The organism is Erwinia sp. AnSW2-5, from assembly GCF_045107195.1.
Classification (GTDB): domain Bacteria; phylum Pseudomonadota; class Gammaproteobacteria; order Enterobacterales; family Enterobacteriaceae; genus Erwinia.
In genome coordinates this window covers 1-115,343 of record NZ_JBJGXA010000001.1, presented here as the reverse complement: position 1 = coordinate 115,343, position 115,343 = coordinate 1, and the positions used below count along the sequence as shown (strand labels likewise).

The following is a 115,343-nucleotide window of genomic DNA, read 5'->3' as shown; positions in this document are numbered from 1 at the left end:
AGAAAAACTAAACTACGTAAATTGTCCATAAAAATAAATTTAGGAATATAGGCCGATCAACATTCCTAAATTAAAAGTCAGGGTGCGGTTTATCTTTGGTTAGCCTCTTGAAGTTTAGTACCATTAGGGAACAGATGGAGTTAATTTCATCAACTTCTTCTTCATTAGGATCAAGGGATGAACCAGTGGCTATAACAAGAAAAAACCTATTTGGAAAGCTTAACAATTCTTTATTCAAAAGCATTGAAAGTGCGACCACCTTTTGTAAACTTCGCGGCAATCCATATGTCGAAATCCCCCATTGGCTCAACCAATTATGGCAGCAAGAAGACAGTGATCTGAAACATATTTTCAGGCATTTCGAACTCGATGCTGAAGCGCTGGAACGGAATCTTTCAGAAGCAATTATTCGATTACCCACGGGTGCCAGCACAATTTCTGATTTTTCATATCACATTGAGCTGACTATTGAACGCTCATGGATCTATGCAAGCCTGGAATGTTATGCCCAACGAATCAGAAGTGGTCATCTATTGATTGCAATGCTGACGACAATGGAGTTACGCCGGGTATTATCCGCTATCTCCCCGGTATTCGATAGTATTCCGCTTGATGTGTTAACTAAAGACTTTAACTACATTACGCGCTCATCTAATGAGGCAAATGAGTCTGAAGATGATATACAACATGATAGCGCCATGCCGGGGCAAGCCAGCAATGCTATCAATACGAATGAAAACTCAGCCTCTCTTGCGCAATACTCTACAGACCTTACGGCATTAGCACGTGAGGGGAAAATTGATCCTGTGTTAGGTCGCGACCATGAGATCAACACTATGGTTGATATTCTGCTACGCAGACGCCAAAACAACCCGCTATTAACCGGTGAAGCTGGCGTAGGTAAAACAGCCGTTGTAGAAGGATTAGCCCAGGCGATTGTCGCAGGCAACGTTCCCCCTTCACTTTCTCAGGTCCGCCTGCTGGCCCTTGATATCGTTGCCCTCTCTGCAGGTGCCAGCATGAAAGGAGAATTCGAAGCGCGCTTGAAAGCCGTGCTGGATGAAGCCATTGGATCACCTCAACCTGTTATTCTTTTTATCGATGAAGTCCATACCCTGATTGGTGCAGGTGGAAATGCTGGAACGGGTGATGCTGCCAACTTGCTTAAACCTGCTCTCGCCCGTGGCCAGCTTCGCACTATTGGTGCAACAACCTGGAGCGAGTTTAAGCGCCATATCGAGAAAGACCCTGCGTTGACGCGACGTTTCCAGGTGCTGCAAATCGAGGAGCCTGATGAAGAAACCGCTACGTCCATGCTACGTGGTCTGGTGCCGATGCTCGAGAAACATCATAAAGTTTGGATAATGGATGAAGCACTACAGGCTGCAGTACGCCTCTCTCATCGATATATCCCTGCACGTCAACTGCCAGATAAGGCCATCAGCTTGCTAGATACGGCGTGTGCACGTGTTGCAGTGATGCAATATGCCCCGCCAGCGGAACTATTGCTGAGAAACTTCCGGTCAAAGACAGCTCAAACTGAGTTATCTCTTGCAGAAAAAGCACTCGCCTTCGGTAAGGAACAACGCCACCGTATTGATGAGTTACAGTTGGATATAGCAAAGCATGAAGACCAAGCCCAGGCGTTATCATTACGTTGGGAACAGGAAAGGAAGCTGGTTGCTGACATCGTCGTAACCCGAGAAGAACTTGATGCAGTGATCCAACAGGAATCACCCTCGCCGGAAGACATTAGCACCCTTCAGAAGAAGCTGGCCTCACTGGAAAAATTTCTCGAAGAGAGCCGGCATGAACATCCACTTGTCCAGGCCGAGGTTAACGCCGAGGTAATCGCCAGTATTGTGGCCAACTGGACAGGCATCCCCGTCGGCCAGATGATGAAAGATGATATTCGAACAGTACTGGAGTTGCCGTCACGTCTTGAGGAAAGAGTAGCAGGTCAGACTTATGCTTTAGATTTGGTGAGCCAAAGTATTCAAGCCTCCCGTTCAGGTTTGGCTGACCCAGGAAAGCCGATTGGCGTGTTTATGCTTGTAGGCCCTTCAGGCGTAGGGAAAACAGAAACCGCGCTTGCACTCGCCGAACAATTGTATGGTGGTGAACAGAACCTTATCACCATCAATATGAGTGAATATCAAGAAGCCCACACCGTTTCCTCGCTGAAGGGTTCACCTCCAGGTTATGTTGGATACGGTGAAGGCGGTGTCTTAACAGAAGCCGTACGCCGGAAACCCTACAGCGTGGTATTGCTGGATGAAATTGAGAAAGCGCACCCAGATGTCCATGAACTATTTTTCCAGGTCTTTGACAAAGGTTGGATGGAGGATGGCGAAGGGCGTCACATCAATTTCAAGAACACAATTCTACTATTAACAAGCAATGCAGGCAGTGAAGTAATAAGTAGTGTTTATGCCGATATTGATACAGCCCCAGATGTCACTAACTTAAGAAAATTATTACAACCAGAATTACTGAAAACCTTCCCGGCGGCATTCTTAGGGCGTGTCAGTGTTGTTCCTTACTTGCCATTACAGCCCTCCACACTTGAGCATATTGTAAGAGTTCATTTAGATCGGATTGGGCAGCGTTTGCAGGAACAACATCAATCTTCACTTATTTATGATGACCAGTTAGTAGCATTTGTCGTAGACCAGTGCCCTGTTGCAGAAACGGGTGCGCGCATGTTAATTCGTTTCATTGAACAAAACATCATGCCAGAAATGGCTCGTAAGATATTGAGCAATGAGAATAGTCTTGATGGGAAATGCATAAATTTAAGCATCAGCGAAAAAAATGAAATAACTATACTTTTCTCAGAAAAGGAGAATTCACGAAAAGGCAAAACACCATAAAGTAACATAGCCGCTATTTTAATAGCAAAACACAATATTTATCGTTATTCATACATAGGTTATATATCATGGAAAAGATGAAGATTTTTGCAACCGTTCTCGCGCTAAGTCTTACCGCTTCTTATTCTTATGCAGCAGATCCCGTGGTCGGTCAGGGTAAAGTGACATTCAACGGTAAACTGATTGCTGAGACCTGTCAGCTTGATACTGGTATGGATAATATTATGGTTGCTCTGCCAACATTATCCACCCAGACGCTGGCAGAGGCGGGTACCGAGGCGGGCAGCACAAAGTTTGATATCAAAGTGATAAAGTGCGATCCATCTATTAAAAAGGTTGCTGCACACTTTGAAGCCATTGGCAGCACCGGGATGGATCCGACAACAGGCAACCTTGAAAATAAGGCCGTGACTGTAGGCGAAGACAAACCGGCAACGAATGTTCAAATCCGTCTGTATAACTCTGATTCAGCCACGGATCAGCTGGTGCTGGGCGATACTGGTGCATCGTTTGATATTACCCCTGGAGCAGGAACAGAAGGCGGGTCAGCAACGATGCGCTATTACGGTGGCTACTATGCGACTGATGCAACAACCGCAGGTCTGGTGACCGCTACCGCCATGTACACTCTGAGTTACCCATAACATCACCCGTAATTTTAGCATGCTGGGTTGTGGTGATTCGTTAATCGTGAATTAGGACTCGAGAGAGTCAGATAATGCAGAATGCAATACTTATCTGACTCCTCTATCGCATTCTTTCCTTTTTTATTAAGATGATAATGTAATGTTATATAAAGCAATCATAGCAGCCGTCATTACCATGACATTGTTAACCAACGCGATGGCCGCGATGACCATCGCCGGAACGCGTGTTATTTTCCCCGGCGATGAAAAAGAAGTCACTGTCAGGACGACGAATAAAGGAGGTAACCCTGCTTTAGTTCAGGTTTGGGTCGATGATGGGCATCTTGCTGCTGACGTCAACACAATGAAAGTCCCCTTCATTGTTACTCCCCCGGTGTATCGTGTAGAACCGGGTAAAGGACAAAGTCTGCGATTGATCTATAACAATATGGTCTTACCCCAAGACAGAGAGTCTGTTTTCTGGCTAAACATGCTGGAAATCCCCCCAGTCTATAAGGGACCGGTAAAAGATAGATTAGAACTGGCATTCAGAACAAGAATCAAAATATTTTACCGTCCTAAATCTTTAGATAAAAGTACGAGTAATCTGGGAGCAAAGGATCTAAAGTGGACAGTGTTAAAAGAAGAAAAAAAAGTCAAGGTAAAAAACCCGACTCCTTATTATTACTCTTTTGATAATATGACCCTATTTTCTGGGACACAGAAAATTAGTGTAAATGCAGAAATGGTCGCACCATTTTCATCTTCAGAGTTTGCTTTCACCAAAAAAAAACCACCGGCAAGTAATTTTTCCGGAGGTGAGTTTAGTTTACTAAATGATTACGGCGCAACTGTAGTTGGAAAACTTAAATCCACAGGGGATGAACTAATTCTTGAAAGTTTAAAATAGAAATCGCTCCACCTGAAGATTCTCATTGGAAAAAGGAGCTTACCAATTGAGTAATTTAATCTCAAAAAAACGCATAGAACAAAAAAAACCCAGGAGCGTAAAAACCTACATTTTCCGTGCGTCAAAATTACTCGCAGGTATATATTGCTCCGTTGCTCTTGCACAAGATGGTGGAGAGATAAAAGTATCGAATGATGTCGGTGAACCGATGAAAATTGATTATAACCCGATGTTTATTCATGGTTCCGTGGTAGATGTATCACGTTTTAGTGAAGGTAACAGAATTGATCCTGGTGTTTATAGCATTTTTATAATAATTAACAAAGATCGTCGTATTAAATATGACGTTACTTTTAAAAACCCTAAAGAGAACACCAATGCTCAGCCGTATTTTACGCTTCAAGATTTGAAAAACCTTGGAATAAAACTAAATGCAGACAGTAATAAACTGGTACAAACTGATGAACAACGAAAGGATATCAGCTTTACCTTGTCGAGCGTCATTAAAGATAGCTCGGTACACTACAACGCTGGTGATTATGAGTTAAACATAACAGTACCTCAAGTTAACTTAATTTATCGCCCAAGGGGGTATGTTGACCCCAGCACCTGGGATGCAGGCGTCCCAGCTATTTTTCTTGATTACAATGCAAATATGTACCGAAGTTATACCGGTTCAAAGTATGGCACAAGAAGTAATAATATTATCTACACAAGTAATGTTGGTATGCAGGCAGGATTCAATGCTAAAGGATGGCGTTTCAGAAAACGTCTGAACTTAGGCATGTCCAGCCGAGGTACTTCACACACGCAAAATTTATTTGGTTTTGCTCAAACTGATATTATTCATTTACAAAGCACTCTGACAGTGGGTGATAGTAATACCAGAGGTGATGTATTCGATAGTTATAATATTCGAGGAATTATTTTACAGTCAGATGAGCGCATGCTACCGGAGGGATTAAGAAACTATGTTCCTGTACTAAGGGGCGTGGCAGAAACCAACGCTAAAGTTACGATTACACAACGTGGGCAGACAGTGTATGAAACCGTGGTTCCGCCAGGCCCGTTTGAGCTCAGTGATGTTGGAGCAATGGGATACGGTGGTGACCTGCAAATGACGGTAACCGAAGCTGATGGTCGGATCAGAAGTCAAAGCATTCCATTTTCTGCCCCCCCTATGTTACTGCATCAGGGTGTCTCCTTCTTTAGTCTCAATGCAGGGGAACTCAGAGAAGATAGATTAAGAACCAAACCGAAAGTAATGCAGGGTGTATACCAGTACGGTATGGGCAATATGTATACACTGTATGGTGGCGGGCAGTTTGCAGAACATTTCTACTCAATGGCCTTGGGTAACGCATTCAACACGTCAATTGGTGGTTTCTCGATGGATGTTACACATGCAAAAAGCCAACTTTCTGAAAACAAAAACAAAGCGGGTAATAGCTTTCGAGTAGGCTTTAGTCGCTATCTAGAAACAACAAATACGGATCTCACTCTTGCTGCTTATAAATACTCAACGGCAGGATACTATTCTTTTAGAGAAGCGAGCCTGGAGCGATACGCTCACGGTGATAATCATGAATCAGACTATCGGGCTAAACAGCGTCTGACTCTGACTATTGGACAGCGTTTATGGAATGATGCATATCTTAACTTCACGGGTAGCATGTATAAATACTGGGACAATAGATCTGACTCCAGACAATACTCACTTACCTATAATAAATCTGAGAGGTACTTCTCTTACTCGCTTACGGCTATGCGAACGATGAACAGTAACCGTGAAAATGAGAACACTTATATGTTGTCTTTCAACATCCCATTTGGCAGAAGTAGCAGCAGCCGTCAGCCAGTCTTTAGCTCAATCTATACCACTCTGACGCACGATGAAGGGAGAGGAACGTCACTCCAGGCTAATGCCAATGGTAGTCAGGGTGAAATGAATGAACTGAACTATGGGATAGGGACAACAACAACGAAAAATCATCACGAGGGTACTGAGGAAACAGTCTCTGGTAATATTTTCTATCGCTCCCCGATGGGAAACCTCGGCATGACAGCGTCGGCTGATAATAAATCAACCAACCAGGTGTCTTTATCCGCCAACGGTAGTCTGGTAGGCCATGAGGGCGGCATCACTGCAGGCCCACCTCTGGGTGATTCTCCGTTTGCCATTATCAGTGCGCCTGGAGGGAAAGGTGCGAAAATATTAAATGGCTATGGCTCAAAAATAAACGCATCAGGATATGCTATTCAGCCTTCTTTAACTGCATATCGGGAAAATAGAATTTCTATCGACACTCGGGGACTACCTGCCACTGTTGATGTTTTAGAAAGTGAAGTCACGGTCGTACCGCGAGCAGGCTCAGCCGTTCTGGTTAATATGAAGACAATTACGGGGACTCCTTACATACTGATTGTTAAGCGGTCTGACGATAGTTATCTCCCAATAGGCACAGAGCTTTTCGATGAAAAAGGCATAAGCCAGGGGGTTATTGGTCAGGGCGGAATGGCATTTATTCGAGGCTGGGATCCAACGGTAAATATTCTTAATGCAAAATGGGATGAAGATAGAAGTCAGTGTCGCATCCTGCCAAATAAAAATTGGGTCTCACCATCAGATAACGAAAACAATCAGATTATTACTGTAGAGGTAAAATGCATAATGTGAAAAATATTTTTCCTTGCGTGAGAAAAAAATTACATTCAGGGATAGTACTTCTCACTATAGCCGTACTAATGGTGAGTCAAAGTAATATTTCTGCAGAAGAGTGCAAATATTGCAGTATCGATGTTTCATTTACAGGAACTTACAATGATGAAACATGCGAAGTGATTATTAATGGTAAAGGGAACACAGAGACCATCGAATTACCAGAGATATCGACTCAAAGTCTTAAGGAAGCAGGAAGCGAAGCAGGCAGCACAACATTCGTTATTGGTCTTAAAAACTGCCCGACCGATAGAAATATAAAATTAAAATTTGTAAGTAATGTAGAAAAAAGTGACACATCAACTGGAAACTTATTGAACACTTCAGGTGATGGTTATAGCAAAAACACACAAATAAGACTCAGAAAAGATGATGGAACACAAATTGGCATTGATGACCTGACTAGCGCCCAGAACTACTACATCCCTGAATCGGGAAATATAGTTACTCATGACTATACCGCAAGCTATTATTCAAGCGGCATTTCAGGCGCAACCTCTGGCTTAGTAAAAACCACGGCTGGAATTGAAATAAATTACAAATAAATAACCAAAAAAGCACCAATACATGTCAAAAAATATCACTTTACAACCAAGTGAATTATAGATAAATATCTTGCTCTAATATTTATCTATTGCTCATGGAACATTATAAAAAGGAGTAGTAATGGCGATCAATAAAAGCAGTGCGCAGAAATTTATTGCAAGGAACCGGGCACCTCGCGTCCAGATTGAATATGATGTTGAAATTTATGGAACTGAAAAGAAAATCGAACTGCCTTTTGTAATGGGCGTGCTGGCTGATTTGTCTGGAACCCCTTTAGAACCACTCCCAGCAGTTGTTGACAGGAAATTCCTTAGTATTGACATCGATAACTTCGATGAACGAATGAAGGCGATGAAGCCTCGGGTTGCGTTTGCTGTACCTAATACGTTAACCGGAGAAGGTATGTTAATGATCGATATGACCTTCGAAAGCATTCACGATTTCTCGCCTGATGCTATTGCAACTAAAGTTGACTCTTTATCTCAGCTGTTGGAGGCAAGAACCCAGCTGGCTAATTTACAAACCTATATGGATGGTAAAGCTGGAGCCGAGAGTCTGGTCACTCAAGTGCTTAAGGATAAAGCTTTACTTAATGCGCTGGCCAGTGAAGCAAGACCTACCCCGTCAGATACTAATGCTTCTGAGAACGACTGAATATTTTAGAGGGAACTATGTCAACTCAAACTGTAAAAACCGAAAAACCCGTTGTAGCGGCAACTTCCTATAGCGACTTTAACGCTCTTTTAACAAAAGAGTTTAAGCCTAAATCTGAACAGGCTAAATCTGCGGTTGCATCTGCAGTTAAAACACTGGCAGAACAAGCGCTGGCAAACTCTCTGACAATCGCTGATGACGCATACAAAAATATTGCTGTTTACATCGCTGAAATTGACAGAAAGCTTTCTGAGCAAATTAATTTGATTCTGCATCATGAGAAGTTCAAATCATTAGAAAGCGCGTGGCGGGGACTGCATTATCTTGTCAACAATACCGAAACCGATGAAAAGCTAAAACTCCGTTTCATGGATATCTCAAAAAATGAGTTGAGACGGAACCTGAAGAGATATAAGGGGATCGCCTGGGATCAGAGTCCTCTGTTCAAACAGATCTATGAAGAGGAATATGGTCAGCTGGGTGGTGAACCCTATGGCTGTCTGGTGGCGGACTACTATTTTGACCATACGGCTCCTGATGTGGATATGCTCGCATCTATTGCTAAGATCTCTGCGTCTGCTCACGCTCCCTTCATCACCGGTGCGGCCCCGTCAGTATTGCAAATGGAGTCATGGCAAGAGCTGGCCAACCCACGTGATTTAACGAAGATCTTTACGCAAAACCTGGAGTACGCTGCATGGAACTCACTGCGTAATTCTGAAGACTCTCGTTACATCGGTCTGGCGATGCCACGCTTCCTCTCACGCCTGCCTTATGGAATTCGAACCAATCCGGTAGATGCTTTTGACTTTGAGGAAACAACTGATGGTGCCGACCACAGTAAATATACATGGTCTAACGCTGCTTATGCGATGGCCGTCAATATTAACCGTTCATTCAAACACTACGGCTGGTGCACGCTAATTCGTGGTGTTGAGAGTGGCGGTGTCGTGGAAGATCTTCCTTGCCATACTTTCCCTACTGATGATGGCGGCATTGATATGAAATGCCCTACGGAGATTGCAATTTCCGACCGCAGAGAATCTGAGCTGGCGAAAAATGGTTTCATCCCATTAATTCACCGAAAAAATACAGATTATGCGGCTTTTATCGGCGCTCAATCTTTGCAGAAACCGGCTGAATACTACGATCCGGATGCTACGGCTAACGCCAACCTGTCGGCACGTCTTCCTTATATGTTTGCCTGCTCTCGTTTCGCGCATTACCTCAAATGTATTGTGCGTGACAAAATTGGCACCTTCAAAGAACGCGACGATATGCAGAGCTGGTTGAACGACTGGATAATGAACTACGTAGATGGCGATCCAAATAACTCATCAATCGACACTAAAGCACGCCGTCCTTTAGCAGCAGCAGAAGTGGTTGTCGAAGATATTGAAGGTAATCCAGGTTTCTATCAGGCCAAATTCTTCCTGCGTCCTCATTTCCAGCTTGAAGGGTTGACTGTATCTTTACGTATGGTTGCTAAACTGCCTTCACTTAAAAATTCTAACTGATAGAACCTGGACTCATTTAATTTAGTTTTATCAAGTAAACCTCAATAGGAATAACAATTAAACTTTCCTAAAGTAGGTCATGTAGTTGTCGCACTCGTTGTGACTTTTTATCACATAGAAAAAAGGAATTATCATGTCACAAGATATGTTTATCAAAATCGATGGTATCGATGGTGAGTCTCCAGATGCTGTTCATAAAAATGAAATTCAAGTTCTGAAGTGGAAATGGGACGTGAGCCAACATTCGAACATGCACAGTGGTTCAGGTGGTGGTTCAGGGAAGGCAAGCGTTAATGATTTTTGCTTTGAACACTATACTGACAAAGCCAGCCCTAACCTGCTGAATTACTGTCTGACGGGTAAGCACATCAAAAATATTCAATTCGTTGTGCGTAAAGCGGGTGGTAACCCTCTTGAGTATTTAACGATTAGATTTACCGATGTCATTATTACTTTAGTTGAAATGGCAGGTTCTGTCGACGATGAATCTCGCCCACGTGAAACCGTGAAATTCTCATTCTCGAAAATGACACAAGACTACATCATGCAGAATGCAGAAGGACAAAAATCCGGTGTTATTTCTGCTACTTATGATGTCAAAGCTAACCAGCACGGTTAACATTTTATTAAGATATAACTTACTACTTGTACAGTAGTAAGCATATCCTTTCCTTTTAAGAATACTGTCCAGGAAATTACGTGGAGTTCCTGGACATTTCGAATTCACGATTAGTTTAAACTGGTTAGAAAAACTCGTTATCATGTGAGCAAGAATAGTCCTGAACCTTAACTTTTATGCCGCATAGTTTTCTTTTACTGTGTTTTAAAAAATAGATTTTTTATGATGAAAAAATGGTTGAAAACGTCCACAAAATGCTACGTGTCACTTGTTATTGCACTTTTTTTTATATCAACTTTGACATCATGCAGTTTGTTTTCGGGGAAAAAAAATCCGCAAAGCATAAAAGTTACGTTGTTAGCATCGAGTGATATCAACCCTAACATTGAGAGCAAACCAGCTCCTCTGGGCATTTACATTTATGAATTAAAAACACCTGATACATTTGATAATAGTGATTATTATTCAATTATTAAAAACACCAATAATGAATTTTCACAACAGTCGAGCAAGTTATATCAAGCTATTCTTCTGCCTGGTGAAAAACGACATATTGAGATTAGTCCCGAAAAATCAAGTGTCGCTCTGGGAGTTGTCGCTACGTTTCGGGATATTAATCACGCGGACTGGAACAAAACAATCATGTTTCCAGCTGTTAAGCCTGTCCCTTGGTGGAAGTTGATGCACTCAGAAGAAAAATACATTCTGAGTATTGACTTTAGTAAAACTTCAATCTCAAAAATAAAATGGATTAAGATGTGAGAACGAATAAAGTCGTCTGGAGCGAAGGACTGTTTCTGCGTCCCCAATTATTTCAACAACAAGAGCGCTATTTAGAATATTTTGTACATAAACGCACAGCGACTCTGAATACGTTTTTTTGGGGGTTTTCCCAATATGATATTGATAAAGAAGCACTGGCTTATGGAAAACTGGTTCTGAGATCGGGAGGTGGGGTTCTGCCTGATGGAACACCATTCGATATTCCTGAGCATGCCGAGATCCCTGAACCACTGACAATCAGTCCAGAACATTTAGGAAAAATGATCTATCTTGCCGTGCCGTTACGCCTGGAAAATAGTGACGAGACGGTCTTTGATAAAAACAGCCAGAGTTCACTCGCGCGCTTTGTGGCTTATGAAACTAGCCTTAATGATACCAATGCGATTAGACAAGGTGCCAAACCGGTTCAATTAAGTCGGCTACGCATGCGTCTGGTACCTGAAACGGAAATGACAGAGTCGTGGCTTGGCTTACCATTAACCAAAATCAGGGCAATACAACCGGATGGCAGTGTATTGCTGCACTCAGAAGACCATATTCCGCCGGTCACTGCCTATGCCGCTAATATACTGTTGACAGAATGGTTAACGCATCTTAATGGACTGGTTAAAATGCGAGCAGAAATGTTAGCAACGCGTCTGTCCGCCAGTGATGGAAAGGCGAGTGCCGGCGCTGAAGTTGTTGACTATTTACTACTGCAAATTTTCAATAAATATGAACCACTTCTCGACCATATCAGGCATATTCCTGAGCTTCCTCCGATCATGATATATCAAGAGTTGGCAAAATTTTCGGGTGAATTATCCACATTTGTGCGGACAACGACGCGCCGCCCGATAGCAGCACCAGGATACGATCATGCCCGGCTTTATGAATCAATTAGACCCTTAGTCGACGAAGTCAATTATCTCCTCAATCAGATACTGGTTCGGGCAGGACAAATGATCCCGTTACTGCCGAAAGGGAATGGTGTCTGGTCAGCATCAATGTTGCCTGCAGAATTACACTCATTCTCAAACCTTGTGCTTGCCGTCCATGCACAACTCTCCATGGATGTGTTACAGCAGCAATTTACTTCTCAGACAAAAATTAGTGCGCCGCAGCAATTGCATGAGTTGGTTAGATCGCATTTACCAGGGCTCGTCCTGCAAGCCCTACCGGTTCCTCCACGGCAGATCCCTTACAGTTCGGGTTATGTCTATTTCGATCTGCTCAAAAGTGGACCGTTCTGGGAAAAAATATCTGCTACAGGAGCGATTGCGATACACGTAGCCGGTGACTTCCCTGGACTAAAAATGGAACTTTGGGGAGTTAGGAACTAATGAGCGAAAGACAGGATCGTGGTCTTGAGGCTGAAGATATCCCACCAGAAGAGCTGACATCTCAGGCGCTCGGCAGATTTCTGCCGGATGAGCACAGCATTTCCATTGATCATCGTATTAAGGAAAGTAACGAGGATGAAGAAATTGAGCGATTTCTGCATAGCGAGAAAACCTATTTAAACGAAACATCGCTAAGAAGTGAGAGTGTCCAGCAGCGGCTGGTAAATATCAGACAGGCTGAAAACCCACTACTGGAAGCTAGCCAGTATTTGCTTCGCGCATTAAGTGAAATGCCTGAACATGTTGACTCGACTGAACATGTTGAAGTGCTTAAAAGAAGCATAAAAAATGAAATCAACCTCTTCGTCATTGTTTGTGATGAGATTGATGTCTCTTGGAAAAAAATGGCCATCGTGCGCTACTGCCTGTGTACCGCACTGGACGAAGCTGCACATGAAAAAGCCTGGGCACAACGTTCCGGCTGGTCGCAGAGTAACTTACTCAACCACTTCGAAGGCGATAATGACGGGGGCAACAAATTTTTCCTGTTGGTTGGTCGTCTCTCTATGAATCCTCATGAATATGCAGACGTGCTTGAGGTACTTTTGCGTATTCTAGGCCTTGGGTTTGAAGGGCGTTACAGTATTATTGAAGATGGTGACCGACAACTCACAAAAATAAGACAGCGGTTACTGACCATTATTCAAAGTACCAAAGACACAACTTCAACGACCTTATCGCCACACGGTTTGGTTAGTCGTGGAAAGCTGAAACGTGAGAAGTTAATCATTCCTGTACGCATAACATTCCTGCTATGTGGAATTTTAATTGCTTCAACTTTCTTATGGTACAAATATTGGTTATCGGTCAACCAGAGTATTATTGAGCATAAAATGCTCGCAATGCAGAGACTCAACGTGGAAAAACCTGAGGCGAAGAAACTCAGGCTCGCTTATTTGTTAAGAAATGAAATAGCGAAGGGTTTAGTCAGTGTTGACGAGACAAAAGAGCAAAGTAAAGTCGTATTCAAGGGTGATTCGATATTCGAAAGTGGTGCAACATCAGTAAAACCTGACATGGATTATGTTATGAACCGGGTTGCTAAAGAGGTACAAAGAGTGAATGGCAGTGTGCTTATTATTGGGCATACTGACGCAACGCCGATTCACAAACCAGGCATTGAAAACAACACTATCCTTTCAGAATTACGGGCTAAAGCCGTGGAAAAATTACTTGTTAACACCGGCTTACCTGAAAATAAAATACATACTCAAGGCGTAGGCGATACTCAGCCAGTGAGTAGTAATAGTAAACCCGAAGGTCGTGCGCAAAACAGGCGCGTAGAATTCTTCGTTACTTATTGATGAGATTAGCAATGTCTTTAATTAATAGATTATTTTCTACCCGTGTAACAAAAATCATGCTGACAGTGGCATGTTTCATTTTATTGGTGCTATTTATTTGGTATTTAGGACCATTTTTTGGATTTGGTGAAACACGGCCATTGGAAAGTGTCGAACCGCGTATTATCTTGATCGTTATTTCACTATTTTGCATGGTAGGAATAGGGTTAAGACTCCCTGTCATAATCATGGCATTACTGGTGCTTAGTTGTGCAGTCTGGATAATGGGCCCGTACATTTTAATGGGGAAATCCTACCCACTTAATAGCGTAAATAGTAGAGTAATTGTAATCGGTTGCATACTAACAATAGCTATTTTTTATGGTATTTGGAAACTCATTATTGCACTGAAGAGAAATCCAAAATTTTTAGATAAATTCATTAAAGATGAAGAAGTAAAGGAAGATTACAATCAGGCTGAAATTTTTGCAATTATTCGCAATGCGAATAATTATATTAAAAAAATCAGCAAAAGCACGTCAAAGTTTAAGCAATTTTTCATGCCAGAGAAGTTTCTTAGCGATCTGCCCTGGTATATGGTCATTGGAACGGAAAATGCAGGTAAAACATCCTCAGTGCTGTCCTCTGGACAGAGTTTCCCAGACCCAGAACAGCTGAAAAAGATTGCCAGAAAGACGATAGCAACAACCAATTGTGAATGTTGGTTTTCTAATGATGCTCTATTTTTAGATACTGCCGGTAAATATGTTAGCCAGGCGGATGAAAATAATAATGAATGGAGTAACATCTTAAACGGCATCAGGAAGTACCGCTCAATAAAAGCCATCAATGGGGTTATTATCAATATTGCTGCTTCTGATGTTATGGGACGTAGCAAGGCTGAATTGTACGACCTGTCAGCTAAAATCAGAGCAAGACTCGATGATACACGCAAGGTTCTTGGCATACATTTCCCAGTCTATGTACTGGTATCAAAAATAGATCAACTCTCTGGTTTTTCAGAGTATTTCAGGATTTTAACAGAGCAGGAACGTGAGCAGATTTGGGGCGTGACCTTCCCTTATGGCGAAGAAATGAAAATGCCTGCATCTGACCTACGTGAGCGTGTTGATGCGGAGTTAGTTCTGCTGGAAAATCGTATCGAAGAGAAGATGACATTACGCCAGCAGGAAGAACTGAACCTTGGCGATAGAAAAAGAATGTACAGCTTCCCTCAGGATTTCCGTGTTCTATCAAAGGAAATATCTGACATGCTGCAAAATATATTCTTCACATCAAGATATGATGAAAGTAAAGGGTTTACCAGTCTGCGCGGATTATATTTCGTCAGCAATAACCAACCAGCCGATGTTTATCTGTTAAATAACAGAACGTTAATGAATAAGTGGGATAATTTTGTACACAAACGATCCGTCAAGGCGGTTGAGTCTGTCGCAAGAAAATATAATGCTGCTGATTTCTTAGTCACTGAAAATGCTTATGGTCGCCATTATTTTCTCAAGATGTTATTTTCAGAGATCATCGTTAAAGATGCCCATCTGGTGCGCCATAATTTAAGTGCCGAATCGAAGTACCGATTCCAAAACATATTGATACATTGCTCATGTATTTTATTAACCGTATGGTTAATAAATGGCTTTTACCATAGCTATCATAATAACGACGGATACCTCAACACTGTCCGTGATAAAGTGTTCACCTTAGAAGGGAAAGTTAAAGAGTTTGAAAAAGACAACAACCAAGAATTAATACCTACATTACTGTCCATGGCACAGTACATGCCTGAATACAATGATTTGGACGTTGAACACCCACCATTAAACTTCAGATTCGGTCAATATGTGGGTTGGAATATAACGTCAAATTCAAGCTCATTATACCACTATTTTTTACAAAAACTGCTCTTCCCAAATGTGCAAAATGAGGCACAGGATAAGCTTCAAAATGCTCTTCTTGCTGATGATAATAGCGAAATATATACAGCATTAAAGGCGTATCTGATGCTCAATGGGAAAGGAAAATTCGATAAGAAATTCCTTATTGATACGATAACTAAGGCCTGGGATGATTCTGGCAAGATATTACCCTACGCTGATAAAGAAATTTTCATTGCTCATTTAGATAACTTGTTTGACTTGCCAGACTGGCACCATTATTCACAACCAATCGATACTGATCTGGTTGCACAGGCAAGGAATGTGCTGGGTCGCATTTCACTTAGTGACCGTCTTTATGATCGCATTAAGTTGATTATGCAGGATGATGCCCCGGAAAACCTGACTCTGGATAAAATGACCGAGGGTAAAGCCAACCAAATTTTCACCCTGGATGAACCCGATCATACTGCAACCAGTATTCCCGGGCTGTTTACCTATGTCGGTTATCATCAGGTTTTTAAAAAAAAAATCACCGCCCTTGTTACCCGTCTTAATGATGAAGATGGCTGGGTTATGGAAAGCAAACATAACACCTCGCTAGCAGAGTTCAGCTCGACCAGAATGCATGCAGAATTGGGGTTACTAGGATCTGCGATGCTGGCAAACGCTAAACGTATTGATCCTATAAAGCAAAAAATTATGCAGCGTTACTACGATGAATATACTCAACGGTGGAGCCGATTTCTCAGCGAGATCGGCCTGAACTCAAATCGTTCACAAAGCGGAGATGGTCAGCTAGCGCTCTCCTTTGATATTTATTTACTGCGTACCATCGTTTCGTCAGATTCACCGTTGGTTAATCTTGCGCAAAGAGCTGTTGAGGAAACCACACTGTCAGCTTTACAGAACGAAGAACTGATAGATAGTCGGTCTTCTAATACACGGCTGCTACAAAACGTGAACAAAGCAAATCAGTTGCTGGCATCTCTTGAGAAAAAACGGTTATGGGAAGGCGTCGATAGTCACTTCTCTACCCTGCGTGAGTTTGTGACTGGCTCTACACGCCCTAATGAAAAGGCTGGCAGCAGCACCATGACCGGCAGTCGGTTAAGAAATATCATGGGTGTTCTCCATGACCAGTACACGCTATTTGTTCTTTCTGATAATGCGCTTAAAAACGGTAATATGCCGACGCTTTCAGATGCAGGCCTTAAGATCAGCGCAGAATCACAAACCTGGCCTGATCCACTTAAGAATATTATTGAACCGCTTCTGAATGGTGCTAATAAAAAGGTTAACCTCCTGGTTATTTCTGAAAGTAATAAAAAGATAGAAGCGGACTTGGGTGAAGTCTGTAGAAACACTCTTGAGGGACGCTATCCTTTCGTCAGGAGTCCTGAAGAAGTACGTATTCGTGATTTTGAGCATTTCTTCGCACCTGGTGGTCTGGCAGATATTTTCTTCAAGACCAATCTGGCTGATAAGGTGAATACATCCGTTAAGCCCTGGCGTTATAAAAGTGACAATGGTGAAAATGGCTCTACCACACTGGAGACGTTCGAACAGGCTCAGGACATACGCAACACCTTCTTCCAGAACGGTGAAAGTAAACAGATGTCGCTTAACTTTTCGATCGCTGTGCCCTATATGGCGCCAACCATTACGCAGCTTAGTATGAACTTCGATGGGACGACGATGGATTACTCACATGGACCTGTTGCCCCGGAAACGTTTACCTGGCCGGGCAGTCGGGCTGGATCAATGGTCAGTATGACCGCTCAGCCAAGAACGGCTGATCAATCCTCTGGTCTGGCTTTCACTGGACCCTGGGCTCTTTTCCACTGGATGGACAGCGTGATAAAAATCGAAAATTCTTCAGCTGCGAACCCTGTTCTGGTGTTCTCTTTAAGCCACCGGCGCGCAAATATTGAAGCATCAGGCCTCACCTATGATGACCAATTAATTACGCGTCTATTGCGGGACTTCCGGTGTCCATGATGACCCTGGGTCGGTTTGATTTTCATAATAAATACCAGCGGAGGTGAGTATGACAGTGCGGATATCTGTTATTAGTGATCACCACCACTATCGTTGGTATCACTGGCAAAAAAAACACCATAAGAGAATACTTAAATTCTTGCAGGACACGATTGGATCTGAGAAAAATGAATTCAACCCTGACAACAAAATAGCGGATAGCTATCCATGGTGTTTTGTTTTTTCGGCAAAACATCTATACCGAAAGCACTATTACATCGGTGCATTGACTATGTCTAAAAATAACGGTAATAAGGATAGCCTTTGTGTCATTTTTTCTTGCCTTCCCTATGACAAAATATCAGCGGAATTCAAAAAAAAATCCCACATCGCATTTTGGCAGGCTCGAATTCTTGCAACTCGACAAGGTCAAAGGAATGATAATAAAAAAAACCCTCATTTTTCGGAGTGGATTAAAGCCTTACAGATACATTACTCGCCGTTTCTGGAGTCTATCCTCATTCGTAAAAATTACAGATTTGTTAATACATCAGAGTCATTATTGTCGAATTTTAATATTTTAGACAATCAGACCTCCATTAATGGTGGAGTAGAATTTATGCCATGGAATAACTGGCCTGAGTGCGTTCAGCCTGGAGATTTCATCTGGCTTTGGCGACAAAGTCGGTATGGTCGAATTATCGACTCGAGGAAAATACCGATACCAAGGGATATTACTAACGTCCGCCGTTAGTGGTTATGGATAATCAATTTCGTATAAGGTAATTCTAATGTCACGTACTATTAACTTGTACAGCGCCGCGATGCCTCTCCTGTTGGGTGAACCGGCTTTGGTCGCATCAACGCTTAAAGGTGAAGAGTCATTATCTACACTGTATTCGTACACTATTATGACCAAGACTGCCGCTAACCCATCGATCCCATGGCAATCTGCATCAAACATCGAGATTAAAGATCTGATCGGGAAAGAAATGACGATCGAGATAGAGCTGGATGGCAATGGTCTTGATGCGGTTACTGGCGTCGGAAAAGGGATACGTGAAATATCAGGGCTGGTGCAGCAGGCAAGATTTCTTGGCCGGGATGCCAATCAGGCCAAGCATGAGTTTGTTATCAGACCCTGGCTCTATCTGACCGATCTGACATCTGACTATAAAACTTTTCAACATAAAAATGTGGTCGAGATCATTGATGAAGTGTTATCCGATTATCATTTCCCATTAGATAAACGTCTTAGTGGCAGTTACCCGCAGCTCGATTTTCAGGTTCAATATGGTGAAACCGACTTTAATTTCATTCAACGCCTGATGGAAGAGTGGGGTATTTACTGGTTTTTTGAGCACCATGATCACAAGCATAAAATGGTTATTGTCGATCATGTTGGTGCTCATAAAAAATTCAACAGCAAGGCATACCATACCCTCCAATATGAACCTGATTTACCTAAAGCAGGTGGAGAATATGTTACCCGATTCGATCATCAGGAAAGCATTACTACGGGTTCCTGGGTGACCAACGACTACGATTTCACCAAGTCACGTGCTGATATTATGGCATTGGACAGCAAACCCCGTAAAACCAGTTTTAATGACATGGAGGTTTATCACTGGCCAGGTGACTACGATCAGCCAGGCATTGGTGAGCAACTCGCTAAAGTACGTATTGAAGAATTAGGGGCAGCGGGTTCTCGTGCAACAGGGTTTGGTGAGCTGCGCGGTGTCGTCTGCGGTTCCAATTTCAATCTAAAAGGATTTCCGGTTAAAAAAGTGAATCGAGAATACCTCGTCATTTCCAGTCAATTAGATGTTGAGGAGATTGGTCAGGTATCAGGGCAGGAGGATTTCAAATACCAATGCGAGTTTACCGTACAACCGACAACCAAAATTTATCGTCATCCGCAAACTGCGATAAAACCTAAGACACGTGGCCCGCAAACAGCCATCGTCGTCGGTCCTCCAGGACAAGATATCTGGACAGATAAATATGGCAGGGTCAAAGTTCGTTTCCTGTGGGATCGCTACGGCAAAAATATCGAATCAGACTCATGCTGGCTACGCGTGAGCCAGGCATGGGCAGGTAATAATTTTGGTGGAATTAACATTCCTCGTGTTGGCCATGAAGTCATTGTCGACTTTTTGAATGGCGACCCCGACAGGCCTCTGATTTTAGGTAGCCTTTACAATAACGTTACCATGCCCCCCTGGGATCTGCCTGCCAATGCCACACAAAGTGGCATAGTCAGCCGAACTGTCGGGGGTGGGAGAACCAACTTCAACGGTATTCGATTTGAAGATAAACCAGGCCTTGAACGCTACTGGGAACAGGCTGAGCGCGATATGAGCCGCCTGACAAAAGCGAACGAAAATCAGGTTATTGGTGCGCACTCAAATATTAAGGTGGGTCTTACCAGAACGAAATTTGTCGGTGGTTTCCAGACAGCAAACATATTGGGATTCAATAGCCTGCTTGTGGGTGGTGCGATGACCACGGTCGTTGGGGCTGCACAGGCAAATACCGTCGGAGGAGCCAACTCCGTCAATGTTGGTGGCGTTATGTCAACCGCCGTGGGCGGCGCTAACTCACTCGCTGTTGGCGGTGCTAATAGTGTCAGCGTCGGTGGTGCCATGGCAACGTCCGTAGGCGGTGCCAGTTCACTGGCCGTGGGCGGTGCAGCGGCAGCCGTTGCCGGGGGGGCATTCGCGATCAGTTCAGGTGGTATGCTGACCATCACTGCTCCAAATATTAAAATTGTCGCGGGTTCCAAAATTGTCATACAAGCTGGAGAAGTCGATATCAACCCCGGTGACTGTTGCGACTGTAAAGGTGGTGGCGGAGGAGGTGGTGGTGGTGGTGCCGTTTTACCTGGTTTACCGGGGCTTGCAGCGTTTGGATTCATTCCTTTACCGTTGCCATTACCTCCGTTACCCACACCGACACCGAAGGTCACACCAACGCCAACTGTGACGCCGACCGTGACGCCAACCGTAACGCCAACCGTAACGCCAACCGTAACGCCAACCGTAACGCCAACCGTAACGCCAACCGTAACGCCGACCGTAACGCCAACCGTAACGCCGACCGTAACGCCAACCGTAACACCAACGCCAACGGTCACACCGACGTTTATTCCACGTCGCACAAGGCAATAGACAGTAATAGATGGCAAAAGGGCCCGTCCTGACTCAAGCCAATAATGGCAACACAGTTCAGGCCCTTTTTATTTGTTCATCAATGAATCAACATGAGGTGATTTATGCAAAATGCAGCCAAGATTGGCGATGCGGTATGTCATGGTGGAGCGATCGCTTCAGGTTCCGGCGATACCACGATCAACGGCAGTAACGCCGCTATCACAGGCGGCAGCGTTGCTACCTGTGCCCTGCATGGCGCGGCCCCTATAGCTTCCGGTTCTGGCTCTGTATTTATTAATGGAGCCAATGCAGCCCGGCTGGGAGACGTCAGTGGATGCGGTGCCGCTGTGGTCAGTGGTTCTGGTGATGTTTACATCGGCGGATAAAATGTACTTATCAATGACCTGGCCTGATAAGCACTATCGCTTCCAACTTGATGAGTCTTATACATCAGAAGCGAGGGTAGGTTTCAACATTATAAAAGGGGAGTTTTCAGACCAGCATCCTGCTCAGCCAGAAGAGAATATGGTGTATTTTTACTGGACACTCGCCGGAGCAGCTGTTTTCAATGCCTCTGACGATTATGTTTGTATTATTGACGGTATTCCTGTTGAAAAGGGCAAAACCCGCACGTTAAATTTAGGTTCTGAAATACAAATTGGTCATTACAATATTCAGGCTGTAATGAGTGAGAACACGTTTTCCCTTGAAGATATGTTCTATACGCTGAATGGTTTTGACACGGAAAGAAGCAATGTCCTCATCCCTGAAATAGAGGACATTTTACCAAGCGGTGCACATTACGTTGGCGATTTGAATTACTCCAATGAGATGTCCTCAAATAAATTCAGTGAGGATGATGCCATCAAGCCATTGGAAAATGAATATAAGAAATTCCTTATCTGGGGACAGATCAACAACAACCTCTATGATAAGGAAGCAAAAAACCCTCATTACATTATCAATGATGAGAGTTTTTTTGATGCTACCCGATCAGAAATGCAATCCAAAACCATCATTGAATGCATTCTTGACGCACCATCATTGATCGATAAAGTCTGGGATGAGCTTGAAGTTGCTAATCTGCAAGACGATGTTCTGTATGAAGAGGAAAAATACGAAATATTAATGCTGCTTGCGCCGGAAAAATTCATGGCAAAAGAGAAAAAAGTTATACCTGAACTTGCTTTCCAGGACCTGTATAAAATTGGTCTGGACAGCCATTACTAAATATACCCTTAAGGAAAGAGTAGATGGATACTACAAAGTCATTATATGGATCGTTAAAGGCCACCTCACTTGAGGAGATTCTGGCGAATTGCTTGTCTCAGGTTAAGGCTAAACCTGAAGATATCTCCTTACGCGAAACGCTGTATAAACTTTACTGCATTGAAGGTTCGTGGCAAAAAGCCTTAATGCAGCTGCAAACCATTGAAGTGATTAAAACTGACCCATCGCAAGAAATTGAGATGGCAAAAAATCTGGTATTCAGCGAGTTAATCAGAGAACAGGTACTGCGTGGCGAACGCTTACCTGGCATGCTCAATATTGAACTTCCTGAATGGATTCATCTGTTAAATCAGGCCAATAAACGCCTGTCTGATGGCGCGCTTAATGAGCAGGACGAGCTGCGCAGCCAGGCATTTTCGCTGGTGAATGGCAGCGCCGGAGAAAGCTCACATACTGGTTCATTTTCATGGATTGCAGACAGTGACGGACGTATCGGGCCTGCCTGCGAATTTATCGCTGCCGGTGGTTACCGTTGGGTACCCTTCTCCGAGATAAAATCGTTAAGCATTGAAAAACCTAAAGAAATAATCGATTTAATCTGGTCTAAAGCCCATATACAGACCAGCAGCGATACGTATTACGGGTACATCCCGTCACGCTATCCTCTGATTGAAAATGCCAGCAAGGAAGCCAGGCTCGGTTTAGTCACAGAGTGGGAAGATATCTCTACCGCCTGTTCCACAGGATCGGGACGAAAAGTCATTATTACCGATGCAGGGGATTTCTCGTTACTGGAAAGCGGAAAAATAACGTTCGCCTGAGGATGCCGTGATGGAAAAGAAAAGGCAATTTTTGCCTACATTACTGGAAAGGCTACAGGATGATGAGCCGAAAAAAAACATAGAACGCTATGATGAGTTCTTTTTTGATTCGAGAAAGATGCGATCCATTGTTCAGAAAGATATTGCTACGATGTTGAACAGTACCAACATCGAAGACAGTCTTGATGAAGACAAGCACAACCTGGTCGTCGATTCAGTTGTAAACTATGGCGTGAGTGCCCTGGTCGGAAACTTTGCCAATCAGCACAGATGGCATTCGATTGAAAAAAATATCAGAACAGCGATCCTGCGATTTGAAACAAGAATTATCCCTGAATCACTGATGGTGCGTTCGCTACTCAGCGAAGAGCATCCCACAAAAAACGGTATGATTCTTTTTGAAATAAGGGGGCTTATTGACTGGCATCCTCACCCAATCGACCTCTGTTTCCACGGACGTTATGACGTTGAAACCTCGCATGCTGAATTAAAGAGCAGGTAAATGACAAGATTCCTCACCGTAGATGAAAACGGCGCTAACGGTGAGGAGCCTTTTCAGGTCAGGCCATCTGCACAGATAACATGAGTCTTTTCACTCCTCACTACCGCCCCGCTTCGCCAGCCAGTTAACACAATGGAATGCTCCTCCTTCCCATCTTCCTTTCAGGATGGTTAAATCCGTTATTGACCACTGACCGGAGGTATTATGCTGTCCTCACATACTCTTAGCCTGGCTATCCATCGTAACTGGGTAGATTTGTATGAAACGATCTGGAAACCGGAGTTTTTCCCCAAGTGGGCTTCGGGTCTGAGTCAGGGGCCGCTTGAGCCGGAGGGTACTGGCTGGAAAGGTCGTGGCCCACAGGGACCGGTCAAAGTACGCTTCACCGAACACAACCCGTTCTGCATTATGGACCACTATATTGATAGCGGTTACAGCAAAGAAATCTTCGTCCCTATGCGTATTGTCGCCAACGAAGAGGGTTCTCAGGTGCTGATCACCGTGTTCCGTCAGCCGCTGCTGTCGGATGAAAAATTTGCCCAGGAACTGGAATGGGTAAAACGTGATTTACAGGCGCTGCACACATTGCTGACCACCTGACAGCCAGCGACAAGCGTTCCGGCACTGATTCAGCGCCGACGCAGTTGCCACAAAAACCAGGGCGCGCCGATCAGCGAACACAGGATCCCTGCCGAAACAGGCCACGGCCAGGCGATGTTGCGCCCCAGCCAGTCGGCCAGCACCATCAGCGTTGCCCCCAGCAGCGCTGCCATCCCAATCTGAGCTGACACACTGCGTGCGCCACTGTAACGCGCCAGCTGCGGGGCGATCAGCCCGATAAAACTCAACGGCCCGATCAGCAACGTGCCGCCCGCCGTCAGCGCTGCCGCCAGTAACAGGATCAGCAGACTGTTAGCGCGCAAATGCAATCCCAATGATTGTGCCGGTTGTGCTCCCAGCCCCAACAGTTGCAGCCCACGCCGGAGCAACAGCGCCAGGGGGATCAGCACCAGCGCCTGCCCTGCCCCAAACAACGCAGCACGGCCAGTGATACCAGCGGTAGAACCGGTGCTCCAGTTCAGTAATTGCAGCGCACGCGGGTCACCGCTTAACATCAGCAGGCTGGTCAGCGCACCGCAGATACTGGTCAGGCATAAACCCACCAGCACCAGGCGCTGCGGTTGAAACCCGCGCCGGGCACCCAGCCACAACATCGCCCCGGTCGCCAGCAGACTGCCAAGTAGCGCGGCGGGAAACATCCACGACAACGGCCCCGCCAGCATAAACAGCAACAGTATCGCCAGTGACGCGCCGCTGCTGATGCCCAATAATTCCGGGCTGGCCAGCGGGTTACGCGTCAGACGTTGAATCAACACGCCCGCCACCGCCAGCATCGCCCCGGCGGCCAGCGATCCCAGCAGCCGAGGCCAGCGCCATGCCAGCAGCATCCCTTCCGTAAACTGACGATTCCAGCCCAGTGATAAACCGATCGCCAACAACAGCAGGCACAGCAGGAGTGCGATCTTACGGCCACCCAGCGGTGGAGCAAAAGCGGGCACATCCGATGCCGCCTGAGGAAAATGGATGGTCCGCTGGCGTGACAGCAGCAGCAGGATCAAGGGGGCACTGAACAGCGCAGTCATCGCGCCCGTCGGCACATCACCCGCAGCGGGAGAAAGCGACTGCGCGATCTGGTCAATCAGCCATAACAGCAGCGCCCCAAAGGCTAAGGCCCAGGACAATTGCTGGCTAAAACGGCGCACGCCCAGCAAGCGCACCAGCGCCGGAGCCGCCAGGCCAATAAAGCTGATAATCCCCAGCTGGCTGGTAACCAGCGCACTGAGCGCCACGGCAATCAACAGCGTCAGCAGGCGAACGAGCAGCGGCGATGCGCCCAGGCTGGCGGCACTCTGATCTGACAAACCGAGCAGCGTCAGCGGCCGTGCCAGTAGCAGGCTGCCGCCACTCAACAGCAGCAGCGGCAGCAACAACAGACGCACGCTGTCCCAGCCATTCTGACTCAGTGCCCCCGCCTGCCAGCTGAACAGATCGCTGAGATAGTCGTGGTTAAACATCACCAGCAGCGTGGAAATGGCGCTGGCATACAGACTCAGTACCATGCCCGCGAGGAGAATGTTCAGCGTCGCCAGGTGCTGCTTCGCCACCAGCAGCAACAGTAACAGGGTGGTGATCCCCGCGCCTGCCAACGCCACCGGTGCCATGCCCCACACCAACAGACCCGGTGCCAGCACCAGCGCCAGCGCAATCGCCAGATTGGCTCCGGCGGCAACACCCAGCGTGGCAGGTTCGGCCAGCGGATTACGCAATACCTGCTGGAACAGCAAACCGGCCAGCGCCAGTGCGCCTCCGGCCAGCAGGCTGATCGTCAGCCGGGGCAGAAAACTGTAGTGCAGCAGCAGATGACCGTTGCCCTCATCGTGCAGCAACGGCAACAGATGATGGACGGTCAGCGCCAGCGCCAACAGCAATAAAACGCAAAACAGCGCCAGCGGCGCATAGCGTGACATCAGGGTTCACTCAGTAGCCGCAGCGCAAGGCTGTCGGCAAGACGCAGGGCGGTGCGCACACCACCAAACGGGAAGAAGGGGGGCAGCGGGACGGCGTCGCCCTGCTGCACCAGAGGAAGATGCTGCCATAACGCGCTGGACTGCCGCGCCTTGCGCAGCCGATCGGCGGTGGTGGGCAGCTCAATGTAAAACAACCGCGTGTCCGCCAGCGTCGCCAGGCGATCGATACTGACATTCGCCAGCCCGATGCGGTTACCCGGCTGTTGCCAGGCATTTTCCAGCCCCAGCCGCTCCAGTACGGACTGCACCAGGCTGTGCTGGCCGTAAACCGTGGCATGCTTACCGTCCTGGTTGAGCACCGCCACACACACTTTCGGGCGCGCACGCGTCGCCAGCTGCTGTCGTAAGTCAGCCAGATGCAGGCTGGCCGCCTCCAGCAGTCGCTGCGCCTGCACCGAACGATTAAGCCGGGCCGCCAGCGGCAGCAGCCAGTCACTCAGCGACTGCCAGGCATCCCCCGCCGCCGGGTAGATATTGACCACCTCCACCGGAGCAATACGCGCCAGCGCCGCCAGCATCGACGGCGACAGCGCATCACTGAGGATCAGTGATGGCCGCAGCTGGGCAAGATACTCCAGATTGGGTTCCCAGTAAGGCCCGATATCCCTGACCGCGGCAGGCAGCACCGGGTCGGGAATACGGCGGCGAAAGTAACCCGTATCGGAGATCGCCAGCGGTGTAATACCGAGCGTCAGCATCAGTTCCGCTGCCGCCCAGTTGATCGCCACAATACGATCCGTCGCCAGCGGCTGCGCGCGCAGATCGCGACTGAAAGCCAGCGGTGCCAGCAGCAACGCTTTCAGGCAATCGCGTCGCCGCCACAATCCCGGTGACATCAGAAGTTATATTTCACGGAACCAATCAGCGTACGCTCCTGGCCCGGATAGCAACTGGTGGTGCCGTCACAGGTGCCAACATAGTGATGGTTCAGCAGGTTCTGCACATTCATCCCGAAGGTCAGATGCTGGTTAACTTTATACGCAGCGCCCGCATCCACCAGGGTGAAGTTCTTCACCGCCACGGTATTTTCGTTATCGCCATACATGCTGCCGACATAGCGTGCGCCGCTGTTCAGCGTCAGGCCATTCAGCACCCCCTGGGTGAAGTCATAGCTCAACCATACTGATGCCATATGTTTCGGGACGTTGGCCTGTTTATTGCCCTGCACGCCATCGTTACTCTTGGTGATTTCCGTATCGGTAAAGCTGTAAGACGCCAGCGCATGCAGATTTTGCGTCAGCTGCGCCTGGGTTTCCCACTCAATACCGCGTGAACGCACTTCACCGGAAGCAGTCTGGTAACCGGTCGCCAGGCCATTGACCAGTTCGTTGGTCAGCACATTGGTTTTAGTGATTTCAAATGCGGCCAGCGTCATCAGCAGATCAGGATCGGGCTGGTATTTGATCCCGGCCTCAACCTGGTGCGCCTTGCTGGGTGTGAACGTGTTATTGCTGCTGTCGGTGCCGCTGTTTGGCGTAAAGGACTCGGCATAACTGATATACGGAGCCAGGCCGTTACCCACCAGCCAGGTCAAACCCGCGCGACCGGTCCAGGCATCTTTATCCAGCCAGCTGGTATTCTCCGTCAGGTTGTTCTGGGTGCGCATGCTGATATCGTCATGACGACCACCCACAGTCAACAGCCAGTTCGGCGTCAGGTAGACCTGGTCCTGCACGTACACGCCAAGCTGGGAGGTGGTCTGGTTGTTGTTATTCACCAGCGTGGTCGGGTCAGCGATATCCACACCGTACTGCGGCTGGAAGATATTCAGCGTCGGCGCGGCCTGGTTAAAGCGTTTTGCATTGCCATCCAGCCAGCTGTAATCGATACCGGTCAGCAAGGTGTGATTGATGCTGCCGGTGGCAAAATCAGCCTGTAACTGGTTGTCGATGTTGAACGCCTGCATATGCTCATCAAAACGCACGGCATTCCGTGCCTGGGTGCCCGCGGTGTAATCCGTCGCGCCCGGCAGCAGGTTATTGAGGATGGTATCGGTCTGACCAAAACGCACGTTCTGGCGCAGCTGGAGAGCATCATTCAGCTGATGACTGAACTCATAGCCCACGGTGAACTGCTCATTGCGGAAATGGTTGTAGCTGTAGTCGCCCAGCAGCGTATCGGTGACTTTGCCATCCGGCTGTGTCAGCACCGCAATGGTGCCGCCAGAGCTGTCGCGCAGGTAGTCGGCACGCAGCGTCAGGCTGGTGTCGGCATTCGGCAGCCAGGTAAACGATGGCGCGATATACACCCGATCGTCTTTCACTTTCGGGCCGTTGGCGTACTGGAACTGGGTATTGCTGTCACGCGCCACGCCCACCAGGCGGTAGAGGTAACGGCTGTCATCGTTGATTTTGTCGCTGAGGTCGAACTGCAGCTGGCGGCGGTCGAAGTTGCCGAGCTGCACTTCCACTTCATGCACGCCCTGTGCGGTTGGCAGTTTGCTGACGCGGTTGATAATGCCACCGGCATCGCCCAGGCCAAACAGCGTGGATGAAGGTCCGCGTACCACATCGATGCGCTCCAGCGCATACGGCTCGGTACGGAAATAGCTGTAGCTGTTGTTGAGCTGGCGCAGGCCGTCACGGTAGTCGTTAGTGGTTAACGCATTGAAGCCGCGAATGTAAATCCAGTCATAGCCCTTTGGGTCAACGCCGTAGGTTTCGGTTTTTACCCCCGGCACATAGCGCAGTGCTTCCGTCACGCTTTGTACGTTCTGGCGGTCCATCTGCTGGCGGCCGATCACGGAGACGGACTGCGGCACTTCCAGCAGTGAGCTGTTGGTTTTGGTGGCGCTGCTGGTCTGCTGCGGAACATTACCGCCCTGCTGCCCACTGTTGGCGGTCACGGTCAACGTGTTGCCATCCAGGGTATCGCCCGGCTCGACGGTGACCATATCGTTCTGGCGGCTATAGTGCAGGCCACTGCCCTGTAACAGGCGGTCGAGGGCGCTCTCCAGCGTCATGGTGCCGTTAACGGCAGGGGCAGTTTTATTGGCGACCGCCGACGGCGCGACGATAAGCTGAACGCCAGCCTGCTGCGCCAGCGCGTTCAGCGACGACGACAGAGGCTGCTGAGGCAGTGAAATCGCCACGGTTGCGCTGGCTGCGGCAGCATAAGGTCCCAGCGTATTCAGTGCGATAGCCAGCGCAACGGCGCTGTATTTCAGAGATTTTCCCGGCGGTACAGCAAAGGTAAACAGAGCCATGTGTCAGTTCCCAAAGGTCATGTAATAAGAATCATTTCCCTTAGTAGACGCCGCGGGAGACAAAACCCTGACGTCACATCGCCATTTATTTTACGATTTTTTTGCTTTGCTGTTACGCGGCACGATCAGCGTGCTGTCGCCCTGCTTCTTCAGCGCTACCGGCAGCACGGCGGGCAGCGCTCTGGCAAAGCTGTCCAGCCGCTGCAACTCGAAACTGCCGGTGATGCGCAGATCGGCCAGCTGCGGGTCGGCCCGATAGTTCACCGCACCGTAGCGAGCGAATTCGGCCAGCGCCAGCGGTAGTGGAGTGTTATCAAAGTTGACCCGCGCCTGCTGCCAGGGAGCGACCGCCTGTGGAGCAATGGCGCTCTCTGCCGCCAGCAGGCCGCTGGCGTCGCTGCGGCTCTGCTGCCCGGCGTGCAGTATCTGGAGATGGGCATCGGCCTGAGACAGACCGACGGTTTTCACCAGCCGCCACCAGCTGTATTCCCAGCCTGATAGCGGGCCAACGCGCACCGCGCCAGAACGCACCGCCACATCTACGCCTTCGCCACTCATTGAGTGCGGGATGTAGCGTACGCTGAAGGCGGTGCCGAGCACCGTCACCCGCGACGGACCACTGCGCACCGTCAGAGGACGTTCAGCCTGATGCGCCACCTGGAAAAAGGCCTGCCCCTGCTCCAGCCACACCTCACGGCGCTGCGGGTAAAAAGCCACACGCAGCCGGGTGCCTGCATCCAGGTTCAGTTTACTACCATCAGGGAGGGTAATCAGTCGTTGTTCACCGCGTGCAGTGGCATAGCTCAGCTCGAACTGTGCAGGGGCCAGACTCTGCCAGGCAGGCCAGATCAATACCGCCAACAGCAGCATCGCCAGCGCAGGCCACAGCAGGCGGGTTCGCCGTGTCGGGGCCGCCAGCTCACGCCGGGTCTGCTGACGCAGGCGGGCAATCTCCGCCGCAGGCAACGCCCCCAGCTGCTGCCACAGTTGCTGCGCGCGGGCAAACTCAGCGGCGTTTTCATCATCAACCTGCCAGTGCGCAAACGCCTGCTGCTGCTGAGGCGTCAACCCGGCCTGCTGTTGCAGTAGCCACTGCTGGGCAATCTCCGCCCGTTCAGATCGTGAGGAATCAGAGGTGTTCATCGCATTATCCCTTGCTGTCCTGCCAGCGTTCGCTGCATTCCCGACAGGCCGTCATCGCCCGAATAATATGTTTTTCAACCATATTGGTGGAAATCCCCATCTGCTTTGCCACCTCATTCTGTGACAGCCCGTCAAAACGGTGCAGCACGAACGCCTGACGGCAGCGCGGTGGCAGACTGTCGATGGTCGCCACCAGGTGAGCCGCATACTGGCTGCTTTCGGCCTGAGCCTCAGGCTGCCAGCCACCGGGTGCGACAATACAGGATTCATCGATGTCATCAAGGTTTTCATGGGATTGACGCTGCTGATGGCGATAGCGGTCGACCAGCAGGTTACGCGCGATGTGGTACAGCAGGCCGCGCGGCGACTGCACTGGCCCGCCGGACGGCAGCGTCAGCGCCCGGCTGAAGGTTTCCTGCGTCATCTCCTGGGCGCTGTCGCGGTCGCGCAGCTTACGCGTCAGAAAGCGCAGGACTTCTACGTAATACTGTTCAAACGCTGACACGATAGGTTCTCACTGGCGACGGAGCATAAGCGGCGGCCTGAGCGTAGCATTAAGTTGAATGATAATCATTGTTATTATAACGAGGGAGGACGCGTTGATTTCGGGTAGCGAATGTCATGCAGCGTCAATATACAGCGTGAAACAACGCTATCAGTCAGTGTTCTGCAAACAATGTAAAATGCTGTCAATTTTTAATCAAATTATTTGATTGAGATATGCAAATCACTCCGCTATCACTACTTCATTAGCAAGCGTAGTATTGCTTTCAACGAGGCAACAAGCCTTAATCAAACAAACCTAATGAAGGAACTACCCCATGAAATCTATCAAAACTTTTGCAGCAGTTATCGTACTTTCTACCGTTTCTTTCGCCAGCTTCGCACAGAGCGTAACGGCAACCGGTTCAACGCTGGACAGCGCAGAAGCGAAAATCGCCGCCCAGGCACAGCAGGCCGGTGCGTCGTCTTACAAAATTATTGAAGCCAATACCAACAACGGCGTTCATATGACAGCTGAACTGCTGAAATAACACCGACTGACAGTTGACGGTTATATGCCCGGTCCCTGAAAGGGAACGGGCATACCCGATCTTAACGCCCGACAATCCCCAGCCAGCCATGAATCCCCATATACAGCCCGACCACCGCAATCAGTGCACTGGAAAACCAGGGCGCCCGTTTTGCCAGCGTATTTAAACCACGCCAGCGTTTTGCCGCCTGCCGCATACTCAGCGCCGCCACCACGCCCACCGTCACCAACGTTAATGCCAGCCCGATGCTGAAACACAACACCAGCAATGCCCCCAGCGACAGCGCCTTCATCTGAATGCACAGCAGCAGCACGGTAATCGCCGCCGGGCAGGGAATTAACCCGCCGGTTAAACCAAACAATACGATCTGCCCGGTGGTCACTTTACGGTTAGCAAAGCGTCTTTCGATATCACTGGCATGAGCGCGGGCATGAGCATCCTGATATTCCTCAGTGCGTAAATCGATACGCGGCAGCGCCATGCTACCTGCTGACAGACGCGGGCCAGCCGCCGGGTGAGGATGGTGATGATCGTGGTCATGATGATGGTCATGATGATGGTCGTGATGATGGTCGTGATGATGAGAGTGACCATGATGATGTCCTTTCTGGCCGTCGCGTTCTTCACGCCAGCTCCGCCAGAACATCCACAGTGCCGTGCTGACAATAATCACCCCGGACGCCAGCTGGAACCACGGCTCCGTGGTGGCAGCATCAAACTGGCGACTGAGCATCATGCCACCTAAGGCGATCGCCCAGACCACCAGCGTATGAGAAACCGTTGCCGCCAGCCCCAGCAATACTGCCTGCCTGACCGTCCCCTGCACCGCAATGATAAATGCCGCCATCATGGTCTTCGAATGTCCCGGCTCCAGGCCGTGCAGGGCACCCAGCAGAATAGCGCTGGGAATAAACAGCCAGGCGTTACCCGCGCCCTGTTGCAGTAGTGCCGCAAAATCCATCATTGTTTTCACCTTAAAGCAGGTATTATTGTGGGGAATCAACAGTAATTATACTATACCCCAGTATACTAACTCACAAGTGGAGGCGCGTATGTCGCACACGATTGCCGGACAAAAAAAACTGCTGACCCGGGTACGCCGCATTCGCGGCCAGGCCGATGCACTGGAAAAAGCGCTGCTGGCGGAAACCCCCTGCATCGATATTTTGCAGCAGATCGCCGCCGTTCGCGGCGCAGTTAACGGATTAATGGCAGAAGTACTGGAAGGGCATATTCGTGAGCATTTGCTGGATGAACAGAGTGAAGCAGCAGAGCGCGAGCAGGATTTAGAGCAGATCGTGTCCGTGATCCGCTCTTATATGAAGTGATCAGACAAGCACTGGCACGTAGTAGTCAATGCGGCCGGTTCCGGAGCTACTGAAGCGCTGCGGATCGATACGCTCAATATCGTAGCCATCGCGGCGCACTGCGCCCGCTGTTGGCAGGGCATGTTCATAAATCAGCTTGATGAAATCAGCGAACTGCTGCACATCACCGCTGAACGTGAAATGCAGATAGGTCTGCTTTCCGATGTCCACCTGCACCAATGGCTCTTCCCCACTTGCCGTGTCAGGATCAAAGCAGGCCAGGTACTGCAGAGTGGCGCGATCATCGGCGCGCGGCCCGCCTTTGATCACGTTGGTCAAGCCGTACAGCGCGGTGGGTTTTGCCGCCGCTGCTGCCAGTCGTTGCCGCCATAAAATGGCACGCTGATCCCAGCAGAAGTGGCAAAGGGTATCCAGCGTGAAGGCGTGGTCCGTGACGCGCCCCTGCAAGGTCATCGCCTCCAGTTCGACCAGTTTGCCTTCAGGAACGGCCATTTCGCTGAGGTTAATCGGCGGGCACAACCCCTTGCATGACCAGTGCAGCGCATCACGATACTGTGCAGGCGTCACGTTGAAATGGCGCTTAAAGGTTTTGTGATAGACGTTATGGCTGGAGAAACCGTGCTCGCTGCCAACGGAATCGATCTGTTTATCGAACAGACGCAGCATCACCGCGCTGGAGGTCAGCCGCCGCTGACGGCAGTACGACGCCAGCTTTTGCCCGGTCACCTCTTTGAAAATACGTTGCAGGTGCCATTTCGAATAGCCCGATTTCATAACAAAGTCGTTAATGGTCAGCGGCGTATGGATATTCCCTTCCAGCCAGTGCAGCAGTTGATGAACAACTTCCTGTTTGAAGGTCGTTTTCACGATATAGGTCGCTCTCTGGTGAGTGTCAGCAAAATGTTTTTCAGGGATAACGCATCACGAATGCTACGGGCATTACCCAGTGAATAAGACAGCCATGCACCATCGGCCGCCAGTCGCGCCACTTCATGCTGTGGCAGACTGTCCGTCTCATGGTGGCGCTTCAGTCGCCCCGCCAGCCACAACGACCAGCGTTCACACAGCTCGGGCGATGCCATCATCGAAAATGATAACGGGATCCTCAGGCTTTTCTCCGCCTGTAAAATGTCGTCAAACGCCACGCTAATATAGGCACGCGTGAAGCAACCGGAAGAGGCTTCATCCGCGGCCATCACGCGATCGATAGCTTGTTCGTTCTCCGCGAGAAAACTCTCGAAGACCGCATCCAGCAACGCCTGCTTATGAGGGAAATGGTGAAAGAACCCGCCTTTCGTCACCCCCGCGGCCGCCGACACGGCCTGCACGGTGACCCCAGTCAGCCCTTCAAGGGCGGCCAGTTCAGCCGCGCAGTGCAACAGTGCCGCCCTGACCTGTTCCGGTTGTTTTTTACGCTTATAACCCCGTTCACAGCAGAGCGCTTCGCGCAGTGAATGGGCTGAAGTGGGATGTTTAATCATGACATTTTCGGCTTAAAGATACCACGCGGTATGTTTTCAGCACGATAGCATAATTTTTCTGGCGTCAGTTTTTTTTTGCCGCAGCACCTCCGGCAAAAAATGAAATTTTTAAATCTTATTTCGTGCGAAATAAAAAAAATAATCTGACGGTTGTCATGTCCTGAATATTTAATTCCCCGCCTGTGCTGTTGCCCTGTGGGCAGACGTGATAGTTTTTTGTCATCGCTATTATCAGGAAACCCGGGATGAAAAAAACCACACTAACGGACATTGCCCGCGAAGCTGGCGTGGGTGTTGCGACGGTCGACAGGGTACTGAATCGGAGGGCACCGGTACGCCCGGACACCGAGCTTCGCGTGGTCCAGGCGGCGTCCCGGCTCGGCTATCGCTTTGATCCTGATTTTCTTAATGTCAGCCCCCCGCGTCAGAGTTCAGGTTCGCTGCGCATTGGCGTGATTCTGCTGTCGCGTGACTACTCGTTCTACGATACGTTTGCCCGGGCACTGGAACAGCACGCCGCGCCGTATTTACAGGAAGGCACCCGCATTGAATTCGCCTTTCATGATATCCACGCCATTGAAGAAACCGCGGCAGCGATTGATGAGCTGAGCGATCACGTCAACGTACTGGCGCTGATTGCGCTGGATAATGCGTTGATCCGTCGGGCAGTGGAGAAAGCCACCCAAAAAGGCGTGAAGGTGTTTACCGTCCTCTCCGATCTCTCTCCCTGTGGCCACGCCGGGTACATCGGCCTTGATAACCGAAAAGCGGGGCGCACTGCCGCCTGGGCAGTTCAGCGTCTGAGCGGCCCGCCGGGAAAAGTCGGAGTGATCGTCGGTGATAATCGCTTTTTATGTCAGGAAACCTGCGAAATCAGCTTCCGCTCTTACCTGCGGGAATATGCCACCGGCCACCAGGTGCTGGAACCGGTCAAGAGTTTTGAAAATGTTGAACGGGGCTATCAGGTCACTGCCGATTTGATTCGCCGCCATCCGGAACTGTCGGTGATCTATGCCCCCTGCGGCGGTGTGGAGGGGGTGGTCAATGCCCTGCGTGACAGTGACCGGCGGCAGGACATTACCCTGATCTGCCACGGCCCGTTGCAGGATGCCCAACTGGCACTGATCGACGGCACGCTGGATATCATGATCGCCCACCGACTGGACGAGCTGGCCGCCCGCGTCATTGAGGCGATGCAGCAGGCCAGCAGTGACGATCGCGGTGGCTTTATCGCCCTGACCAGCGGTTTTGAACTGATAACTAAAGAGAATTACTGAAGCACTGCGGGCTGGACGCGAAATCCACCTGCCCTGCCAAATAACTGACTGAAATAGCGTAAATGATAGAATATTATCATTTAAAACTATCAAAAATAGTGAGATCCCCATCAAAAAACAAACATTCCATCATTGTAGATAATGGAATGTTTGTTTGATACTTCCTTCAAATAATAACTGAAGGATACCCTCCGTGCCTCTATCAACACCAAAACACAACATGGCCTATGTGATGGCGATCTGCGCCGTTGCTGCCCTCGGTGGCCTGCTGTTTGGCTATGACTCGTCGGTCATTTCCGGTGCTATCGAACCTATCAGCCACCACTATCAACTCTCTCCTGCCGAAACGGGCTGGGCGGTGTCTAACGTCATCATCGGCTGTGTCATTGGCTGCCTGGTGGCAGGCAAACTGGCTGACCGTTACGGCCGTAAAAAAATGCTGATCGTCACCGCCATGCTGTTTGTGGTTTCCGTTGCCGGCACCGCGCTGGCCCCGGACTTCACCACCTTTGTGGTATTCCGCATTATCGGCGGGCTGGGCATCGGCCTCGCCTCGGTGATCTCCCCTATTTACATTGCCGAAGTCGCCCCGAAAGATTATCGCGGCCGGGCCATGACCATGCACATGATCTGCTGCGTTGGTGGCCAGGTGCTGGTGCTGCTGACCAACTACCTGATTGCCAAAAATGCCGATCCAGAGTGGCTGAATGCCTACGGCTGGCGCTGGATGCTGGGCGCCGCATTTGTTCCCTGCATCCTGTTCTTTCTGTTTGTCGGCTTTATTCCTGAGTCCCCACGCTGGAACGCGATGGTCGGCCGCGACGAGCAGGCGCTGAAAACCCTGTCACGCATCTCTTCTCCTGAGCATGCAAAACGCTTGATGAGCGAAATCAAGGAATCCCTGCGCTACAACGCCGATAAGCAGGTTAATCGCGAGCGCGTCAGCTTCAACCGTAAAACCGCGATCTTCCTGGTGATTGGCGTTGGCCTGGCCATCTTCAACCAGCTCACCGGCATCAACGTCATTCAGTACTTTGGCCCGACCTTGCTGATGAACGTGACCCACAACATGCAGGAAGCGATGTACATGACCATCTGGCTGGCGGTGTTGCAGTTTGTGGGCGTGGTGGTCGGCATGATGCTGATCGACAAAATGGGGCGTAAATCACTGCTGCTGATCGGCTCTCTCGGTTCTGCCGTCTGCCTGCTGATCACCTTCTATACCTTCTACAGCGGCATGACCGGCTGGGTCTCCGTTATCGGTCTGTTCGGCTTTATGTTCCTGTTCGGCGGCACCTGGGGCCAGGTGGTGTGGACGGTGATTGGTGAAATCTTCCCAACCCGCCTGCGCGGTGCAGGCATGGGCTTCTCTATCTGCGCCATGTGGGCAGGTAACTTCTTTGTCAGCCAGTCCTTCCCGATGATGAACCAGAACGCGTATCTCAACGATAACTTCAATGGCGCCTTCCCGCTGCTGCTGTTCGCCGTGTGTTCACTGGCCTCCTGGTGGTTTGTGAAAGCCCTGCTGCCGGAAACCAAAGGGGTTTCACTGGAAAAAATGGAAGCGCTGATCCTGGAACGCTTCGAGACCCCCCAACAAGAAAGCAAAACAGCCACTCACTGATTGCGATTTATAGATAAAGAAAGGACACCGAAATGACCATTCATATTGCTAACGCACCCTGCAGCTGGGGCGTCGATGACCCAAAAAACCCGCATCTGCCACCGTATGAGAAAGTGCTGAAAGAAGCCGCGCAGGCTGGCTACAAGAGCATTGAGCTGGGTCCCTGGACGTACCTGCCTACCGACCCGGCGCTGCTGACGGAAAAACTGAACCAGTACGGGCTGACGATTGTGGCAGGCACTATCTTTGACGATCTGGTGAGCGAAGCGAACTTCCCGGCGATGATTGAGCTGACGCATAACCTGTGCCGCAATGTCTCACAAGTGCCGACGGCAACCCCGACGCACGGCGACAATATTCCTGCGCCCTACCTGGTGATCATCGACTTTGGCGATGCAGAACGCGCCCGCCTTGCCGGGCAGTACGATAAAGCCGTGCGCCTGTCCGACACCGACTGGCAGCGCATGATGAGCCATATCACCGAGATCAGCCGCATTGCCAAAGAGTACGGCGTGCGCCCGGTTATCCATCCACATGCGGGCGGCAGCATCGAGTTTGCCGATGAGCTGGCAAAACTGGTGCAGGACATCCCGCACAGCGTGGCGGGCCTGTGCCTGGATACCGGGCATCTGTACTACGCGGGCATGGACCCGATCCCCGCGCTGGCACAGTACTTTGAGCGTATCGACTACCTGCACTTTAAGGACGTTAACGACGCGGTATTCCGCGATGTGATCGCCCGTGAGCTGGACTTCTTCACCGCCTGTGCCGAAGGGGTGATGTGCCCGATTGGTCAAGGTGCGATCGACTACCCGGCAGTGCGTGCTTTCCTGGCTGAACGTCACTACCAGGGCTGGATCACCATCGAACAGGAACGTGACCCGCGCAATGCCGATGGCAGCCTGCACGACGTGACCGAAAGCCTGCGCTACCTCAACTCTGTTGGATTCTGATTAAGGACTTACCATGATTAACGGCATCAAACCTCTCGATCGCTCCCTGCGCTGGGGCATGGTTGGCGGCGGCGGCACCAGCCAGATTGGCTATATCCACCGTTCAGCCGCATTACGTGACAACACCTTCACCCTGGTGGCGGGCGCATTTGATATTGATGCGGCACGCGGCCGCGCCTTCGGTGAAAGCCTCGGCGTGGCGGGCGACCGCTGCTATCCCGATTACCAGACGTTGTTCCAGCAGGAAGCCGGGCGCGCGGACGGCATTGAAGCCGTATCGATTGCCACGCCGAACAACACGCACTTCGCCATCTGTAAAGCCGCGCTGGGGTCCGGCCTGCACGTGGTGTGTGAGAAGCCACTGTGCTTCACCACCGCAGAAGCCAAAGAGCTGGCGGAACTCAGCAAAAAGCAGAATAAAATCATCGGTGTGACCTATGGCTATTCAGGCCATCAGCTGATCCAACAGGCACGCAGCATGATTGCGGAAGGTCTGCTGGGCGATATCCGTATTGTGAATATGTCGTTCTCCCACGGCTTCCACAATGAAGCGGTAGAACTGGCGAACCCCAGCACCCGCTGGCGCGTTGACCCGAAATTTGTCGGGCCAAGCTATGTACTGGGCGACCTGGCCACGCATCCGCTGTTCCTCGCGGAAACCATGCTCCCGGACCTGAAAATCAAGCGCCTGATGTGTTCCCGCCAGAGCTTTGTGAAAACCCGTGCGCCGCTGGAAGATAACGCCTTTGTGCTGATGGAATACGACAACGGTGCCGTGGGATCGCTGTGGTGTTCTGCGGTGAACTGCGGATCGATGCATGGCCAGAAGATCCGCGTGATCGGATCAAAAGCCAGCCTGGAGTGGTGGGACGAGCAGCCGAACCAGTTACGCTATGAAATTCAGGGCGAACCGGTACGTATTCTGGAGCGCGGCATGGGCTACCTGGCCCCGCGTGCGCTGGAAGAAGACCGCATCGGTGGCGGCCACCCGGAAGGGTTGTTCGAAGCCTGGTCAAACCTCTATCGTCGCTTTGCCGTGGCAATGGATGCCACCGATCGTGGCGATAAAGCGCTGCTGGCAGACTTCTGGTACCCGGATGTTCATGCGGGTGTTGCGGGCGTGCAGTGGGTTGAGCGCTGCGTTGAGTCGGCAGATGCCGGTGCGACCTGGGTCGATTTCGAATAACGACGCGAGGCGGGCGGACCGAAACAGAAGGTCCGCCCCTACAATAATCACCTCACCGCACGGTTCGACCTTTTTTTCCGGTCGAACCGTTGTGTGGCTGCCATTATCGGGCCAAAACGTTCACCAACACTGACACAATAAAAAGCCAGCAAGGGATTGAGAAGTAAAAAACGTCTTTCTTCTCCTTGCTGGTCTTTATATAAAACAGCGTGATTAGCGCTATCAGTATTATGGAAACAAAGAAAATGTGCAGAGGCACATTGTCTTTTGCAACCATAAAAGAAAAATACAAAACAAGACTTGATAACACCTTGAAAGGTTTTAATTTCCTTGTAAACGCAAGAATACCCAAACATAAAAAAAGCAGAGCCGTCACTTCAGCCATTTTCCCTCCTTGAAAATACTTTGTAATATCATCGAGTAATACCACTCTTATTCCCGCCGCGTCGGTTGCGCGCGGATATATTGCCAGAACCGTTCAGCAGAGAGGTTCAGCCTGGAGCCGGAGCGGTAAACATAGGCGCTGATCCCCAGAGAAACGGAAGGGTCCATAATCGCCAGTTTCCCCTGGCTGAGTTCATCTTTGATGGAGTACTGCGGTAACCAGCCCACGCCCTGCCCGTTAACAATCATGCGCTTTAACAGCTCACTCATCGACGAGACAAACCGCAGCGTAAAAGTGTCCTCAGACAATGTGTCGATCACCTGATTCACCTGCCGCCCCATATAGCTGTCGGTGGCGTATTTCATTAACGGCAAAATATCATGGCTCAGGGAGTACAACGGCTGGCCATCGTCGTCGCAGGGGGTGACCAGATGGAGGTGAGAATCAAAAATCTTATGATGAACAAAGGGATAGTTCATTAACTCTTCGTTATAAAAACTCAGAATAAAATCACACTTTCCCTCTTTCAGGTTATAGACCGCATCATTGACGTTAATCGATTCCACATAATGGATGCGCTCAAAGCTGTCGTTGTATCCGGCAATCATTTCGGGCAGCCAAAGCACGGAAAGAGAGGGCGCGGCATCGATCTTGATGCTCTGCCGGAGGTTATCTAACCCTTTGATTCGGTTAAGCTGAAAATCCATATCGTCCAGCATATTGCGCGCATAACCGATGAAATTTTTACCCTGTTGCGTCAGCTGTAACGGGTTTTTGCTGCGATCAAAAATCATAAAGCCGAGGGCAGATTCCAGCGACTGGATGCGTCGGCTAAACGATGACTGTGAGATGTTCCTTTTCTCCGCCGCCTGGGTAAAACTCCGGCTCTCTTCCAGCGCAATCACATCATAAAACCATTTCACTTCAAGGTTACCGATCATCGCTGTCCATCTCCCGCATCGCAAAAATAGTATGCAAATTTTGCATCCGGAATAGAAATTATGCAATTCGAGCATCCATTCTCCAGTGTTAGTATCCGTGGAATAGTTCGCAACAAACCATTAACTCATCCTCAGCCCCTTACTAGCCAGGTATCTCATGTCCAGCACTGCATCCCTTAATACAGCCTTGTCAGACCTTGGAATCACCAACCTTCAGGAGGTGATTTACAACCCCAGCTATGAACTGCTGATGGCGCATGAAACCGCGGCGGATTTAGTGGGCTGGGAACGCGCAACCATTACCGCTTCCGGGGCAGTGGCCGTGGATACCGGGGAATTCACCGGGCGTTCACCACGAGATAAATACATCGTGCGCGATGCGCTGACCGCAGATAACGTCTGGTGGTCGGACGCCGGTCAGGGCCGCAACGATAACCATCCTCTCTCTCCTGCCACCTGGTCTGAGCTGCGCGCGCTGGTCAGCACGCAGCTGTCAGGCAAAAAACTCTACGTGGTCGATGCCTGGTGTGGCGCGAATAAAGACTCGCGGCTGGCGGTGAGGGTAGTGACCGAAGTCGCCTGGCAGGCGCATTTCGTGAAGAACATGTTTATTGTCCCTTCTGCGGAAGAGCTGGCGGACTTTACCCCTGACTTCACCGTGATGAACGGCTCCAAGTGCACCAACAGCCAGTGGCAGGCTCAGGGACTGAACTCTGAAAACTTTGTCGCCTTCAACCTCACCGAGAAAATCCAGCTTATCGGCGGCACCTGGTATGCGGGTGAAATGAAAAAAGGCCTGTTCTCGGTAATGAACTACCTGCTGCCACAGCGCGGCATCGCGTCGATGCACTGTTCTGCTAACCGGGGTGCGGCAGGCGATGTTGCCCTGTTCTTCGGCCTGTCAGGTACTGGGAAAACCACCCTTTCCACCGATCCGCTGCGCGAGTTGATCGGTGATGATGAACATGGCTGGGATGCCGAGGGCGTGTTCAACTTCGAAGGCGGTTGCTATGCCAAAACCATCAACCTTAGCGAAGCCGCAGAGCCGGAGATCTACCGTGCTATTCGTCAGGATGCGTTGCTGGAAAACGTGGTGATCAAAGAAGATGGCACCGTCGATTACGCGGATGGCAGCAAAACCGAGAACACCCGCGTTTCCTATCCGCTCTCGCATATTGAGAATATTGTCCGGCCGGTTTCCGCCGCAGGACATCCGTCAAAGGTGATTTTCCTTGCCGCGGATGCGTTTGGCGTACTGCCTCCGGTTTCACGCCTGACCCGCGAACAGATGAAGTATCACTTCCTGTCAGGGTTTACCTCAAAATTAGCCGGTACAGAACGCGGCATCACCCAGCCGACACCGACGTTCTCTGCCTGCTATGGCGCGGCCTTTTTAATGCTGCCGCCAACGCGCTACGCCAGCGTGCTGGCAGAGAAAATGAATGAGACTCAGGCGGAAGCCTGGCTGGTGAACACCGGATGGAATGGCGCAGGCAAGCGCCTGTCACTGCGGGATACGCGCACTATCATTAATGCGATCCTGAACGGCACCATTGAGCAAAATGATACTCAGTTGCCAATCTTCGGGCTGGCCATCCCGGCGCAGGTGCCGGGTGTTGACGATGCGCTGCTCGACCCGCGTAATGGCTGGGAAAGCGCAGAAGCGTGGCAGCAGGCAGCCGAAAAATTAGCCCAGCTGTTTGTGGCGAATTTTGAGCAGTACACCCGCACGGAAGAGGGTGCGCGCATCGCCCAGGCTGGCCCGACCGTATAACAGGCGCAGTCGGCATTGAGGCGTTTTGCTTTGCCTCAATGCCGATGGCTGACGGACTAAAAATGGATCTCCTGAGTCGGCAGCAACTGCACAAATGGCCCCGACAGCGTCGCATTATGATGGGCAATAATCTGCTCCGCCGTTAACACCGCATTATCCGTGGTGCTGTGCGCATCGCTTACCAGCACCACCTCAAACCCCCGATCTGCCGCCGCCCGGCAGGTGGTATCCACGCAATATTCAGTCTTCATCCCCACGATCACCAGCCGTTTTATCCCGGCATTCTGTAGCCAGGCCAGTAACGGCGTGTCCGCAAAACAGCTTGGGCGGGTTTTGTTAAAACAGCGGTCAGAATCCAGCAATGGCAGTTCAGGCGCGATCTGCCAGAGTTCGCTGCCTGCGGCAATCGGCGAACCCGCCGGGCCGGTGTGCTGAGCAAAAAACAGCGGCACCTGCTGTGCGCGTGCCAACGTTATCAAATGGGAAACGTGATCCAGCAGCCGGGCTTTGTTATGGGGAACCTGCGGGCCGTGCAGTAAACCTGCCTGCATATCGATCACGAGCAACGCGGAGGCGTCAGACATGGCATTTCTCCGTTATTCTGGCTTCAGTTAAACCGGCAACAACGGAGAACAATGCAGCCCCGTCGGTAACCGGCGGGAGGGGAAAGGTTTGCTAACTACTCAGCCACGCAAACTCGCCACACTCCGCCAGAAGCGGTGGTGGTTGTGGTGGTGGTGAGGAACAGCTGAGTGTTTTGCATAGCAGACAGACTCGCGCAGGACGCACGATGATGCAATATTTTTATACAGTGATTATCAGAAGAGGTGATAACCATCGGTCAAATCCCTGACCGACGTGTTATCGAGGGTGTTCGGTGCAGCCGGAGCTTAAAGAACAGCGCCTGGCGGTACGTGTTTGAAGGTGTCGACATAAACCCGGAACACGTATTTGAAGAATTTTTTCATGATGGCCTGTTTGCAGCTTTTGTTGAAAATCGCTAGAAAATTATACATGCCGTCTGTTTTTCAGGCAATATTTTATGAGCCAGATCACAAAATTGAGTTAATTATGCCAATAAAAAGGTAAACCGTTGCTAAACGGCCTGCCAGGCATCAGGACGTCATTTCGAACTGACTGCGCAATTTTTTCCAATATTTCTGCGACATGCATGATGATAATGGCGACCTCACTCATCACGGATCGGACGCCAATGCCCTTCTCTAATGGTTTTCTTCTTAGTCTTTCTCTGTGCCTGGATATCGGCATCGCCAATATTGCGATCATCACCCTGGCGATGCAGCGTGGCTTTTTTCATGGCTTCTGGCTGGGGATCGGCACCTGTGTGGGCGATCTGATCTATGCGATCCTCGCGATGGCCGGAATGGCGGTGCTGTTGCAGTTCACCCCGGTACGCTGGGTATTGTGGATCGGCGGCTCCCTGATCCTGCTGTGGTTTGCCTGGAAAATGGTGCAAAGCGCCCTGCGTCCGGCGGCGGAACTGAGTGCCGGGGATATTGGTGAGGCACTGAGCCTGCGCCAGAACTTTTTCCGTGGCATCTTCCTGGCTATGTCCTCACCCACGGCAATCCTGTGGTTTGCCGCCGTCGGCGGGGCGCTGATTTCGCGCATGAGCAGCAGCGGCACAGCGGCATCGGGCTGGTTTCTGAGCGGATTTTTCCTTGCAGGCGTTTTCTGGACGTTGGTGCTGTGCACGGCGGGCAGCGTGGGCGGTCGGATGCTCGGGACGAAGATGCTACGCTGGTCGTATATCGCGTCAGCGGTGATTTTCTGCTACTTCGCGGGCTACGTGATCCTTTCCGGTTACCGCGAGTTTATCGGCTAAGGATGCGCAGGTAGTGATGCGGCGTAATGCCCATCATCTTGCGAAAGCTATTAATAAAATGGCTCTGATCGTAGAAACCCAGCCGGTGCGCCACATCCAGCGCGCTGTGCTGGTGTCGCAACAGGTTACGCGCAGCCAGCAGGCGCAGCTGCATATGATATTGCAGCGGCGCAATGCCAACCTGCTGGCGAAACTGGCGCACAAAGTGGTATTTGCTTAGCCCGGCAGCGGCGGCCAGCTCATCCAGCGTCAGCTTCATGGTCAGATTGTCACGCATGCACTCCAGCGCCCGCCCGAGGGTAACGGGTGCCATCTGAATCGCTTCCCCATGACGGTGTTTCAGCAGCTGGCTGGTCAGCCACAGCAGGTTTTGCTGCTGAACCTGCTCTTCATCCGGGGAAAGCACATAGCCACAGATCGCCGCGAACAGCGTGGGATCGCGCAGCACCCCTTCCCGCAGGATCGGCAGTGAACAATCGGTCAGATCGGCAAAAATCGGCGGCGGTAAATGAATGCTAAAAAACTCCACCGGCTCGGCGCCAAACTGCGAAGACTGCAGTGTTTCAGGGTTATAAATGGTGATATCCCCGGCATGGACTGACAGGGTTTGCTGATGCAGGCTGAGGGTTTCAATGCCGCTGAGATTGGCACTGATGACATATTCTTCGTGGGTGTGCAGCGGGAAAGCCGCATGGCTGGCGGTCAGGTGTGAACATTCAATATGATTACGGCTGTTCCAGTCGACTACCGATAACGCCATATCCACTCCGCCCCTGAAGAGGCCGGAGGTTCTGTTTACCGGCCCAGATGTTCAACCAAAATACTACAGCCGATACCAATGAGCACTACGCCGCCGAAAATTTCTGCCCATTTTCCCATCACCGGGCCAAGGAAGCGGCCCAGCAGGATACCCGCCGATGCCATCACCATCGTGGAGAAGCCAATCGCCAGCGCGGTGGTCACGATATTCACCTGCAGGAAGGCCAGACCAACGCCGACCGCCATCGCATCCAGGCTGGTAGCAACAGCGGTACAAACCAGCAGCCAGAAACCGTGGCTGGTTGGTGCTTCTTCCGGTTTGCACTCTTTCTTACGCGCACCTTCGACCACCATACGGCTGCCCAGAATAAACAGCAGTCCGAATGCGACCCAGTGATCCCATGCCATGATGTACTGGCTGGCAGCCAGGCCAATCGCCCAACCGATAAGCGGGGTCAGTGCTTCAATCACACCGAAGATCAGGCCGGTACGCAGCGCTTCTTTCAGGCTGGGGCGATGCAGACTGGCCCCTTTGCCGATAGCGGCCGCAAAGGCGTCCATCGACATCGCAAAAGCCAGAATCAGAGTGGCATATAGGTTCATTGTATTTATCCGGTCTGAAACGGCAGTTGCGTTCCAGTTCGTTAAAACATCAGCTTATGTTGGAAAAATAATCACAAGCTCGTTCAAGTGAAGCGCATCCTATCACGCTAATTGCCAGAAAAAAAGACAGTAAAATCAGGGATTTGAGTATAGCCTCGGCTATACTTTTTAACAGCGGCTATTTTAGCGGGTGAAATGAGAGCGAAAACTCTAAAAGAATTACCGTCTTACAAAAAGTGTAGGGATAAACATCCTTGCAGGGGTTGGGGGATATTTCGCCACTTTTCAGCATTAATACCACCTTAAGAAGATGCCCTAAATAATTGGTGCTGTATCAAGGCAGCAAGTGAATGCGTCCCGATGAGCTGACATGAGTCAGTGATTCGGGCAAGTTCACGCAGCTAACGCAGAGACAGCACCAAGTATGACGGGCATCACCAGACGCGATATATTTTACCGCTATCTACGCCCTCAACACTGCGGCGATAAGCCAGCGCCACGCGGCTGGCCGGGGCGCTTTCAAAGCCGGGGAAGAACGGACCGTAACTTTCCAGCGATTCGGTTAATACCGTCGGACTGACGGCATTAATGCGCAGACCGTTCAGTTCGGTGGCCGCTGCCAGCACAAAGCCTTCCAGTGCCGTGTTGACGGCGGTGGCATTAACCCCGGTGCGGATCGGCTGCTGGGCCAGGATCCCGCTGGTCAGGGTGAACGAACCGCCTGGATTAACGAAAGCTTTGCCGATCAGTACCAGCCGCACCTGCCCCATCAGCTTATCCTGTAGCCCACGGTTAAACTGTTCGCTGCTCATCTCGGCCAGCGGGCCAAAGTGGACGCCACCGGCCGCTGAGATCACCGCATCCACCTTACCCGTCTGGGCGAACAGCGCCTTAACGCTCTCTTCACGTGTCAGATCGACCTGAAAATCACCCCGGGTTTTCCCCACGCGGATCACCTGATGGTCGCGCCCCAGCTCCTGCACAATGCCCTGACCCACCGTACCTGATGCGCCGATTACTAAAATTTTCATGTTGTCTCTCCTGCCTGATGAATAAGTCCGGTCAGTGTGACGCAGTGCAGTGGCGGGATAAATGCGCGATACTTTCGGGAACTCCAAACCCAGAGTTTGTAATCATGGATAAATTACGCAGTATTGAAGCCTTTATCTGCGCTGTTGAGAGCGGCAACTTCAGCGAAGCCGCGCGGCGGCTGGATATCACCGCCGTGATGGTCGGTAAGCATGTTCGCCAGCTGGAAACGGCGCTGAATACCCGCCTGTTACAGCGCAATACCCGACGCCAGCATCTGACCGAAGCCGGGGAGCGTTACTACCAGCAGTGCAAACAGGCGCTGGTCCTGCTCCGGGAGGCGGATGAGAGCGTGGAAAATATGAAGCAGACGCCATCCGGTCTGCTGCGCATCAGCGCCCCGCTCAATCTGGGGGCCAGCGCCATCGCCACAGTGGTCACGGGCTATCAGTTACGTTATCCGCAGGTGAAGATCGAGCTGGATCTCAACGACCGCTTTGTCGATCTGATCGCCGAAGGGTTTGATTTTGCTATCCGCATCGGCGGGCTAAAGCATAATGAACCACTGGTTGCGCAGTTGCTCGGTGAGTATCAGATGGTGGTATGCGCGGCACCAGACTATCTGGCGCAACACGGCACGCCACAAACGCCGGAAGAGCTGCATCTGCACCGTTGCCTCGCCAATATGGCATGGAATAAGAATAACGCCTGGCAGTGGGGCGACGTGACCTGGCCTTTCGACAACAGCTTTACCAGTAACGACGGTCAGGCGCTGCGCAAGGCGGCACTGGCCGGTGCCGGGCTGATACTGCAACCGCGCATTCTGCTGGCGCAGGATATTGCCGCAGGTCGGCTGGTGCCGTTGCTGCAACAGTGGCAACCGGCCAGTCGCCCGATTAACCTGCTGTGGCGTCAGGATCTCAGCCCGTCGGAAAAACGCCGCAGCTTCGTGCGCTGGATGCGTGAGCAGGTGCCCGCCGCTCTGGTGGTTAATGATTGAAGATGGCCTGGGATTAACAGAAAATAGCCGCAACTGACTAACACGGAATCGTGATGAAAAACCCGTTTGAAACTTTCCTGATGCCAATGAGCGCTCTGCTGCTCGGCTTTCTCTCGGCGCTGCTGCTGCCTGCGCCCTCGTTCGGCCTGACGCTGGCACGCAGGCTGGTTGAGATGTTCCACCTGGCAGATATCGGCCAGCTCTATACGCTGGTGTTCTGCCTGTGGTTCCTGCTGCTGGGCGTGATTGAGTTTTACGTTATCCGCTTTATTTACGTGCGGTTTATCCGCCCGTAAAAAAGGGGCCGACCTTCTGTTTCGGTCGGCCCATAAGGAATCAACAAAAGAACTATGGAAAGAACTCATGTAACATTTTTTCTTTTCCCAGCGTAAAGACCAGGAAATCGGATTTTTTAAACTTATTTTCTTTAATTAGCTCATTTTTTAACGCATAAAATCTTTTGTCATCCATAAAGAACAGGGCGCTGAGATAGTCTGAATCAATAGCATTGTTTTCTTGAGAAAGAGAAATGACTTTTTTATAGCACTCTTCGTCTCTGTTCCCTAGCCGTTCCTGCAACATACACTGAGTGAGTAAGTTAGTCCGCGTGAGGTTTTCCTTATTCATCACCCTGAGATAACTCAACCCTTCTTTATAATGTTTTTCAGCAATCAGATTATTGATATACATATTTCTGATGGCGATATTCTCTGGGTTTTTGTCCATTAATTCTTTAAAAGAATATAAGATTTTATTTTTCTCATTCTCATCTGAAAAAATCATTTTTTTCGTGAGTTCAACGGCGTCCTGGGTGGGCTTATCTCTGGATAAAGAGCCTTCTTTCGCTGATGCACAAGAACAAAGAAAGATCATCACAAAGATAAATAAAACAAAAGAAATAGAAGAATCAATTGTTTTTTTCATAAATATCCATATTGAATTTATTTAATGAGATACGCTGAGTAAAACGAAATGATTTTATCGGCATTATATCCCTCTTGTTTTTCATCTTCCCTATGAGAACTCAGGTTGATTTCTTTCTATTCAGTCGTCAAGTTCAGTCCTTCGTATTGATGAAAAATGGATAAAACCCGAGGTACCGGTGCAAACCAGCGTCACGGGGTGACCGGAAAAAATGGTCGCCCCCTACGGTTCGGGGCAACCTGGATTCTGTAGGGGCGGACCTTCTGTTTCGGTCCGCCCGTTTTATTTATCCGCTAAAAATCATCGCGATACTGCTGGAAAAAATCAGCAGCCCGACGAAAAACAGCACGATAGCGGTAACAGCATTAGAATTTTTCATCCTATTTTCTCCTCAGAACCACTGGCCGAAACGACGCATATAAAAGCGTTTCATTCCCTGGGTCACCAGGCAGTAGCCCAGCAGTATCGCCAGCAGCCACGGGAAGTAATTCCACGGCAGCGGCACCAGACCCACCGCATGGCCCAGCGGTGAGAAGGGAATTAAAATACCCAGCGCCATCACCAGCCCGGTCATCAGCATCACCGGCAGCGTGGCGCGGCTCTGAATAAACGGGATTTTCTGCGTGCGCAGCATATGCACCACCAGCGTCTGGGACAGCAACCCTTCAACAAACCAGCCGGACTGGAACAGCGCCTGCGCTTCCACGCTGTTGGCGGCAAACACATGCCACATCAACCAGAAAGTGGTGATATCGAAGATCGATGAGGTTGGCCCCATCCACAGCATAAAACGGCCGATATTCTTCGCATCCCACTGACGTGGTTTACGCAGAAACTCCTTGTCCATTTTGTCCCACGGCAGCGCCAGCTGGGACAGGTCATACATCAGGTTCTGCAACAGCAGATGGATCGCCATCATCGGCAGAAACGGAATAAAGGCGCTGGCCACCAGCACGGAGAACACGTTGCCGAAGTTAGAACTGGCGGTCATATTCAGGTACTTGATGATATTGCCAAACGTCTCGCGGCCTTTGATCACCCCCTGTTCCAGCACCAGCAGGCTTTTCTCCAGCAAAATAATATCCGCCGATTCCTTCGCGATGTCGGTCGCGCTGTCGACGGAAATCCCGACATCCGCCGCGCGCAGCGCCGGGGCATCGTTAATACCATCGCCGAGGAAACCCACGGTGTGTCCGTTGCTTTGCAGCATCTGCAAGATGCGGGTTTTCTGCTGCGGGCTGAGGCGGCAGAACAGGGTTCTCTGCTCCACCAGCCGCGCCAGCTCAGCATCCCCGATGCGCGCCATCTCACTGCCGCACAGCGGTTCTCCCGGCTCCAGCCCCACATCACGGCAGATTTTGCTGGTGATCACCTCGTTATCCCCGGTCAGCACTTTGACCGTCACACCCTGTTCATGCAGTGCGGCGATCGCCGCAGCCGCACTCTCTTTCGGCGGGTCGAGGAACGTCAGCAGGCCAGTGATGACCAGTTCACGTTCATCGGCGGCGCTGAGCTGAGCAGTAAGCGGGTGCTCACTTATCTGACGCGTTGCCACCACCAGCACGCGGAATCCCTGCTGGTTATAACGCGCGGCTAGCTGCCGAATCCGGCTGCGTGCGGCTTCATCCAGTGGACGCACTTCCCCCCCATCCTGCCATCCGCTGGACACCGCCAGCATCTCCTCCACTGCCCCTTTGCAAATCAGGGTTTGCTGGCCCTCGTCTGCCACCAGCACCGACAGGCGGCGGCGTTCAAAATCAAATGGCAGCTCATCGATTTTACGAAAGCGCCACAGCCCGCTGACGGCCGCATTACCCTGGCTGAACCCTAACACCGCCCGGTCCATCAGGTTTTTTACCCCGGTCTGGTGACGGCTGTTAAGCCAGGCCAGTTGCAGCACGCTGTCATCCTGGTTGCCCCGCAGATTGAGGTGCCCGGCGAGAATGATTTTGTCCTGGGTTAAGGTGCCGGTTTTATCACTGCATAACACATCCATCGCGCCCAGATTCTGGATAGCATTCAGGCGTTTAACCACCACTTTGCGTTTTGACAGGGCAATCGCCCCTTTCGCCAGATTCGAGCTGACAATCATCGGCAGCATTTCCGGCGTCAGGCCAACCGCCACCGCCAGCGCAAACAGCAGCGCATCGCTCCAGTCGCCTTTGGAGTAGCCATTAATCAGCAACACCACCGGGACCATCACCAGCATAAAACGGATCAGTAACCAGGTGACGCTGTTGACGCCACGGTCGAAGGAGGTTTGTGGGCGCTCACCTACCAGTGACTTCGCCAGTGAACCAAACCAGGTTTGGCTGCCGGTTGCCACCACCACCGCCGTCGCGCTGCCGCTGGCAACATTGGTGCCCATCAGGCAGATGCCGGGCTGGCTCAGCAGATCCTGCTCATCGGCCAGCGGGTTATTCCGCTGGAGATGGCTGTTGCTGTCATATTTCTCGATCGGCAACGCTTCACCGCTTAGTGCCGCCTGGCTGACAAACAGGTCGCGTGAGGAGAGCAGCCGCACGTCTGCCGGGATCATATCGCCCGCCGACAGCAGCACGATGTCGCCAGGCACCACTTCCTGAAGCGGCACTTCAATATTGACCGCTTCGCTGTCGGCATGGCTGCGGCGCTGCACCGTGGCGGTGGTACTGACCAGCGATTTAAGGGCTTCGGTGGCTTTATTGGTGCGGTACTCCTGCCAGAAGCGCAGCAATCCACTGAGGCTAATCATCACCAGCATAATGATGGCACCGGTCAGATCGGTCTCTTCTCCCCGACGTAGCGGGAGGATGTAGTCGGTCAGTACGCTGATAGCCGCCAGCACCATCAGGATCCAGATAAACGGATTATTAAATGCCTGTAACAGCTGGGTCAGCGCCGCCGGGGCATTATCGCTGGCAACCTGGTTGGCGCCGTATTGCTGCAAGCGTGCTGCCGCCTCTTCACGGGTTAATCCCTGACGTTGGGTATTCAGATGAGCGAGGGTGTGATCCTGGCTCTGGGTGGCCGCGCTGGCGATCGCCAGTTCACGTGCCATTTTGAGGTTGCTCTGGTGCATTTTCATCATGCCACTCCTTGAACAAAGGTGTTTCACGCGCAGGCATAGCACGCCTGCAAACGAGGATTTTTTTTGGGTTCAGGGGGGAGGCAGGCGGGCAGGATGACGGCAGACAGGAATTATTTCCGGATATGCCTCCTGTGATCGCACTGCGGCCTCTCTCGGGACGGAGGTTCAGTCATCGGATGCTCCTAAGTAGCAGGTTCAACTATTTCAAGGCACGGTTATCCTGACGCAGACGAGACATCAGCGTGGGGGAAAGTGCAATCAAAATGGGGGGGAAATGAGACAGCTCGGATGAGGAGGTGAAACATAGCCCGCCGGTTTACGGCAGGCTCACAATGGAGTGGGTCTGCCTTTATAACGCGTGAGTTACAGGGTGACTGTCCAATTGTGTGCTCCTGAGAAGAAAGTGACGAAATTCTAGTCCTGTGAAGAACAGTTGTAAACCGCACTGATAGTTTCCTTCCTAAACCTTTTATCAACAACACTAAGAATCCACTTAGCCGTTGTGCGGCGATAACCCGGCGTAAAGCAGTTGAAAATCTGGAGGATTGGCGATTATTTGACCAAAAGACAGCATTTATTACTGAGACATAACTTTAATTTGGCTGTTTTGCAGTGATTCACGCCATAAATCATCGATTTCGCCCTGCCATTCACCCACAAATATCACCTATTGAAAATTATCCTCTTTTCGGTGGATTAACCCACCTGTTCGGCGCTTTTTCACCATTGAATGCGGCTTTGCCTGTGCGTAAGATTCGTTGTTACGCCGTTTACATTCACATTCAAATAAGAAACATTTATGCAAGCTTCCATCGCGCCATCCATCGACACCGATCCCGACGCCACGCCCGTAAACTCACGCGGTAAAGTGGTTATTGCTTCACTGGTCGGTACTGCTATCGAATTCTTCGATTTCTATATTTATGCTACTGCGGCAGTGATCGTTTTCCCGCATATCTTCTTCCCACAGGGTGATCCGACCGTTGCCACGCTACAGTCACTGGCGACCTTCGCCATTGCCTTTATTGCGCGTCCTATCGGTTCAGCCGTGTTTGGTCACTTTGGTGACCGTGCCGGACGTAAAGTGACGCTGGTCGCCTCGCTGCTGACCATGGGAATTTCAACCGTCGCGATCGGCCTGCTGCCGAGCTATGACCAGATTGGCGTGTTCGCCCCACTGCTGCTGGCGTTGGCTCGCTTTGGTCAGGGCCTGGGACTGGGCGGCGAATGGGGAGGTGCGGCACTGCTGGCTACGGAAAACGCCCCGGCGAAAAAACGTGCCCTGTATGGCTCCTTCCCGCAGCTTGGCGCGCCGATTGGCTTCTTCTTTGCCAACGGCACCTTCCTGCTGCTCTCCTGGCTGCTGACCGACGAACAGTTTATGAGCTGGGGCTGGCGCGTGCCGTTTATCCTCTCAGCGGTATTAGTGTTGATCGGCCTGTATGTGCGTGTGTCACTGCATGAGTCGCCGGTCTTCGCCAAAGTACAGAAAGAGAAAAAACAGGTCAAAGTGCCGATTGGCACGCTGTTCAGCAAGCATCTGGGGACCACCATTATTGGTACGTTCATCATGCTGGCGACCTACACGCTGTTCTATATTATGACCGTTTACTCCATGACCTTCGGCACCACGCCAGCGCCAAACGGTCTGGGTATTCCACGTAATACCTTCCTGTGGATGCTGATGCTGGCGGTGATTGGGTTTGGCATCATGGTGCCGATTGCCGGGCTGCTGGCCGACCGCTTTGGTCGCCGCAAGACGATGATCGTCATTACCCTGATTATCATCGGCTTTTCGATGGTCTTCCCATCGATGCTGGGTTCCGGTAATCAGATGCTGATTATGGCTTTCCTGGTCTGTGGTCTGAGCATTATGGGGCTGACCTTCGGACCGATGGGCGCGCTGTTACCCGAGCTGTTCCCGACCGAAGTGCGTTATACCGGGGCATCGTTCTCCTATAACCTGTCGTCGATTCTGGGTGCCTCCATCGCGCCGTATATCGCCACCTGGCTCGCTCACACTTACGGGCTGTTCTATGTTGGCGTTTACCTGGCGTCGATGGCCTGTCTGACGCTGATTGCGCTGATCCTGTGTAAAGAAACCCGCCACGAATCGCTGTTTGATTGATCCTGCCGTAACCAGGGTCGGGCATGCCCGACCCCTACATGATTCGTAGGGGCGAGGCATGCCTCGCCCGTATCGATTGACAGTCGGGGCCTCGCCCACATCAATTCTCGCCCCACCTCCCGCTATTTCCCGCTTTTCATCTGCTGCAACACACGGCTGCACTGATTATCGTCGTTATCACTCGGGGAGATCAGCGCCAGCAGCGCTGCGGCCGGGGCCATTACAGCCCCCAATGCCACCGCCGCCGCACCACGGGCAATCAAGGGTCCTGGCTTCACACCGGCATCCGGATGTTTAAAGGTGCCACGCACATACAGCGGCGAGCGCAGCGTGATAATCCTGATGCCTTTGCTGTCCGGGTTAATCGACAGATCCAGACGTTCGTTAGCAAAATTGGTGGTACCGGTAATATTGATTATCGCGTTCTCGGTATCGAAGACAAACAGCGTTGATGAGGCCAGACCGTTGTTAACCTGAAAATTGGCGGCGGCACAGTTGATTTTCACTTCATCATCACCAAACAGCTTACCCACCAGGTAGTTACCCACGTTCAGGCCGACAATTTCCATCAGGCTGCGGCTGATCAGGCCATTGTTCATCAACAGCTTCAGGTCGCCGTTACTGGTGGCCAGCAAATCGGCCACGGAATTACCGCGTCCGTTCAGCGTCGCATCACCGTTCATCTGGCCGAGCGCACTCTGCATCGCCTCTACACCCGGGAACAGCTGACGCAGCTTTAAATTACGGGCATGGAGATCCACGCGCCCCTGCATGGGTGATTTGTCGCCTTCCAGCCGGACGCTGGCATTCAGGCTGCCCCCGGCCATGCTAAAGCGCAGCGGGTCGAGGCGCAGATCGCCGTTTTTCAGGATCAGATGCGTAGAAAGGTCGCTGATTGGCAGTGAGCTGCTGTGCTCTATGCGTCGACCTTTGAAGGTGACATCCGCATCCATCACGTCCCAGCTTTTGGTGTCGAACGTATCATGCGGCAGCACGCGATCGGCAGGCTGCGTTGCGGCCTCTCCGCGTTGTGCCCTGGCCTTTTCAGTCTTCTCACTGCCTTTACCGGAATTGACGCCGATCAGCGGCCCGAGATCGGCCATTCGCAGCTGGCGCGACTCCAGCGTCCCTTCCAGTTTAGGCCGGGGTTTGCTCTGGCTGTAGGTCAGAGAACCGTGAATATCGCTGTCGCCGATATGGCCGTTAAAGCCCTGATAGCGGAATACTGCCCCGCCAGCCTGCTGGAAGCGCGCCGTCAGATGGCCATCCGTTTCATACGGCGGCGTATCCGGCAGCAAAACGCCCGTCAGCCCGTAGAGGTTAGCCAGCGTATCGCCGGAGAAACGCAGGCGAATATCCACCCCGCCGAGGTTCATCGGGTCCTGCACGGTGCCCGCCACCCGCACGCGCGTGGTGCCACTGCGCACATCAGCCTGAATCGGGAAAGGCAAATTCTGGCTGCGCAACGACAACATGCCGCCCATTTTTCCGTCACCACTCAGTTTTTCGTTGTTGTACGCCCCGCTCACTCGCCAGCCGAAGACAAAATCTGCCGCCCCTTTTTGCGGGCCGTTGCCTCCGGCCAGCTGGGCATAAGGCACTGGTTTACCCAGCGGATCGACGGTGATCTGCACATCGGCCTTAGTGATCGCATCACGATAAGCGATGTTGCCCTGGTCAAAAACGATATTATCCAGGCGGAAAGACCATGCGGAAGGCGGCTGATTGTCCTGTTTCGGATCGCTGCCCGCGAGGTTAAACGTCCAGTTATTTTTGCGGTCGGCCGTTTGCACCAGCTTTGCTGTCGGCTGTTGCAGTTTGATCCACGGCAGATACACCTGCTTACCCAGCAGCGCCAGTGGTGAGAAAGTGGCGTCGATACGCGCCAGATGCAGCAGGGTGACATCAGGAATTTCAGGCGGGTTACCCAGCATAATGTCCTGGGCATGTACGTGCGGCCAGGGCACCCAACGGCGCCAGCCAGGTTCGCTGCGGTTGCGTTCCCACGCCACCCCCAGATCGCCACGAATGGCAAACGGGCGGTTAATCTCGGCAGACACTTTCTGGTTGATGGTGGGTTTCAGGCGATTCCAGTCGAAGGTGGCGATCACAATGACGATGACCACCACCACCAGCACAAAAATCCCGGTAATCCAGCTAATGACGTTCCCCGTACGCGACATTCGTCGTCTCCTTGATGGCTATCCGTCTCTGGTTAAAGATAGTCGAGACGGCAGCACATGGGATCAGACGAGGTTCAGCGGCAATGCCTCCAGATGTTCAAACGGCATGGGACGGGCAAAGAAATACCCCTGGGCAGCATAAGCAGGAGAGTTACGTACCTGCTCCCACTCTTCGGGCGTTTCTACCCCTTCAACAATCACCCCTTTGCAGTAGCGATTGATCAAGGCCAGCAGCATACCAAACAGGTTTCGGCCCTCTTCGCTTTCACGCAGCAGGATAAACAGCTCGCGTGCCAGCTTGATGTAGTCGTACTTCAGTTCGGTCAGGGCGGAGAAGTTCGCCATACCGGAGCCGAAGTCATCCAGCCACAGCGGCCCAAGCTCAGGCATCTGTGCGACGATCACTTCCTGTGGTAACACGTGATGTTCAACCAGTTCAAAACGCACCCACGGGCAGCGTGCAATTAACTGCCGAACGGTGCTGTTATGCTGGATTTTCAACAGCGTTGGTCCGTCGATATTGACGGAGGCAACGATATTGGTACGGGCAAATTTTCTTTCCCATTTAGCCAGCAGCGTCAGCTGCTCGGCCACAATGTGCAGGCGTTGAGGGATCTCAAGCGTTGCAAAATAAAGCTCCGGCGAAACTCTCTGCCCCGGCGCGGATGGGTGAAACACCGCTGTGAGCAACTCAATTGCCATCAGGCTACCGTCTACGCGGTAAATCGGCTGGTAGTTATAGGAACGCTGACACTGCTGCCAGTAAACAGGTTCTTTAAGCTGCTCTTGTTCGACGATTGCGTTCGGTAACCGGTGACTGAGACTATTCAGCACCATTATTGTGATCCTTTATCTGTGAGACCGCCTTCGTATGGCATCCCGTGTTGCAATTATCGGCATCGTCCCTGAGAACTTTATCCGCAATGCAGCCACGTTAACCTTGCTAAGGTTACCCACTTTTTGCCCTTTCAATCGCCAAAACAGGCGCTATTAAGGGCGTTTTATCAGCAGCTGAGCGAGATTAAACCCATATCACAATAAAATTAAAACATCGTTTTAAATCATTGACTGTTACCCCGTGCGAGGCGAGACTGAATGCAGACTTTTCATTGAGCGAATGACCATGACGCAACAGAAACTGGCCGTGATCGGCGAATGTATGATTGAACTCTCCCAGCTGGGTCGTGATATGAGCCGGGGATTTGGTGGTGACACGCTGAATACCGCAGTGTATGTCGCCCGCCAGGTCCCCGAACAGGCGCTGCGAGTGGATTATGTTACCGCACTGGGTAATGACAGCTTCAGCCGTGAGATGATCGCCGCCTGGCAAAGCGAGTCGCTGCACACTGACCTGATCCAGCGTATGGAGAACAAACTGCCAGGCCTGTATGTGATTGAAACCGACACGCAGGGTGAACGTACGTTTTACTACTGGCGCAACGATGCCGCAGCGCGTTACTGGCTGGAAGGCGAGCGTGCAGAAGCGATCTGTCAGCAGCTGGCCCACTACGATTATCTCTATCTGAGTGGCATCAGCCTGGCGATCTTAAGCCCGCAGAGCCGGGAAACCCTCTACGCCCTGCTGGCCGCCTGCCGCAAAAACGGCGGCAAGATTATTTTCGATAATAATTACCGACCACGCCTGTGGCAGACCCCGCAAGAGGCGCAGAGTGCTTATCAGGCGATACTCGCCTGCACCGATATCGCCTTCCTGACGCTGGACGATGAAACCCTGCTGTGGGGCGAAGCCAGCGTGGCCGATGTGATTGCGCGTACGCAGCAGGCGGGCGTCAGTGAAATTGTGATTAAACGTGGGGCCGATGCCTGCCTGGTGGCAAATGGCAACGAGCCGCTGCTGGAGATCCCCGCCGTGCGTCTGCCACCATCAGCAATAGTCGATACCACAGCCGCAGGGGACTCCTTCAGCGCAGGCTACCTTGCCGTGCGTCTGACCGGCGGTAGCGCGAGGGAAGCCGCGCAGCGCGGCCACCTCACCGCCAGTACGGTGATCCAGCATCGCGGGGCGATTATTCCCCGTGAGCTGATGCCGGAGTCCCACTAGCGCGCGGCACCGCCAGCAGCCAGGTATCACGCAGCGCGGAGATGGTTGCCCCACGCCCTTCTCCGCCGCCGGGCAGATCCCAGTCGGCCTGACGGATCGCCGCCTGATAGCGATCGCTATTGCGCAGGTTATCGGCCTGCGACAACAGCGGGATCAGGCGCACGCCGATGTGCTCAAGGCTGCGGTACGGCCAGGTTTTACCGCTGCTGCTGTAGGGCGCCATAAAATCCAGCGCCGTCAGCAGGCTGGCCTGTTGCGGGGTGCGGTAATGCCACAGATCCCCGGCATTGCTGTGCTGCGCCACCGTGGCCAGCGCGGTCAGTGCCTGCAAATTAAACCAGCTGTAGTGGAAAGAGCGGGTGCGCGCCAGCTCTTTCGGCTGGCTGCCATCGGCAGCAAACTGATGATTCATCCGTTTTTTTGCCTGCTCCAGCATGGGCGGGATCACCTCAGGCCGTTGCAGATACCAGGCGATACCCGCCACCTGCACGTTATACCAGCTCCCGTGATTATTCTCCGCCTGCGCTTCGCCCTTACCTTGCTTGCTGGTCTGTAGCCAGTGCAGATAATCACTCATCCACTGCTGCATCTGCTGCTCATCCTGCGGGCGCCAGCCAGGTGCTGCGCGCAACATCAGCAAGGAATCCACAATCCGCGTGGCAAAGTAACGCCCGTCGAGCACCCCGGATCGCCGCCCTTCTTTCTTGCCCGGTACGCTCTGCGCCCAGTCCAGGTTAGGGTTCATCCGCGTGTTAGGATCAATAAACCAGTGACGGATCAAAGCGATCGCCTGATGGGCGTAACGTTCATCGCCGGAGAAATACCAGGCCAGCGTCAGGGTTTGAACCCGGGCGGTAAATGTCGCCAGCCGCACGCCATCGCTGTCATTATTCTTGGTTGAAGGGTTGATTTTACCGTCACGGCGCACCCACGGCAGGCCACCTGGAACCGCATCATCCGGCCACCAGTAGGCGCTGAGGCTGAGGTAATCGTGTTTTGAACCGCTGGGAGGCGTCAGCCCTTTCTCTGTCACACTCAGCAGCGGCGTATCCAGCGCCTTATTGGCTTCGCGTTGTAGCTGCTGCCAGGCTTTCACTGTCAGCGCGGGTGCCTGTTGTTGCTGCAAGCGCGTTTTATTCAGCATCAGTTCATCCTGGCTGAGAAACGCATACTCCTGCGCAAACAGCGGCAAACTGACGAGCATGCCCAGGCATAAAATCAGGATATGACGCACACTGCGTTTCATCTTCACACTCCGTTCAGATTCCGTCAGACAGCATAGACTCGGAGAGTAAAATATGCCGTTCGGATTAATCAATAATATTAAGTCAAATTATTACAGGGGGGACATTCCTGAACAAAGCACAATTATTAATGAGTAAAAACAGCATGAACATAAATAGTTTGTGTTTAGGAAGGTATTTAAAAACATCTAATGTAAAAAAACGACAAAGTCAGTAACGACGGCGCATCCAGCCTGAAAAAAGAAAGAATTGGGCATATTCCGAAAGTGATTCAGGATGACGTGAAATAGTAGACGACGGGAAAATAAAGCGGCACAGTTTCTGTTCAAAATGCCGTGATAAATATCACCGTCGTTTTTTATACGACTTCTATACTCAAAATAATTCGAGGTGCTTGTAGGCGGCAAGTGAGCGCAGCCAACACCCAAGCAACTTGAAGTATGACGGGTATATAATTTCTAATTATTGTTGCAGCAATAATATTGAGGCGCCTATGAACGCAGAAATTTTCAACCTCTGGCCGAACGGCGATGCGCCTGGCGCCAGCGATTCACGGGCGCAGCCGCAGATTATTGATTTGGCCAAACCGTATGAACCTTTCGACCGTGCTGCCAGCGGTGTTCGCTGCCCGGAGCTGGCAGTGTGGTACCCGGAACAGTCGAACGGCATCACGCTGCTGGTCGCCCCAGGTGGGGGTTACCAGCGCATTATGATCGATAAAGAGGGCAGCGCACTGGCGATGTTCTTTACCTCGATGGGCTACACGCTGGCGGTGATGACTTATCGTCTGCCCGCCGACGGCCACCATGAAGGGGCCGATGCACCGCTGGCCGATGCCCAGCGCGCCGTCAGAGTGTTGCGTGAACGTGCATTGCGCGGTCGCAATGGCGAGAAAATTGTCATGATGGGCTTTTCCGCCGGGGGCCACGTCGCCGCCAGTCTGGGGACGCGTTTTGCTGAAAAACTCTATCCGGTGCAGGATGCCGCCGACGCGCGTTCTCCGCGCCCCGATGCGCTGGTGCTGGTCTATCCGGTGATCAGTATGCGTGACGGTCTGGCCCATAGCGGGTCACGTCTGCAGCTGCTGGGTGAAAACCCAAACCAGAAAGAAATTGACGCTTACTCTATGGAGAACCGCGTCAGCGAGAACACACCGCAGACGCTGCTGATCCACGCCGTTGATGATGAGTCGGTCCCGGTGAATAACAGCATGGTGATGTTCAGCGCCCTGCGTGAGCATCAGGTGCCGTGCGAGCTGCACTTCTATGAGAAAGGCGGCCACGGCTTTGGTATCCGTAACGTTGCCGACCTGCCGCTGGCCAGCTGGCCGATGCTGGTCAACGAATGGCTGCGCGCGCGGAAATGGTGAAATAACGGGCGGACCAAAAAAGGTCCGCCCTGGCCTGATGACAATGTCTGTCACACACCTTACTGCGCGGGCGCGCTGCCATCCGTTGGTGCCGCGTCCGTTGGCGCGGTGACCGGGGTGACCGGCGTCATAATTTTCTGCCAGTTTTCGAGCAGCATCTTCACCTTGGTTTCAGGTTCGCCCTGCGGCTGCATCAACACCATCGTCATATCCTGAGTTAACTGCTGACGTAGCTCCTGGTTGAGCTGATCGAGGGTTAACCCTGACAGGAAAGTCTGGCGCAGTTTCTGATACTGCTCCGGCGCGATATCCACCACCGCGTTCTGCTGAGAGCGCAGCCGCTGGCTCATCAGAACGTCAGTATCCGTGCGGGCGTAGGTGGCAAACAGCTTGGTCAGCTCGCTGTTCTTCTGCGTCATCAACGCATCGAACTCCTGCTGAGTCAGCCCCTTATCACGCACGTTAACCATCTCTTTGGCGATCAGTTCCAGGTTGTTGTTCAGCGCCGCGTTATCTGCGTCCATATTGATGGCGCACTGGGCGCGCTGATACAGCACCCGGCAATCGAAGCCGACCTGCATTCCCTGGGTTTTGTTATCACTCAGGACTTTCTGCACATGCCAGAACAGCGCTTCACGCGCCAGATCGCTCTGCCAGTAGCGCAGCAGATTTTGCGATTCGCGGATGGGCTGCCACGGCGTATCCCACACCAGCGACAGACGATCCTGGCTAATGCCGTTGTTCATCAGATTTACCGGCTGCTGTGGCAGCGGCGAAAGCGTTGGCATCGCGGAAGGCTGATCGCGCTTGCCTTCCAGCGGGGAGAACACTTTATTGATCTGCTCGGCCAGACTGCGGCTGTCTACGTTACCCACGACAAACAGCGTCATGGCATCGGGCGTGTACCACTGTTTATAGAACGCATAAAGCTGCGCCATATCCACCGGCGTTTTTACTGCGGTGGCCGGGTCATGCGCCAGCATCGAAGAGCCTTTCAGGCGATAACGCCACCAGACATCCTGCGGATTACCCGGCCAGGTGGCAATCGGGTCATGCGCATTGATGGCGGTGTTCACCATCTGATCGTTGATCGTCATTTTACCTGCGGTTGCCGCCAGCCAGGTCAGGGCTTCTTTCACTATTTCCGGGCGGTTATTCGGCAGGCTCAGGTTGTAAATCGTGTAATCGTACGAGGTAATAGCAGGCGGTTGCGGGTGCTGCGGATCGATGCTTTGCTGCCACAGTGAGCGCTGCTGTGCCGGATCGAGCGCGGCATTATGGACCAGCGCAAGACGAGGTAACAGATGACTGTAGCCAGCCTGTTGGGCGCTTTCTACCAGCGATCCCGTGTTAACCAACAGACGAATTTCAACGCGGTCACTTGGACGCTGCGGGGTGGTGAGCAACTGCCAGCTAAAACCATTCTCCAGTTTTCCCTGCTGCCAGGCAGGATCGGGTTGGAGTGTTTCAGCCTGTACAGTGCTACTGGCCACTGCCAGTAATATTCCACCAATCAATAGACGAATTCTGGTGCCCTGCATGTGAACCCCTACTCAATCACAAACCAAATAATTATCACTGGCGGTCTACGGCCTGATTCTGTCACGGAGACAGATGGCTTCGGAAAGACACTGTTTTTAAAAGGAACAGCTCTTAGACCACGCATCGACGAGGATGTCACACAGCGGAATGAAAAATAAAAAGTATACCCTAAATAATTCGAGCGGCGTCAAGGCGGCAAGGGAAAGAGTCCCGATGAGTTGACTCTGGTAAGTGATTCGGGTGACTGAAAGACGCCAACGCAGAAGCAGCTTGAAGTATGACGGATATCATGGGGGCTATTATGCAAATGCCCGCCGTGAGGGCAAGTCACGACGGGCATTTGAGGCGATTTTTTTATGAATTAAGCCCTTATGGCGACGTTTCAGGCGGCTTTTTGCTGCTTTTTACCCGCATTCAACGTCTCATTTAACTGCTTCTCGTCCAGCTGACCCACCCATTTTGCTACCACCACGGTGGCCACGCCATTACCAATCAGGTTGGTCAGGGCGCGGGCCTCGGACATAAAGCGATCGATGCCGAGGATCAGTGCCAGGCCAGCAACCGGCAGATGGCCGACCGCCGACAGCGTGGCCGCCAGCACGATAAAGCCACTGCCCGTCACGCCCGCTGCGCCTTTTGAAGAGAGCAGCAGCACCACCAGAAGGGTAATCTGGTGCCAGATATCCATATGGCTATTGGTCGCCTGGGCGATAAACACCGCCGCCATCGTCAGGTATATCGAGGTGCCGTCGAGGTTAAAGGAGTAGCCGGTGGGTATGACCAGGCCAACGACGGATTTCTTACAGCCCAGCTTCTCCATCTTATCCAGCATACGCGGCAGCGCCGACTCAGAAGAGGATGTGCCCAGAACAATCAGCAGCTCTTCTTTGATGTAGGCGATAAATTTGAAGATGTTGAAACCGACCACGCGGGCAATCAGCCCCAGTACGATCACCACAAACAGCACGCAGGTAATATAGAAGCAGATAATTAACTGGCCAAGCTGCACCAGTGAACCCACGCCATATTTGCCGATGGTGAAGGCCATTGCACCGAATGCCCCGATTGGCGCCAGGCGCATAATCATATTGATGATGCCGAAAATGACTTTAGAGAAGCTGTCGATAAAGTTGAACACCAGCGTGCCTTTATCGCCCATACGGTGCAGGGCAAAACCAAACAGGATGGCGAACAGCAGCACCTGGAGAATATTACCGCTGGCAAAAGCACCGATCACACTGCCCGGGATCACATCCAGCAGGAAGGCCACAATGCCCTGCTGCTCAGCCTGCTGGGCGTACATCGCCACCGCTTTCGCATCCAGCGTGGCCGGGTCAACGTTCATGCCCACGCCAGGCTGCAACACGTTCACCACCACCAGGCCGATAATCAGCGCAATGGTACTGACCACTTCAAAATAGAGCAGCGCTACGGCACCGGTGCGCCCGACCGCTTTCATGCTCTCCATCCCGGCAATACCGGTTACCACGGTACAGAAGATCACCGGGGCAATAATCATTTTGATCAGCTTAACGAATGCATCACCCAGCGGCTTCATCTGCGCGCCCAGCTCCGGGTAGAAATGCCCGAGCAGAACACCGACGGCAATGGCTGTCAGCACCTGGAAATAAAGACTTTTGAACAGGGAAGTTTTCATAGATGTGTCCGTTAACCGCGTTAATTGTTGTTTTTTCGTCAAACGACAGCGCGAAAGTAACATCCGGTTAACAGGATTGGTACGGGGTGGTCCGGCGTGGAGCCACCCAATCGGCATTTATAAGAGCTGAATCACGTCAGCAGAAAGTTGTATAACTAAAGAAATCACGGGGTAGACCCGCGTCTCAGGCATGAGACAGATAACGCTGCTCAAATTCCTGCAACGGCAGCGCTTCTGAATAGAGATAACCCTGACCAATAACAATCCCACGCGCCAGCAGCCAGTCACGCTGCTCTTCGGTTTCCACGCCCTCGGCCACCACGTCCAGCTGCATAAGCTCAGCGATGAAGGAAACGATGCGCACCATACTGTCATCATGCGGCAGCGCGGCGACAAAACTGCGGTCCATTTTCAGTTTGCTGATCGGCAGCGCTTTAAACTGGTTCAGCCAGCTCAGATTGGCATAGCCCATACCGAAGTCGTCCAGCGCGATGGAAACGCCGATGTTCTTTAATTCCTGCAACAGATGCAGCGCCTGCTCTGGCTCACCGATCTGGGCGGTTTCCGTGATTTCCAGCATCAGACGACCGGGACGGATGTCATAACGCTGAATCAGCTCCTGTAAATGACTGACCATGGTGGCTTCACGCAGTTGAATAGCCGAGAGGTTTACACTCAGCGTCAACTCAATCCCCTGCTGCTGCCAGTCGGCAATCAGGCGGCAGGACGATTCAAACACCCAGCGGCCGAGCGCGGTAATCACGCCTATCTCCTCCGCGCTGGTAATCAGATCTTCCGGCAGGTACCAACTACCATCGGGCTGACGCTGACGCAGCAGCGCCTCCGCGCCCACCAGCTTGCCGCTGTTCATATCGATTTGCGGCTGCAACCACAGTGCAAACTTCTGCTGCTCCAGCCCCTGCAAAATATCATGGTGCAGATGCCGATCCTGCCGCGCCTGGTACAGCGTTTTATTCGGCTGGCTGGTCAGGGAAGAATGGTGGCTCATGTGGCTCATCTCTTCAAAGGACGATGCCAGCATCTTCTGGTTGCGGTTGTAGTGGCGGATCAACATGCCGATTTCATCATCACGATGATGACGCGGCAACGACAGCTGATGACCGATCGCCTGTTGCAGGCTCAGGTCCCGCAGCTCGTAGGCAATATTGCGCAGCGGGCGCACCATCAGGCGGTTAACACACCAGCTGATAGAGACAGAGAGGATCAACGCCAGCAGCAGATAGGCGGTGACCATCGTCGAGACCGCACTGAGGATAAACTGATACACGCGCCAGGAATCAGCCTGCAACACCAGTATCGCCAGCGGCTTAGGGTTGGCCGGTTCGACAGAATAGAGCGGGACAGTGATCTGCACCGGCAGCTCAAACAACTCCATGATAAAGCGTGGCACCGGCTTCTCGGGTTCAAAGTTCGTATGCAGCGCCTGTAATCCATTGGGCAACACCACTTCTGCGCGCGCCAGAATACCGGCCGGGCGCAGCGAGTTAAGAATATATTCAGCCTGAGGAATATCGGCTTTGAGGACCGCTTGTGACAACGGCTGGCGAACGGTATGTGCCACGTTCTCCATCTGCTGGGCGTAGTCGATTCTGCGCTGCTGCACAAAATGAAAAAGCTGTATGACGATAAAAATACAAATGGTCACGACTGCGACGCTGGAAATCGTCGCCATTTGCTTAATCGTTAATGAACGACTGACGCGCAAGCCTGCTCTCCGAAGCACGAAATCTTTGATTCAGTGCATATAGGGCAAAAAAACAGCCCTGAGTATATCCTATGGCAGCCCCTTTTTAAGCAATCACACTCCGCAATCGTTCGTTTAAGCGTTTTCCTGGTCCTGGCGTCCAACGCCGGGGTTTATCAGATTATTTAAAATCCGCATACGGCGTCAAAGGCTGCGGCGGCATGTCCAGATCGCCCTCCCAGCCCGCCATCGAGTAACGCAGATACATCAAACCGTGGCTCGGGGTGTAATCCTTCGCCTGCTGAATATCCACGCCCAGGCCCAGCGTCCACTGTGATGATAGTCGCCGTTCCACCAGCGCCTGCAACGTGTAGCCAAACCCGCTGCCGCCGCCGTTACTGCCTGGCGGATTATCACGGGTCAGCGCGCCAAAACTCAGCGGATAGCGCGACTGGGCATCGGTTTTCGAATGGGAAACCGATACCGAACCACTGAGGTCAAATGACCAGTTTTCGCTACGCTGGCGATACGTCACCGGCACCGACAGCGAGGCATAACGCTGCGGGCTGTAGTAGCCGCCCTGGCCGAGGGAGTAATCACTGAGATCGCGGTCGTAGTGCCACAGCATCCCGTTCAGGCCCACGGTGGCACGGCGGTTGTTCTCGTTGATCAGCTTGTAGTAGTAGCCGCCCATCAGGCGTTCGCGTGCGTTATTCGCCACATTTTCCCCGGTGAGCTGATGAGCGCTGATATCAGCCCAGACGCCGTGCGCCTCGCCGCGATCGTAGCTCAGGCCAACCGCACCGCCCGTGGCGACCACGCCGCCCCAGGTCTTGCCGCTGGCCAGATTCGGGTCGCGCGCACCGGCAAAAGCCAACAGCGAGCTGGCAATCGGCCGCCGGGATGCCGTCAGCGACACGCCCACCTCGTCAATATCGGTATTCCAGGTCAGCCCGCCGACCCAGTGGGTGACCTCAAAACCGAGCGGCGTGGTGCCAATATCTGCGGAACCGCGCTCGCTGCGGTAACCCACGCCGATGCTGGTGCCATTCTGATGCTGTTTAATATCGCGAGTACAACGCGCATCATCGTTGGCACAGGTGCCAAAGTTTTCACTGATATTGCCGCTGCTGTTGCGTGAGAACGTCCCCGCCGAGACATCGACGTTATCCAGCCGCAGCCAGCTACGCCCGTCGTTCAACGGGGTTTCGGCCTGCAACATGGTGGTGTGCGCGGTGAAATCAGAGATCCCGCCGGTGCCTTTATTGCGCGAATAATCTTCTTCCAGGGTGAAGATCGTATCCTGCTGGCGATAGAGATCGGCACTGTCGCTGCGGATACCGCGCTTCAGCCAGTCGTCGTTTGCGTCAGCGCGCGTCAGCCGGGTAAAGGTGTCGTCATCGTCAGGCGGCTGCGGGGTGATGCCGCTGGCCACCATCGCCTGGCGATAATCCTTCAGCGCCACATCAGGCTTGCCCTGAGCGGCTTCCAGCCGTGCAGCGTCGCGCAGCACCCGCGCACTCAGTTCGGAAGGCCTCTCTTTTTCTGCCTGCGGCTTCAGCCCGGCATATAACGCAACGGCGCGATCGGTTTCCCCCACGCTGAGCCAGGCGTTAGCGACCCGATGCCCGTTACTGAGGCTGGCAGCGCTGACCGCAGGCGGCAGCGTTTGCAACAACTGCCGCGCAGCAGCAGGCTGGTTCTGTGCCATCTGCGCATCAATATTGTCGAGCAGGCGCTGGCTTTCCAGCCGGTCAAACAACGCCTGAATATCGGCCGTCCACTGCGCCTTTGGCAGCGTATGCAGCTGTTTCACTGCCGCCGCATCACGGCCACGCCCGGACAGCCACAGACCGTAAGCGTACACCTGCGCCGGGTCCTGCGGCTGGCGTCGGGCCATTGCCACCATTCGCGCATCGGCGGTGGCCGTTTGGCCGATCTCCCACAATGCTCCCGCATAGTGATAATTGAGCCAGACATCGTCCGGTGCGCCCTGTTGCGCCAGGCGATATTTCTCAACCGCCTGCGGCCACTTCCTCTGCTGTGCCAGCCGATCGGCCTCATCGCTGAACGCACTGCTACGCAGGCGGGCCAGCGTATCGCCCATCGCCCGCTGCTGTGCAACCGGCAGAGTATTGAGGAAATCCAGCGCATGCTGGGGAGACTGTTGTTGATAGAGCGCAGCCAGGCGGCGCAGCGCCGTGGTATTAGCGGGGTCAACGCGCAGTGCGTCACGGTAAAGCGGCTCGGCTTTTGCATTATCCTTACGTGCCAGCGCCACATCACCGAGGCCAATGCGTGCATAGCCATCGCGTGGGTCAAGCGGCCGGGCACGCAGGTACAGCTGCTCCGCCGTGTTGATATCCCCTTTCGCCAGCGCCTTATCGCCCTGCTCAATCAGCAGCCAGTATTGATTCGAACGCAGCAGGCTCTGCCACTTACTCACGTCGATGCCGTCAGGTGCCGCATCAATCGCCTGGCGGAAATACGCCGTAGCCGCCGCACGGTGACCGGCCTGCACCAGCGCCTGCCCCCGCACGCCCAGCGCGGTAGCACGGATATCCGCCGCAGAGCGGTCAACATTCTGCTTAACCTGAGTCATCGATTGTTGCAGCCCGGCGTTGCCCGGTGCCTGGATGTTCAGCGCCTGCATCTCTGCCAGCGCCCGATCCTGCTGGCCGGGCAGGCGTGCCACTAGCTGCCAGTACTCCAGCGCACTATCCCCGGAAGGGAAGTCACCGTGGAACAGGCGATCCCAGGCGGCACGTGCCTCCTCCAGCCGCCCCGATGCGGCCAGCAATCGCGCCTGCTGGAACTGCTGTCGCCCCTCAGGCGTGGTCAGCAGCATACTCGCCGCCGCCTGGCGTGCCGCCGCAGAGTTCGGCGCACGCTGTTTAAGATCGGCCATCAGCTGCGCGGCCCTGGCCTGATCCCCCTGACGCAACGCCAGACGCAGCTTAGCCGCCAGCACATCCGGGTTATCCGGGGCGATCTTATCCAGCCGGTAAAGCGACTGCGTGACCAGATCATACTTGTTGGTCGCTTCGCCGGTACGCACCTGCTGGAGCAGCCACGGCACCGGGGCAACATCCTGTGCCAGGCTGCCGGGGCTGAACGGCAACAGCAGAACGGGCAGTAACAGCCCAGGCCGCAACCTCACTCGTCATCCTCATCTTCATCAAGGCGGCGGCGGCTGACAGCACGCATCAGGCGCCAGACCAGCACGGCAAACAGGATCACCACCACGCCCGCCAGCGCGGCCAACCACAGCGGATGCGTTGCCAGGGCATTCCACAGACGCTCCCACCACGGCAAATGCCCGACGTAATACGTCTCACCCACGCGCAGGCTGTTCACGCCAGACTCACGAATAATCGACACCGAGCCAAACATCGCCGACCGCTTGCCGCTGTCGTTCATCGCGTTGGTCAGCAGCTGCCAGGCACGCGGGCTGTCGGCCAGCAGTGCCACCACGCTGCGCTGTTCAAAGAACGGAGACTGGAAGCCCACCACCGCCGCCATCGGCCCGGCAGAAACGATGGTGGTCTGGCTTTCCGACTGACGATCGGCCGCCGGGCCGTCAACATCATTGAGCACCGGCTGGCGCAGCGGTTTTTTCACCCAGCTTTTCGCCGCATCCACCAGCAGATTGACTTCACCGCCCTCTTTTAAATCTGCGGGCAGGCTGCCAATCATCAACAGATCCGCATCCTGGTCTTTCGCCTGCGCCCAGTTATCCGTCAGGCGCACCTTCAGCGCCGGATATCCGCTTTGCGCGCTGATGCTGGCCAGCGCATCCAGCATGGCGGTGACCTGCTCCGGCTGCGGCTGCGGGCTGACCAGCACCAGGGTTTCCGCCAGATCCGCCTGGCGGCTGAACGGGAATCCGGCGGTGGCAAAGGCGCGCAACGACGGCATTTCAATAAAGTGCCGATAGCCGGAGAAGTCGACGGTAGAGCTGCCGTCAATCAACACATGATTGGTCACCGGAGCCACCGTTTCGCAGCGACCATCGGCGGTACCCCCGATAAAAGTCGGTGCGTAATCAAAGTCAAATCGCAGTTGATTGACCACATCCAGCCGCAGTGCCGGAATCGTCAGGCTGGTGCTGCCATCCCGCACCCCCTGGACCAGCGGAATACGCAGCAGCTGTTTGCTGCGGTCGTTTTTGCGCGTTAACGGATAGTCCTGCACAAACTGGTTGTTCAGATGCACCGCCAGCCGCGAACCGTCATCCAGCACCGGCGAGGTGTAGCGATACTGCAAATTCATGTCGATACCGCGTGCGCGGATCAGGAACAGGTCCGGCGGCAGATTGAGCGTAAAGTTGAGCGGCGAGGGTTGCAGACCGTCAGACTGCAACTGCCCCTGATACTGCTGCAATTCGGCAAACGTGGTGGCACGGTCGGTACGGACCCAGTTAGGGGCATCGTAAGGCTGACGGTCGGCCAGCGGTTTCAGTGCATCCACAATCGATGATGGCCCGCGCAGCAGCAGTTCACCCTGGGCAACCCCCTGCACCGCCGTGACCAAATCATGATCGTCGCGGCCGAGGATCAGCAGCATTTTCTGATACGGATTGCCCGGCTGGCTGACAATTTCCACCGTTGGCTTCGTCACGGGGGGTCTGTCTTTCAGAAAATCCGGGCGTCTGTCGTTGGTGGCAAACACCACCGCATGTTCCTGCGCAGGCAGCTGGTTATACAGCACCGGGAAGGACTGCCCGCGCCACTCGACTTTGGTGCCAAACCAGGAGGCCAGAATGCCTGCGGCACGCTGCTCTGTCAGACCCGGTGTGCCGGAAAAGACCATCGGCAGCGTCATCGGGCGGCTGTCGCGTGCGTCAAAGAACGGTTCCGGGAAGTGCGACAGATCGTCGGTCAGCGGCAACTTTTGCAGCGTCAGATCCAGCCGACTCTCTTTGCCGATATCCAGCCAGATGGCGCTGTAAGCCGGGTTTTCGCAGATGTTAGTGTAATGTCCCACCAGTTCAAAACGGATGCGGTTAAAATCACTGATAAAGCGCGGGTCAATCGCCACCTGCACCTGGCTCGCGTTACCAAGCTGTTCCGCAGTCAGCGTCACCAGCCCGACCATTTCATCATTCAGATAGATTTTCAGATGCGACAGCGTGGGGATCAGCGCAGGCGACGGACGAAAACTGAGGGTGAGCAGCGCTTTTGTCGCCACTTCATCGCTGCGCACGCCGAATTCAATCTGCCCCTGCGGCCGGGTGCCACGCAGCATAAAGGCACCTGGCGGCGGTGCAATTTTGTCAAAACCCAGCGCCGACTCACGCACGGGCGCCGCCGGGATCAGGGATGAAGCCAACTGCGCCACGGGTGCAGGCGTATCGGCCGCCTGGCAAAGGGGCAGCACACCGATCAACAGCGCGGTAAACCAGCTTAATTTTATCGTCATCGTCTTATCATCACTGTTGTGTCACGGGGTCGCGCACGCGGCCCACACCATGAGGGAAAAATGACGTTATCCACGCCAGTAACGCGGTTAACCCCACAAACAACTGGCGCAGGCGCGGCGGCCCGTATTCTGCCAGGCGCAGATAGCCTTTAAAGCCCAAAATCACGATATCGACCAGACTGTGTACCGGTTTATCTTCCGGGAAACTGTCCTGCCACAGCGCCCAAGTGTCGGCACGGGCAAACGTGCATTGAATAAACTCCACGTGCTGCTGCGTGGTCAGCTCATGCAGGCGTATCCCCGCGCGCAGACCGAAGGTACGCTGGACGACGCAGGGAAAACTGAACTCCTGTTGCCCACGTTTCAGCAATAAAAACACCTGCTCGTCGGTTCGCAGCGCATCGGCTTCACGCAGTGCGACGCCCACACCACCATCCGAATAATCGCGCAGCGTACAGGGCAGTAGATGCCCGTCGGCACGGACAATCGCCGCAGGCATCGCCATTTCAACCCGGTGCGCTTCGCGGATCTGGCGGGCTTCAACCGACACCGCCACCGCACCGCCGAGGATCATCAGGTTGTAGAACACCCACACCAGGCTGACCAGCACCGTCAGGATCTCGTTTGCCGGCCCATAATGCAGCCGCCACACCGCGGCTATCACGCCCGCAATGTTAATCAGCACCAGGCACATATAGGGCCGGGTAATCACCCAGTCGAGGTGTTCTTCCTCCACCAGTCCGCCCTTAGCCGTGACGTTAAACTTCCCTTTATGCGGATTAAACAGCGCCACAGTGGTTGGCCGCGCGATATACCAGGCCAGCACCGTTTCATAGACTTCGCTCCAGAACGAGTGACGCCAGCGCCCCTGAATGCGTGAGTTGGTCAGGCTGGTATGCAGCATATGCGGCAACACATAGATGGCAATCGCCAGCGCCGGAGCAAAGATGATGTAGGCATGACACAGCAGAAAAGCCAGCGGCGCCAACAGGAAGATCAGGCGCGGAATGCCCGCGAGGAAGTGCAGCATGGCGTTGGCATAACACAGGCGCTGCACCAGCTTCAGTCCTTTACCCAACAGCGGATTGTCCAGACGGAAAATCTGCACCATACCGCGCGCCCAGCGGATACGCTGGCTGATATGCCCCGCCAGGCTTTCGGTTGCCAGCCCGGCCGCCTGCGGAATACGGATATACGCGGAGGTCCAGCCTTTGCGGTGCAAGCGCAGTGAGGTGTGAGCATCTTCGGTTACCGTTTCAACCGCAATACCGCCAATCTCATCCAGCGCGCTGCGCCGCAATACGGCACAGGAACCACAAAAGAAGGTGGCATCCCAGACGTCGTTGCCATCCTGTACCAGCCCGTAGAACAGCGTGCCTTCATTCGGGGTACGGCGAAAACGCCCGAGGTTGCGCTCAAACGGATCCGGTGAGAAGAAGTGATGCGGCGTTTGCAGCATGGCAAGCCGGAGGTCTTTGACAAACCAGCCCATCGTCATTTGCAGGAATGAGCGCGTCGGCACGTGGTCGCAGTCAAAAATCGCGATGAATTCGCTGCGGCAAACGGTGCTGAGCGCATGGTTGATATTGCCCGCTTTGGCGTGCTCATGAGTTTCACGCGCCAGGTACTGAATGCCCACGCTGGCGGCGAACGCCTGAAATTCCGGGCGATCACCATCATCCAGCAGGTAGATCGTCAGCTTATCCTGCGGCCAGTCGAGGCCCAGCGCCGCATAAATCGTCGGTTTCACCACGCTTAAAGGTTCATTGTACGTCGGCACCAGTAGGTCAACCGTCGGCCAGACGCGGAGATCCTCCGGCATTGACACCGGCTTACGTTTTAGCGGCCACAAACTCTGGAAATAGCCCAGCAGCAGAACCACCCAGGAGTAGGTTTCAGCGGCGATCAATAACAGGCCAAAAACCAGACTCACCGGGTCGTCCCAGTTAAGCGTGGCGGTATAACGCCACCACAGATAGCGGCAGGAGATGGTCAGCGACAGGACAATCATCATCATAATCGGCAGACGCCCCGGAATACGCCGCACCACCATCGCCACGCACCACAACACCAGCACAAAGATAAACTGTGTCCAGATATCGAACGGCTGCGAGATGCACAGCAGCGCCAGCGCCGTGGCGACCAGCACCGTGACGGTGAATACCGCTTTACGCAGCAGCGGAGGCAGACGGTCTAACCACTGCTCCCCGCGACGCTCCAGCCCGCTACGTTGCACGCGCTGCGGCAAACGATGCAGCCAGCGGTAAAAGCGTTTACGCCAGAGCGTCAGCGACCGGAAAGCATTGAGCCGCTGACGTTCACTGCGCCGCGAGGCATCAAGCGGCAAAATCAGCAGCAGCCACAGGCTCTGCACCAGATAACGCACAATATCGGCCGGGCGCGGGCGCTCCGGGGAGATCTGCGGATAAAGCTGGCGACGGCGGGCGCGAACCGGCTGCCACGCCGGGGATTCAAAACGCAGTAGCGTCCAGCCGAGTATCACCAGCAAACACTGCAATGCGGCCGTCAGCGCCGGGGTATGCTGGCGGCGATAACCGCGATAGCGCTGGTGCAGAGCCTGCCATACCGGGGGATTCAGCAGCCAGCGCAGCGGGTTCATTCGCCTCTCCCCTTCAGATTCACCAGGCACCAGGCCGCCAGCGTAGCGGCCTCTTCAGCGGCCAGGCTGAGCGGGCGATACTCACCCAGCGGCTGCTTGCTCAGCAGCGATTCGGCCAGCGCTTCATCACGGTGGATCAGCAGCGGGATCATGGCGGTCAGGGAGCTGAGCCACAGCTGGTGCAGATCCTGCTGGGCCTGACTTATCGGGGAAAACTGGTTGATCAGAAAGCGTGTATTGGCAGGAAACATGGCCTGATGCAGGCGCAGATGGCAGTTAGCATCGGGGGTCAGCACCATCAAATGGTGATCGACATGCGGCAGCAGCAGCTGACTGATCTGCGGCATATCCGCCGGGATATCCAGCAGCACCCAGTGATATCCGGCACGCAGGCTGGCGAACTGTTGCGCCCAGGGAGTGAGTAACGTTTCGGGCTGGCGCAGGTAATCCAGCGCCTCTGCACGCGGCAGCTGCCCGAAAGGAATAAAGTCGAGTTGTTCGGTATAACGCATGGCGCTCTGCTGCCAGGGCCGCTGATGCAATGCACTGTGCGCCCATCCGCGCGCGTGAGTCAGGGAAGCATTAAAATGCGAGCACAGTTGATTATGCGGGGAAAAATCTACGGCAACAGTGCTTTCCCCCAGGCGGTTAAGTGCCCAGGCGAGCGCTGCTGTAATAGACGTGGTCCCCACACCGCCACGCAATCCCGACAGGGCAACAATCGGCATTACTGCTCCTTTTTATGTAATGCATCCAATTCTGCCAGTAATGGCCAGCGGGCATGAATGCCAGCCAGCCTTTCCTGACGAGCAATATCGATATAACGAAATGCCGTCAGTGAAAAAGCGTCACGCAATGCACTGATGTCATCGGGTTGTTCACGATCGGGCTGTAAAGCAGGGCGCTGATTTTTACTCATCATTTCCGGTCATTATGCAGGAATCCCCCTGTTCATTATACAAAGATAGCGACTCTATAAATGATTCACTGGAACGTAGTAATTAGTAATGTATATTTAGCAGTATAACAATTGGTTTGAAAAAATCTCCCAGGCTCCCTTATGCTGGATTATCCCTGGTGCGAAGAATCTTATGACGATTTCATTTACCTTAGGGCTCGGACAGGTTCAAAATGAATTAGTGTTGCTGCAAGCGCCAGGATGCTACTGGGTCACAGTCAATCGGCAGGAAGATGCACGCCTGCTGGTGCGCCAGGTGATAGCCGCTCAACGCGCATTAACCCTGATAAGTACCACCGAGAAACCTCAGGCACTCCTGACACCAGCCCCCCAGAACGGGCCGGATAAAATTCCGTTATTTTCCCTGCCTGAAACCGCTGAGGCGCTGCTTTCCCTGACCGAAGACTTGTCACGTACGTTAGTGAACAAACCGCGATTTTTGATATTTTATACCGCCTTCAGCACCTGGGAGAAGTTATCTTCAACCGAATTAAATAGCTGGCTGAAGGCGATGCAAAAATGGTTAGCCTCCAGAAGATCAACCATGTTGATAATCACCTGCGGTTCTGGAATTAATAACCTGCGTAATGATTTGCAAACGCGTTACCGTCATTTAGAGGGGTTGTCACATCTTGAATGGCAGCATGACAGCTGGAATTACCGGGTTAACTGGTGGTGTAATAAAAGCGGTATGTTGGCGGATCGTGAACTCCGTCTCAGTTTACTTCATGAATCTTTCATACAGATTAACGACGCAGAGCAAAATATCCCGCTCACGTTAAATGATGAACATCTGTATCTGGCCGAAAAAAGTGTGCTGGAAGGCGCACCGCCGCTGTCCAGCGCATGGACCCTGTTTGATGACAACAGCCAACTCACCAGCCGCGCACTGCAGGCCAGCGCCGCCACGGTGATATTTAATCTTCATCACAATGACCAGATTGCTGCGCTGGCCGGGGATATCCATAGCCTGCGCCGCACACGGGGGAGTGGTCTTAAAATCGTGGTGCGTGAGATGGAAACGGCACTGCGCTACAGCGATGAACGCCTGCTGCTGGCCTGCGGTGTAAATGCCATTGTGCCGTTTAATGCCACCATGTCGCGTTTTCTGACCACGCTGGAAGGGTTAAAAGGCCAACGGTATAACCGCCATGTTCCTGCCGACCTTGGCATTCTGCTGAAATCCATGCAGCCGCTACAAGAGAAAGGCTATTTGACGCAGGAACATTTCTGCCGCTCCGTGACGCGGCTAATCAACAACACCATGCTGCCGGAAAATGGCAAAGGCCTGCTGGTTGCATTGCGTCCGGTGCCACAGCTTAGCCCCGATCAGGCGTTAACGCAGTGCAAACCCCGTCGCTACGGTGACCTGGTGACGCGCATTGGTGACAGGCTGTATCTGTTCCTCTCATCCTGCCGCTACACCGACCTGGACACAGCACTGAAGTATATCTTCAGCCTGCCGCACGACGAGATTTTCACTAATCGCCTGGTGTGGTTTGAAGATGTTCAGATCCTCTCGGAAGTGCGGCAAATCACAGAGCTGATGCCCACCGCCTGGCGTGATGCGCCCGAGGAAAAAGAGAGTGAGCCTGTCCCGGATCCGATAGCCAACCGGGTTCGTCTGGTGCCAGAGGACGTCACTCTCACTAGCCACTCTGACCGGGAGGAGCCGTGATGGTACTGATGGATGTGGTACAGATAGTCATTTTGATTCTGCTGATCCTGTTGCTGTTAAAACCTTTTTACAGCCGCTGGCTACCCAAACAATGGCACGGGATATTGCACCGCATTTTACCGCCACGCGCCCTCAAGTATGAAGGGACGTGGCGCCGCAAACCCTCTGGTTCGGATAGTAAAAAGTGACGGGCAATCGCACCACGGACTCGCCCTCCTCACCGAATTTATGGCGCTACTGGCGTGGCCTGGGTGGCTGGAACTTCTATTTTCTGATGAAGTTTGCTCTGCTGTGGTTTGGTTATCTGAATTTCCATGCGCTGAACAATCTGGTGTTTTTGGCCTGGCTGCTGATGCCTCTTCCGTCACCGAAGCTGCACCGCCTGCGTCACTGGATCTCGATTCCCATTGGCCTTGCTCTGTTCTGGCACGACACCTGGCTGCCGGGTCTGCAAACGCTGCTCAGTCAGGGCGGCCAGCTGGCCGGGTTCTCTGCCGACTACCTGCTGGATTTAGCCACCCGCTTCATTAACTGGCAGATGGTGGGCGGCGCTTTCGTGCTGTTGATACTGTACCTGTTTATTGCGCAATGGCTGCGCGTGACCGTGGTGGTCTCGCTGCTGCTGGTGTGGATCAACGTGGTGAATCTTGCCGGTCCCTCATTCACCCTGCTGCCAGCAGAAGAAGCCACGCCTCCCGTGGCGGCGCACCCGGCACCGGATACTCAGAAGAGTGCACCGCAGGGCATGGAAGAGACTCGTCCTCCCACCAGCGCCAACCTGACAGCACATCTGAATGCCTTTTACGCCAGTGAAAAGCAGCGTATGACGCCCTTCCCGGACACATTACCGACTGACTCAGCGCCCTTTGACATCCTGGTGATCAATATCTGCTCGCTCGCCTGGTCTGATATTGCGTTTGCCAAACTGCGCGATCATCCGCTGTGGCAGCATTTCGATGTGGTGCTGGATAACTACAATGCTGCCACGGGCTACAGCGGACCGGCGGGGATCCGCCTGCTGCGGGCCAGCTGTGGTCAGAGCTCGCACAGCGATCTGTATCAACCCGTTGATGAGCGTTGCTACCTGTTTGATAACCTGGCGAAACTCGGCTTTAAGCAGCAGCTGATGCTGGACCACCCGGGCGTGTTTGGCGGCTATTTGCAGGAACTGCGTGATGATGGCAATTTGCGTGCGCCGCTGATGTCGCAGGCCGGGCTTAAACCTGAACTGACCTCATTTGACGGTGAACCGGTGTTTAACGATGCCCAGCTGATGCAGCGCTGGCTGGACGACCGCCAGAAAAGCAGTGATGCACGCAGCGCCACCTTCTATAACCTGATCCCGCTGCACGATGGCACGCGAGAACTGGGCAGCAGTAAAACCGCACCGTGGCAGCCCAGGGCGAAGCTGCTGTTTGATCAGCTGGATGCCTTCCTGACCAGGCTGGATAAATCCGGTCGTCGGGTGATGGTGCTGGTCGTCCCGGAACATGGTGCCGCACTGGAAGGTGACCGGATGCAGATGTCCGGCCTGCGCGATATTCCCAGCCCGTCGATTACGCACGTTCCTGTCGGCATTAAGTTTGTCGGGATGAAGGCGCCCCATCAGCCGCCGCTGAATGTCAGTACACCGACCAGCCTGCTGGCGCTGTCTGAGCTGATTTCCCGCGTGGTGGATGGCCAGGTGTTTAATACCGCGAATGTGAGTATGGGAACATTAACCGCGAACCTGCCGCAAACGCCGGTGATTTCCGAGAATGATAATGCGGTAGTGATGATGTATCAGGGAAAACCCTGGATACGGCTGAACGGCGGGGATTGGGTGCCGTATCCGCAGTAGGGTCAACCCCGAAGCGATGATTTAGCCTGGCCGTTGTCGGGTCTGACCTTCTTTTCCGGTCGGAGCGGGATGAAGGTCAGCACGCACTGCTGTAGAGGCTGACCCTCTGTTCCGGTCAGCCTGTTGGGTGCCAATCATCAGCACGAGGCGACCGGAAAAAAGGGTCGCCTCCTACGGATTTTGATGGGTGATTTTTAACGGTCTTTATACGCCAGCCATGTCAGCAGATGCAGACTGGCGGAGTAGTAATCCTCACTGGCACTCAACGAATCATTCAGATAACCCGTATCATCCAGCGTCAAATCACGGACCGCCAGTAAGCCCCCCGCCATGTTGTAAGGCGCTTTATTATTGCTCAGCACGTCAATCCAGGCGGGCGTCTGCAAGCGCTGGAAGTTCATCCAGAAGCTCTGGAAAGGCACCAGTTGCAGCGATGCAGGATCATACCAGTGCAGATACAGCGGAACACGGATGGCATCATAACTGAAGCGCGGAGGCCAGGCGGTGGCCGGTGCCATTGAGCCATCAGCGTTCATCGCCACCCAGTCCAGCGGCAGCGCGCTGTCGCCAAAACGCATCGCAGACAGCAGCTGCGTACCATCGTTAATCAAGGCGTTCCACACCTGCAAATGGCTGCGGGCAGCAAAGTCACGCCACGCCGGGAAGACAAAGTAGGACGGGTTGAGGATCACATAGCTGGTCTTGTTAAAGCCCTGCGCGCCAGGCAGCATAATCGTACGCCCGGCAAAGGTGATCACATTGCGGTCAATAATCGTTTTTTGCAGACGATCGGACGCCTGCAAATACGCCGGTACGTTCCACTTATTGCCCGCCTTCAGCAGTGCCCAGGCGATCAACACATCGCCATCAGAGGCGTTGTTACGATCGCTGACCGGGTCGCTGGCACCGGGGGTGTATTTCCAGTAGAACAGCCCGTTGTTCGGGTTGCTGAGGTTCTTCTGCGTCCAGCGCCACAGGTTGTCAAAGCTGCTGCGGTCGTTGTAATACACCGCCATCAGCATGCCATAACCCTGACCTTCAGTGTGGCTGACATTTTTATTGCCAGTATCCTGAATACGTCCATCAGAAGTCATAAAGCGCGTTTTAAAACTGCTCCAGCCGTCTGCAGCGCTGGCCTGGGACACACCCAGCACCAGTGCGAGCAGAATCATGCCTGCCCTGAGCATTGCCATCATGGTATTCCTCACGCCTGGTAACGAAAGCGCAGTGAACTTTCACCGGTTTCTTCGCAGGTCAGCGATACGTTATCACCGCCTCCCTGACCGCGCAGCCAGCGGGCATACAGACCCAGCAGCACCGCCCCCAGCGCCAGACGCCACTGACGATCCGGCATCACACCATCACCCGGCGGCAGCGCCAGATGATCGATGACAATCGCCGTATCAGCAGGCTGCAAATCAACAAAGCCCCAGTTGAAGCGTGCCAGCACCTGATTGATCTGCGCTTCCAGATCCGCCACGGTAGCGATCGCGCCCAGCGGGTAACGGCTGGCAAGGTTATCGCCCATCTGACGTAAAAAGGCCTGACTTTCGCGCTCACCGGCGTTATTCAGCATGCCGTTAATCATCACACTCAGCAGATCAAACCAGCCCGGCTGATACTGCTGCTGACGGTAATACTGCAGAGTGCGTTCCTGTAACTGACTCATGCTTATTTGCCTCCCAGCATGTAGCGGAAGTAGAGCTGCGCTGTACTTTCGTTATAGTCGCCAAAGGTGTCATAGCCCAACTGACCGCCAATGGTAACGTCTTTGTTGATTTTGTAGTCCGCACCCGCGTGCAGGTTATACCCGATACCGCTTTTGCTGCCGCCGCTGAAGTAAGCTTCTTTGGCGTAACCCGCTGTCACCATATCTTCCAGCAGTGACTGGTAGTCGCTGTTGTTCGGGAAGTAAGCGCTCTTATCCTGAGTATAAGACTGATAACCCGCCGAGCCGCCAACCTTCACGCTGAGATCATCATAGGTCTGGGTAAAGTCCACCGGGAACGATACGCTGACATAGTTTTGCGGGCTGAAGTAACCACCGGAACCGTAGCTGAAGTTGCTGAGGTTTTTCGAGAAGTCCATCCAGCTGATGTTGATCCCGGTTTTCAGCTCGCGGTCATTAAAGTGGAACGGACGCACATAGGCGCCGGCGTTCCCCATTAGCGAGGTGTTGCTGGCCACGTTTTCACCGATATAGCTGTACCCGCCTGCGCCCACATAGAATCCGGCATCGCCATCATCGTAGCTCAGCATGGCGTTACCGCCGTTTTTGGTCACGCGGCCCCAGCTCTTACCGGAGTAGGCATCTTTCACACCCACATAGGAGAGCAGGCTGTCGGTGACGGCACGGCGCTCACCCGTCAGGATCAGCGTCAGGTAATCCGTCAGCTTCGGCGCCCATTTCACGCCACCGACCATCGTGCTGAGATCCTGGCCCAACGGTGTACTGCCGAGGTCAATCTTATAGCTGTCGCCGCTTAACGCCAGGTTCAGCTCCACGCCAGTTGCGGTCTGGGAGTCCGTCGAGGCTGACGATGCAGTATCAACGTTAACCTTACGAGAGGAGGCCGCCAGGTATTTTGCCAGCGCGGCGTTATTGTTCAGGCTCTGCAAGTTACTCAGGCCACTGTTAGTGAACGGATTATAATCCGCGCTATCAATGCCCGTAAGTTTGGTCAGTTCCGAACTGACGCCCGGGTTAGCGGCATCAAAAATTGCTTTGTCAGCGGTGGTTAAGCTGCTGTAGTTGGTCTGCTCATTCTTGATATTCTGAATCAGATTCTCAACGGAAACACCTGCCGCCCCGGTTCCCAGGCGACGGAAGGCATCGCCGCTGGCGCTACCTGCACTTAACGTCATTGGCGTTACGGTAAAGTCAAAGCGCGCATCACCCAGTGGTGAGCTGGACCATACCAGCGGCGCTTTGGCTTCGGTCAGCTTGCTTAAGCCGTTCTCGCCGTCACGCCCACGGATCTGAATACCGCCCTGCATCCAGGTGCCGGTATCTTTCGTCAGATCGTCCATCATGGTGTCGATCTGATGCAGCGTCTGATTCTGCTGGAGGGCCGCTTCTGAGCCACCGCCGACAACGGTCAGCCCGCCCACACTTCCCCCAATATCGCGGTAGTCACGCGCATCCGGCGCCTGCTGCCACGGCATGGTATTGCCATACACGGAAGGTGATTTGCGTACCGTCATGGTGGTGCGGTTGATAAACGGGTTATCAGACAGCGTCAGCCCACCAATACCGGCCGCGCTGCCCACGCTGCTGCCATCCAGGCCAATCATTTTGCCTTTCGCGGTGCGCAGGTAGCTCAGCGCCTGGTTGTGGTCGCCTTCCGCTTCGGAAACGCGCGCCAACAGCAGCAGACGTTCCGGTGACGGCTCCCCACGCAGACCGCTCGCCAGGCCGCGTGCTTTTGGCACGTCATTCAACGCAAGGGCGGTATTGATTGCCCCTTCACGTGCGTCCTGCGTGTCGGTGTCGCGCGTCATCAGGTAGTCGTAAACCACCGCCGCTTCTTTGTTCATTTTGCCGGACTGGTACAAACGCGCCATCGCGAACATCAGATCGGTGTTCTGCGGATCTTTCTGCAATGCGCCAATCAGTTTGTCGTAGGCGGCCGCATACTGTTTGCGTTCACGCAGGTTATCCACTTCATTGATCACCCCGCCGTTACGCAGACCCGCCAGCTGTTCGCTGGTGCTGCGTGACTGCAATTCAGGGTTACTGAGGAAGGCCTGCCCTTCTGCGCCCAGGCCTGCCTGGTTCAGTACCGCCACCTGCGCCGCATAGTCACCGGCGTTACCCTGCACGCCACGCTGCATGTTGGCGCGCACCAGGGACACCGCCGTAGACATATCACCCGCCTGCGCCAGGGCTTTCGCCAGGTTACCCACATCGGCCGGGTTCTGTGGCGGGTTCGCCGCCAGCACTTTCAGCGTATTCGCGGCTGCCGCGTTAGATCCCTGTGCCAGGTACTGCTGGGCGACGGACATCTGTTGGTTAAAGTTGACGCGTTGCACCAGCGCACGCATATCGGCGTTCTGGCTGCGGGCCGGAATGCGCGACAGCAGGCTCTGCGCCTGTGCCCAGGCACCGCTTTCGCTGGCAAACAGCGCGGCAGCATAGACTTCATTGCTGCTGGCGCCGTTACGGAAGGCAGGCTGCATCACACCCGATGCGGCGGCGGTATTGCCCTGCTGCTGATAAATACGCGCCAGATCGAGGCGTAACCAGCCATCGGCCGGGAAGCGCTGCATGCCCTGTTGCAGGATGCTGATGGCGCGCTGCGGATTCCCCGCGGCCAGCGCCTGTTTCGCGTCACGACGTACCGGATCGCTGGTGGCGACCGGACGCGGTGTTACCGCTTCGCGCACGCTGGCTGGCAGGGAAGCCAGCAGCGTGTTGGCTTCTGCGCTGCGGTTCTGCTGACGCAGAACGTAGAACAGCCCCTCTTTCGCCGGGCGGTTATCGGCATTGCTTGCCAGCACGTCGCGGTAGGTCTGCTCGGCCTGATCCAGCTGATTATTACGGCGCAGCACGTCAGCGCGGAACAGCTTCGCCGCTACACCTTTCTCGCCCGCCGCCTGCGTTAACGGTTCACTTAAGGTCAGCGCCTGGGCGCTGTCACCGGATTTCATCGCCTGCTGCGCAGTGGCTAACTGAGCATAGAAACGGGCATCGGCAGCCTGTTGCTGGCGCTGCTCGCTGTTGGTCCCGCCCAGCTTCGCTGCACGATCCAGGTAATCTGCTGCTTTAGCATAATCGCCGCTGCGCTGCGCCACATAGCCGAGACCGGCCAGGGCATCCGCATCTTCCGGGTTGGTTTGCAGCACCTGGTCGAAGGCGGTTTGCGCGCCCGTGACGTCGCCGCTGTTCAGTGCATTAAAGCCCTGGCCTTTCGCTGCGCCGCCGACGTTTTTACGGAAGTAGTCCAGCACCGTCTTATCCTGCGGATGACGTTGCTGGTAATTCTGGTACAGCGGGGCATCACCGGCCTGCGGACCCAGCCAGAGCAGGCCCTGGCGCAGAGAACGATCGGCATCGGCATTGCCGCCTGCCAGCGTTTCCAGCGTTTGCAGGCCTTCACGGCGGGTGGATTCCTGATAGGTCAGCGCTTTGCCGAGAGCCAGCTTCGCACCGGTATCCTGTGGATGCTGTGCTGAGAACTGGCGAAGGTTGTCCACCGCCTGCGGCAACAGGCTGCGATCGCCGGCCATCGTCAGGTAATACTCCGCCGCCACGCTGGCCGGAGGCTCAGTGCCGTTAAAGGTATTACGCCAGGTCTGTAGCGCGGCGGCGGTGTTGCCGCTGCGCGCCTGCTGACGTGCCAGTGACAGCTGCGCCGCCGGAATAGTTTGCAACTGGCGAGCGTTATCCAGCTCCGCCAGACGCGGATCCTGCGGAGAGACCTGGCTCAGACGGGCGCGCCATTTGGCCGCTGCGGCCCCGTCACCGCCCTGCTGGGACCAAAGCCCCATCAGATACAGCGCCTGGGTGTTGTTACCGTCGACCATCAGCACTTTGTTCAGGGCATCACGCGCCAGCTCATCATGGGCTTTCTGATGCCAGTAGTTCGCCTGGTCAAACAGCGCCTGAATCGCCGGGTTGTTCTCTGCGGCAAACAGCGGGAAAGCCATCACCGACAGTGCAAGACCGCTGCCGATCATCCAGCAATGACGAATTCTGGCGGTTAATGGGGTGAGTTTGGTTTTCATCATTCTTTTTTCTCGCCAGCGCTATTGGAATTATTATTCGGTTGCAGACGGCGCCGTGAATGGCGTTTCAGCAGAACATAGGCACTCAGACCCACCACCGCAGAACAGAACAGCGCCAGCAACGACAGCAGCACCGCATGCTGGTTGGCATACCACACCACCATCATGTACCACGGCATTTGCCCGCTCGGGAACTGCGCACCCACGCGGAAGCTGCGAATACCGTTTTCATCCGTGATGATCGCCGTATCGCCACGAATACCGGCGTTAATGCGCGACGAGGTCATATCGGTATGCAAACGGGCCAGCTGGTTATCATCCGTTGCCACGGTCATGACCACCAGGCGGCTGCTGTTCCACGGAGAGCGATAGCTGATAAAGCCACGCCAGTCTTCATTCGACGAGAAGTAACGGTCAGCATCCAGCGTCTGGCGATACCAGTCACCGGTCAGCCAGCCCCGTAGGTTGTCCAGCGTATTCGGCACTTTAACGCCCAGCGTATGGTTGTTCAGCTCATACGGTGAGCTCGCCAGCATCTCGCGGTTAAAGTTGACCTGCGCCAGCGTAGATACCGACAGAATGTCGCTGTTTTCCAGACGCCCGCGCAGTGTGCCGGTGGCCGGAATACCAAACATCACACTGTTCTGGCTAAGGGCCACACCGGTCGCGTTACCCGAACGACCCGCCATATCCAGCAGAGTGCTGATTTCCGCATCACTCGGCTTTTCAGGCAGCATCAGTACCGTCTGCGAATAGTCGGCCAGACGTGAGAACGGGAAGGATGCACCGACAAAGTAAGAGAGGTTCGGCAACAGCGTAAAGTGACGGGTATGGCTCAGATCGATAAACGAATCATCCTCAATCCGGCTCTTGATGTTGTTGTTGGTCAGCACGCTACAAGGTGCGCTGGCCTTCGGCTTGATGTTGAAATAGAGCTGCATCTGGTTGTCGCCGTAAATCAGGTACGGGTCCAGTTTCAGGCTGTATTTCTCCTGGCGCGCATCGCCGCCAAGACGGTGCCAGATGTTCTCCAGCAGGCCAACTTTGTTCACCGTCAGGTTGCGCAGGAAGGTGCCGTTCAGCGTGACGTTGAGCAGAGAGCTGTCTTCATCGATCCAGCTTTCAGACGGGAAGCGATAGTTCAACTGTACTGGAATGCTGTCGCCGTCCCACAGGAACAGATCAGGCGCGGCGCGGAAGTTCACGCGCAGCGCATCGTGCCAGAGACCGGTGGTGGTCAGGTTCTGATCTTTACGCAGCAGCTCGCTCAGGCGAACCGGGCGTTCAGTGTTGATCCAGCGTGGCGCATCGTAAGGTTGACGCAGCGGCATACTCTGCGGAGCCACGGCCAGCGACGGTTCATCTACGCTGAGGGGTTGCAGCAGTCGCCAGGTCGCCTGACGCAGCTGGTCATCGGTTTTCCCAACGATCAGCAGCAGCTTGTACACCGGGTTGTCCGGGTTATTGACGATTTGCAGTGACGGACCTTCGCTGTCCGGTAACGTCAGGCTGCCAATTTTCTCGCCGGGGTGACCAAACACCACGCCGTTTTTCTCTGGCAGCTGCCCACGCATCACCGGGAAGCTGATGCCACGATAGTCCGCCTGAATGCCCATCCAGGAGGAGAGGATCGCTGCGGCACTCACTTCACCTGGCGTGACATTATCGCCAAAGATCATGGCAACGCTGGCCGGGCTCATGCGCAGGGGATCAATAAACGGACGCGGGAAGTTACGCAGGCTGGTGCCGATGTTCAACTGCTGGCCTTCCAGCGCCAGCGTGGTTTTCGGCAGAATGGTTACCTGGTACTGCTGATCGCTGTCGCGCTCACAGATTAACTGGTCAGCATCGTTAACTTTGAAGCTCAGATTGTTACTCGACACCACCATCGCAGCGGGAATATCCAGCTGATAATCCTCGCTGGCACGATCGGACGCACTCAGTGGCAAGGTGCCCAGCGGCTGACCGTTCAGCATCAGTTGCAGCGAGGTATTACGCGCTGCCAGTGCCTGAGACACTTTCAGCGACAGGTTCAGACGCGCATTGGTGATGACTTCATCCGTCGGCAGCGTAAAGACGATACCCGACTGCAACTGGCCGCCGGTCAGCGTAATACCCTGCGCCTGGCCCATCTGCGCCACACTGACCGTACTGGTCAACGGCTGGTTCAGCATCACGGTTTGCGCTGCCGCCGCATCGTCCATCACCGGAGCAGGTAACGGTGGCAGGCCCGCAGGCAGCCCCTCGTTAGTGCCCGGCGGCAGTGCGGCTTCTTCGCCCGCAGGTAAGTCACCTTCCGCAGCAGCAGCAGGCTGATCGTTTTCTTGTAATTCAGCAGACGGCGTAGCAGACCGATCGTTTTCTTGTGGTTCAGCAGACGGTGTAGCAGACCGATCGTTTTCTTGTGGTTCAGCAGACGGTGTAGCCGGTGCCGCAGCGGCGCCGACATCCGCCGGAGGCGGAATATCAGACAGCGCGCTGCTGTCCTGGGTCACGCTGGTCGGATCGGCCTGAACACTGCCCAGGGTGAGCGCTGTACTCAGGCACAGTGCGCGCAGTAATAATTGCTTCATGCCACACTATCCTCTTCCGCTTGTGCCACACGTTTTTTCCTGGCGCGTCTGTCTTGAAACGTCAGCCAGAACAGTTCAAATACCGTACGAATAATGGTTAACAGCGAACGCAGCGGATTATCTTTGCGCCCTTCTGGTTGGATCCATGCATCGGCACGCGACAGCACCACACGCACCAGTTCACGACGACGCGACAGCGGCATTTCATGGAACTGTAAGCGGATCACGCCATCTTCAGCACCGATAAACTGCACAGGGATGGAGATCACACCGGATTGCAGGATGACATCAATCGCTTCAATCTCATCGTTTTCATGACGCTGGTCCGGGGCCTGAATCTGTGCGCCGCCCATCGACAGGTTGATGGTATTGGTACGCGAAGAGATACCGCTGGCGTAATGCATCACGACCGGCAGATTGACATCAATACGGATGGTTTTACGCACCTGCTTGGTCTCACGCGCCACGGCGATGGCCGCCATCAGAATAATCAGGCTGAAGGTTCCCCAACCGACGTTCAGCGCAATCACGTAAGGATCAACGCCAAAGTAATCATGGGCGGTGGCGCGAATGATGCCGCTAACCACACCGACTAACAGCAACAGGGCACAGATCACATGCGGGCGCACAATGTTGAAGTCGAAGAAACCGACATCCAACAGGCCACCTTTATCCGTCACGTTAAACTTACCGTGCTTCGGAGAAATCATGGTCAGGAGGGTCGGGATCACCAGGTGGAATGCCATCACCGTTTCGTAAATTTCACCCCAGAAGGTGGCACGGAAACGGCCGTTCATACGGGAGTTAACGTACAGCGACATCACCAGGTGCGGCAGCACATAAGCAAAGATCAGGCTGGCTGAAGAGTGAATGATGTTCAGGTTAAACAGCAGGTACGCCAGCGGTGCCGTCAGGAAGATCACGCGCGGCAGACCGAACTGGAAGTGCAGCATGGCGTTGAGATAGCACAGACGCTGCTGCCATTTCAGGCCCCGGCCCAGCAGTGGGTTATCGACGCGGAAAATCTGCGTCATACCCCGCGCCCAGCGGGTACGCTGAACAATATGCAGACCGAGACGTTCGGTCGCCAGACCGGCCGCCAGCGGGATCGCCAGGAAGGCAGAGCCCCAGCCCAGACGCTGCATTTTCAGCGCGGTGTGCGCATCTTCGGTCACGGTTTCAACCGCAAAACCGCCAATCTCTTCCAGCGCTGAACGGCGGATCACCGCACAGGAACCGCAGAAGAAGGTCGCGTTCCAGTTATCGTTACCCTGCTGTACCGGGCCGTAGAACAGTGCGCCTTCGTTAGGAATTTCACGTGCGGCTTTCAGGTTACGTTCAAACGGGTCCGGCGAATAAAAGTAGTGAGGCGTTTGCAGCAGTGCCAGCTTGTCGTCTTTCAGGAAGGCACCGACGGTCGCCTGGAGGAAAGTACGGGTCGCTACGTGGTCACAGTCAAACACGCAGATCAATTCACCTTTGGTGATTTTCATCGCGTGGTTCAGGTTACCGGCTTTCGCATGGCGGTTATCATCACGGGTGATGTAACCCACACCAACATCGGCGGCAAAGCGGGCAAATTCGCTGCGCTTACCGTCATCAAGCAGATAGATTTTTATCTTATCGCTCGGATAGTCGATGCACTGGGCCGCCAGCACGGTATCACGGACGACGTCCAGGCTTTCGTTGTAGCTGGGGACATAGACATCCACCGTTGGCCACAGGCTGACATCATCCGGCAGCGGCTCAATAGGACGCTTAAGCGGCCATGACGTTTGCAGGTAACCGAGGATTAATATCAGCCAGACGTATAGTTCAGCAATAAATAACCCAATACCGAGAATGGCTTCTACTTCAGAATTAAAATGCAGCGTCTCCGTCGCGCGCCAGTAAATATAACGCGTAGACATCATTGCGGAGAGGATAACCATCACCAGCGAGATTTTTTTGCTCTTGCTGATCCCTAATAAGAACAGGATAGCGATAGAGATTAAGCCGAAAATATATTGTTTCTGGCTGTCCATCGGTGTGACGATGATAACTGCGGCTAAGGGGGATAATATCAGCAGCAGCAGATAAAACAGGACTTTGTTCATAAGTCATCCTGAATACGTATTGTTATAATTCGTGGCAACCCAAATTCATCGTGCCACGCGTCTTCAGGCGTCCCTGCCTGGCAATAAATCCAGCCGTTAACGGGACTTTAGCGGGGCGTGCATTTCACCATCACCGACTTTGATGTTAAGCAGCGCCGACAGGCGTTTACTGACCAGCTCAATATCAAATGCCGCGGCGGAGACCGGGCTAAAATCAAAAATCGACTGCTGGGAAGCATTGGCTTCCGCCACGCTTTCATCGCGGTTAACCACCCCAATCAGCCTGTCGCCAAGGCGCTGCTGCATGAACGCGGTGACATCACGGCTAATATTACGGCGGTTATCACTCTGATTCAGAACAAAATAATGACCACCACGGTGATTCAGTGCGCCACCAATCATTTTTTCATTTTCAATCTGTGGCAGCAAAGACAGTGAAGCGGTGTCGGCCAGCATCACCACTAAATGCATATCGGCCAGAGCGGCCATAGCTTTAAGCGCCGGACCCGGACCCGGAGGGAAATCAGCGATAATCACCAGCCCCGGATAGTTGAGAACGGAGTGCAGGCCTCGCGCCAGAAAGTTGGGATCTTTCAGATTTTCTTCAAACTCAAGGCGTTGCTGTTCTGTTGCATCACCATAAGGCAGCACGAAAATATTGCCGCCGGTGGTGAGGATTGACTGGCTCCAGTCAGAAGATTCGGCTGATTTCGCCACAAATCCACGGCTATCAGCCAGCGGAACACCAAAGTGCAGGCGCAGGGCATTTTGCACGTCAAAGTCGATCGCCAGTACCTTGCTGCCACCGCGTGCGAGGGCATGAGCAAGGTTGGCTGCCATGGTGGTTTTACCCACACCGCCTTTAGGGGAGCAAACACAAACTAACGGCATGAGGCAATTTTCTCCAACAAGGGATGTAACAACATATCTTTCGGCAGCGCAGAGGAGGCCGGTGCGGCTGCCGTACTAAACAACTGTTTAAAGCTGACATTCGCAGGGGCTTCAACAGCAGGCGAAGGTACAGGAATAGCGGGCTGAGCGGCCACAGGCTGCGGCGCAGGAACCGTTGCGGCCTGGAATACAGGCGGTGCAGGAACGACGTGCGCCGGCTGCTCCATACTTAACGGTGGCGCAGGCGCCGTGCTGGCGGCCAGCTGCGCTAACAGTGAGCTACCTGATACCGCCGTTTGCTGTGCAACCGGCATGGCGCGCAGTACAACAGGCTCAGCAGCCGGAGCCTTAAGCGGAGTGGGTTTAACCACGTCAGCAGGCGCATCGGCGGGCGGCAACGAAGCAGAAATACTGTCGAGCAGCGATGCACCAACGCGATCGGAATCGCCCGGCGTGGCAGGCACGAAGGACTGTACCGACAGCGGTGATGTGACAGGCACAATTTCCGCAGAGGACGGTGTAAAAGCAGCGGGATGAACAGGTTGAGGAGCAGCCCGATCAATGCGCTGACTGTTATCCAGTACCGACCCTGCGCCCACATTCAACAACTGTTTGATAACCGCCCAGTTGGTGGTTGTTGAGTCAAGCACCTGCTCAGACATGTCTTTGAATTCAATATGGTTTGTTTGCGTTTTTTCTTTAAAACGCTGCAGGTCATCATAGCTTTTCATGAGTATGATCGCGCAAGGTGGATGATTTCGCGGCAATATAACATACAATTTTTAATTAGTTCAGACTATTCTCATACCATAGATAAAACACTTTTAATGGGTTAATAACCTGAAATTTAATAAAAAAATATAATTACATGAGTGATATATCAGCCGGGTGATTATTTGTCTTAGTGGTCTATTTATCACATATTAGTGTGAGCCATTTCATTAAAATGAAATACCCCGTCAATCCTGACTCTTTCTTAGCGATTTATTTACCTCTGCAATATTATTTCCAGTGCATAGTTTTCTCTCTTATCGCATACAGTCTGCATAACTTACTGAAAAAAAACGCCTGTCATGCGTATTCTGCTCGTTTCAGAGCGCATGGACTTAAAACCGATACATTAGCCCGCTTTTCATACAGCATAGCAGTGCCTGGTGAATCTCGCATTTCTCTTAAGGTTTTCATCTGGCTTATCGGAAAAACACCATGTGGTGCCTGATAAATGAGAAGGAACAGTACTGATTTTGGCAGCGCCGCCCGGTCGATAGCGGGCGTGCAAGACAGGATTGCCCTTCCGAAGAAGGGCAATTTTTAGGGCAAGCTGAAAGGTCAGGTCGGGCTGTTTTCGTCCTGTTCTACGGCAAAACAGGCGACCTGCTGCGCACCAAACGTTTTCAACTGCGGTTGCAGCTGCACGCAGGTGCCAAACTGGCGGCGACAACGGGCGTTAAATGCACATCCCGGCGGTGGATTAAGCGGGCTTGGCAACTCGCCGGTCAGCTTAATGCGCTCGCGCCGCTCATCCGGGTTGAGACGTGGCGTCGCCGACAACAACGCCTGAGTATAAGGATGGCGCGGATTGGCGAAAATCTCTTCCTTACTGCCCTTCTCCACACAGCGCCCCAGATACATCACCATCACCTCATCCGCGATATGTTCCACCACCGACAGGTCGTGGGAGATAAACACGTAAGAGAGGCCGAGATCCTGTTGCAGGTCCATCATCAGGTTCAGCACCTGCGCACGCACCGACACGTCGAGCGCTGACACCGGTTCATCGGCGATCAACACGTCCGGGTCCAGCATCAGCCCGCGTGCAATGGCAATACGCTGACGCTGCCCGCCGGAGAACATATGCGGGTAGCGGTCGTAGTGTTCGGTTTTCAGGCCGACCTTCGCCATCATCTCCAGCGTTTTCTCCCGACGTTCAGCGCGCGTCAGGTCCGTATTAATCAATAACGGTTCTTCGAGGATCTGGCTGACCTTCTTACGCGGGTTCAGAGAACCATAGGGGTTCTGGAAGACAATCTGAATTTTCTGGCGTCGGAGCTTCTGCGCCTGCGGGTCATGCTTCAGCAGATCCTGCCCCTGGTAGAACAGCTGACCTTCGGTCGGCGTTTCAATCATGGTCAGCAGACGGCCAAGCGTGGATTTACCGCAGCCGGACTCCCCCACCACCGCCAGCGTTTTGCCACGTTCCAGATCGAACGAGACGCCATCCAGCGCTTTGACCAGACGCTCCTGACCAAACAAGCCTTTTTTAACCGGGTAGTGCTTTTTCAGATCGATCGCCTGCATCAGTAGCGTCGATTTATCGTGTTCAGGCTTCATAAGTAGGTCTCCCGGCATCATCCAGTGGGAAATGACATTTGGACTGACGCCCGGCAATATCACGCAGTGGCGGCTCCTCGCTGCGGCAGCGATCTTTGGCATACGGGCAGCGTGGGTTGAGCAGGCAGCCGTTCGGGCGGTCATACTTGCCGGGCACCACGCCCGGTAACGAAGCGAGACGTGCTTTATCCGCCGCGAACTCCGGCAGCGCACGCAGCAAGGCCTGGGTATAAGGATGGCGCGGGGCTTTAAAGATATCGACCGCCTTGCCGGTTTCCACCACCTGGCCTGCGTACATCACAATAATGTGCTGCGCGGCTTCCGCTACCAGCGCCAGATCGTGCGTAATCAGGATCAGCGCCATATTCTCCTGGCGTTGCAGGTCGAGCAGCAGCTCAATGATCTGCGCCTGAATGGTCACATCGAGCGCGGTGGTCGGCTCATCGGCAATCAACAGCTTAGGCCGGCAGGCAATCGCCATAGCGATCATCACGCGCTGGCTCATCCCCCCCGAAAGCTGATGCGGATACACGTCAAGGCGCGACGACGGGTCAGGAATACCGACCTGGTTGAGCAGGTCGATAGCGCGCTGACGGCGGGTACGCTTGTTGCCCCCCTGATGCACCTTGATGGCTTCCATAATCTGGAAACCCACGGTGTAGCACGGGTTGAGGCTGGTCATCGGGTCCTGGAAAATCATCGCGACATCGGAGCCCACCAGCTGGCGGCGCTCTTTTTCCGAAATGCGTTTCAGGTCACGCTGGTTAAACACCAGGTTGTCTGCCATCACTTTGCCGGGATAATCAATCAGCCCCATAATCGCCAGAGAACTGACGGATTTACCGGAGCCGGACTCACCGACAATACCCACCACCTGACCCTGCTCAACCTGGTAGCTGATGCGGTCGACGGCGCGGAAAGGTGCTTTTTCGTCACCGAAATGCACCGAAAGCTTATCTACAGTTAATAGTGCCATCTCGCTGCCTACTGTTTGAGTTTCGGGTCAAGGGCGTCGCGTAAACCATCGCCCATCAGGTTGAATGCCAGTACCGTTAGCAGAATGGCAACACCCGGGAAGGTGACCACCCACCAGGCACTTTGCGCGAACTGCAACACGTCGGAGAGCATGGTGCCCCACTCCGGTGTTGGTGGCTGCGCACCCATACCCAGGAAACCCAGCGCGGCCATATCGAGGATCGCGTTGGAAAAACCGAGAGATGCCTGCACGATCAGCGGTGCCAGGCAGTTTGGTAAAATATTGACGAACATCTGGCGCACGGCGCCCGCCCCGGCCACGCGGGAAGCGGTAACATAGTCGCGCGTCACCTCCACCAGCACCGCCGCACGGGTCAGACGGATATAGTGCGGCAGAGCAACAAAGGTCAGCGCTATCGAGGCGTTAACAATCGACGGACCGAAGATCGCCACCAGCACCAGGGCCAGCAGCAGGCTTGGCAGCGCCAGCATGATATCCACCAGACGCATAATTGCCGCATCCACGGAACCGCCAACGTAGCCCGCAATCAGGCCGAAAATCACGCCGAAGATCAGCGACAGCACCACCACCAGGCAACCGACCAGCAGCGACAGGCGGGCACCGTACATCAGGCGCGAAAGCACGTCGCGGCCAACATCATCCGTGCCGAAAACATACTGCCAGCTGCCGCCTTCCTGCCAGGCCGGCGGGCGCAGTAACGCATCGCGGAACTGTTCAGCGGGGGCGTGCGGTGCCAGCACGTTGGCAAACACGGCGATAATAATCATCAATACGACGTAAACCAGGCCAATCACGGCACCTTTATTACGCTTAAAGTAGTGCCAGAATTCCTGTAACGGGGTCATCGGCTTGGGTGCAGCGTTAACGCTGCCTGGATCCACAACAGACATGTTGGCCCCTTATTTCTTGTGACGGATGCGGGGGTTAACCACACCGTAAAGCACGTCGACCAGCAGGTTGACGAAGATAATCAACGTGGCCACCATCAGCACCCCACCCTGAACCACCGGGTAGTCGCGGCGCTGAAGTGCGTCGATTAACCAACGCCCCAGGCCCGGCCAGGAAAAGATGGTTTCCGTCAGGATGGCGCCCGCCAGCAGCGTACCGACCTGAAGGCCAATCACCGTGACCACCGGCAGCATGGCGTTACGTAACGCATGCACCACGATCACCCGCATCGGCGTCAGCCCTTTGGCGCGCGCGGTACGGATATAGTCTTCGCCTAACACTTCCAGCATTGCCGAGCGCGTCATACGCACAATCACGGCCAGCGGAATGGTCCCCAGCACAATGGCGGGCAGGATCATATGCATCACGGCATCTTTGAAGTCGCCGGGTTCGCCCCAGAACAGGGTATCAATCAGCATAAAGCCGGTGAGCGGCTGGGTGTCATCAAGGAACACCGTATCGCCGATTCGCCCGGACACCGGGGTCAGATTGAGCTGCACCGAAACCAGCATGATCAGCATCATGCCCCACCAGAAGATCGGCATGGAGTAACCGGTCAGGGAGATGCCCACCGCCGTGTGGTCAAAAACAGAACCACGTTTGACTGCGGCCAGCACGCCCACCGGAATACCGACGGCAACGGCAAACAGCATCGCGCAGAAGCCCAGCTCCAGCGTGGCTTTAAAGCGCGGGACAAACTCTTCCCATACCGGGACACGGCTTTTCAGTGAGATACCGAGATCGCCATGCATCACGCCTTTGATATAGGAGAGGTATTGCTGCCAGAGTGGCTGATCCAGACCGAGCTGGGCCATCAACTGCGCATGACGTTCAGGGGAGATACCGCGCTCGCCCACCATGATCATCACCGGGTCACCGGGGATCATATGAACAAACGCGAAGGTTAACAGGGTGATACCGATAAACGTTGGGATAACAAGTCCCAAGCGTCGGAGTATGAACTGCAGCATATTCCGCATTCTCTATTAGTTCCTGCCAGCCGTAACCGACAGGATTATTATTGCTCACATCTTGCGCGCGAAAATCCTCAGAGGACATTCACCCGCGACGCAGCGAACTGCGCCTTGACGACCTTTTTGCTTCCTGGCACATGCAGAGGGCCAGCTAACCTGGCCCCGACAAGAGTACGGGGGCCGGATCGCTCCGGCCCGACGTATTATTCCTGGATATCGGCAGTTTCGAAGTGATGTTTGCCAAGCGGATCAACCACATAGCCTGACACTTTTTTACTGACTGGCTCGTAGACTGTAGAGTGCGCGACAATCAGCGCAGGCGCCTGGTCATGCATCACGACCTGAGCCTGTTTGTAGTATTCAATGCGTTTGTTGTGATCGACTTCTGCACGTGCCGGTTGGATCTGATCTTCAAACGGCTTGTAGCACCAGCGAGAATAGTTCGAGCCATCTTTCGCAGCCGCACAGCTGAACAGGGTGGCGAAGAAGTTATCCGGGTCCCCATTGTCGCCGGTCCAGCCCATCATGACGGTCTGGTGTTCACCGGCTTTAGCACGCTTCAGATACTCGCCCCACTCGTAGGTGACAATCTTGGCTTTCACGCCAATTTTCGCCCAGTCGCTCTGAATCATTTCAGCCATACGGCGTGCGTTCGGGTTGTAAGGACGCTGTACCGGCATTGCCCACAGGTCGATAGCGAAGCCATCCGCCATACCGGCCTCTTTCAGCAAAGCTTTGGCTTTCACTGGATCGTACGGATAGTCCTGAACGGCATCGTTGTAGCCCCACATGGTTGGTGGGATCAGGTTTTTCGCTTCCTGGCCCGCGCCCTGGTAGACCGCTTCGATGATCGCTTTCTTGTTCACTGCCATGGTCAGCGCCTGACGAACTTTCAGGTTATCCAGTGGCTTTTTCTCAACGTTAAATGACAGATAGCCGACGTTCAGGCCAGGCTGTTCCATCAGGTTGATATTTTTATCCTGCTTCATGCGCGCGATATCAGCCGGGTTCGGGTACGGCATCACCTGGCATTCGCCTTTCTGCATTTTGGCGTAACGGACGGACGCATCCGGGGTGATGGAGAACACCAGGCGGTCAATCTTCGCCTTGGTGCCCCAATAATCCGTATTGGCTTTGTACAGAATGCGCGAGTCTTTCTGGTACTGCAGTAACTGGAACGGACCCGTACCGACCGGGTTGAGATCCAGCTTCTCCGGCGTACCGGCTTTCATCATATTGTCAGCGTATTCAGCCGACAGGATAGAGGCGAAGTCCATGCCCAGGTCGGCCAGGAACGGCGACTCAGGACGGGTCAGCTCGAAGCGCACAGTGGAGTCATCCACTTTCACGATTTTGCTGATCAGCTTCGGCATATCCATGCCTTCGAAATATTCGTAGCTGCCGCCAGACACGCCATGATATTTGTTGTTTTTATCCAACTGGCGCTCGAACGAGAACACCACATCGTCGGCATTGAAATCGCGGGTTGGCTTGAAGTCTTTAGTGGTTTGCCACTTCACACCTTTACGCAGGTGGAAGGTATAGGTTTTGCCATCCGCGCTGACATCCCATTTTTCAGCCAGTCCTGGCTGCAACTCAGTCGTTCCGGTTTTGAACTCAACCAGACGGTTGTAGATCGGCACGGAACTGGCGTCATAGGTGGTGCCAGAGGTGAATAACTGCGGGTTAAAACCTTCAGGCGAACCTTCAGAACAATATACCAGGGTCTTCGCCTGAACACCTGTAGCCATTAACAACGCGATTGCGCTGAGACCGACTTTCAGCATCCCGGATTTAGCCAGGGAAATACTCATGCTTATGCTCCAATAGTGATGTGATGTTGTTGTGTGCATACCCGTCGTACTGTTATTGGCAGAAATCGGGGTAGTTACGCCGGCCGATAATATTTTTTGAGTGGCCTGTGCGTGGTGCCTTGCGGCATCAGTCAATCTGACGGGATGTGGAGAGGTTCTGACGATGCAGAAACTATCAGAAAAATCCCCTTACCTTTTGTACTGAGGCTTCAATTTGTCAATTGTTTCAGGGAACGTCAATACAAGCGTAGGGTATTTACGCAGAGTGTGAGAAACAGCAAGCAAATATAAAAAAAACAATTCAATAACATTTATAGAGCAAAACACCATAAATTGTGATTAATGCCACATCAAGCTCTGGTTTAATGGCGCAGCCTCAGCACATCACGTCGAAAAAAAACCCACAAAATAATCCAAAAATAGCTGATTAGCACCCGATAAAATTGTCTATATGGCTAACTTATAGATAAAAATGCTGCAACGCTAAGATAAGAAACAGGCAACAAGTCACATTCGGTCATAAGAAAAACGCGTCGCGAATTAAGTGGCAATCCAGGCAGGATAAGGATTTATGCGGTGTTATGGGAATTTGTTTGCAAGAAAAGGGAGTGTTCAGAGGTTAAGCAGCAGCAGATTATTCCGTGTTTAGCGTCGTGGAAACTGGCTGACCGAAAAAGAAGGTCAGCCATTACGGGTCAGGATGCCGCGTCCCGTGCCACAGATCTGCACCCGCCGTGATGACGGTTACGGCTGTTTTGGATCGGCACACCAGTTGTTGGCCTGTTTAATCCCGCCATTGGCAGAAGTATAGCCGAGGCATCCCATGATGGTGTCAAACAGCTCAACGTGGCGGTGCGTCTTGCCTGCTTTCTGCTCTGCCTGTAAGCGCTCGAACGCGCTCTTATTCGTTGGGTCTGCCAGATATTTATCCGACGCCCAGACAATCATCGGCACACGGAACTGCTCTGGCGGCGCCATACTGCGTGGCGTACCGTGCAGGTGCATGTTTTCGCTGATGGACTCACCATGATCGGCGGCGTAAAACACAATCGCTTTCTTATCGCGGAGTTGGTCAAACACGCTATCCAGCATGGTATCAACATACAGAATAGAGTTGTCATACGCGTTAATCAGCATCGCTTTACTGCAGGTATCATCCACGCCCAGGCACTCCGGCTGGTAGCGGGCGAACTCACGCGGATAACGCTGAGAATAGAGATAGTGAGAACCCTTGGTATGCAGGATCACCAGATGCTTACCCTTCGGGTGGTCATCGAGCGACAATTTCAGCTCCGGGATCAGCAACATATCGTCCACTGATTTCCCCTGGTTACGCTTCTCTGAGCCAATCTGCTCGCGGAAGGCATAGCTGTCGGCATTGGTGTTGTTGTAGAACCACACCTCACTCTGCATGGCGAACAGATCCGAACTCCAGCCCAGCGATTTCAACACGGAAAAAACATTTTGCTCTTTCAGCGTGCGTCCCGGGTTATCCATCGTTCCCCCTTCACGCACAAACATGCAGCGCAGGGAGAGTTTGGTGGAGGTATCACAGGACTCACCACGAAACGCCACCAGGTTCTTCTCTTTCGCCAGCTTCGGCGTGTTATCACGCTCGTAGCCCAGCAGCCCCATATGATCCCAGCGGGTGGTTTCACCAATCACGAACACCACGTAGGTATCATCCAGCCCTTCGGGAGCCTTATAAGTGAAGTTTTTCGCCGGATCGAACAGGTCATTGCTGTCCATTTTCTCGTCATAGCTGGTGTAGGCAAACAGCCCGACCGCCGTGAGCCAGTTGGATGGCAGATAAGAGTGCGCCACCACGCCGCCATAACTCGGCAGGTCAACGTTGGTCAGCTTCTCGTTGGCGCTTTGTACCTTATCGAAGTAGCGAATAGGACCCCAGGTCAGCAGCAGGGCCAGCAGCAGCGTCAATAATGGCTTGATACGTTGTCCCGGCGTTTTGAGCTGCTCCAGCAGCGTCATACGCAAGCTGCTCCACCAGATCAATGCCAGCGGGATCAGACTGACCAGCACCATCCACAGCACAAAGTGATAGCCGACAACTTCTTTAGACAGGTCGGTATCGGTGGTCATGACTGAAGCGACAATGCCGTAACCAATCACGACATTAAAGAAAGCCATATAGTAGCTGGCGGAAACGGAGATCAGCACCAGCAAGCTGGTGGCGATACGCCAGAACATTTTTCCACCCAGCGACAGCAGACGTAACAGGAAGAAGGTCAGCAGGACCGCTGCCACCCCTTCCGCCAGCGCTGACAGCCATTGCATCATTTCAAACTTAGCGAGGAAGGGATCAAATCGACGATAAAATACCGGAAGATTTAAAAACAGCCCGATGTAGACAGCCAGCAACAGCGACAATTTTTGCTGGGTAAACAGTTTAATAGAATTCATTCGACCTTAATCCTGGCGTAACCTAAACGATTGCTAACACGATCTGAACGCTAATCAGACCCTGGCACCGCGTCAGAGTTCGGACGCAACACCGATAAACCTTAAGGCCGTCCATAACCAGAGGATTCTTATGACAAATGAGGGGGGGTGACAATCCATCGCAGGGGACGTAGTTAAACACACTCAGCGGGGTTAGTCTGTGAGCATATGTCATTTCGGCATTTTACGTATCAATGAGAGGAGTGATCTGAATCGTGCACGATCAGGTACGGCAGGTAACAAGATAACCAGGGCCGCAGCCCCGGTCAGAGGACTTAGTTGATGATATTCAACGTCACATCAATATTGCCCTGGGTGGCATTAGAGTAAGGGCAGACGATGTGAGCCGCGTCGACCAGCTTTTTCGCCTCAGCACTGTCCATGCCCGGCAGGTGAATGTTGAGGGTCGCTTCGATGCCAAAGCCGGTCGGCAATGGACCAATGCCCACTTCCCCTTCCACAAACGCCTCTTTTGGCATGGCGAACTTATCGCGGCCCGCCACAAACTTCATCGCACCGAGGAAGCAGGCAGAGTAACCCGCTGCGAACAGCTGCTCAGGGTTAGTCACATTCCCACCTGCACCGCCCATCTCTTTCGGCAGGCCCAGCTGGATATCCAGCACACCATCGGAAGAAGTAGCACGGCCTTCACGACCACCGGTGGCTTTCGCTTTCGCACGGTAAACAACATTTTCTAATGACATGAACGGTTTCCTTTCTTGATTGAACACGCGATTAAATCGCGCACTATTTACATGGATAAACGCATAGCAATCTCATGACCGCAGAGCGATTAGCCGTTAAGGTTATCGCGCAGCACTTCCAGCTCGCCTTTCAGCGACTGTAATTTTTCCAGCTCACAGGCCGAAGCACAGCGCACTGACTCAGGAATATTCAGAGCCTGCTGACGCAGTTCCTTGCCCTGTGCTGTCAGCGTGACCACCACCTGGCGCTCATCTTTGCGCGAACGCAAACGGTGCAGCAACCCGGCAGTTTCAAGACGTTTAAGCAGCGGCGTCAGCGTCGCGGAGTCAAGAAACAGACGTTCTCCGATTTCAGACACCGTCACATCATCCTGTTCCCACAGCACCATCATCACCAGATATTGCGGATAGGTGATATTCAGCGGTGCCAGCAACTGCCGGTAAAGCTTATGCAGCGCCAGGTTGGCGGAATAGAGCGCAAAGCACAGTTGCTGGTCGAGCAACAGTGGCGAAGTCGCCGCTTTTTTGTCATCTTTATTTATCGTCATGGAAATAATATAGATAGCGCACTATAAAATTGCAAGCAACTTTATTGGCAGAGGGAAAAACGATGCAGACACTGGAAGAACGGGCGCAGCGCTACGCCAGCAAAGCCCATGCCGCTGCGGATCAACGCCGAAAATACACCGATGAGCCTTATATCGTTCACCCGGCTGCCGTCGTCGAGCTGGTGCGCAGCGTCAGCGACGATGAAGAGATGCTGGCGGCGGCCTGGCTGCACGATACCGTTGAAGACACCGGCAGTACGCTGGAGGATATCCGCAGCCATTTCGGCGAACGAGTGGCTTCGCTGGTTGAGATGCTGACCAACCGGGGTGCTGTTGCCGGGCAGAACCGCACCGCGCGAAAGCTGGCCCATTTTCGCCATACCCAGCAGGCTTCCGCCGATGCGCAGACCATCAAACTGGCGGATATTATCGACAACACCCGCTCGATTATTCATTTTGACCCACATTTTGCACGGGTCTATCTGATTGAAAAACGAGTACAAATTCGCCTGCTGACCGCAGGTCATGCCGCCCTGCACCAGATGGCCGAACAGGTTATCGAACAGGGAATTGCCCAGCTTGGGCAACCTCCGCATAACGTTCCCCCCCACTGGTTTGAACAACAGGAAGAAAAATATCATTTATAACAATGTGTTGATTTAAAAATAAGCAAAATATATGACATTCTGTGCGATAAAACCCTCAACCGCATAAAATGGCCAGTCTCAGTAAGCCACATCCCTATCATTGCCTCCCAGTTTTCACCGGGAGGTAATATGACAACTGATACCATCATAATAAGAAATAAAATACTCGCATTCCTGGGTTCAGCCCTCTTTCTCAGTGTCATGATGGGACTGGTTTTTATTGATGTGGTCTGGATGCACGATGCGCTTCACGAGGCCTCGTTGACCGAGTGTGCTCAGGAAATCATGCTGGCCATTATCGCCCTGCTGTTCTTCCATCGCGCCTGGCGCTCCCCCGTAAAGCGCCCGATCGCGGTACTGGTGGGCGGATTCTTCGGTTGCATGCTGATCCGTGAACTGGATTTTCTTTTCGATCTCCTCTCGCACGGCAGCTGGTTCTGGTTTGCCCTCGCGCTGGCACTGGCATGTACCGCCATTGCGCTGCGCAATCCACGCGGTATCGTCTTCGGGTTGGCCAGATTTATGACGCATCCGGGATGGGGCATGATGTCGGCCGGTATGCTGACCATCCTGGTGTTCTCACGCCTGTTTGGTATTCATCAACTCTGGGAAAATCTGATGCTGGATAGCTATATCCGCACGGTAAAAAACATGGCGGAAGAAGGCAGTGAACTGCTGGGTTACAGCCTGTGTATGCTCGCCACGGTGCGCTATTTATGGCCGTGCAAACACCCGTAGTGGCCGATCTTCTGTTTCGATCGGCCAGCCCCCCGACCTGACCCGCGGTGTACACCATCAGCACGGGATGACCGAAAAGAAGGTCATCCCCTACCGACAGAACGGCGTGAAGATCGGGATAGGTGCCGACCCGCGTCTTTAAAGCGTCATCCGCTGTTAATAAAAAGTTCATTCAGCCCCGCTAGCTTAGGCCCACTTCTTATTGCAAAGACGCACTGCTGGCATGAGCTATCTCTCTCTTCACCATATTCACAAAGCCTGGGGCACCAAAACCGCGCTGAACGACATTAGCTTTGAGGTGGCAGAGGGTGATTTTATCGCGCTGCTCGGGCCTTCTGGCTGTGGCAAGTCGACCATGCTACGCACCATTGCCGGGCTGGAATCGGCCGACAGTGGCGCGATCTATTTCCAGCAGTCCGACGTGACGGCACTGCCGCCTTCGCAGCGTAAGCTGTCGATGGTGTTCCAGTCTTACGCGCTGTTCCCCCATCTGAATGTGCGGGAAAACCTGCTGTTCGGGCTGCGCGCCAGGGGTGAAGACAAGCGTCATTTTCCCTCACGCCTGGCCGACGTCAGCCGCCTGATGGAGCTGGAACCGCTGCTTGACCGCCTGCCGTCACAGCTCTCCGGCGGCCAGCAGCAGCGCGTGGCGTTGGGCCGTGCCGTGATTGCCAACAATAAGCTCTGCCTGATGGATGAACCGCTGTCCAACCTCGATGCCAAACTGCGCCAGAGTATGCGCCGCGAGATCCGCGCCATTCAGAAAAAACTCGGCCTGACGATGCTCTACGTCACCCACGATCAGACCGAAGCCATGAGCATGGCCGATAAAATTATTTTGTTGAATGACGGCAGCATCGAGCAGCACGACACCCCGGATAACCTCTACAACAACCCGGCCACAATTTTTGCGGCGCAATTTATCGGTGCCCCGCCGATGAACATCATCCCGCTGCGCCGTGAAGGCAACCATCACTACCTTGGCGAGATGCCGATCCCGGTGGTGAGCTACAAGGCTGAAGCCTCGTTAAGTCTGGGATTACGCGCCGAAGATATCCAACTGACCTCATCCGAACACGCCGCGCTCACCGGTCGGGTCATCAGCTACGAATACATGGGCGCAGACACCTTGCTGGTCTGCCAGATCGCCGCCTGCGAGGAGCCGATCACCGTCAAAGTGGCGGGCATGAGGCGCTTCAGCGAACACAGTCTGGTCGGGCTGCAATGGTCTGCGACCAAACACTATTTCTTTGTCAGCGCCAGCGGCAAACGCTGCTACGGCGCGGAACAGAACGTTTTACCGTCAGAACAAAAATATGCTGTTTAACCACTCTTTTATCGCTCAAGGGAAAACCATGTCTCCAGTTCTCCGTTTCTCATGCCTGACGTCTGCCCTGTTACTCTGTGCTGCATCGTCTGCTTTCGCGGCCGATCCTGTCAAACTTCAGATGTACTACCCGATTGCCGTGGGTGGCAAGATCAGCCACACCGTCGATACGCTGGTCGCTGACTTTGAAAAACTGCACCCGGACGTCAGCATTCAGCCCGTTTATACCGGTGACTACGCCACGACCGTGACCAAAGCCCTGACCGCATTCCGCGGCGGCAATGCGCCACAGCTGGCCGTGATGGGTGATATCGAAGCCTATTCGCTGATCGACGCCGGGGCGATTACTGCGGCCAGCGACCTGGCGAATAACGCCGACGGCAAAAAGTGGATTGAAGGGTTCTACCCGGCATTTCTGCGCCATATCGAAGGCAAGGTGTGGGGCATCCCGTTCCAGCGTTCAACCGTGGTGATGTACTGGAACAAGCAGGCGTTTGAGAAAGCCGGCCTGGACGGCGAAACCCCGCCAGCCAACTGGCAGCAGGTGGTCGACTTCGGTAAAAAACTGGTGGTGAAAGACGACAAGGGCGTCAGCCAGTGGGGCATTGAGATCCCGTCCACGCCGAATGGCTACTGGAACTTCCAGGGCCTGGCCGCCACCAACGGCAGCCGTCTGGATAACGGCAAGGGCACCGCCGTGGCATTCAACACGCCCGCGAACGTCGAAACCTTGCAGTGGCTGACCAACCTCGGCCAGAAAGAGGGCGTGTCACCGAAAGGCGCGATTGCCTGGAGCACCACCCCGCAGGACTTTATCAGCGGCAAAACCGCCATGATGGTGACCACCACCGGGAACCTGACCACGGTGCGTGACCACGCCAAATTCCCGTTCGGCGTGGCGATGCTGCCGGAGAAAACCCAGCGCGGCAGCCCGACCGGCGGCGGTAACCTCTACGTGTTCAAAAACGCCACCCCGGCGCAGCAAAAAGCCGCGATGACGTTTATCCGCTGGGTCTCTGCCCCTGAGCAGGCCGCGCGCTGGAGTATCGCAACCGGCTACGTGGCAACGTCACCTGCCGCGTGGGACACCACGGTGATGCAGGATTACGTCAAACAGGTGCCGCAGGCCCTGGTCGCGCGTGAGCAGCTGAAATATTCCCAGCCTGAACTGTCGACCTACAACAGCGTGCAGATTCAGGATGCCCTGAACCATGCGGTTGAAGCGGCCGTCACTCAGGAGAAAACCCCTGAGCAGGCGCTGGAGTCTGCGCAGAAGCAGGCCGATCGCTTGCTGAAACCTTACCAGTAACGGACGCCCATGCGCTCTCTTCACACTCTGGTGCCGGCTGCCCGCAAGCGCGGTCTGTCGATACAGATTTATGGCTACCTGCTGCTGTTACCGGCACTGGGTTTTCTGCTGACGTTTACCCATTATCCGGCCGTTGCCACGATGTGGGAGAGCCTGTTCTCTGCGGCGCGCAATGGACATCCGGCCCGGTTCGTCGGGCTGGATAACTATGCCGCGCTGCTGGATGACGATATTTTTATGCTGTCGCTGCGGAATAACCTGCTGTATGCAGCGGTCACTATTCCGCTGTCAGTGGGGCTAGCCCTGCTGATGGCGCTGGCGGTCAATCGCCGCCTGCGCGGCAGCGCGCTGACCCGCGCCGCCTTTTTTATTCCGTCACTGCTGCCGATGATCGCCATCGCCAACCTGTGGCTGTTTTTCTACACGCCGCAGCTCGGCCTGCTCAACCAGCTGCTGTCGCTGTTTTCGCTGCCGCCCGTCAACTGGCTGGGGGATCCTGACAGTGCGCTCTGGAGCCTGATGGCCGTTTCCGTGTGGCGCGAAGCCGGATTCTTTATGATTTTCTATCTGGCAGCATTACAGCAGATCGACCCGCGACTGAGTGAAGCCGCAGACATTGAAGGTGCCTCACGCCGCTATTTCTTCCGCCGCGTGCAGTGGCCGCTACTGATGCCCACCACGCTGTTTATTCTGATCAACGCCTCGATGAACGCGTTCCGCATCGTCGACCAGGTGATCGCCATGACCAACGGTGGACCAAATAACAGCAGCAGCCTGCTGCTCTATTACATCTACCGTACCGCCTTCAGCTTCTGGGATTTACCGGCCGCGTCCGCCATGACCGTGGTGCTGCTGGTGATCCTCGGCGCGATTGCGTTAATCAAATTCCACCTGCTGGATAAGCGAGCGCATTACCAATGAGCCTGACCATGACGCTGCCCGCGCGGCCGTTTTCTCTGGGCCGCCTGTGCCTGAATCTGGCGATCTGGCTGGCCGCCCTGCTGTGGTTTTTACCGATTCTGGTGGCGGTCTGGGTCGCCATTCACCCGGCATCGGATCAGGGCACTTTTGTGCTGTTTTCGCCGCTGACATTGCAGAACTTTATCGATGCCTGGCATGCCGCACCGTTCGCCCGCTACTTTCTTAACACCACGCTGCTGGTGCTGATGATTGTTGCCTGCCAGCTGGTGCTGGCGACGATGGCGGCCTATGCGCTGGTGCGTTTTCGCCTGAAGTTCTCCGGGCTGCTGTTTGCCCTGATCCTGCTCCAGCTGATGATCAGCCCCGATGTGCTGATCCTCAACAATTACAAAACCGTGGGGGCGCTGGGGCTGCGCGACACGCTGTGGGGCATTGCGCTGCCCTATCTGGCTTCGGCGTTTGCCATTTTCCTGCTGCGTCAGACGTTTAAAAGTATTCCACTGGTGCTGGAAGAAGCGGCGATCGTTGAAGGGGCCAACCGCTGGACCATTCTGCGCCGTATTTATGTGCCTCTGGCCAAACCGGTGTATATCGCGTTTGCACTGGTATCGATCAGCTTCCACTGGAACGATTTCCTCTGGCCGCTGGTGATCACCGACTCCGTCAACGTACGGCCGATTACCGTCGGCTTGCAGCTGTTTTCCGCCCCGGAACAAGGGGTACAGTGGGCGCTGGTCGGGGCCGCAACGCTGATGACGTCATTGCCGTTGCTGGTGCTGTTCCTGGTTTTCCAGCGTCAGTTTGTTCAGTCGTTTATGCGTGCCGGTATCCGCTAACGGAGCGAGTTATGTCTTTTGAAACCACACCTCACCCGCTTTCTTCTCTGCAACGCCAGGCGCTGGGCGCGGCGGCCATGCTGTATCAGCCACCGGTGATGCGTTCCACTCACCCGGCCGACAGCACGCTACGCTTTGGCCTGATTGCCGACCCGCAGTACGCCGATGTGGACGCGGATGTGCCTAAAAATCTTTATTACCGCCATGCGCTGCACAAGCTGCCAAAGGCGATTGCCACCTTTAACCGCAAGCCGCTCGATTTTGTCGTGACGCTGGGCGACCTGGTGGATCGTCACTGGTCAAGCTATCAGGCGCTGCTGCCGCTGTATGAAACACTGCATCATCCGCACGCCATTGTGATTGGCAACCATGATGCACAGGTGATTTCCGACCGCCTGAAATCGGCGCACACGCCGCCAGCGGGCTTACCGAAAAGCTATTATCAGTTCCGTCTCGCGGGCTACCGCTTTATCGTGTTCGACGGGAACGACATCAGCCTGTACTGCAATCAGGGCAATGGTGATGACCGTGAGCAGGCGAAAGCGATACTGGCCGACCTGGTGGCCCGTCAGCAGCCGCAGGCCGAACTGTGGAACGGCGCGGTGGGCAGCATTCAGCTGGCATGGATTGAAGCGCAGCTGCAACAGGCGCAGCAGCGGGGGGAAACCGTGGTGGTGTTTGGTCACTATCCACTGGCCCCGCACACCGGCCATATTCTGTGGAACGGCGGTGAACTGGCCGATTTGCTGTGCCGCTACCAGGTACGTGCCTGCTTTACCGGGCATGACCATCGCGGCGGCTATGTACGCCGTGACAATACCGATTTTATTATTATGAAAGGGATGCTCGACGGCGCGGAAGAGGTGCCGTTTGCGGTGGTGGAACTGCTGGATGGCGTATTGACGGTAAGGGGATATAGTAACGAAGTCAGTCGGATACTGACAAAAGATTAGCGGTTATCTGCCTCTGGCGGCCACCTGACAGGTGGCCCTGGAATTCACCGTATCTCACGCTCAAAAATGCTGTACGGCGAGTACCGTTCAGAATAGTTCACAATGGAAATGCCCAGACTCTTTGCTTTTTCCTGCGCAAGGGCCATTTTACTCTCCATGTAGGTATGGCCATACCGCATCGGGTCTGGCGTACCATGCCCGTAAAAGAAATCTTTCTCAAATCCCTGAAAGTAATTATCAGACCACTCTTTGATGGTTTTCTCTTTTTTATCATTAAAGTCATTCTGAATATTAGGGATGTCATCTGCCAGCCATTTATCAAGTTTGTTTTGGTTATAGTCGTGATCAAACCCGAGCAACCCTATTTTCTCTGGCGATAAACTCAGCATTATCCAGTACAGCGCCTGGAAAAATGAGGTATAGCCAATCGCTTTTTCCAGCTCAAACCCGGAAACACCCTGAAAGCCCAACCGGCTGGCCCCCTGATTCAGGGCAGCAGTATAATCCTCATAGCTGATCTCTTTTTTATAATTACCCTTTAGAGGATGATTTTCCTGTGGGAAATCGGCCGGGTGAACCCAGTAATCGAATTCACCGCCCTCATAGATACGCCAGGCATTATTGAGACACACTTTGATATGGTCATGATATTGATCGCGCCGCGCCTGTAACGCCGACAGACCACTTCCGATAAACAGAACCTTCATTCAATATAATCCTTTATATTTTCAATACGTTAATCATTCACCTTCTGAATGATCATGATCCAAAACGCGGTATGAACCTATCAGGTCAGGCTGATGCTGCCAATGAGCAGAACGGCTATTTTTCAATGAAATGACTCAACATGTTTGATGCCATTCGACCCGTTTTTCTTCATTTCATGAATCACATTCATCAAGGCTAGCGGATTACAGGGGCTAATCTGATAAGTCGGTTTACGTTAGGCTATTCCCTGAGCCAATCGAGGGGGAAACAAGATGCAAACTGTAGCACTGAATAACGGCGTGACGATGCCGCTGTTGGGATTTGGCGTCTTCCAGATGACCGATGCCGCCGAATGCGAGCGTGCCGTCCTTGACGCCATTGACACCGGCTACCGGCTGATTGATACCGCCGCGTCGTATCAGAATGAATCGCAGGTGGGCAATGCGTTGCAACGCAGCGGCATCGCGCGTGACGAGCTGTTTATCACTACCAAGTTATGGTTGCAGGACGCCAGCTATGAAGGGGCGAAAGCGCAGTTCGAGCGATCCCTGAATCGCCTTAAGCTGGACTATGTGGATCTCTATCTGATTCATCAGCCTTACGGCGACGTCCACGGAGCCTGGCGCGCAATGGAAGAGCTGCATCAGGCCGGGAAAATCCGCGCCATTGGCGTCAGTAATTTCCATCCAGACCGCCTGGCCGATGTGATGGCATTTAATCAGGTGGTGCCTGCCGTCAACCAGATCGAAGTGAATCCCTTCAATCAGCAGCTGCACGCCATACCGTGGATGCAGAGCCGGGGTATTCAACCTCAGGCCTGGGCACCCTTTGCCGAAGGCAGAAATAATTTGTTCCAGCATCCGCTGCTGGCCGCCATCGGTGCGAAATACGGCAAAAGCGTGGGACAGGTGATTTTACGCTGGCTATTCCAACGCGGCATTCCCTCGCTGGCGAAAACCGTACGCAAAGCGCGCATGGAGGAGAACATCAATATTGCCGATTTCACCCTGAGTCAGGATGAAATGACGCAGATCGCCGCCCTCGATACCGCCACCAGCGCTTTCTTCTCCCACCGCGATCCGGCGATGGTCGAATGGCTGACGCAACGAAAACTCGACGTCTGAGACGGCAACGTATTCAGGCTATCAGACACGCTCAGAACGCTAAAACAGGTGATGCGCCCACTGGAACCCGGCGGGCGCAACGCATTAGCCGTCAGCGTTAAAAACTGTACTGAACCCCGATGCGCAGGCGGGTCTGCCTGTCATCGGCGGTTTTGCTGACGGACACATCCCCCACCTCCACATACGGCGTCCACTGTTTATTGATGTTATACGCCACCTTCAGATCCTGCTCATAATCCCATTTGTCGTTGTCGTATAACACCTGGTCACTGTGCTTATAAATATAGTTATATTCGAAGCGCCAGTCCGCCAGACGATAACCCAGCCAGAATTCACCGCGATTGGTTTTCTTATCATCCGTATTTTCTTTCGTCGAGCGCGTGTATTCATAACGATAGCGCACGTTAAAATAAATACCGTTATCAAACTGATATCCGGTGGTTAAAAACGGCTTATAAATACTGTTATCCGAGCTGGACTCCAGGGTGAACCCCGGCTGCAGGAACCAGGCAGGTGTGACTTTGTACTGATAGCTGACGGTGCTTTCTGTACCGCTATCTACCAGATCGGTAAAGGCTTTATTCTGATTATCGCCCCCCGATTTCCATTTGGCTTCCAGTGAAAAGCCGATGCCATTATCAAACCGGTGTGACACCATGAACCGATCTTTATGTTGTTTACTGTCATCCAGCCATTCATGGCGAACGTCGAGAGTGACGGCCTGACTACTGGCGCTGGCCAGCAGCAGACCGCAGAGCAGCAGTCTGTTATTTTTCATTGAGTTATCCCAGAGATATTGATGTTATTTTTGGATCGTATTTTTAATTAATTCACTCGTTTTCACGCGATAAAAAATATTGGTGTCGTCGGCATTGCCGCTGACCACATCGTCATATTTTCCCGGCACCGTGCGCAGCGAAATATTGCCGCTAAAGGTGCCCTGTTTATCCGCCGTGGTGTAAGGCGACGGACGGAACAGGAAGTTAAAACGCCGGTTATCCAGCGCGCGGTTGCCTTCAATCACCAGCGCGCCAGGATTGAAGTTATCGCTGAAACCATCCATGCCGTTGCTAAGCGCAATATTGTTTCTTGCCACATGCGCCACGGGCAATCCTTCGCCCCCCAGCTTGAAACCGTTGCTGCCGTTATTCACCGACAGGCTGTTTTCGATGGTGACGCTGCCGTTCGGGCCGTCTTCAATTTTGTTGAACAGGTCAAAACCGTCGTCGATATTGTCGTGGGAATAGCAGTTCACCAGGCGGTTGCCCTCACCGACGCGCATTTTCACCGCAAACCCATCGGCGTTTTTCCGCCCCGGATCCTGATTTCCCCAGGATTCGGCGTTGCTGATCAGGTTATGGCTGGCCCACAGCGCGCGGCCAATGCCGTCCGGTGACGCCACCCAGATGCCGGTATCATCGGCGTGATGGGCGCGAACGCGGTCGATATGGTTATGACTTCCGGCAATATGGAAACTCTTCTTCGTGACGGTAATACCCTGAATATGCCAGTAGCTGGCCTCCAGTTTCAGCCCGTTAAACACCACGTTATCGCCCTGCGGGCGCAGCATTTTGCGGTGCTTCGCTGTGCCGCTGGCCGTGGCCGGGATCACCGTAGCCGGATACTCGCCCTCCGCCAGCCACAGCGTGCCGCCCGGTGCTAACAGATTGACCGCGCTGGCCACATCCAGCGGATGCTCGCGTGAGCCATCGTTACCGGCCTTCCCCTGCGCTGACGCGTAAAGCGCATCCGGCTGGCTGACCTGCACCAGACTTAGCGGCGAGGTCTGAGCCAGGGGCTGGCCGTTATCCGGTGTAAAGGTGACATTGAGATCGCGCGACGTGGATGTCGCCTGCACCGGTATTACCACCACCTCACCGCCGCGCACGGTCTGGTTGAGCCGCATTTTCCCGCCCTGCTCAATGGCCAGCTGGCCGTTACCGTTAGTGCGCAGCTGGAACACGCCGTCACGCCGGGTGAGCCGGGGTGATGACATCACTTCGATACGCGGTGGCAGCGCGAGTGCGACATAAGGCACACCGGGCTGCGTATGCGCCTCACTGAGCGTTAACGTGGCGTGATCCACCGTGATGCTGGCATTACGTGACGCAAAGAAGCCGACGTAATAGTGGTTTTTATCCAGCTGGGTCACGCGATCTGCGCCCGTTACCGTTTTGCTGCTCCATGCGCTGCTGCCCTGGGGCGCATACGCCACCTCGAATCCGCTGTTGGTGCGGCTCAGGCGCAGTGAAAAATGCTGTGGCGTGCTCAGCGGTTGATAGGGTTCACGCACGATGCCGATGCCGGTATTGCCCCAGGGTTGCCGCACGCCCTGCCGGGCAACCAGCGCAACTTCTGGCGGCTTGTCACCGATCGCCATCACCGTGTTCATCACCATATTCGAGGCGGCCGGTAGCTCTTCAATACCCGGCTGAACCGTCGCCGAGCGTGCAGGGCCTAAAATATCGCGTACCAGTAATCCCGCCCCTTCCTGCCCGGCGGGTTTGGCGCCGTTTTCCGGGCCGAACTGGTTCAGCGTGATATCGGCTTCCAGCAGGAAATTGGCATCCGCCGGTAAGCGCGTATAGAAATACGTCAGGCCATCGTGGCTGTTCCCCACCTTGCCGCCGCGACTTTCCAGCGTAAAGGGCGTGGTGAGCAGGGTGCCTTCTGCCGGTACTGCCTTGCCTCCGGCCAGCAGGGTTTCATTTCGGCCGATTTTGTCGGCCAGCACGTTGGTGGCAAAATTAACGTCGGTCGACTGACCGAAGGTGATGCTGTGCCAGACCAGCTTGCCAGGCTCCGGCAGCGCGGCCGCAACGGGCGTACTCAGCCCGAGGGACAACGTGATAATACAGAGTTGACGTTCCCACATAATTATTCTCATCCTTCAGGCGCAGGGCGCCGCTGGCCGGGTTCTCCGGCCAGTGGGTAAGTGGATAAATCGCGCTTTAAATCAGGGTGTTACGGATGCTGCGTGCGGCTCACCAGCGGTTTCGCCTCAGGTTCTTCAGCCAGTTCAACCGCAGGCGTATCGAAGATTTTGCGACACACTTCGCTGTTACCCCAGCACTGTTCATACGGGTAGCCGATCAGCTCTTCCATCACTAACCGCACCTCCGGCTGAACATGGCCGATCAGGCCGCCTGCTTTGATCCTCGCCACTTCACCCAGTACCACCAGGTGCGTTTTGCGGTTCAGCTTCATCTGATGGCTGAAGACCATCGCCATCAGCGCCAGCGCAATCACGCCAACAAAGAACACCAGCGCAATCGCCGTAATGGCGCTTTCAGGCTGAGTATGTGATTTCGACTGGAAGCCGTAGAAGCTGAGGATGGAGCCCATCGCAAAGACAATCACCGAACGCATCAGCTTGCCGGAGAAGGTCATCGCACCGGCATAGATCCCTTCACGGCGACGGCCGGTAAAGGCTTCATCGATATCCGCCAGGAAGGTATAAACCGTCCACGGGATGTAATACACACCGCCCGTACCGATGCCGAAGATCACGGTAATGGTCAGCATCGCGGCAGTGGCGTACTGCTGCGGCAAATGCAGTAAGTGCAGCAGGCTGTAGCACCCCACGGAGAACACCACGATCCCCAAAGCCAGAATGTAAGGCTTACTGAAGCCGTGCTTCACACAGATGCCGATAAAGATCGCCGTGGAGAACAGTTGCAGCAGTGAGTTAAGGCTACTCAGCCCCGCGACCATCGTCGGATCGTATTGCAGGACGAAAATAATGAAGTAGGTGAAGACCGAAGCAAACAGCCACTCCGCGCCAAAACCACACAGGTACATGCCAAGATGCTTGCGGAACACGCGCAGATGGAAAGTCGACTTCATATCGCGCACCAGCGTCAGCATGGTTTTCGCCAGCGTCATTTTCTTCTCATTGACGGGCGTCGTCTCCTCTACCGGACGTTCCCAGGAGGAGAGATACAGCATGCCCATCGCCACGCACAAAATCACACCGTAGGTCACGGCAGTGAAGAAGAAGGGTTGTGCTGAGTCTTTGCCGTAGATCAGAATGAACTGGCCCGGAATAAACGCCGCCAGGAAGTTCGCGACCTTACCGAAAATCGCTTTGTAGCCGGTCAGCTTAGAGCGCGCCGAGAAGTCGGTGGTCATTTCCGTGGCGAGGGTTTCATACGGCACCATCACCGAGGTGTAGATCAGCTCAAACAGCACGTAAGTAGAAAGGTAATACCAGAACCCGAAGCCTTCCACCCACAGCAGCGGGTAGACCATCATCAGCGGGATACCCAGCAGGATAAAGAAGCGACGGCGGCCAAAACGTTTGCCGAGGCGGGTTTTACCGAAGTTATCGGAGAGATACCCCATCAACGGATTGCTGATAGCATCGATGATGCTGGCAACGGAGAAGATCGCCGAGGCCTGTAACAGCGTCAGCCCGCAAAAGGTCGTATAGAAGTAGAGTAACCAGATACCGGCAATCGCCAGCGCCCCGCTACCGAGTAAATTACCACCGCCGTATGCCAGCTGATGTCTGAAGAGAATTGGTTTTTCTGCGTTCATGTGAGCCCCGCCCAGAGAGATTTTATAAAATGAACCGTTGTTTTATTTTTATAGATACGGTGTTTTATATAGATAAGACGGATGAATAGATGTGAATTAACTCACAGTTAAAACAGCAGGCGATGATTTCTCAGACAGATTTGCGAGACATGTAACATTCTTATCCATAAAACAACTAAGCCTGCGTCACCTGGCCCGCAGTGATGCATGGTAAAAACGGTGATGCCGCTGTTATTTTTTACTACAATACAGACACTTAAATATAACAACTGGCCATCACCAGGCAGATCCGGCAAGAAAAAAATCGCCCGAAAAATGCGCTGTTTATCCCGTCGCCCTGCAGAAAAAGCGGCCGTTTTGTGATCGGCTTTGCATTTCTGGCAGCGACTGACCACGTTATTTTCTTCACGGTGGTAATGTGTTTTCATATTTATGAAACAGTATTTCAATTATATGAAGACGCTCAATTCAGAGCGACACTCATGGCCACCGATGGAGTGAATCATGGCAAAAGGTTCCCAGATCCAATTCAACTTCCACACCGTTCAGGATGCGCAGACCGGTGCCCGGGTGACGCGCTTAACGCCACCTGATGTGCTGTGCCACCGTAACTACTTCTATCAGAAGTGCTTTACCCGCGACGGCAGCAGGCTGCTGTTTGCCGGGGAGTTCGACGGGCATCGCAACTATTATCTGCTCGACCTGAAGACGCAGAAGGCGGTACAGCTGACCGAAGGCAAAGGCGATAACACCTTTGGTGGCTTCCTCTCGCCGGACGACCAGCACCTTTACTACGTGAAAAATGAACGCCTGCTGCAACGCGTTACGCTGGCCGACTTCAGTGAAGAAACCGTCTATCAGGTGCCGGAGGCCTGGGTCGGTTACGGCACCTGGGTAGCCAACAGCGAGTGCACCAGCCTGGTGGGCATTGAGATCAGCCGTGACGACTGGACGCCGCTGTCTGACTGGACGATTTTCCAGTCGTTCTATCACAGCAATCCGCACTGCCGACTGCTGCGCATTGATTTACTCAGCGGCCAGTCTCACGTTATCCACGAGAAGAATGAGTGGCTGGGGCACCCGATCTATCGTCCGTTTGATGACAGCACCGTGGCGTTCTGCCATGAAGGCCCGCACGATCTGGTGGATGCGCGCATGTGGCTGGTGAATGAAGACGGCAGCAACGTGCGTAAAGTGAAAGAACATGCGCCAGGGGAGAGCTGCACCCATGAGTTCTGGGTGCCGGATGGCTCGGCGCTGGTGTATGTCTCCTACCTGAAAGGCCAGCACGACCGGCATATTCGCCGCTTCGACCCGCAAACCGGGGAAGACATCAGCCTGATGACCATGCCCGCCTGTTCGCATCTGATGAGCAATGAGAACGGCACGCTGCTGGTCGGCGATGGCTCCGGCACGCCGGTGGATGTGAAGGACACCGCCAGCCACACCATTGAAAACGATCCGTGGCTGTATATTTTCGACGCGCAGACGCGCCAGTATGCGCCGCTGGCCGCACATAACAGTTCGTGGCGGGTGCTGGACGGTGACCGCCAGGTGACGCATCCGCACCCTTCGTTCTCACCGGACGACCGTCATGTGCTGTTCACCACCGATCATGAAGGGCTGCCTGCGCTCTATCTGGCCGAAATCCCCGATGCCCTGCTCCACTCATTACGCAAGGACTGAACCGTGTTTATCTACAGACAAGACAGACCCTTACAGGACCTGGGCGATGGCGTCAGCCGTCGCGTTCTGGCCCACGGCGGCAGCATGATGGCGGTGGAGGTCAGCTTTGAGACGGGCGCCATCGGCCCGATGCATCACCATGTGCATGAACAGCTCACCTATGTGCTCTCTGGCCGCTTCCGCTTTACCATCGGTGACGAAACTCACGAGGTGGGCGCGGGCGACACACTGTATAAAAAGCCGGACATTGTTCACGGCTGCATATGCCTGGAAAAAGGCGTGCTGTTAGACACCTTCACCCCGCAGCGGCAGGACTTTTTGTAAACTATCGCCCAATAAAAAACCGGTGCTTAATTGAACTGCACCCAAAAAGTTGGACACCCAACTGAGTAAGGTGCAGTACATGAAATACACCCTTGAATTCAAACTTGCTGCAGTCCGTT

The 115,343-nt window shown here is 53.5% G+C and carries 92 protein-coding genes; 45 read left to right on the top strand and 47 right to left on the bottom strand.

Translation table 11 applies throughout. The annotated features are described in order from the left end of the window. Nucleotides 1-185 precede the first annotated feature (185 nt). The 19 genes from tssH (at nucleotide 186) to ACFL9S_RS00370 (ending at nucleotide 24,092) form a co-directional block, all read left to right on the top strand. On the top strand, nucleotides 186-2,873 hold the full coding sequence (gene tssH / locus ACFL9S_RS00460; RefSeq protein WP_405259939.1) for a type VI secretion system ATPase TssH: 2,688 nt from the start codon (nucleotides 186-188) through the stop codon (nucleotides 2,871-2,873). Nucleotides 2,874-2,941: 68 nt separating this feature from the next. Further along, complete coding sequence (locus ACFL9S_RS00455; protein ID WP_405259649.1) at nucleotides 2,942-3,517, top strand: fimbrial protein; 576 nt, start codon at nucleotides 2,942-2,944, stop codon at nucleotides 3,515-3,517. A 142-nt stretch (nucleotides 3,518-3,659) separates the two neighbouring features. Next, nucleotides 3,660-4,409, top strand: coding sequence for a fimbria/pilus periplasmic chaperone (locus tag ACFL9S_RS00450; RefSeq protein ID WP_405259648.1), 750 nt, complete (start codon nucleotides 3,660-3,662; stop codon nucleotides 4,407-4,409). A gap of 208 nt (nucleotides 4,410-4,617) precedes the next feature. Beyond that, on the top strand, nucleotides 4,618-7,086 hold the full coding sequence (locus tag ACFL9S_RS00445) for a fimbria/pilus outer membrane usher protein (RefSeq protein WP_405259937.1): 2,469 nt from the start codon (nucleotides 4,618-4,620) through the stop codon (nucleotides 7,084-7,086). Then, entirely contained in the window at nucleotides 7,074-7,673 is a 600-nt protein-coding gene (locus ACFL9S_RS00440; protein WP_405259647.1) for a fimbrial protein, read from the top strand. The genes ACFL9S_RS00445 and ACFL9S_RS00440 overlap by 13 nt, the downstream gene beginning before the upstream one ends. 121 nt (nucleotides 7,674-7,794) lie before the next feature. Then, the gene (tssB, locus tag ACFL9S_RS00435; protein ID WP_405259646.1) at nucleotides 7,795-8,328 is read left to right on the top strand and encodes a type VI secretion system contractile sheath small subunit; all 534 of its coding nucleotides are present in this window, start codon (nucleotides 7,795-7,797) and stop codon (nucleotides 8,326-8,328) included. Nucleotides 8,329-8,345: 17 nt separating this feature from the next. Continuing rightward, the gene (tssC, locus tag ACFL9S_RS00430) at nucleotides 8,346-9,845 is read left to right on the top strand and encodes a type VI secretion system contractile sheath large subunit (protein WP_405259644.1); all 1,500 of its coding nucleotides are present in this window, start codon (nucleotides 8,346-8,348) and stop codon (nucleotides 9,843-9,845) included. Nucleotides 9,846-9,978: 133 nt separating this feature from the next. Beyond that, nucleotides 9,979-10,464 carry an Hcp family type VI secretion system effector gene (locus ACFL9S_RS00425; RefSeq protein WP_405259642.1) on the top strand — a complete coding sequence of 162 codons (486 nt, stop codon included), beginning with the start codon at nucleotides 9,979-9,981 and terminating at the stop codon, nucleotides 10,462-10,464. Nucleotides 10,465-10,725: 261 nt separating this feature from the next. After that, nucleotides 10,726-11,226, top strand: a complete 501-nt coding sequence (gene tssJ, locus ACFL9S_RS00420) for a type VI secretion system lipoprotein TssJ (RefSeq protein ID WP_405259640.1) — start codon at nucleotides 10,726-10,728, stop codon at nucleotides 11,224-11,226. Next, nucleotides 11,223-12,569, top strand: coding sequence for a type VI secretion system baseplate subunit TssK (tssK, locus tag ACFL9S_RS00415; protein ID WP_405259639.1), 1,347 nt, complete (start codon nucleotides 11,223-11,225; stop codon nucleotides 12,567-12,569). Before tssJ ends, tssK begins: the two co-directional genes overlap by 4 nt. Beyond that, on the top strand, nucleotides 12,569-13,933 hold the full coding sequence (gene tssL / locus ACFL9S_RS00410; protein WP_405259638.1) for a type VI secretion system protein TssL, long form: 1,365 nt from the start codon (nucleotides 12,569-12,571) through the stop codon (nucleotides 13,931-13,933). Before tssK ends, tssL begins: the two co-directional genes overlap by 1 nt. An 11-nt stretch (nucleotides 13,934-13,944) precedes the next feature. Further along, nucleotides 13,945-17,808, top strand: a complete 3,864-nt coding sequence (tssM, locus tag ACFL9S_RS00405) for a type VI secretion system membrane subunit TssM (RefSeq protein ID WP_405259637.1) — start codon at nucleotides 13,945-13,947, stop codon at nucleotides 17,806-17,808. 49 nt (nucleotides 17,809-17,857) lie between these two features. Next, nucleotides 17,858-18,541: a hypothetical protein gene (locus tag ACFL9S_RS00400; protein ID WP_405259636.1), complete on the top strand. Its 684-nt coding sequence runs from the start codon at nucleotides 17,858-17,860 to the stop codon at nucleotides 18,539-18,541. 37 nt (nucleotides 18,542-18,578) lie between these two features. After that, a complete protein-coding gene (locus ACFL9S_RS00395; RefSeq protein ID WP_405259635.1) occupies nucleotides 18,579-20,957 on the top strand; it encodes a type VI secretion system Vgr family protein in 2,379 nt (792 codons plus the stop codon). A 104-nt stretch (nucleotides 20,958-21,061) separates the two neighbouring features. After that, entirely contained in the window at nucleotides 21,062-21,325 is a 264-nt protein-coding gene (locus ACFL9S_RS00390) for a PAAR domain-containing protein (RefSeq protein ID WP_405259634.1), read from the top strand. Beyond that, complete coding sequence (locus ACFL9S_RS00385; protein ID WP_405259633.1) at nucleotides 21,270-22,169, top strand: TagK domain-containing protein; 900 nt, start codon at nucleotides 21,270-21,272, stop codon at nucleotides 22,167-22,169. Before ACFL9S_RS00390 ends, ACFL9S_RS00385 begins: the two co-directional genes overlap by 56 nt. A 23-nt stretch (nucleotides 22,170-22,192) precedes the next feature. Next, the gene (locus ACFL9S_RS00380) at nucleotides 22,193-22,990 is read left to right on the top strand and encodes a type VI secretion system accessory protein TagJ (protein WP_405259632.1); all 798 of its coding nucleotides are present in this window, start codon (nucleotides 22,193-22,195) and stop codon (nucleotides 22,988-22,990) included. Nucleotides 22,991-23,000: 10 nt separating this feature from the next. Further along, on the top strand, nucleotides 23,001-23,492 hold the full coding sequence (locus tag ACFL9S_RS00375) for a type VI secretion system baseplate subunit TssE (protein WP_405259631.1): 492 nt from the start codon (nucleotides 23,001-23,003) through the stop codon (nucleotides 23,490-23,492). A 204-nt stretch (nucleotides 23,493-23,696) separates the two neighbouring features. Then, nucleotides 23,697-24,092, top strand: coding sequence for a polyketide cyclase (locus tag ACFL9S_RS00370; protein ID WP_405259630.1), 396 nt, complete (start codon nucleotides 23,697-23,699; stop codon nucleotides 24,090-24,092). Between the two features lie 29 nt (nucleotides 24,093-24,121). Here the strand turns inward: ACFL9S_RS00370 and fhuB are convergent, their stop codons facing one another. The 5 genes from fhuB to ACFL9S_RS00345 form a co-directional block, all read right to left on the bottom strand. Beyond that, the gene (gene fhuB / locus ACFL9S_RS00365; protein ID WP_405259629.1) at nucleotides 24,122-26,020 is read right to left on the bottom strand and encodes a Fe(3+)-hydroxamate ABC transporter permease FhuB; all 1,899 of its coding nucleotides are present in this window, start codon (nucleotides 26,018-26,020) and stop codon (nucleotides 24,122-24,124) included. Further along, nucleotides 26,020-26,916 (bottom strand): ABC transporter substrate-binding protein, encoded by an 897-nt coding sequence (locus tag ACFL9S_RS00360; protein ID WP_405259628.1) that lies wholly within the window; start codon nucleotides 26,914-26,916, stop codon nucleotides 26,020-26,022. Before ACFL9S_RS00360 ends, fhuB begins: the two co-directional genes overlap by 1 nt. After that, on the bottom strand, nucleotides 26,916-29,285 hold the full coding sequence (locus tag ACFL9S_RS00355) for a TonB-dependent siderophore receptor (RefSeq protein WP_405259627.1): 2,370 nt from the start codon (nucleotides 29,283-29,285) through the stop codon (nucleotides 26,916-26,918). The genes ACFL9S_RS00360 and ACFL9S_RS00355 overlap by 1 nt, the downstream gene beginning before the upstream one ends. Before the next feature lie 90 nt (nucleotides 29,286-29,375). Continuing rightward, nucleotides 29,376-30,428, bottom strand: a complete 1,053-nt coding sequence (locus ACFL9S_RS00350) for a FecR family protein (protein ID WP_405259626.1) — start codon at nucleotides 30,426-30,428, stop codon at nucleotides 29,376-29,378. 4 nt (nucleotides 30,429-30,432) lie between these two features. Further along, entirely contained in the window at nucleotides 30,433-30,933 is a 501-nt protein-coding gene (locus tag ACFL9S_RS00345) for an RNA polymerase sigma factor (protein ID WP_405259625.1), read from the bottom strand. A gap of 316 nt (nucleotides 30,934-31,249) precedes the next feature. Between ACFL9S_RS00345 and ACFL9S_RS00340 the strand changes: the two genes are divergently transcribed. Beyond that, on the top strand, nucleotides 31,250-31,462 hold the full coding sequence (locus tag ACFL9S_RS00340; RefSeq protein WP_405259624.1) for a YdgH/BhsA/McbA-like domain containing protein: 213 nt from the start codon (nucleotides 31,250-31,252) through the stop codon (nucleotides 31,460-31,462). A gap of 61 nt (nucleotides 31,463-31,523) precedes the next feature. Here ACFL9S_RS00340 and ACFL9S_RS00335 read toward each other — a convergent pair whose 3' ends face one another. Beyond that, entirely contained in the window at nucleotides 31,524-32,426 is a 903-nt protein-coding gene (locus ACFL9S_RS00335; RefSeq protein WP_405259622.1) for a nickel/cobalt efflux protein RcnA, read from the bottom strand. Between the two features lie 88 nt (nucleotides 32,427-32,514). Here ACFL9S_RS00335 and ACFL9S_RS00330 point away from each other — a divergent pair, with 88 nt between their 5' ends. Beyond that, on the top strand, nucleotides 32,515-32,790 hold the full coding sequence (locus ACFL9S_RS00330) for a metal/formaldehyde-sensitive transcriptional repressor (protein WP_405259621.1): 276 nt from the start codon (nucleotides 32,515-32,517) through the stop codon (nucleotides 32,788-32,790). Here ACFL9S_RS00330 and ACFL9S_RS00325 read toward each other — a convergent pair whose 3' ends face one another. Next, nucleotides 32,791-33,657 carry a helix-turn-helix domain-containing protein gene (locus ACFL9S_RS00325; RefSeq protein ID WP_405259620.1) on the bottom strand — a complete coding sequence of 289 codons (867 nt, stop codon included), beginning with the start codon at nucleotides 33,655-33,657 and terminating at the stop codon, nucleotides 32,791-32,793. Further along, nucleotides 33,654-34,271 carry a TetR/AcrR family transcriptional regulator gene (locus ACFL9S_RS00320; RefSeq protein WP_405259619.1) on the bottom strand — a complete coding sequence of 206 codons (618 nt, stop codon included), beginning with the start codon at nucleotides 34,269-34,271 and terminating at the stop codon, nucleotides 33,654-33,656. The genes ACFL9S_RS00325 and ACFL9S_RS00320 overlap by 4 nt, the downstream gene beginning before the upstream one ends. A gap of 245 nt (nucleotides 34,272-34,516) precedes the next feature. Here ACFL9S_RS00320 and ACFL9S_RS00315 point away from each other — a divergent pair, with 245 nt between their 5' ends. The 4 genes from ACFL9S_RS00315 to ACFL9S_RS00300 all read left to right on the top strand — a co-directional run bounded on the left by ACFL9S_RS00315 (nucleotide 34,517) and on the right by ACFL9S_RS00300 (nucleotide 39,311). Further along, nucleotides 34,517-35,548 (top strand): LacI family DNA-binding transcriptional regulator, encoded by a 1,032-nt coding sequence (locus tag ACFL9S_RS00315; RefSeq protein ID WP_405259617.1) that lies wholly within the window; start codon nucleotides 34,517-34,519, stop codon nucleotides 35,546-35,548. A gap of 193 nt (nucleotides 35,549-35,741) precedes the next feature. After that, nucleotides 35,742-37,172 (top strand): sugar porter family MFS transporter, encoded by a 1,431-nt coding sequence (locus ACFL9S_RS00310; protein ID WP_405259616.1) that lies wholly within the window; start codon nucleotides 35,742-35,744, stop codon nucleotides 37,170-37,172. Between the two features lie 32 nt (nucleotides 37,173-37,204). Continuing rightward, a complete protein-coding gene (locus tag ACFL9S_RS00305; protein WP_405259615.1) occupies nucleotides 37,205-38,125 on the top strand; it encodes a TIM barrel protein in 921 nt (306 codons plus the stop codon). A gap of 13 nt (nucleotides 38,126-38,138) precedes the next feature. Continuing rightward, a complete protein-coding gene (locus ACFL9S_RS00300; RefSeq protein WP_405259614.1) occupies nucleotides 38,139-39,311 on the top strand; it encodes a Gfo/Idh/MocA family protein in 1,173 nt (390 codons plus the stop codon). A gap of 103 nt (nucleotides 39,312-39,414) precedes the next feature. Here ACFL9S_RS00300 and ACFL9S_RS00295 read toward each other — a convergent pair whose 3' ends face one another. Both ACFL9S_RS00295 and ACFL9S_RS00290 read right to left on the bottom strand, forming a co-directional pair. Beyond that, nucleotides 39,415-39,696 (bottom strand): hypothetical protein, encoded by a 282-nt coding sequence (locus tag ACFL9S_RS00295; protein WP_405259613.1) that lies wholly within the window; start codon nucleotides 39,694-39,696, stop codon nucleotides 39,415-39,417. Between the two features lie 47 nt (nucleotides 39,697-39,743). Then, the gene (locus ACFL9S_RS00290) at nucleotides 39,744-40,637 is read right to left on the bottom strand and encodes a LysR substrate-binding domain-containing protein (RefSeq protein ID WP_405259612.1); all 894 of its coding nucleotides are present in this window, start codon (nucleotides 40,635-40,637) and stop codon (nucleotides 39,744-39,746) included. A gap of 157 nt (nucleotides 40,638-40,794) precedes the next feature. Here ACFL9S_RS00290 and pckA point away from each other — a divergent pair, with 157 nt between their 5' ends. Beyond that, the gene (pckA, locus tag ACFL9S_RS00285; RefSeq protein WP_405259611.1) at nucleotides 40,795-42,411 is read left to right on the top strand and encodes a phosphoenolpyruvate carboxykinase (ATP); all 1,617 of its coding nucleotides are present in this window, start codon (nucleotides 40,795-40,797) and stop codon (nucleotides 42,409-42,411) included. Between the two features lie 56 nt (nucleotides 42,412-42,467). On the opposite strand, the gene ACFL9S_RS00280 is transcribed toward pckA, so the two are convergent. Beyond that, a complete protein-coding gene (locus ACFL9S_RS00280) occupies nucleotides 42,468-42,995 on the bottom strand; it encodes a cysteine hydrolase family protein (RefSeq protein ID WP_405259610.1) in 528 nt (175 codons plus the stop codon). Between the two features lie 629 nt (nucleotides 42,996-43,624). Here ACFL9S_RS00280 and ACFL9S_RS00275 point away from each other — a divergent pair. Then, on the top strand, nucleotides 43,625-44,257 hold the full coding sequence (locus ACFL9S_RS00275) for a LysE family translocator (protein WP_405259936.1): 633 nt from the start codon (nucleotides 43,625-43,627) through the stop codon (nucleotides 44,255-44,257). Here ACFL9S_RS00275 and ACFL9S_RS00270 read toward each other — a convergent pair. The 3 genes from ACFL9S_RS00270 to ACFL9S_RS00260 form a co-directional block, all read right to left on the bottom strand. Further along, the gene (locus ACFL9S_RS00270) at nucleotides 44,247-45,017 is read right to left on the bottom strand and encodes an AraC family transcriptional regulator (RefSeq protein ID WP_405259608.1); all 771 of its coding nucleotides are present in this window, start codon (nucleotides 45,015-45,017) and stop codon (nucleotides 44,247-44,249) included. The two genes, ACFL9S_RS00275 and ACFL9S_RS00270, sit on opposite strands and share 11 nt — an antisense overlap. A 35-nt stretch (nucleotides 45,018-45,052) precedes the next feature. Further along, nucleotides 45,053-45,619 (bottom strand): manganese efflux pump MntP, encoded by a 567-nt coding sequence (gene mntP / locus ACFL9S_RS00265; RefSeq protein ID WP_405259607.1) that lies wholly within the window; start codon nucleotides 45,617-45,619, stop codon nucleotides 45,053-45,055. 434 nt (nucleotides 45,620-46,053) lie between these two features. Then, a complete protein-coding gene (locus ACFL9S_RS00260; protein WP_405259606.1) occupies nucleotides 46,054-46,650 on the bottom strand; it encodes a short chain dehydrogenase in 597 nt (198 codons plus the stop codon). Nucleotides 46,651-46,754: 104 nt separating this feature from the next. Here ACFL9S_RS00260 and ACFL9S_RS00255 point away from each other — a divergent pair, with 104 nt between their 5' ends. Together ACFL9S_RS00255 and ACFL9S_RS00250 are read left to right on the top strand one after the other, a co-directional pair. Then, nucleotides 46,755-47,648 carry a LysR family transcriptional regulator gene (locus ACFL9S_RS00255; RefSeq protein WP_405259605.1) on the top strand — a complete coding sequence of 298 codons (894 nt, stop codon included), beginning with the start codon at nucleotides 46,755-46,757 and terminating at the stop codon, nucleotides 47,646-47,648. A 53-nt stretch (nucleotides 47,649-47,701) separates the two neighbouring features. Further along, nucleotides 47,702-47,944 carry a DUF1158 family protein gene (locus tag ACFL9S_RS00250; protein ID WP_405259604.1) on the top strand — a complete coding sequence of 81 codons (243 nt, stop codon included), beginning with the start codon at nucleotides 47,702-47,704 and terminating at the stop codon, nucleotides 47,942-47,944. A 52-nt stretch (nucleotides 47,945-47,996) separates the two neighbouring features. On the opposite strand, the gene ACFL9S_RS00245 is transcribed toward ACFL9S_RS00250, so the two are convergent. Both ACFL9S_RS00245 and mgtA read right to left on the bottom strand, forming a co-directional pair. After that, on the bottom strand, nucleotides 47,997-48,572 hold the full coding sequence (locus ACFL9S_RS00245; protein WP_405259602.1) for a hypothetical protein: 576 nt from the start codon (nucleotides 48,570-48,572) through the stop codon (nucleotides 47,997-47,999). 391 nt (nucleotides 48,573-48,963) lie between these two features. Beyond that, entirely contained in the window at nucleotides 48,964-51,639 is a 2,676-nt protein-coding gene (gene mgtA / locus ACFL9S_RS00240; protein WP_405259935.1) for a magnesium-translocating P-type ATPase, read from the bottom strand. A gap of 802 nt (nucleotides 51,640-52,441) precedes the next feature. On the opposite strand from mgtA, the gene ACFL9S_RS00235 reads away from it, so the two are divergent. Beyond that, entirely contained in the window at nucleotides 52,442-53,770 is a 1,329-nt protein-coding gene (locus ACFL9S_RS00235; RefSeq protein ID WP_405259601.1) for an MFS transporter, read from the top strand. A gap of 122 nt (nucleotides 53,771-53,892) precedes the next feature. Here the strand turns inward: ACFL9S_RS00235 and ACFL9S_RS00230 are convergent, their stop codons facing one another. Both ACFL9S_RS00230 and pdeH read right to left on the bottom strand, forming a co-directional pair. Then, complete coding sequence (locus ACFL9S_RS00230) at nucleotides 53,893-55,953, bottom strand: AsmA family protein (protein ID WP_405259599.1); 2,061 nt, start codon at nucleotides 55,951-55,953, stop codon at nucleotides 53,893-53,895. Nucleotides 55,954-56,016: 63 nt separating this feature from the next. Then, nucleotides 56,017-56,790, bottom strand: a complete 774-nt coding sequence (gene pdeH, locus ACFL9S_RS00225; RefSeq protein ID WP_405259598.1) for a cyclic-guanylate-specific phosphodiesterase — start codon at nucleotides 56,788-56,790, stop codon at nucleotides 56,017-56,019. Between the two features lie 286 nt (nucleotides 56,791-57,076). Between pdeH and ACFL9S_RS00220 the strand changes: the two genes are divergently transcribed. Then, nucleotides 57,077-58,015: a sugar kinase gene (locus ACFL9S_RS00220; protein ID WP_405259597.1), complete on the top strand. Its 939-nt coding sequence runs from the start codon at nucleotides 57,077-57,079 to the stop codon at nucleotides 58,013-58,015. On the opposite strand, the gene ACFL9S_RS00215 is transcribed toward ACFL9S_RS00220, so the two are convergent. Next, nucleotides 57,981-59,261, bottom strand: coding sequence for an alginate lyase family protein (locus ACFL9S_RS00215; protein WP_405259596.1), 1,281 nt, complete (start codon nucleotides 59,259-59,261; stop codon nucleotides 57,981-57,983). The genes ACFL9S_RS00220 and ACFL9S_RS00215 overlap by 35 nt on opposite strands. Before the next feature lie 491 nt (nucleotides 59,262-59,752). On the opposite strand from ACFL9S_RS00215, the gene ACFL9S_RS00210 reads away from it, so the two are divergent. Further along, on the top strand, nucleotides 59,753-60,628 hold the full coding sequence (locus ACFL9S_RS00210) for an alpha/beta hydrolase (protein WP_405259594.1): 876 nt from the start codon (nucleotides 59,753-59,755) through the stop codon (nucleotides 60,626-60,628). A 59-nt stretch (nucleotides 60,629-60,687) separates the two neighbouring features. Here ACFL9S_RS00210 and ACFL9S_RS00205 read toward each other — a convergent pair whose 3' ends face one another. The 8 genes from ACFL9S_RS00205 to bcsR form a co-directional block, all read right to left on the bottom strand. Next, on the bottom strand, nucleotides 60,688-62,169 hold the full coding sequence (locus ACFL9S_RS00205) for a M16 family metallopeptidase (protein ID WP_405259593.1): 1,482 nt from the start codon (nucleotides 62,167-62,169) through the stop codon (nucleotides 60,688-60,690). 383 nt (nucleotides 62,170-62,552) lie between these two features. Then, nucleotides 62,553-63,827 carry a dicarboxylate/amino acid:cation symporter gene (locus tag ACFL9S_RS00200; RefSeq protein ID WP_405259592.1) on the bottom strand — a complete coding sequence of 425 codons (1,275 nt, stop codon included), beginning with the start codon at nucleotides 63,825-63,827 and terminating at the stop codon, nucleotides 62,553-62,555. Nucleotides 63,828-64,011: 184 nt separating this feature from the next. After that, complete coding sequence (locus ACFL9S_RS00195; protein WP_405259591.1) at nucleotides 64,012-65,553, bottom strand: EAL domain-containing protein; 1,542 nt, start codon at nucleotides 65,551-65,553, stop codon at nucleotides 64,012-64,014. Nucleotides 65,554-65,713: 160 nt separating this feature from the next. Then, nucleotides 65,714-68,692, bottom strand: a complete 2,979-nt coding sequence (locus ACFL9S_RS00190) for a cellulose synthase subunit BcsC-related outer membrane protein (protein WP_405259590.1) — start codon at nucleotides 68,690-68,692, stop codon at nucleotides 65,714-65,716. After that, the gene (bcsB, locus tag ACFL9S_RS00185) at nucleotides 68,689-70,953 is read right to left on the bottom strand and encodes a cellulose biosynthesis cyclic di-GMP-binding regulatory protein BcsB (protein WP_405259589.1); all 2,265 of its coding nucleotides are present in this window, start codon (nucleotides 70,951-70,953) and stop codon (nucleotides 68,689-68,691) included. Before bcsB (ACFL9S_RS00185) ends, ACFL9S_RS00190 begins: the two co-directional genes overlap by 4 nt. Nucleotides 70,954-70,963: 10 nt before the next feature. Beyond that, entirely contained in the window at nucleotides 70,964-73,573 is a 2,610-nt protein-coding gene (gene bcsA, locus ACFL9S_RS00180) for a UDP-forming cellulose synthase catalytic subunit (protein ID WP_405259588.1), read from the bottom strand. Beyond that, the gene (gene bcsQ / locus ACFL9S_RS00175) at nucleotides 73,570-74,301 is read right to left on the bottom strand and encodes a cellulose biosynthesis protein BcsQ (RefSeq protein ID WP_405259587.1); all 732 of its coding nucleotides are present in this window, start codon (nucleotides 74,299-74,301) and stop codon (nucleotides 73,570-73,572) included. The genes bcsA (ACFL9S_RS00180) and bcsQ (ACFL9S_RS00175) overlap by 4 nt, the downstream gene beginning before the upstream one ends. After that, nucleotides 74,301-74,492 carry a cellulose biosynthesis protein BcsR gene (gene bcsR / locus ACFL9S_RS00170; protein ID WP_405259934.1) on the bottom strand — a complete coding sequence of 64 codons (192 nt, stop codon included), beginning with the start codon at nucleotides 74,490-74,492 and terminating at the stop codon, nucleotides 74,301-74,303. The genes bcsQ (ACFL9S_RS00175) and bcsR overlap by 1 nt, the downstream gene beginning before the upstream one ends. Before the next feature lie 172 nt (nucleotides 74,493-74,664). On the opposite strand from bcsR, the gene bcsE reads away from it, so the two are divergent. From bcsE to bcsG, 3 genes are all read left to right on the top strand, one after another. Continuing rightward, a complete protein-coding gene (gene bcsE, locus ACFL9S_RS00165) occupies nucleotides 74,665-76,209 on the top strand; it encodes a cellulose biosynthesis protein BcsE (RefSeq protein ID WP_405259586.1) in 1,545 nt (514 codons plus the stop codon). Continuing rightward, nucleotides 76,209-76,397, top strand: coding sequence for a cellulose biosynthesis protein BcsF (gene bcsF, locus ACFL9S_RS00160; protein WP_405259585.1), 189 nt, complete (start codon nucleotides 76,209-76,211; stop codon nucleotides 76,395-76,397). The genes bcsE and bcsF overlap by 1 nt, the downstream gene beginning before the upstream one ends. 86 nt (nucleotides 76,398-76,483) lie before the next feature. Next, complete coding sequence (bcsG, locus tag ACFL9S_RS00155; RefSeq protein WP_405259933.1) at nucleotides 76,484-78,049, top strand: cellulose biosynthesis protein BcsG; 1,566 nt, start codon at nucleotides 76,484-76,486, stop codon at nucleotides 78,047-78,049. 194 nt (nucleotides 78,050-78,243) lie between these two features. Here bcsG and ACFL9S_RS00150 read toward each other — a convergent pair whose 3' ends face one another. The 15 genes from ACFL9S_RS00150 to ACFL9S_RS00080 form a co-directional block, all read right to left on the bottom strand. Next, entirely contained in the window at nucleotides 78,244-79,242 is a 999-nt protein-coding gene (locus ACFL9S_RS00150) for a glycosyl hydrolase family 8 (protein ID WP_405259932.1), read from the bottom strand. Nucleotides 79,243-79,253: 11 nt separating this feature from the next. Next, the gene (gene bcsD / locus ACFL9S_RS00145; RefSeq protein ID WP_405259584.1) at nucleotides 79,254-79,718 is read right to left on the bottom strand and encodes a cellulose biosynthesis protein BcsD; all 465 of its coding nucleotides are present in this window, start codon (nucleotides 79,716-79,718) and stop codon (nucleotides 79,254-79,256) included. Nucleotides 79,719-79,720: 2 nt separating this feature from the next. Beyond that, on the bottom strand, nucleotides 79,721-83,776 hold the full coding sequence (locus ACFL9S_RS00140) for a cellulose synthase subunit BcsC-related outer membrane protein (RefSeq protein WP_405259931.1): 4,056 nt from the start codon (nucleotides 83,774-83,776) through the stop codon (nucleotides 79,721-79,723). Next, on the bottom strand, nucleotides 83,776-86,349 hold the full coding sequence (gene bcsB, locus ACFL9S_RS00135) for a cellulose biosynthesis cyclic di-GMP-binding regulatory protein BcsB (RefSeq protein ID WP_405259583.1): 2,574 nt from the start codon (nucleotides 86,347-86,349) through the stop codon (nucleotides 83,776-83,778). The genes ACFL9S_RS00140 and bcsB (ACFL9S_RS00135) overlap by 1 nt, the downstream gene beginning before the upstream one ends. Then, on the bottom strand, nucleotides 86,346-88,445 hold the full coding sequence (gene bcsA / locus ACFL9S_RS00130; RefSeq protein WP_405259582.1) for a UDP-forming cellulose synthase catalytic subunit: 2,100 nt from the start codon (nucleotides 88,443-88,445) through the stop codon (nucleotides 86,346-86,348). Before bcsA (ACFL9S_RS00130) ends, bcsB (ACFL9S_RS00135) begins: the two co-directional genes overlap by 4 nt. A gap of 96 nt (nucleotides 88,446-88,541) precedes the next feature. Then, complete coding sequence (bcsQ, locus tag ACFL9S_RS00125; RefSeq protein WP_405259581.1) at nucleotides 88,542-89,336, bottom strand: cellulose biosynthesis protein BcsQ; 795 nt, start codon at nucleotides 89,334-89,336, stop codon at nucleotides 88,542-88,544. Continuing rightward, nucleotides 89,327-90,067: a cellulose biosynthesis protein BcsO gene (gene bcsO / locus ACFL9S_RS00120; protein ID WP_405259580.1), complete on the bottom strand. Its 741-nt coding sequence runs from the start codon at nucleotides 90,065-90,067 to the stop codon at nucleotides 89,327-89,329. The genes bcsQ (ACFL9S_RS00125) and bcsO overlap by 10 nt, the downstream gene beginning before the upstream one ends. A 598-nt stretch (nucleotides 90,068-90,665) precedes the next feature. Further along, nucleotides 90,666-91,667: a dipeptide ABC transporter ATP-binding subunit DppF gene (gene dppF / locus ACFL9S_RS00115; RefSeq protein ID WP_405259579.1), complete on the bottom strand. Its 1,002-nt coding sequence runs from the start codon at nucleotides 91,665-91,667 to the stop codon at nucleotides 90,666-90,668. Next, nucleotides 91,657-92,643 (bottom strand): dipeptide ABC transporter ATP-binding protein, encoded by a 987-nt coding sequence (gene dppD, locus ACFL9S_RS00110; RefSeq protein ID WP_133844622.1) that lies wholly within the window; start codon nucleotides 92,641-92,643, stop codon nucleotides 91,657-91,659. Before dppD ends, dppF begins: the two co-directional genes overlap by 11 nt. 8 nt (nucleotides 92,644-92,651) lie before the next feature. Beyond that, nucleotides 92,652-93,554, bottom strand: a complete 903-nt coding sequence (gene dppC / locus ACFL9S_RS00105) for a dipeptide ABC transporter permease DppC (RefSeq protein WP_133844624.1) — start codon at nucleotides 93,552-93,554, stop codon at nucleotides 92,652-92,654. A gap of 9 nt (nucleotides 93,555-93,563) precedes the next feature. After that, the gene (gene dppB, locus ACFL9S_RS00100; protein WP_405259930.1) at nucleotides 93,564-94,583 is read right to left on the bottom strand and encodes a dipeptide ABC transporter permease DppB; all 1,020 of its coding nucleotides are present in this window, start codon (nucleotides 94,581-94,583) and stop codon (nucleotides 93,564-93,566) included. A 206-nt stretch (nucleotides 94,584-94,789) separates the two neighbouring features. Continuing rightward, nucleotides 94,790-96,400 carry a dipeptide ABC transporter periplasmic-binding protein DppA gene (gene dppA / locus ACFL9S_RS00095; RefSeq protein WP_405259578.1) on the bottom strand — a complete coding sequence of 537 codons (1,611 nt, stop codon included), beginning with the start codon at nucleotides 96,398-96,400 and terminating at the stop codon, nucleotides 94,790-94,792. Between the two features lie 744 nt (nucleotides 96,401-97,144). Next, nucleotides 97,145-98,821: a kdo(2)-lipid A phosphoethanolamine 7''-transferase gene (gene eptB, locus ACFL9S_RS00090; RefSeq protein WP_405259577.1), complete on the bottom strand. Its 1,677-nt coding sequence runs from the start codon at nucleotides 98,819-98,821 to the stop codon at nucleotides 97,145-97,147. A 314-nt stretch (nucleotides 98,822-99,135) separates the two neighbouring features. Beyond that, a complete protein-coding gene (locus ACFL9S_RS00085; RefSeq protein WP_405259576.1) occupies nucleotides 99,136-99,564 on the bottom strand; it encodes an organic hydroperoxide resistance protein in 429 nt (142 codons plus the stop codon). An 89-nt stretch (nucleotides 99,565-99,653) separates the two neighbouring features. After that, nucleotides 99,654-100,112 carry a MarR family winged helix-turn-helix transcriptional regulator gene (locus tag ACFL9S_RS00080; protein ID WP_405259575.1) on the bottom strand — a complete coding sequence of 153 codons (459 nt, stop codon included), beginning with the start codon at nucleotides 100,110-100,112 and terminating at the stop codon, nucleotides 99,654-99,656. 62 nt (nucleotides 100,113-100,174) lie between these two features. Here ACFL9S_RS00080 and ACFL9S_RS00075 point away from each other — a divergent pair, with 62 nt between their 5' ends. The 7 genes from ACFL9S_RS00075 (at nucleotide 100,175) to ACFL9S_RS00045 (ending at nucleotide 106,843) form a co-directional block, all read left to right on the top strand. Beyond that, nucleotides 100,175-100,759 carry an HD domain-containing protein gene (locus ACFL9S_RS00075; protein WP_405259574.1) on the top strand — a complete coding sequence of 195 codons (585 nt, stop codon included), beginning with the start codon at nucleotides 100,175-100,177 and terminating at the stop codon, nucleotides 100,757-100,759. Nucleotides 100,760-100,960: 201 nt separating this feature from the next. After that, the gene (locus ACFL9S_RS00070; RefSeq protein ID WP_405259573.1) at nucleotides 100,961-101,497 is read left to right on the top strand and encodes a hypothetical protein; all 537 of its coding nucleotides are present in this window, start codon (nucleotides 100,961-100,963) and stop codon (nucleotides 101,495-101,497) included. Between the two features lie 223 nt (nucleotides 101,498-101,720). Further along, nucleotides 101,721-102,824 carry an ABC transporter ATP-binding protein gene (locus ACFL9S_RS00065; protein ID WP_405259572.1) on the top strand — a complete coding sequence of 368 codons (1,104 nt, stop codon included), beginning with the start codon at nucleotides 101,721-101,723 and terminating at the stop codon, nucleotides 102,822-102,824. A 28-nt stretch (nucleotides 102,825-102,852) separates the two neighbouring features. Continuing rightward, nucleotides 102,853-104,133, top strand: coding sequence for an ABC transporter substrate-binding protein (locus ACFL9S_RS00060; RefSeq protein WP_405259571.1), 1,281 nt, complete (start codon nucleotides 102,853-102,855; stop codon nucleotides 104,131-104,133). Nucleotides 104,134-104,142: 9 nt separating this feature from the next. Then, a complete protein-coding gene (locus ACFL9S_RS00055) occupies nucleotides 104,143-105,054 on the top strand; it encodes a carbohydrate ABC transporter permease (RefSeq protein WP_405259570.1) in 912 nt (303 codons plus the stop codon). Then, nucleotides 105,051-105,890, top strand: coding sequence for a carbohydrate ABC transporter permease (locus ACFL9S_RS00050; RefSeq protein WP_405259569.1), 840 nt, complete (start codon nucleotides 105,051-105,053; stop codon nucleotides 105,888-105,890). The genes ACFL9S_RS00055 and ACFL9S_RS00050 overlap by 4 nt, the downstream gene beginning before the upstream one ends. Before the next feature lie 11 nt (nucleotides 105,891-105,901). Further along, on the top strand, nucleotides 105,902-106,843 hold the full coding sequence (locus tag ACFL9S_RS00045) for a metallophosphoesterase (RefSeq protein ID WP_405259568.1): 942 nt from the start codon (nucleotides 105,902-105,904) through the stop codon (nucleotides 106,841-106,843). Nucleotides 106,844-106,887: 44 nt separating this feature from the next. Here the strand turns inward: ACFL9S_RS00045 and ACFL9S_RS00040 are convergent, their stop codons facing one another. Continuing rightward, nucleotides 106,888-107,550, bottom strand: a complete 663-nt coding sequence (locus ACFL9S_RS00040; protein ID WP_405259567.1) for a hypothetical protein — start codon at nucleotides 107,548-107,550, stop codon at nucleotides 106,888-106,890. Between the two features lie 273 nt (nucleotides 107,551-107,823). Between ACFL9S_RS00040 and ACFL9S_RS00035 the strand changes: the two genes are divergently transcribed. After that, entirely contained in the window at nucleotides 107,824-108,675 is an 852-nt protein-coding gene (locus ACFL9S_RS00035) for an aldo/keto reductase (protein WP_405259566.1), read from the top strand. A 97-nt stretch (nucleotides 108,676-108,772) separates the two neighbouring features. On the opposite strand, the gene ACFL9S_RS00030 is transcribed toward ACFL9S_RS00035, so the two are convergent. The 4 genes from ACFL9S_RS00030 to ACFL9S_RS00015 form a co-directional block, all read right to left on the bottom strand. Then, a complete protein-coding gene (locus ACFL9S_RS00030) occupies nucleotides 108,773-109,453 on the bottom strand; it encodes an oligogalacturonate-specific porin KdgM family protein (RefSeq protein WP_405259565.1) in 681 nt (226 codons plus the stop codon). A gap of 24 nt (nucleotides 109,454-109,477) precedes the next feature. After that, nucleotides 109,478-111,550 carry a right-handed parallel beta-helix repeat-containing protein gene (locus tag ACFL9S_RS00025; protein WP_405259564.1) on the bottom strand — a complete coding sequence of 691 codons (2,073 nt, stop codon included), beginning with the start codon at nucleotides 111,548-111,550 and terminating at the stop codon, nucleotides 109,478-109,480. A gap of 89 nt (nucleotides 111,551-111,639) precedes the next feature. Then, on the bottom strand, nucleotides 111,640-113,214 hold the full coding sequence (locus ACFL9S_RS00020; RefSeq protein WP_405259563.1) for an MFS transporter: 1,575 nt from the start codon (nucleotides 113,212-113,214) through the stop codon (nucleotides 111,640-111,642). A gap of 107 nt (nucleotides 113,215-113,321) precedes the next feature. Then, complete coding sequence (locus ACFL9S_RS00015) at nucleotides 113,322-113,642, bottom strand: hypothetical protein (protein WP_405259561.1); 321 nt, start codon at nucleotides 113,640-113,642, stop codon at nucleotides 113,322-113,324. A 76-nt stretch (nucleotides 113,643-113,718) separates the two neighbouring features. On the opposite strand from ACFL9S_RS00015, the gene ACFL9S_RS00010 reads away from it, so the two are divergent. Both ACFL9S_RS00010 and ACFL9S_RS00005 read left to right on the top strand, forming a co-directional pair. Continuing rightward, nucleotides 113,719-114,900: an oligogalacturonate lyase family protein gene (locus tag ACFL9S_RS00010; RefSeq protein WP_405259560.1), complete on the top strand. Its 1,182-nt coding sequence runs from the start codon at nucleotides 113,719-113,721 to the stop codon at nucleotides 114,898-114,900. A 3-nt stretch (nucleotides 114,901-114,903) separates the two neighbouring features. Beyond that, nucleotides 114,904-115,224 carry a cupin domain-containing protein gene (locus ACFL9S_RS00005; RefSeq protein WP_405259558.1) on the top strand — a complete coding sequence of 107 codons (321 nt, stop codon included), beginning with the start codon at nucleotides 114,904-114,906 and terminating at the stop codon, nucleotides 115,222-115,224. Nucleotides 115,225-115,343: the final 119 nt, after the last annotated feature.

Coding starts and splice junctions, on each gene's coding strand:
- ACFL9S_RS00455 (WP_405259649.1), top strand. CDS start 2,942: ATGGAAAAGATGAAGATTTTTGCAACCGTTCTCGCGCTAAGTCTTACC.
- ACFL9S_RS00450 (WP_405259648.1), top strand. CDS start 3,660: ATGTTATATAAAGCAATCATAGCAGCCGTCATTACCATGACATTGTTA.
- ACFL9S_RS00445 (WP_405259937.1), top strand. CDS start 4,618: ATGAAAATTGATTATAACCCGATGTTTATTCATGGTTCCGTGGTAGAT.
- ACFL9S_RS00440 (WP_405259647.1), top strand. CDS start 7,074: ATGCATAATGTGAAAAATATTTTTCCTTGCGTGAGAAAAAAATTACAT.
- tssB (WP_405259646.1), top strand. CDS start 7,795: ATGGCGATCAATAAAAGCAGTGCGCAGAAATTTATTGCAAGGAACCGG.
- tssC (WP_405259644.1), top strand. CDS start 8,346: ATGTCAACTCAAACTGTAAAAACCGAAAAACCCGTTGTAGCGGCAACT.
- ACFL9S_RS00425 (WP_405259642.1), top strand. CDS start 9,979: ATGTCACAAGATATGTTTATCAAAATCGATGGTATCGATGGTGAGTCT.
- tssL (WP_405259638.1), top strand. CDS start 12,569: ATGAGCGAAAGACAGGATCGTGGTCTTGAGGCTGAAGATATCCCACCA.
- tssM (WP_405259637.1), top strand. CDS start 13,945: ATGTCTTTAATTAATAGATTATTTTCTACCCGTGTAACAAAAATCATG.
- ACFL9S_RS00400 (WP_405259636.1), top strand. CDS start 17,858: ATGACAGTGCGGATATCTGTTATTAGTGATCACCACCACTATCGTTGG.
- ACFL9S_RS00395 (WP_405259635.1), top strand. CDS start 18,579: ATGTCACGTACTATTAACTTGTACAGCGCCGCGATGCCTCTCCTGTTG.
- ACFL9S_RS00390 (WP_405259634.1), top strand. CDS start 21,062: ATGCAAAATGCAGCCAAGATTGGCGATGCGGTATGTCATGGTGGAGCG.
- ACFL9S_RS00380 (WP_405259632.1), top strand. CDS start 22,193: ATGGATACTACAAAGTCATTATATGGATCGTTAAAGGCCACCTCACTT.
- ACFL9S_RS00375 (WP_405259631.1), top strand. CDS start 23,001: ATGGAAAAGAAAAGGCAATTTTTGCCTACATTACTGGAAAGGCTACAG.
- ACFL9S_RS00370 (WP_405259630.1), top strand. CDS start 23,697: ATGCTGTCCTCACATACTCTTAGCCTGGCTATCCATCGTAACTGGGTA.
- fhuB (WP_405259629.1), bottom strand. CDS start 26,020: ATGTCACGCTATGCGCCGCTGGCGCTGTTTTGCGTTTTATTGCTGTTG.
- ACFL9S_RS00360 (WP_405259628.1), bottom strand. CDS start 26,916: ATGTCACCGGGATTGTGGCGGCGACGCGATTGCCTGAAAGCGTTGCTG.
- ACFL9S_RS00355 (WP_405259627.1), bottom strand. CDS start 29,285: ATGGCTCTGTTTACCTTTGCTGTACCGCCGGGAAAATCTCTGAAATAC.
- ACFL9S_RS00350 (WP_405259626.1), bottom strand. CDS start 30,428: ATGAACACCTCTGATTCCTCACGATCTGAACGGGCGGAGATTGCCCAG.
- ACFL9S_RS00340 (WP_405259624.1), top strand. CDS start 31,250: ATGAAATCTATCAAAACTTTTGCAGCAGTTATCGTACTTTCTACCGTT.
- ACFL9S_RS00335 (WP_405259622.1), bottom strand. CDS start 32,426: ATGATGGATTTTGCGGCACTACTGCAACAGGGCGCGGGTAACGCCTGG.
- ACFL9S_RS00330 (WP_405259621.1), top strand. CDS start 32,515: ATGTCGCACACGATTGCCGGACAAAAAAAACTGCTGACCCGGGTACGC.
- ACFL9S_RS00320 (WP_405259619.1), bottom strand. CDS start 34,271: ATGATTAAACATCCCACTTCAGCCCATTCACTGCGCGAAGCGCTCTGC.
- ACFL9S_RS00315 (WP_405259617.1), top strand. CDS start 34,517: ATGAAAAAAACCACACTAACGGACATTGCCCGCGAAGCTGGCGTGGGT.
- ACFL9S_RS00305 (WP_405259615.1), top strand. CDS start 37,205: ATGACCATTCATATTGCTAACGCACCCTGCAGCTGGGGCGTCGATGAC.
- ACFL9S_RS00300 (WP_405259614.1), top strand. CDS start 38,139: ATGATTAACGGCATCAAACCTCTCGATCGCTCCCTGCGCTGGGGCATG.
- ACFL9S_RS00295 (WP_405259613.1), bottom strand. CDS start 39,696: ATGGCTGAAGTGACGGCTCTGCTTTTTTTATGTTTGGGTATTCTTGCG.
- ACFL9S_RS00290 (WP_405259612.1), bottom strand. CDS start 40,637: ATGATCGGTAACCTTGAAGTGAAATGGTTTTATGATGTGATTGCGCTG.
- pckA (WP_405259611.1), top strand. CDS start 40,795: ATGTCCAGCACTGCATCCCTTAATACAGCCTTGTCAGACCTTGGAATC.
- ACFL9S_RS00280 (WP_405259610.1), bottom strand. CDS start 42,995: ATGTCTGACGCCTCCGCGTTGCTCGTGATCGATATGCAGGCAGGTTTA.
- ACFL9S_RS00275 (WP_405259936.1), top strand. CDS start 43,625: ATGCCCTTCTCTAATGGTTTTCTTCTTAGTCTTTCTCTGTGCCTGGAT.
- ACFL9S_RS00270 (WP_405259608.1), bottom strand. CDS start 45,017: ATGGCGTTATCGGTAGTCGACTGGAACAGCCGTAATCATATTGAATGT.
- mntP (WP_405259607.1), bottom strand. CDS start 45,619: ATGAACCTATATGCCACTCTGATTCTGGCTTTTGCGATGTCGATGGAC.
- ACFL9S_RS00260 (WP_405259606.1), bottom strand. CDS start 46,650: ATGAAAATTTTAGTAATCGGCGCATCAGGTACGGTGGGTCAGGGCATT.
- ACFL9S_RS00255 (WP_405259605.1), top strand. CDS start 46,755: ATGGATAAATTACGCAGTATTGAAGCCTTTATCTGCGCTGTTGAGAGC.
- ACFL9S_RS00250 (WP_405259604.1), top strand. CDS start 47,702: ATGAAAAACCCGTTTGAAACTTTCCTGATGCCAATGAGCGCTCTGCTG.
- ACFL9S_RS00245 (WP_405259602.1), bottom strand. CDS start 48,572: ATGAAAAAAACAATTGATTCTTCTATTTCTTTTGTTTTATTTATCTTT.
- mgtA (WP_405259935.1), bottom strand. CDS start 51,639: ATGAAAATGCACCAGAGCAACCTCAAAATGGCACGTGAACTGGCGATC.
- ACFL9S_RS00235 (WP_405259601.1), top strand. CDS start 52,442: ATGCAAGCTTCCATCGCGCCATCCATCGACACCGATCCCGACGCCACG.
- ACFL9S_RS00230 (WP_405259599.1), bottom strand. CDS start 55,953: ATGTCGCGTACGGGGAACGTCATTAGCTGGATTACCGGGATTTTTGTG.
- pdeH (WP_405259598.1), bottom strand. CDS start 56,790: ATGGTGCTGAATAGTCTCAGTCACCGGTTACCGAACGCAATCGTCGAA.
- ACFL9S_RS00220 (WP_405259597.1), top strand. CDS start 57,077: ATGACGCAACAGAAACTGGCCGTGATCGGCGAATGTATGATTGAACTC.
- ACFL9S_RS00215 (WP_405259596.1), bottom strand. CDS start 59,261: ATGAAACGCAGTGTGCGTCATATCCTGATTTTATGCCTGGGCATGCTC.
- ACFL9S_RS00210 (WP_405259594.1), top strand. CDS start 59,753: ATGAACGCAGAAATTTTCAACCTCTGGCCGAACGGCGATGCGCCTGGC.
- ACFL9S_RS00205 (WP_405259593.1), bottom strand. CDS start 62,169: ATGCAGGGCACCAGAATTCGTCTATTGATTGGTGGAATATTACTGGCA.
- ACFL9S_RS00200 (WP_405259592.1), bottom strand. CDS start 63,827: ATGAAAACTTCCCTGTTCAAAAGTCTTTATTTCCAGGTGCTGACAGCC.
- bcsB (WP_405259589.1), bottom strand. CDS start 70,953: ATGACGATAAAATTAAGCTGGTTTACCGCGCTGTTGATCGGTGTGCTG.
- bcsA (WP_405259588.1), bottom strand. CDS start 73,573: ATGAACCCGCTGCGCTGGCTGCTGAATCCCCCGGTATGGCAGGCTCTG.
- bcsQ (WP_405259587.1), bottom strand. CDS start 74,301: ATGCCGATTGTTGCCCTGTCGGGATTGCGTGGCGGTGTGGGGACCACG.
- bcsR (WP_405259934.1), bottom strand. CDS start 74,492: ATGAGTAAAAATCAGCGCCCTGCTTTACAGCCCGATCGTGAACAACCC.
- bcsE (WP_405259586.1), top strand. CDS start 74,665: ATGACGATTTCATTTACCTTAGGGCTCGGACAGGTTCAAAATGAATTA.
- bcsF (WP_405259585.1), top strand. CDS start 76,209: ATGGTACTGATGGATGTGGTACAGATAGTCATTTTGATTCTGCTGATC.
- bcsG (WP_405259933.1), top strand. CDS start 76,484: ATGAAGTTTGCTCTGCTGTGGTTTGGTTATCTGAATTTCCATGCGCTG.
- ACFL9S_RS00150 (WP_405259932.1), bottom strand. CDS start 79,242: ATGGCAATGCTCAGGGCAGGCATGATTCTGCTCGCACTGGTGCTGGGT.
- bcsD (WP_405259584.1), bottom strand. CDS start 79,718: ATGAGTCAGTTACAGGAACGCACTCTGCAGTATTACCGTCAGCAGCAG.
- ACFL9S_RS00140 (WP_405259931.1), bottom strand. CDS start 83,776: ATGAAAACCAAACTCACCCCATTAACCGCCAGAATTCGTCATTGCTGG.
- bcsB (WP_405259583.1), bottom strand. CDS start 86,349: ATGAAGCAATTATTACTGCGCGCACTGTGCCTGAGTACAGCGCTCACC.
- bcsA (WP_405259582.1), bottom strand. CDS start 88,445: ATGAACAAAGTCCTGTTTTATCTGCTGCTGCTGATATTATCCCCCTTA.
- bcsQ (WP_405259581.1), bottom strand. CDS start 89,336: ATGCCGTTAGTTTGTGTTTGCTCCCCTAAAGGCGGTGTGGGTAAAACC.
- bcsO (WP_405259580.1), bottom strand. CDS start 90,067: ATGAAAAGCTATGATGACCTGCAGCGTTTTAAAGAAAAAACGCAAACA.
- dppF (WP_405259579.1), bottom strand. CDS start 91,667: ATGAAGCCTGAACACGATAAATCGACGCTACTGATGCAGGCGATCGAT.
- dppD (WP_133844622.1), bottom strand. CDS start 92,643: ATGGCACTATTAACTGTAGATAAGCTTTCGGTGCATTTCGGTGACGAA.
- dppC (WP_133844624.1), bottom strand. CDS start 93,554: ATGTCTGTTGTGGATCCAGGCAGCGTTAACGCTGCACCCAAGCCGATG.
- dppB (WP_405259930.1), bottom strand. CDS start 94,583: ATGCTGCAGTTCATACTCCGACGCTTGGGACTTGTTATCCCAACGTTT.
- dppA (WP_405259578.1), bottom strand. CDS start 96,400: ATGAGTATTTCCCTGGCTAAATCCGGGATGCTGAAAGTCGGTCTCAGC.
- eptB (WP_405259577.1), bottom strand. CDS start 98,821: ATGAATTCTATTAAACTGTTTACCCAGCAAAAATTGTCGCTGTTGCTG.
- ACFL9S_RS00085 (WP_405259576.1), bottom strand. CDS start 99,564: ATGTCATTAGAAAATGTTGTTTACCGTGCGAAAGCGAAAGCCACCGGT.
- ACFL9S_RS00080 (WP_405259575.1), bottom strand. CDS start 100,112: ATGACGATAAATAAAGATGACAAAAAAGCGGCGACTTCGCCACTGTTG.
- ACFL9S_RS00075 (WP_405259574.1), top strand. CDS start 100,175: ATGCAGACACTGGAAGAACGGGCGCAGCGCTACGCCAGCAAAGCCCAT.
- ACFL9S_RS00070 (WP_405259573.1), top strand. CDS start 100,961: ATGATGGGACTGGTTTTTATTGATGTGGTCTGGATGCACGATGCGCTT.
- ACFL9S_RS00065 (WP_405259572.1), top strand. CDS start 101,721: ATGAGCTATCTCTCTCTTCACCATATTCACAAAGCCTGGGGCACCAAA.
- ACFL9S_RS00060 (WP_405259571.1), top strand. CDS start 102,853: ATGTCTCCAGTTCTCCGTTTCTCATGCCTGACGTCTGCCCTGTTACTC.
- ACFL9S_RS00055 (WP_405259570.1), top strand. CDS start 104,143: ATGCGCTCTCTTCACACTCTGGTGCCGGCTGCCCGCAAGCGCGGTCTG.
- ACFL9S_RS00050 (WP_405259569.1), top strand. CDS start 105,051: ATGAGCCTGACCATGACGCTGCCCGCGCGGCCGTTTTCTCTGGGCCGC.
- ACFL9S_RS00045 (WP_405259568.1), top strand. CDS start 105,902: ATGTCTTTTGAAACCACACCTCACCCGCTTTCTTCTCTGCAACGCCAG.
- ACFL9S_RS00040 (WP_405259567.1), bottom strand. CDS start 107,550: ATGAAGGTTCTGTTTATCGGAAGTGGTCTGTCGGCGTTACAGGCGCGG.
- ACFL9S_RS00035 (WP_405259566.1), top strand. CDS start 107,824: ATGCAAACTGTAGCACTGAATAACGGCGTGACGATGCCGCTGTTGGGA.
- ACFL9S_RS00030 (WP_405259565.1), bottom strand. CDS start 109,453: ATGAAAAATAACAGACTGCTGCTCTGCGGTCTGCTGCTGGCCAGCGCC.
- ACFL9S_RS00025 (WP_405259564.1), bottom strand. CDS start 111,550: ATGTGGGAACGTCAACTCTGTATTATCACGTTGTCCCTCGGGCTGAGT.
- ACFL9S_RS00020 (WP_405259563.1), bottom strand. CDS start 113,214: ATGAACGCAGAAAAACCAATTCTCTTCAGACATCAGCTGGCATACGGC.
- ACFL9S_RS00015 (WP_405259561.1), bottom strand. CDS start 113,642: ATGAAAACACATTACCACCGTGAAGAAAATAACGTGGTCAGTCGCTGC.
- ACFL9S_RS00010 (WP_405259560.1), top strand. CDS start 113,719: ATGGCAAAAGGTTCCCAGATCCAATTCAACTTCCACACCGTTCAGGAT.